This window comes from Dietzia sp. WMMA184 (assembly GCF_002441635.1).
Taxonomy (GTDB): Bacteria; Actinomycetota; Actinomycetes; order Mycobacteriales; family Mycobacteriaceae; genus Dietzia; species Dietzia kunjamensis.
The window spans coordinates 3,485,195-3,600,537 of the sequence record NZ_NXEI01000001.1; the positions used below are offsets into that span (position 1 = coordinate 3,485,195).

Sequence of the window (115,343 nt, forward strand, 5' to 3'; positions counted from 1 at the left end):
CGCTGTCCGCCACCGAACTCGACAAGATCGCTGATCTCGAGTCCCGCGAGGTCCTGCTCGCGAAGATGGCCGGTGCCCTCAAGGGTAACCAGACCAAGGCCGCCGGCCTGTTCAACGCGCCCGCTTCGCAGCTGGCACGTCTGTTCGCGGCGCTCGAGGACAAGAAGAACTGATAACCCCACATGCTTCCGGGCCGTCTGACGGCACCGGGACCAACAGAAAGGACGCCACCATGGCGAAGCTCAGCAACGACGAGCTGCTCGAGGCCTTCAAGGAGATGACTCTTCTGGAGCTCTCCGAGTTCGTGAAGCTCTTCGAGGACACCTTCGAGGTCACCGCGGCCGCTCCGGTCGCCGTCGCCGCTGCCGGCGCCCCGGCTGCCGGTGGCGAGGCCGCCGCCGAGCAGGACGAGTTCGATGTCGTCCTCGAGTCGGCCGGCGACAAGAAGATCGGCGTCATCAAGGTCGTGCGCGAGCTCGTGTCGGGCCTGGGCCTCAAGGAGGCCAAGGATCTCGTCGAGTCCGCCCCCAAGGCGATCGTCGAGAAGGTCGACAAGGAGGCCGCCGAGGCCGCCAAGACCAAGCTCGAGGAGGCCGGCGCGACGGTCACCCTCAAGTGATCTGACGCACCACCGCTTCACCAGGGACGGCCCGGCGATATCGCCGGGCCGTCCCTGTCCCATTTGCGTTCCACTCGCGCCATTTCCCCACGCCCGCCTGCCCTCCGGCTGCGATAGCGGAACACTTTTGGTCGGGATGTAACAAAGCACGCCTCCGGAGCGGTAGTTTACAGTGACCGTGGCCACAGATCAGGGCCGCAGTGAGGAGTGGTTGACGTGGGTGTCGAGGTTTCCGTCGAGGGTCTGACCAAGTCCTTCGGTTCGCAGAAGATCTGGGAGGACGTCACGTTCACCCTTCCCGAGGGCGAGGTCAGTGCGCTGCTCGGTCCGTCGGGTACCGGCAAGTCGGTGTTCCTCAAGTCCCTTATCGGGCTGCTGCGCCCGGAGCGCGGCAAGATCATCATCGACGGCACCGACATCCTGCAGTGCACCGCCAAGGAGCTCTACGAGATCCGCAAGCTGTTCGGCGTCCTGTTCCAGGACGGCGCACTGTTCGGGTCCATGGACCTCTACGACAACGTCGCGTTCCCGCTGCGCGAGCACACGAAGAAGTCGGAGAGTGAGATCCGTGACATCGTCATGGAGAAGCTCGAGCTCACCGGTCTCACCGGGGCGGAGGGCAAACTGCCCGGCGAGATATCCGGCGGTATGCGTAAGCGCGCAGGCCTGGCCCGCGCCCTGGTGCTGGACCCGGAGATCATCCTCGTCGACGAGCCCGACTCGGGTCTCGACCCGGTCCGCACCACCTACCTGGCTCAGCTGCTCATCGACATCAACGCCCAGATCGACGCGACGATCCTCATCGTCACGCACAACATCAACCTCGCCCGCACCGTGCCGGACAACCTCGGAATGCTCTACCGCAAGAAGCTCGTGATGTTCGGACCCCGCGAGGTGCTGCTCACCAGCGAGGAACCGTCCGTCCGCCAGTTCCTGCGCGGCTCCAAGCTCGGTCCCATCGGTATGTCCGAGGAGAAGGACGACGCGCAGATGCGCGAGGAGATGAAGCATGCGGAGGCCGGGCACAACGACGGATCCCCGGGCGAGGACGAGCTCAAGGGAGTGCCGCCGCAGATGCAGCCGACTCCGGGCAGCCCGGAGCGCAAGGGTGAGGTCCGGCGTGAGGAGAGGGTGGCCGAGATGCTCGACACGCTGCCGGAGGGTGCGCAGCAGGCCATCCGCGAGGAATGGGCCTCTCGCGGTCACGGCAACGGTAAGGTCGCCGCGTCGGCGCCTGCAGGGGCCACCTCGTCGCAGTCGGACGCGGGCTCCAACTCGTCCGGAGTGGACGAGCACTACGGGTCCGACGAGAACTGACGCGTCGACCGAACCGGGGGGATTTGATGGCGGAGAGTACGACCCAGCATCCAGAAGGACGGGCCGGTATGTCACCGGCCGATGTCGGAGGAGGCTTCCGGGCCGCGGTGGGCGGGGCCGGCGAGGTATTCCGACTGTTCCTCGACGTGCTACGAGGGGTCTTCAGGCGACCGTTCCAGTTCCGTGAGTTCATAGAGCAGTCCTGGTTCATCGCCTCGGTGACGATCCTCCCGTCGGCACTGGTGGCGATCCCCTTCGGGGCGGTCGTGGCGATGCAGACGGGCTCGCTGGTCCAACAGCTCGGGGCTGAGGCCTATACGGGAGCGACCGGCGTCCTCGCCGTCGTGCAGCAGGGCGCGCCGCTGGTGACCTCGCTGCTTATCGCGGGCGCCGCCGGGTCGGCGGTGGCCGCTGATCTGGGCGCCCGCTCCATCCGCGAGGAACTCGACGCGATGCGCGTCCTGGGGATCGACCCCATCCAACGACTCGTCGTCCCCCGGGTGCTCGGCATGATGCTCGTCGCGGTGCTCCTGAACGGACTCGTCTCCATCGTCGGGATCTCCGGCGGATACGTGTTCAACATCATGCTGCAGGGCGGCACACCGGGCGCCTACCTGATGTCGTTCGGTGCCCTCGCCCAGCTGCCCGACTTCATCATGTCCTCGATCAAGGCCCTCATTTTTGGGCTCATCGCCGGGGTCGTCTCCTCATACTGCGGCATGAATCCCAAGGGCGGGCCGAAGGGGGTCGGCGACGCTGTAAACCTCGGCGTCGTCCTGACTTTCCTCCTGCTGTTCTTCGCCAACCTCATCCTCACGGCGATGTACCTGCAGATCGTTCCTCCGAAGGGGTCGTGATGGCGATCCATACAGATGTCGGACCCACGAGGGCCCGTCTGAGGGCCCTCGTCCGCGGCCCGATCAGCTCGTTCGATTCCTTGGGAGACCAGCTCGCGTTCCACCTGCGAGCGATTCGGTGGATCCCGCAGACGATCGTGCACTACCGGAAAGAGGTACTGCGGTTGATCGCCGAGGTGACATTCGGCGTCGGCACCCTGGCGGTGCTCGGCGGGACCATCGGCGTGATCGTCATGATGAGCGGGTTCACCGGCGTGGTCGTGGGGCTGCAGGGTTACGCGGCACTGGACCAGATCGGCAGCTCGGTCCTCACCGGCTTCCTGTCCGCCTACGTCAACACCCGTGAGGTCGCCCCCATCGTGGCGTCACTCGCCCTGTCCGCCACCGTCGGTTGCGGCTTCACGGCCCAACTCGGCGCGATGCGGATCTCCGAGGAGATCGACGCCCTGGAGGTCATGGCGATCCCGAGCGTGCCCTATCTGGTCACCACCCGGGTGATCGCCGGATTCATCGCGGTCATCCCGCTGTACGTCGTCGGCCTGCTGTCCTCGTACCTCGCCACGAGGGGCGTCAACACCATCGTGCAGGGCCAGTCCACCGGCTCGTTCGACCACTACTTCCACCTGTTCCTGCCACCGGAAGACGTGATCTACTCGTTCGTCAAGGTGATCATCTTCGCGTTCGTGCTGGTGATGATCCACTGCTTCTACGGCTTCACCGCCACCGGCGGTCCGGCCGGCGTCGGCGTGGCTGTGGGGCGGGCCGTCCGCACCACGATCGTCGTGGTGGCGATCCTCAACTTCTTCGTCGGACTCGCCCTCTGGGGCACGACCACGACTGTGCGGGTGGCGGGATGAACGAACTCTCGGCGCTCTCGAAGCGGCTGCTGGCCGCCCTGTTCATCGTCATCGTGCTGGCCTTCGTCGGCACGACCATCGCGATCTACAACCGCGCGTTCACCGCGTCGGACACCGTCACCCTGAACACCGACCAGCTGGCCTACGCGCTGCCGAACGACGCCGACGTCAAGGCGCGCGGTGTCCTCGTGGGCCGCGTCTCCGGTGTCGAACCCGACGGGGACCGCGTGCAGATCAACATGGAGTTCGACCCGGCGCTCATGGAACAACTGCCGGCCAACGTCAGTGGCCGCCTGCTCCCCAAGACGTTGTTCGGTGAGCGGTTCGTCGACCTGGGGTTCCCCGATCAGCCCGTGGGGACGCTCGAACCGGGAGCGACCATCGAGCAGGACACCCGCGGCAACGCGATCGAGTTGGGGCGCGTCCTGGACGGGCTACTCCCCGTTCTCGAGGCGGTCCCGCCGGAGAAACTGGCGGGCACGCTCGGCGCGATCAACCAGGCGTTGTCAGGCCGTGGGGACGAGATCGGCGCCAGCCTGGTCGAGATCGGACAGGTCTTCGACGGCATCAACCAGGAGTTGCCCGCTCTGGAATCCGGGCTGGAGGATCTGGCGACATTCTCCCAGACCTATTCCGAGGCGCTGCCTGATCTCATCAACGCTCTGGACGCTCTGCGCACCACCGGCGACACGGTGGTCCAGCGCCGCCCCGACATCGCCGACGGACTGCGGCGGATCAGCGAGTCGTCCGAGGTCCTTACCGGTTTCCTCGCCGCGAACCGCGACGACCTCATCTCCCTGGCGGTGGACTCGCGCACCTCCCTGGAGTACCTGGCTGAGTATTCGCCAGCACTGCCGTGCTCGGTGGGGAATTTCATGACTCTTCTGGACCGGTCCGACGCCATCCTGGGCGTGGGCACCGAGCACCCCGCCATCCGGGTGACGCTCGAGCTCGTCAATCCCAGAGGGCGTTACGTGCCCAACCAGGACGAGCCGCGGTTCTTCGACACCCGCGGTCCCCGCTGTTACGACCCGGCGCAGGAGCCGTTCATCTTCGGCGGGGCCCCCGGCGGGGCGATCGCCGACGGGAGCTACCAGATCCCCACCCGCAATCCGGGGCCCGCGTTCATCCCGACTCTGCCCAATCCGCTTCTCCGGGACGGGCCGGTTCCGGCACTCCGTAACCGTGGCTCGGTTCCCCCGGCTCCCGGGCGGGCGGTGCCCGAGCAGCCCAATATGCCGTTTCCGTCAACCGTGACCGCGGGTCAGGACACCGACGTGGTGGCTATGGCCTACGCCGGCTCGCCGCTGGAGACCGACACCGTCCGAACCGTCCTGGGGGTCGCGTCCTCGCGCGGCGCGCAGGAGATCCCTGCCTGGATCGGCCAGATCGGCGCCCCGGCGCTTCGCGGAACGGAGGTCGGTTTCCGATGAACGCCAAACTGAAGGCCCTATTCCGTGGCGGCCTGCTGGGGTCATTCGTCAAACTGGTGGTCTTCATCGTGGTCACAGTGCTGCTCAGTTCGGTCCTCGCCGTGACCATCAGGGGCGGCACCCGGGCGGAAGGTACGGAGTACTCTGCGATCTTCTCCGACGTGACCATGCTGGAGGAGGGCGACGACGTCCGGATAGCCGGCGTCGTGGTGGGCAACATCACCGGGATGGAGATCCACGAACGCGACCTGGCTAAGGTGGACTTCACCCTGGTCGGCGACCGCACGCTGCCGGCCAACGTGCACCTGGCACTGCGGTTCCGGAACATGATCGGCCAGCGGTACCTGAACATCTCCCGGGAGCCCGGACCCGTCCAATCGGCCCTGGAGGAAGGGAGCACGATCGGAATCGAGAAGACCTCGCCCGCGGTCGATCTCACGGCGCTGTTCAACGGTTTCCGCCCGCTCTTCACGACCCTGCAGCCGGAGGACGTCAACGCGCTCGCCGACTCGCTGGTGCGGGTACTGCAAGGGGAGGGCGGCACCGTGACGAGCCTGGTCCGCCAGACTGGTGAGCTGACCAACCACCTGGCCGATCGGGATCAGGTGATCGGCGAAGTCATCGACAACCTCACCCGGGTCCTCGAGACCATCAACGAGCGGGACGTGCAGTTCCAGCAGCTCGTGGTGACCACCAGGCAACTCGTCGAGGGACTCGCCGACGAGCGCGACGCTATCGGCAGTTCGCTCGACTCGATGGCGGATCTGACCTCGTCGGCGGAGAACATCGTCACCGCCACGCGGCCCGCCGTCACGGATTCGCTCGACCACCTCAAGGTGGTCAGCGACCAGATCACGACGAACCGCGACACGCTCAGCGAGGTTCTCATCAACCTGCCGCGCAAGACCGACAACCTCATCAGGATGGGTTCGTTCGGGTCCTGGCTCCAGTTCTATCTCTGTGGACTCGACGTGGTGCACGGCCCGGGCACCAACGTGCCCAACCTTCTTCCGAGCGGCGGTCCCGCGATCAACCAGCCGGTGTACACCAACGTCGCGCCCCGGTGCCACGCAGGGGGAATCCCATGAGCAAGCGCAGTGCGAACGAGCCGAGGTTCAGCAACGCCACCATCGGAGCGATCGGGGTCCTGGTGATCCTCGCCCTGACCGCCGTGTCGTTCAGACTCGACGCGCTACCGATCGTCGGGGCGGGACCCAAATACACAGCCTACTTTTCCGAGGCCGCCGGGCTAGCGGACGGTAGCGAGGTCCGCGTGGCCGGCGTCAAGGTTGGCGTCGTGACCGACGTGGCGCTCGACGGCGACAAGGTGGCCGTGGGCTTCCGGGCCAAGGACGCCTGGCTCGGCGACGACACCCGGGCGAGCATCCAACTCAAGACCGTGCTCGGCCAGAAGTACCTCGCGCTGAGCCCGGCGGGAACCGGGGAACTCGACACGTCGGAGCCGATCCCGCTTGAGCGGACGGTGGCCCCGTACGACGTGGTCACAGCTTTCTCCTCCGCAGCGGAGACGCTCGACGAGATCGATGACGCCAAATTGGCAGCGAGCCTGGACACCCTCACCGATACGATGCAGGCGTCGCCCGAGGAGTTCCGGGGCGCGGTCGACGGCATGGCGCGTCTGTCGCAGACCGTGTCCAGCCGGGACGCCGAATTGCGGAACCTACTCGAGGCCACGCGTACGAGCTCCCAGATCGTGGCGGACCGTAATGACGACTTCCGGCGCCTGATCATCGGCACCGGACAGTTGTTGGGCGAACTCAACGACCGCGCCGAGAGTCTCAAGCTGGTGTTGGCCTCCACGCGCGGACTGTCGATCGAACTCCGCCGGTTCGTCGCGGAGAACGAGGCCGAGTTCAAGCCGACCCTGGATAGTCTCGACTCCGCCCTGGCGGTGTTGACCGACCACGAGGAAGAGCTGAGGGCATCCATCCACAACCTCGGGCCCTTCTATCGGCTGTACTCCAACATTCTGGGCTCGGGCAGATGGTTCGACACCGTGGTCACCAACCTCGTCCCGCCGGGTATTCCTGAGCCGCCCTTCTATCCCGGCGCCCGCGCGCCGGCCAGACAGAGTGGGATCAACTGATGCACAAGAAGATGCCGTACTCGTTCGTCGGGCTGCTGCTCGTCGTCGTCGTGGCCGCCGTGACTGTGATTTTCCTCGCCGTCACGGGGTTCGGACGCACCAGCATCACCGCCACCTTCCCGACAGCCGTCGGAATATCGGAGGGCTCCGATGTCCGGATCCTGGGGGTCACGGTGGGTTCCGTCGACAAGGTGACCCCGATGGGGGAGACCGTCGAGGTCGAGTTCCACGTCCGCCGGGGCGTGGACGTCCCGGCGGACGCCAAGGCGGTCCAGGTGACGCCCTCGGTCGTCCCTGACCGTAACGTCCAACTACTGCCCGCCTACTCAGGCGGCCCCAAGATGGAATCGGGCGCGCACATCCCCCTCGAGCGGACCGCGACACCGGTCGAGGTGGACAAGCTCTACGCCTCGGTGGAGGAACTGACCGATGCTCTCGGCCCGGAGGGTGCCAACAAGGACGGCGCTCTCGACCGGTTCGTCACCGCGTCCGCGGACACGCTCGGAGGCAACGGTGCCGCACTCGGGCGGTCGATCGACGAGTTGTCGCAGGCCGCGACGACGCTGGCGGATTCGAGTCAGGACATCAGCGAGACCGTGGTCAATCTGCAGTCGTTCGTCACGATGCTCGCGCAGAACGATGCCCAGGTGAGGCAGTTCAACTCCCAGATGTCGACCTTCAACCAGACTGTCGCTGGTCAGCGCGAGGACCTCCAGGGCGCCCTCGCCGAACTGAGCTACGCCCTCGCGGACGTCGCGCGTGTCGTGCGGGACAACCAGGACGTGATCCGCAGCAATGCGGACCGTTTGGTGAGACTCAGTCAGATCACCGCGGACCAGAGGGGCGACATCGAGGAGATCCTCAAGACTGCTCCGTTGGCTCTGTCCAACCTCATCGGCGCCTACGACCCCGAGGCCGGGCTGTTGTCCTTACGTCTCGGCATCCCGGAGTTGCAGGACCCGGCCGGCGTCCTGTGCCAGCTCATGACACTTGGCCGCCTGAACCCCGGGGACCAGATGCTGGCCGAACTCGACAACCTCCGGCGCGCCGATATCGAGGCCTGCGAGGCTCTCGCGCCGCAGCGCAACGCCGATCTACAAGCGTCGAACCCGGATCTGCCGTTGGGCATCCTCGCTGGCGAGATGAATCAGTCTGTCCCGGTTCCCGGGACGGTCCAGGGCAATCGCGGGTGGCCGATGACGCCCGCCTCGGAAGGGGGACGGGGATGATCCGGCCGACCACGCCCATCCTCGGTCGCGCCGTCCGCGCGGTCGGTGCCAGCGCGCTCGTGGCCGCCGTCGCGGCGGGGTGCTCGTTGAATCTGGAGGACTACACTCTGCCGGGTGGCGCGGACCTGGGTGAGGACCCCATGCACGTGGCCGTCCGCTTCGACGATGTGTTGGACCTGGTCCTGCAGTCGTCGGTCAAGGTCAATGGTCTTGACGCCGGTCGCGTGTCCGGTATCTCGCTGGCGGAGGACGGGTGGACCGCAGAGGTGGACATCGTCCTCCGCGGCGACATGGAGCTCCCCGCCAACGTCGAGGCCTCGATCCAGCAGACCAATCTCCTTGGCGAGAAGTTCGTGCAGCTCAGCCCGCCGGAGGACGAGCCGCCCACCGGAGAGCTGTCCGGCGGTGACGTCATCGCCAGTTCGGACACCCGCACGGCTACCGACATCGAGCAGGTTCTCGGCGCGCTGTCGCTGTTGCTCAACGGCGGCGGCGTGGACCAACTGCAACCGATCGTGGCCGAACTGCGCAAGGCCACCGACGGCCGCGAGGAGGATCTCACCCGGACCCTGCGATCGGCGGAGGAGCTCATCGGGGGCCTGAACCGGCAGCGCGACAGCATCACCGAAGCCCTCGAGGGCGTGAACCTCATGACGTCGCGTGCCAACGATCAGCGCCAGCAGATCGAGGCGGCGCTCGACGAGCTGCCCGCCGGGGTGGCGGTGCTCGAGGAGCAGCGCTCGCAGTTCGTGGAGATGCTGCGCCGGGTCGACACACTGGGCCAGGTCGGCTCGGAAGTCCTGCTCACCAGCAGGGAGGACCTCATCGCCGACCTGCGGGCGCTGCGCCCTGTGCTGCAGTCCCTCGGCGAGTCGACTCCGGAGCTCATCGAACTGATCGGTTTCGTCCCCACCTTCCCGTTCCCGGACTCGTCTATCCCGGCGACCGTCGGCGGCGCGGCCAACATCTTTCTCTCCGTGGACGCGACGATCTCTGAGACGCTCCGGAATCTGGGGGCGAATCAGGGCGAACCGGTGGTTCGCCGTCCGAACACCACGAGCGGGCCCTACGTCGTGGACCCGCAGAACCCGTGGGTCGGCGACAACGGCCCGGACCGGCGGACGACCATCGTGCTGCCGCTCCTGCCGGTCCCGCCGGTCATGGACCGGGCGGTGGTGCCCAAGCCCGCACCAGGAGTCTCGGAGTTCTCCGAGAACTACCTGCCCGAACCAGGAGAGCCAGGAAACCGATGAGCAAGACACTCCGCACCCAGCTCATCGCCTTCTGTGTGATCGCCGCGGTCGGGATCACCTATGTAGGTGCCAACTACGTTCGCTTACCTTCGCTGTTCGGGATCGGCCAGTACCAGGTCTATCTGGACCTACCCGAGACCGGCGGGGTGTTCACCAACGCGGCCGTCAACTACCGCGGCACGGCGATCGGACGGGTGGGCGAGCTCTCGCTCACCGACGACGGTGTGCGAGTCGAGCTCGACCTCGACTCGAGCGCCCCCGACGTCCCGGCGGACACCGAGGCCGTGGTCGCCAACCGCTCCGCCATCGGAGAGCAGTACGTGGACTTGCGACCCAACAGCAGCTCGGCGCCGTATCTCGAGGACGGGGACGTGGTCTCCGCCGGACGTGAGGCGTTGCCGGTACCCGTCGAGAACCTGTTGGCCTCCGTCGACGACCTTTCCCGATCGGTCCCCTTGGACGATCTCGAGGTGACCGTCGATGAACTCGGCAAGGCGTTCCAGGGCCGGGGACCCCAACTGGAGCGACTCTCGGACTCCCTCATCCGCATTTCCGAGTCCGGTATCCGCACCATGCCGCAGTTGCAGACGCTGATCCGCGACGGGGCGACCGTCCTGGAGACGCAGGCCGACCAGTCCGGCGAGATCGTCAGTTTCTCCCGCGATCTCAGGACGGTCACCGAGGCGTTGCGTGACTCGGACTCCGACCTGGAACGGCTGATCACCACGGGACCGGAGTTCGCCGACGAGACCCGCTATCTGGTGGAGAACTCCGGCGCCCCGCTCTCTGGAGCCGTGCGGAACCTGTCGGCGACGATGAAGACGATAGATCCACTGGCGCCGTCGTTCAAGGTGCTCCTGCAGCTGTTGCCGGCACTGGCCGCCGGCGGGATGTCCGTCGCCCCGGGGGACGGGACAATCCACTTCGGTCTGTCCCTCGAGACGAACAACCCACCAGCGTGTACGCAGGGGTACGAAGGTACGTGGGAGATCATCGACCAGATGAAGGCGCAGGACCCGTCCTTCGACTGGCAGGAACAGAACTTCCCGCCCAACTACGACGCGCAGTGCACCGTGCCCTTCGGCAGCCCCACCGCGGTCCGCGGTGCCGACCGGGTGGAGTACGCGCACCCGGACGTGCCGCAGCCGTGGGACACCAAGCCCAAGATCGACCCCGACAAGGCCAACCTGTCCGTGGCGGCCACGCAGCTCGCGGTCCTGCAGGGGTTGATCCCCCGGTGACCGCGCGGCCGGGCGGCGACCCGGCGGACGGCGGGTCCGGTAGCGTCACCGCCATGAGTTCGCAGGGAACGGAGGGGGGCGCGCGCCGCCCCGCGGGGACGGGGACCGTGCCGAGATGGCTGGTGGTCCTCGCGGCGATCATCCTCGTGGCGGGGCTGGCGACGTTGGGGGTGTTCGGGGTGCGTTACGCCCAGGCGCGGTCGGCACAGGAGGTGGCGTCCGAGCGCGAGGCGGCCGCCGACGTCGCCGCCCAGGTGATCATCAACGCGTTCAGCTTCGACCACCGGAACGTCGACGATTCGCTGGAGCAGCTGGCAGAGGCCTCGACCGGCGAGTTCCTCACCGAGCAGGAGCAGTGGGCCGACGATGTGCGGACGCGCGTCGTGGAGCAGAAGGCGGTCACCACGGCCACGGTCTCGCACACCGCTGTCGAGACCCTGGACCTCGAGGCCGGCGACGCCGCCGTCCTGGTGGTGTTCACCGCCCACTCCGAGCGGGAGGGCCAGGATGACATCACCGGCCGTCAGGCGATGCGCGTGGACCTGACGCGAGAGGACGGCACCTGGAAGGCCGACGCGGTCAACCAGGTGGGCGTGACGGTCCCGGTGGGCGAGTCCAGCCGGTCCGTGGAGGAGCTCAACACGCCGGAGGAACAGGACGCCCCGGCCACCGAGGAGGAGTCGACCCCCGCGCCGACCACCTCCGCCGGACGATGACGAAGGACGACAGTCGCTGATGCCACCGATCAAGAGGACACAGAAGTCGGTCACTCCGGCGCCGCGTAGGCGACTGGCCGGACACGCCGGACAGACCCGACCCGAGGGCGGGAGCGCCGCGCGCCCCACGACGTGGGACGGACGAGACGACGACGACGAGGTGGGCGGCACCGGAACCCGGGCGGATCGCGGGGAGCGGCGTGCCGGCCGACGTCCCGGTGGGCGGACGATCGCGTACTCCGCCATCGCGGTGGGGCTGGTCGCCGCGGCCGTCGGGGCGTTCCTGGCGACAGAACCCGGCGTCGACGTGGACAACAGGGCGTTCGTTGACCGGAAGGCCACCGAGGAGGTCCTCTCGGCGGCGACGACCAACGTCCAGCGGCTCGTGGCCATCGATCACGAGACCCTCGACGAGTACCACGATTCCCTGGGGGAATTCCTCACCCCGAAGCTCGTGAACGAGCTGGACGAGAACTGGCCCGCGTTGCGTGACAGCTACGAGCAGTCCGCGACGAGCGTCGACGCGGAGGTCCGCGAGGCCGGTCTGGCCTACCTGCAGGGTGACAAGGCCGAGGTGTTGCTGGTCCAGGATGTGTCGATGACCAGGGACGGCACGGCTGCGGGAAGCACCAGCGGCACCTATCTCGTCGGTCTGGACAAGATCGACGGCGTGTGGAAACTGTCGAGGATCCCGGATCTGCCCTCCTGACGAGGGCGGGTCTGGACCCGATCCGGCAACCGACCGGGTCGGATCCTTGACGAAAGTGCTTTCACCCGTCACCCTTTAGGTGCATCGGGCGAGTGCCGCAGAAGTCGAGTGCGACGCGGCCCGGGTGCGACGTCCCGACCGGGGCCGATGAGGCGAGAGCCACGAGGGCAACCAGCGCAGAGACGGACGCCGCACCACGCACGGGACCAGCCTCCGGGGGACACTCCGTTGAAGGCTGGACTTTGTCGCCGCCTTCCGCTAGATTAGGTCGTTGCGCTGGCTGCTATTTGCCCTCCCGTCCGTCCGTGACGGCTCACTCCCGGTTCCGCCGGGTGCTTTCCGAGCCCTCGATATCGCGGCGGACCTGGGTGGATACCCGTCGGCGGACCGCTCGCAGATACATCTGTGGTCACCGCCCGTGGTGATCACGTGAGGTGCTGGAAGGACCCATCTTGGCAGTCTCCCGCCAGACCACGTCAGTCTCCACCGTTCCCGGTGCGCCCCGGAGGGTTTCGTTCGCGAAACTCTCCGAGCCGTTGCCGGTCCCGGGGCTGCTCGACCTCCAGACGGAGTCGTTCGAGTGGTTCATCGGCTCGGAGGAGTGGCAAGAGAGGGCCGCCTCGCGCGGTACCACGAACCTCGAGGGAGGCCTGGAGTCCATCCTCAAGGAGATCTCCCCGATCGAGGACTTCTCCGGATCGATGTCGCTCTCGTTCTCGGAGCCCTACTTCGAAGAGGTCAAGGCGTCCCTCGAGGACTGCCGCGAAAAGGATCGCACCTACGAGGCGCCCCTGTTCGTCACGGCCGAGTTCGAGAACACCGAGACCGGTGAGATCAAGTCCCAGACGGTCTTCATGGGTGATTTCCCCATGATGACCGACAAGGGCACGTTCATCATCAACGGCACCGAGCGGGTCGTCGTCTCCCAGCTCGTCCGGTCGCCGGGCGTGTACTTCGATCGCTCGCGTGACAAGTCCACGGAGCGGGACGTCCACTCCGTCAAGGTCATCCCGTCGCGTGGCGCGTGGCTCGAGTTCGACGTCGACAAGCGCGACACCGTCGGCGTCCGCATCGACCGCAAGCGTCGCCAGTCGGTCACCGTCCTGCTCAAGGCCCTCGGGTGGACGACCACCGAGATCAAGGAGCGTTACGGCTTCTCCGAGATCATGATGTCCACGCTCGAGAAGGACACGGTCGAGGACACCGACCAGGCCCTGCTCGAGATCTACCGCAAGCTGCGCCCGGGCGAGCCGCCGACCCGCGAGTCCGCGGAGGCGCTCCTGGAGAACCTGTTCTTCAAGGAGAAGCGTTACGACCTGGCCCGCGTCGGTCGGTACAAGGTCAACCGCAAGCTCGGTCTGCCCGACCCCGAGGGTGACGCCACCACGACGCTCACCCGCGAGGACATCGCCGCCACCATCGAGTACCTCGTGCGCCTCCACGCGGGCGACGACTCGATGCAGGTGGCCGGTGGCCGCGAGGTGCCGGTCGAGGTCGACGACATCGACCACTTCGGCAACCGTCGTCTGCGTACCGTCGGTGAGCTCATCCAGAACCAGGTCCGCGTCGGCCTGTCCCGCATGGAGCGTGTCGTCCGCGAGCGCATGACCACGCAGGACTCCGAGGCGATCACCCCGCAGTCGCTGATCAACATCCGGCCCATCACGGCGGCGCTCAAGGAGTTCTTCGGAACCTCCCAGATGTCGCAGTTCATGGACCAGAACAACCCGTTGTCGGGTCTGACCCATAAGCGTCGTCTGTCCGCGCTGGGCCCCGGTGGTCTGTCGCGTGAGCGCGCCGGGCTCGAGGTCCGTGACGTGCACGCCTCGCACTACGGCCGCATGTGCCCGATCGAGACCCCCGAGGGTCCGAACATCGGTCTGATCGGTTCGCTCTCGGTGTACGCGCGGGTCAACCCGTTCGGTTTCATCGAGACCCCGTACCGCCGCGTCTACGAGGGCGTCGTCACCGATCAGGTGGACTACCTCACCGCCGACGAGGAAGACCGCTACGTCGTCGCGCAGGCCAACTCGGAGATCGACGCCGACGGCCGCTTCGTCGAGGACCGCATCCTCGTGCGCAAGAAGCACGGTGACGTCGAGATGGTCGAGCCGGGCGACGTCGACTACATGGACGTCTCGCCGCGACAGATGGTCTCCGTGGCCACCGCGATGATCCCGTTCCTCGAACACGATGACGCCAACCGTGCCCTGATGGGCGCGAACATGCAGCGGCAGTCCGTGCCGCTCGTGCGTTCCGAGGCGCCGCTCGTCGGCACCGGCATGGAGCTGCGCGCGGCCGTGGACGCCGGCGACGTGGTCGTCAACACCGCCCCGGGCATGGTGGAGGAGGTCTCGGCCGACTTCATCACCGTGATGGACGACGACGGCGGGCGTCAGACCTACCGCCTGTCGAAGTTCGCGCGCTCGAACCAGGGCACCTGCTCCAACCAGCGTCCGATCGTCGACGAGGGTGACCGCGTCGAGGTCGGCCAGGTCCTGGCCGACGGCCCCTGCACCGAGAACGGCGAGATGGCGCTGGGCAAGAACCTGCTCGTCGCGATCATGCCGTGGGAGGGCCACAACTACGAGGACGCGATCATCCTCTCGCAGCGCCTGGTGGAGGAGGACGTGCTCACGTCCATCCACATCGAGGAGCACGAGATCGACGCCCGCGACACCAAGCTGGGCGCCGAGGAGATCACGCGGGACATCCCCAACGTCTCCGACGAGGTCCTGGCGGACCTCGACGACCGCGGCATCGTGCGCATCGGCGCCGAGGTCCGTGACGGTGACGTCCTCGTCGGCAAGGTCACGCCGAAGGGTGAGACCGAGCTGACCCCGGAGGAGCGCCTGCTGCGCGCCATCTTCGGTGAGAAGGCGCGCGAGGTGCGCGACACCTCGCTCAAGGTGCCCCACGGTGAGTCCGGCAAGGTCATCGGCGTCCGCGTCTTCTCGCGGGACGACGACGACGATCTGCCCCCCGGTGTCAACGAGCTGGTGCGCGTCTACGTCGCGCAGAAGCGCAAGATCCAGGACGGCGACAAGCTCGCCGGCCGCCACGGCAACAAGGGCGTCATCGGTAAGATCCTCCCCGCCGAGGACATGCCGTTCATGCCCGACGGCACGCCGGTGGACATCATCCTCAACACACACGGCGTCCCGCGTCGTATGAACATCGGTCAGATCATGGAGACCCACCTCGGCTGGCTGGCCAAGGCCGGCTGGGAGGTCCCGCGTGAGGCGGACGGCTCCCTGCCCGACTGGGCGACCAAGCTGCCGGAGGAGATCCACAGCGTCGAGGCCGGCACCAACACGGCCACGCCCGTCTTCGACGGCGCGGCGGACACGGAGATCACCGGTCTGCTCGGCTGCACCCTGCCGAACCGTGACGGCGAGCGCATGGTGCAGGCCGACGGCAAGGCGACCCTCTTCGACGGTCGCTCCGGCGAGCCCTTCCCGTACCCGGTGTCCGTGGGCTACATGTACATCCTCAAGTTGCACCACCTCGTGGATGACAAGATCCACGCGCGTTCGACCGGTCCGTACTCGATGATCACCCAGCAGCCGCTCGGCGGTAAGGCCCAGTTCGGTGGCCAGCGATTCGGTGAGATGGAGTGCTGGGCGATGCAGGCCTACGGCGCGGCGTACACGCTGCAGGAGCTGCTGACGATCAAGTCCGACGACGTCGTGGGCCGCGTGAAGGTCTACGAGGCGATCGTCAAGGGCGAGAACATCCCGGAGCCGGGTATCCCGGAGTCCTTCAAGGTGCTTCTCAAGGAGCTGCAGTCGCTGTGCCTCAACGTGGAGGTGCTCTCCAGCGACGGCCAGGCCGTCTCCCTGGGTGAGGGCGACGACGACGATCTCGACCGCACCGCCGCGAACCTGGGGATCAACCTCTCGCGCGACGAGTCCTCGGCGGCCGACGAGCTGGCGCAGTAAGTAGGCGGGCGGGCGGCAGCCCTGTCGCCCGCCCCGCACCCGAAGAATTCAGTTCCACCACGGCGGGCCCCCGGCCCCACCCCGCGAGGGCCCGCCATCATCCCACCCGGGAAAGGACGCCTACGTGCAGGACGTCAACTACTTCGACGAGCTGGTCATCAGCCTCGCGACGGCCGAGGACATCCGTAACTGGTCCTACGGCGAGGTCAAGAAGCCGGAGACCATCAACTACCGCACCCTCAAGCCGGAGAAGGAGGGCCTGTTCTGCGAGAAGATCTTCGGCCCCACCCGGGACTGGGAGTGCTACTGCGGCAAGTACAAGCGCGTGCGCTTCAAGGGGATCATCTGTGAGCGCTGCGGCGTCGAGGTGACCCGTGCCAAGGTCCGCCGCGAGCGCATGGGCCACATCGAGCTGGCCGCGCCCGTCACCCACATCTGGTACTTCAAGGGCGTCCCGTCGCGCCTGGGTTACCTGCTGGACCTGGCGCCCAAGGACCTCGACAAGATCATCTACTTCGCCGCCTACGTCATCACCGGCGTCGACACCGAGCTGCGTCACAACGAGCTCAGCACCCTCGAGGCCCAGGTCCTCGAGGAGCGCAAGATCATCGAGGACGAGCGGGACTCCGACATCGAGGCCCGCGCGCGGAAGCTCGAAGCCGATCTCGCCGAGCTCGAGGCCGAGGGTGCCAAGGCCGACCAGCGCCGCAAGGTGAAGGACGGCGGCGAGAAGGAGATGAAGAAGATCCGCGAGTCGGCCCAGCGCGAGCTGGACCGTCTCGACGAGATCTGGACCACCTTCACCAAGCTCGACGTCAACCAGATCATCGTCGACGAGGGCATCTACCGCGAGCTCGAGGACCGCTTCGGCGAGTACTTCGAGGGCGGCATGGGCGCCGAGGCGATCCAGGCGCTGCTGCTGAACTTCGACCTGGCCGCCGAGGCCGAGTCGCTGCGGGAGATCATCCGCAACGGCAAGGGTCAGAAGAAGATCCGCGCCCTGAAGCGCCTCAAGGTCGTCTCCGCGTTCCTGCAGTCGGGCAACCACCCGGCCGCGATGGTCCTCGGGGCCGTCCCGGTGATCCCACCGGAGCTGCGTCCGATGGTCCAGCTCGACGGTGGCCGCTTCGCCACCTCGGACCTCAACGACCTCTACCGTCGTGTGATCAACCGCAACAACCGCCTCAAGCGGCTGATGGATCTCGGCGCCCCCGAGATCATCGTCAACAACGAGAAGCGGATGCTGCAGGAGTCCGTCGACGCGCTGTTCGACAACGGCCGGCGTGGCCGGCCCGTCACGGGCCCGGGCAACCGCCCGCTCAAGTCGCTCTCGGATCTGCTCAAGGGCAAGCAGGGCCGGTTCCGTCAGAACCTGCTCGGCAAGCGCGTCGACTACTCCGGTCGTTCCGTGATCGTCGTGGGCCCACAGCTGCAGCTGCACCAGTGTGGGCTGCCCAAGCTGATGGCGCTCGAGCTGTTCAAGCCCTTCGTCATGAAGCGTCTGGTGGACCTCAACCACGCGCAGAACATCAAGTCCGCCAAGCGCATGGTCGAGCGTCAGCGCGACCAGGTGTGGGACGTGCTCGAAGAGGTCATCGCCGAACACCCGGTGATGCTCAACCGTGCGCCCACGCTGCACCGCCTCGGCATCCAGGCGTTCGAGCCGCAGCTCGTCGAGGGCAAGGCCATCCAGCTGCACCCGCTCGTGTGTGAGGCCTTCAACGCCGACTTCGACGGTGACCAGATGGCCGTGCACCTCCCGCTGTCCGCGGAGGCGCAGGCCGAGGCGCGCATCCTCATGCTCGCCTCGAACAACATCCTGTCGCCGGCGTCGGGTCGTCCGCTCGCCATGCCGCGTCTGGACATGGTGACCGGCCTGTACTACCTCACCCGTCTGGACGAGGGTGCGACCGGCTCGTACGTCCCGGCCTCCGAGGACACCCCCGCCGTGGGCGTGTACTCGACGCCGTCGGAGGCCATCATGGCCGTCGACCTCGGCGTGCTGGACATCCACGCCCCGATCCAGGTCCGACTGACGCACCAGCGTCCGTCGGCCGACGTCGAGGCCGAGCAGTTCCCCGAGGGCTGGACGCAGGGCCAGGAGTGGCTGACCGTGACCACCCTCGGTCGCGTGATGTTCAACGAACTGCTCCCGGCGGACTACCCGTTCGTCAACGAGCAGATGCCCAAGAAGCGTCAGGCCGTCATCATCAACGACCTGGCCGAGCGCTACCCGATGATCGTCGTGGCGCAGACGGTGGACAAGCTCAAGGACACCGGTTTCTACTGGGCCACCCGCTCGGGTGTCACCATCGCCATGTCCGACGTACTGGTCCCGCCGGCCAAAAAGGAGATCCTCGCCTCGTACGACGCGAAGGCCGCGCGCCTGGAGTCGCAGTACGACCTCGGCAAGATCACCGACGAGGAGCGCAAGTCGGACCTGGTCAAGCTCTGGCAGGAGGCCACCGACGAGATCGGTCAGGCCATGGAGGAGAACTACCCGGACTCCAACCCGATCCCGACGATCGTGAAGTCGGGCGCGGCGGGCAACATGACCCAGATCCGCTCGCTCGCGGGCATGAAGGGTCTGGTGACGCGTCCGAACGGCGAGTTCATCCCGCAGCCGATCAAGTCCTCGTTCCGCGAGGGCCTGACCGTGCTCGAGTACTTCATGAACACGCACGGCGCCCGTAAGGGTCTGGCCGACACCGCCCTGCGTACCGCCGACTCGGGTTACCTCACCCGCCGTCTCGTCGACGTCTCGCAAGACGTCATCGTGCGCGAGACCGACTGTGGGACGTCGAAGGGTGTCGAGACGACCATCGCCCGCCCGGTGATGGACGTCCACGGCAGCCCGACCGGGTCCCTCGAGCGCGACGAGCACGTCGAGACCTCGACGTTCGCCCGGACGCTCGCGGAGGACGCGCTCGACGCCGACGGCAACGTGATCGTCGCCGCGGGCACCGACCTCGGTGACCCGAACATCGAGGCGCTGATCGTCGCCGGCATCGAGAAGGTCAAGGTCCGGTCGGTCCTCACCTGCACCACCGGTACCGGCGTCTGTGCGACCTGCTACGGCCGCTCGATGGCCACCGGTCTCCTGGTGGACATCGGCGAGGCCGTCGGCATCGTCGCCGCCCAGTCGATCGGTGAGCCGGGCACCCAGCTGACGATGCGTACCTTCCACCAGGGTGGCGTCGGTGACGACATCACCGGCGGTCTCCCGCGCGTGCAGGAGCTCTTCGAGGCTCGTGTTCCGAAGGGCAAGGCGCCGATTGCCGAGGAGGCGGGCCGGATCCGTCTCGAGGAGGAGGAGCGCTTCTACACGATCACGATCGTGCCGGACAACGGTGCGGACGAGATCGTCTACGAGAAGCTGTCGAAGCGCCAGGGCCTGGCCCATATCGAGCTGGAGGACGGCTCCTCCCGCCCGATCGCGGACGGCGATCACCTCGAGCGCGGGCAGGCCCTCCTCGAGGGCCCGGCCGATCCGCACGAGGTGCTGGCCATCCTCGGCCCCAACGGTGTCCAGAAGTTCCTCGTCGACGAGGTGCAGAAGGTCTACCGTGCGCAGGGTGTGTCGATCCACGACAAGCACCTCGAGGTCATCGTCCGTCAGATGATGCGTCGAGTCGCGATCAACGACTCGAACAGCACCGAGTTCCTGCCCGGTGCGCTCGTGGAGCGTGCCGAGCTCACGGCGGAGAACCGCCGCGTGCTCACCGAGGGCGGCTCGCCGGCCTCGGCGCGTCCGGTCCTCATGGGCATCACCAAGGCCTCGCTGGCCACGGACTCGTGGCTCTCGGCTGCCTCCTTCCAGGAGACCACCCGCGTGCTCACCGACGCCGCCATCAACAAGCGGTCGGACAAGCTCGTGGGCCTCAAGGAGAACGTCATCATCGGTAAGCTCATCCCGGCGGGTACCGGTATCAACCGCTACCGGAACTCGACGGTCGAGCCCACCGAGGAGGCCCGCGCCGCCGCGTACTCCATCCCGGACTACGGCGATGGTTTCTACGGTCCCGAGGACGGGTTCGGGGACGCCACCGGCGCCTCGGTCCGCCTGGACGACCTGGGCTACTGAGCAGGCCCCACGGCGACGAACCGACCGTGGAGTAACACCGACACCGGACCCCCGAGCGCCTCTCGCGCCGGGGGTCCGCTGCGTTCGTCCGGCCGTGTGTGGGACCGGGGCGAACGTGTTCTAGACTTTCCCGATGTGCCCGTCGCCGCCCGCGACACCCGCCGACGGCGGGCCGACGACCATGAAGGAGGCGATCGAGAAGTGCGGATCGCGCTGCTCTCGTACCGGAGCAAGCCACACGGCGGGGGCCAGGGCGTCTACGTCCGTCACCTCAGCCGCGAGTTGGCAGCACTCGGACACACGGTCGAGGTGTTCTCCGGTCAGCCCTACCCGGAACTCGACCCGGGCCCCACGCTCACCGAGGTCCCGAGTCTGGACCTGTACAACGACGCGAACCCGTTCCGCACGCCGCACCCGCGGGAGATCCGCGACCTCATCGACGTGCTCGAGGTGGTCACCATGTGGACCGCCGGGTTCCCGGAGCCGCGGACGTTCAGCATGCGGGCCGCGCGCACACTCCGGGAACGTCTGGACGACTTCGACGTGGTGCACGACAACCAGTGCCTGGGATCCGGCCTGCTGGACCTGGAGAAGGCGGGTTTCCCCGTCGTGGCCACGGTGCACCACCCCATCACGCGGGATCGCGCGCTGGCCATGAAGGAGGCCCCGCTGCGCAAGAAGATCACGACGTGGCGTTGGTTCGGGTTCCTGGGCATGCAGATGCGGGTCTCCCGCAAGCTGCAGGAGATCATCACGGTCTCCAGCAACTCCGCCGACGACATCGCCACCGACTTCGGCGTGGACCCGGACCGCATCGTCACGATCCCGCTGGGCGTGGACACCGACCGGTTTCATCACCGGCGCGTGCGTGAGCCCGGCCGCCTGGTCTGCGTGGCCAGTGCCGATCAGCCGCTCAAGGGCGTGCCGGTCCTGTTGCGCGCGCTGGCCAGGGTCCGCGAGGAGCACCCGGGCGTGCGTCTGACGCTGGTGTCCAAGCTCAAGCGCAAGGGCGAGGCTGCCAGGCTGCTCGACAAGCTGGGCCTGAGGGACGCGGTGGACCTGGTGTCCGGGGTCGACGACGACGAGCTCGCCGATCTCGTCGGGTCGGCCGAGATCGCGGTCGTGCCGAGTATGTACGAGGGATTCTCCCTGCCTGCGGTGGAGGCCATGTCCAGCGGCTGCGCACTTGTCGCGACCCGGGCCGGCGCGCTGCCGGAGGTAGTCGGCACGGACGACTCGGCGGCCCGCCTGGTCGAGCCGGGCGACGTCGACGCGCTGGCCCGTGAGATCAGCGCGCTGCTGTCCGACCCGGCCGAGCGGCAACGCCTCTCGCAGGGCGGCCGTGCACGGGTCATGGAGCGCTACAGCTGGGCCGCCGTCGCCCGCAGGACCGTCGAGGTCTACGAGGCCGCTATCGCCCGGGTCCGCGGCGACGCGCTGCCGGACCTGACGGCCGGGCCGGTCCTCGGGCCGGATCAGACAGAGATCGACGAGCACGTCACCGACGACGTGCCCGAGGTGCTCCCGGAGTCCGGTGAGTACACCATCCGTGAGCAGGAGGACGCCGCATGCTGACCGCTGATTTCGACCGTCTCGGGGTCACCCCCGGTATGCGAGCCATCGACGTGGGGGCCGGCCTCGGTCGTCACACCTTCGAGCTCTACCGGCGTGGCGCGGACGTCACGGCGTTCGACCAGAACGCCGACGAGATGCAGCAGGTCTCCGACATGCTCGCCGCCATGGAGGCCGAGGGCGAGGGGCTGCCCACCTCGAAGGGGGAGGCCGTCACCGGGGACGCGCTGAACATGCCGTACGAGGACGCGACCTTCGATCTGGTGCTCATCTCCGAGGTGCTCGAGCACGTCCCGGAGGACACCAAGGCCATCGCCGAACTCGTGCGGATCCTCAAGCCGGGCGGCGTCGCCGCCGTGACCGTGCCGCGTGAGTGGCCGGAGAAGCTCTGCTGGAAGCTGTCCGACGCCTACCACTCCAACCCGGGTGGGCACTGCCGGATCTACACCGCCGAGGAGTTGGGGTTCAAGCTCCGCGCCGCGGGGCTGGAGGTCACCGGCACCGGGTTCGCCCACGCGCTGCACGCCCCGTACTGGTGGCTCAAGTGCGCGGTGGGTACGGAGAACGACGACCACCCGTTGCCGAAGGCGTACCACAAGCTGCTCGTCTGGGACCTGATGAAGAAGCCCTGGGTCACCCGGACCGCCGAGAAGGTGCTCAACCCGGTGATGGGCAAGTCCATCGTGTTCTACCTGCGTAAGCCCGTGGAGGCCTGATCGTCCGTGCAGACGCCCAACACCAGAGTCACCAGCCATCGTCCGGTCCCCACCGTGCCCGGGGTCCTCGACGCCGACGCGGTCCGCGCCACCGGCGAGTGGCTCGCCTCCGTCCAGAAGCCCAACGGTGAGATCCCGTGGTTCACCGGCGGTCACACCGACCCCTGGGATCACGTGGAGTCGGCGATGGGCCTGTCCGTCGCCGGCCAGTGGGAGGCCGCCGAGAGGGCGTACGGGTTCCTCCGGGACACCCAGCGGGGCGACGGGTCGTGGCCGATGAAGTGGCAGGACGACCACGTCGCCGACGGCGACGTCGACTCCAACTTCTGCGCGTACGTCGCGGTGGGCGTGTGGCACCACCACCTGGTGAGCGGCAGGCCCGGTTTCCTCGAGTCGATGTGGCCGACGGTGCGCCGGGCACTCGACCTGGTGTTGACGTTCCAGGGGCCCGAGGGGCAGATGTGGTGGGGCGCCGGTCCCGAGGGCTTCTGCGAGGAGGCGCTGGTCACCGGCTCGTCCAGCATCCACCACGCGCTGCGCTGCGGCGTCGCGATCGCCGAGGAGCTCGGCGGGAGCGCGCCGGACTGGGACGCCGCCGCCGACCGGTTGGGCCATGCGCTGCGCGCCCACCCCGAGCTCTTCACGCCCAAGGACGAGTTCTCCATGGACTGGTACTACCCGGTCCTGGCCGGCGTGATGGTGGGGGAGCAGGCGCAGGCGCGGCTCGACTCCCGGTGGGACGACTTCGTGGTGGACGGACTGGGCATCCGCTGCGTCGACCACCGGCCGTGGGTCACCGGGGCCGAGACGTGCGAACTGGTGCTCGCCCTGGAGGCGGCCGGGCGACACGATGAGGCGCTCGCGCAGTTCACCAACATGCAGCACCTGCGGGACACCGACGGTTCCTACTGGACCGGACTCGTCTTCGCCGACGGCAAGCGGTGGCCGGTCGAGCTGAGCACATGGACAGCGGCCGTCATGCTGCTGGCGGCGGACGCCCTCTCGCGCACCACCCCGGGCAACGAGATCTTCCGCTATGTCTCGCACCACACCATGCAGCGTCTGCAGTCCCAGCCGGGCGATCCGGCCGATTGCGTGGCGGGCGAGGTCTGCCCACCCGCCGCCGTCGTGCGCTAGTCTGTGGCGACACCGCCGCTGGACACCTGTCTGATCAGGTGTCAGGCGGCGGGTCGACGCTGCGCACGAGGGAGAACGCATGGAATTCGGACTGACCCTGTTCACCAGTGACCGGGGCATCCGGCCGACCACGGCCGCCGTGGCCGCCGAGCGCGCCGGGTTCTCCGCGTTCTACGTTCCCGAGCACACGCACATCCCGGTGCGGCGCGAGGCCGCGCACCCGGGTACCGGCGGCGCCGAGCTCCCCGACGAGCGGTACAGCCGCACTCTGGACCCGTGGGTCGCCCTCGGCGCCGCCGCGGCGGTCACGTCGACCATCCGTCTCGGCACCGCCGTGTCCATCCCGGTGGAGAGCGACCCCCTCACGCTGGCCAAGACCATCGCCTCGGTCGACCACCTCTCCGACGGGCGCACCGTGCTCGGCGTGGGGTACGGCTGGAATCTGGACGAGATGGCCGACCACAACGTGCCGCCGCAGCGTCGGCGCACCATGCTCCGCGAGTACCTCGAGGCCATGCGGGAGCTGTGGACGCACGACGAGGCCGAGTACCACGGAGAGTTCGTCGACTTCGGTCCCAGCTGGGCCTGGCCCAAGACCGCCCGCACGCCCGGCCCGCTCACCCTCGTGGGAGCGGCCGGCACGGAGAAGAACCTCAAGTGGATCTGCCGCAGCGCCGACGGCTGGATGACCACCCCGATCTCCCAGGACATCGCCGGCAGCGTACGGACGCTGCGGGAACTGTGGGCGGAGGCCGGACGGGAGGGCGAGCCCTACATCGTCGTCCTCGACGGGAAACCGGATCACGAGAAGATCGACGCCTACCGCGAACTCGGCGTCCACGAGCTCGTCTACGGCACTCCCGACCGGGCCGAGGACGAGGTGCTGGCCTACATCGACCGCCTCGCCGGCAAACTCGGCCTCGACGCCCTGGTCTGAGGCGGGCGGGGCTCCCGGGAGCGCCCCACCGGGACTCCGCACGCCGGTACCGTCAGGGTATGGACACCAGCGCGCCCGCCGCCCCCGTCGTCGTCGTCACCGGAGCCGGGGGCGGCCTCGGGGCCGCCACCACCGCGCTCTACGCCTCCCGGGGCTGGCACGTCGTGGCCGTCGACCTCCAGGCGCCGCCCGGCGGTGACCGAATCACGCCCCTCGCCGCCGACGTCACCGACTCCGCCTCGCTCACCGCCCTGGCCGACCGGGTCCGACGCGAGCACGGCCGCCTCGACGCGCTCGTCACGTTCGCGGGCGTCCTCGGGATCGGGCCGCTGGCCGAGACCGATCCGGACCGGGTGCAGCAGGTCCTGGACGTCAACGTCATGGGCACCGTGCGCACCGTCCACGCCCTGTGGGACCTCCTCCGGGAGACCCGCGGGAGGGTGGTGCTCATCAGCTCCGAGACCGGCCCGCAGCACGGCATGCCGATGAACGGCGCCTACGCCATGAGCAAGCACGCGATCGAGGCCTACGGTGACGCGCTGCGGCGCGAGCTGATGTTCCTCGGCCTGGACGTCGTGCTCGTCCAGCCGGGTCCGTTCCGCACCGGCATGACCGCCTCGATCCGGCGGCGCTTCCAGGAATCGACCGCCCCCGGCTCGCCGTTCGCCGCGATGGCCGCGGTGATGGGGGAGATGGCCGCCGGTGAGGACGACAAGGCCACCGACCCGTCCGTGCTCGCGGAGGCCGTGTGGACCGCCGGTACCACAGCGCGCCCCCGCCGCCGCTACGCCGTGCGATGGGACCTCGGCCGACGTCTCCTCGACCATCTGCCGGTGGCGGTCGTGGACAAGGCGCTCGTCCTGGCGCTGAGCGGGAAGATCAACGCCAAGAAGCTGGAGCTGCGCCGCGAGGCCGTCGACGCCCGGGCCGAGATGAGCGAGGTCGTCGAATGAGCAACCTCGACCCCGACCCGCCCGAGATCGAGTGCGAGGCCGGCGGTGCGCCGGGCGGGCCCCGTTCGGCAGAGGCGCAGCCCGGCGGGGCCGTCGTGGAGATCATCACCTCCCGCGAGGTGCCCCTGGGCGGGCCGCGGGCGATGACGGTCCGCCGGACGCTGCCGCAGCGCCAGCGTTCGCTCATCGGCGCCTTCTGCTTTGTCGACCACTACGGACCGGATGACGTCTCGGCCACCGGCGGCATGGACGTGCCCTCGCACCCGCACACCGGCCTGCAGACCGTGAGCTGGCTCTTCGAGGGCAGCGTCACCCATCACGACTCCGGGGACAACCATGCGGTGGTGCGCCCGGGGGAGGTCAACCTCATGACCTCCGGCGCCGGCATCTGCCACACCGAGGTCTCGACCCAGGACACCACCGTCCTGCACGGCGTGCAGCTGTGGACCGTGCTACCCGAGGAACACCGCGAGAGCAGCGGCCGCAGGTTCGACCACCACGTGCCCGACCCCGTCGGATTCGCCGGCGGAGCGGCGCGGGTCTTCATGGGGTCGCTGCTGGGCTCGTCGTCGTCGGTCACCACCTACACCCCCCTCGTCGCCGCGGAGCTCCGGCTCGACCCCGGCGCCGAACTGCGACTGGACGTCGACCCGGCCTTCGAGCACGGGCTTCTCGTCGACTCCGGTGATCTGACCCTCGAGGGCGTCGACGTGGAGGTCAGCCACCTCGCGTACACCGGCGTCGGCGAGACCACCCTGACGATCCGCAACACCGGCACCACCGCCGGGCGGGCGGTCCTCATCGGTGGCACCCCGTTCGAGGAGGACATCATCATGTGGTGGAACTTCATCGGCCGGACCCACGACGAGATCGCGGGCTACCGCGAGCAGTGGGAGGCCGGATCGGAGCGCTTCGGACGCGTGGACGGGTACATCGGCCACGACCCGCGGGGGCTGACCCGGCTCCCCGCGCCCACCCTGCCCACCACCACCCTCAAACCGCGGGTCAACCCGGACCCGCGCGCACAGTCGACCCCGATGTGAGAGGACACCGCAGATGACCGAGTACACCGACAAGACCGGCGCCACCGTGACCGTGGACCGAGCCGACTCCACCGAGGCGTTCGAGGTCCGGGACGCCTCCGGCGAGGTCGCCGGCCACGCCGATTTCCGCGACCACGCCGGCGAGCGCGTCTTCCACCACACCGTGGTCGACGAGGAGTTCGGTGGCCGGGGCATCGGCACCGCACTCGTGCGCGGCGCGGTGGAGGCCACGCGCGAGGAGGGGATCACCATCGTGCCGGTGTGCTCGATGGTGGAGGGTTTCCTCGGCAAGAACGCGGACGAGTTCGCCGGCGCGTACCGGGAGGCCACGGACGCCGACCGGGCGCGATTCGGCGGGGAGGACGGCTGACATGGGGGTCCCGCAGTTGGATCGCGCCCAACGCGAGGTCTACAAGCAGCTCGTCCGCACCGCCGTGGCCTCGCGGGAGGCCTCCGGCGAGGCCGGGCTGGAGGAGTCGCTGCTCGAACTGGTCAACGTGCGCGTCTCGCAGCTCAACGGCTGCGCGGCCTGCCTGGCCACCCACGTGCCGGCGGCCCGCAAGGCCGGGGTCTCCCAGGACCGGCTCGACCTGCTGCCCGCGTGGCGGGAGATCGATGCGTTCGGTGACCCGGAAAGGGCGGCACTACGACTGGCCGAGACGCTGACCCGGCTGGACGACGCCGAGGAACGCGCCGCCGCGACCGCAGCCGCCGCCGACCACTTCTCCGACGAGCAGCTCTCGGCGCTCGAGTGGACGATCGTGCTGATCAACGCCTTCAACCGGGTGTCGATCGCCAGCCACCACCAGCCGGGGATCGAGGACTGACCGGGCCCGGCCGCGGTGCGGGGGTGCGGGGTCAGCGGGTGGCGCCCGGGCGGTCAGCGGGTGGCGACCGGCACCATCGCCGCCCGGTCGGAGCGGACGATCTCCTTGCCGAACGGGAAGCACGTGACCGGGATGAGCTTGAGATTGGCCCACGCCAGGGGCAGGCCGATGATCGTCATCGCCTGCGCGACGGCGGTGGCGACGTGGCCGATCGCCAGCCACAGTCCGGCCACCAGGAACCAGATGACGTTGGCGATCGTGCTCACCCCGCCGGGACGGCCCCGGTCGACGACCTCCCGGCCGAACGGCCACAGCACGTAGGCGGCGATCCGGAAACTCGCGACCCCGAACGGGATCGTGATGATGAGGATGCAGGCGAGGATCCCGGCCAGCACATAGCCGAGGAACAGCCAGATGCCCGCGGTCAGCAGCCAGATGATGTTGAGGACGAGGGTCAACACTGCACGCATGATGCCACCCTATGCCGGAAGCGGAAGTGGCATCGCAGGGCTACGGTGGGCGGTGTGAGCGATAAGCCGAACGTGCAGACCCTCGGCGAGCTGCGCGCCGCCGGATACACCAGCCGCACCCTCCGCGAGGAGCTGCGCGAGAACCTGCTCGCGGCCCTGGCCGCCGGACGCGATCCGTGGCCCGGCATGCACGGCTTCGACACGACGGTGATCCCACAGGTCGAGCGGGCGATCATCGCCGGCCACGACATCGTCCTGCTCGGAGAACGCGGCCAGGGCAAGACCCGTCTGCTGCGCACGCTCGTCGGGTTGCTGGACGAGTGGTCGCCCGTCGTGGCCGGGTCCGAGCTGGGCGAGGACCCGCTCGCGCCGATCACCGAACCCACGCGCGAGCGGATCGCCCGCGAGGGGGATGCGCTGCCCGTACAGTGGCGCCACCGTGACGAGCGCTATGTGGAGAAGCTGTCCACCCCGGACACCTCCGTCGCCGACATGATCGGCGACGTCGATCCCATGAGGGTGGCCGAGGGCCGCCGACTGGGTGACCCGGAGACCATCCACTACGGGTTGGTGCCGCGCGCGAACCGCGGGATCGTGGCGCTCAACGAACTGCCCGACCTGGCCGAGAGGATCCAGGTGGCGTTGCTCAACGTCATGGAGGAGCGGGACGTCCAGATCCGCGGCTACGTCCTGCGCCTGCCCCTGGACGTGCTGGTGGTGGCCTCGGCGAACCCGGAGGACTACACCAACCGCGGACGGATCATCACCCCGCTGAAGGACCGGTTCGGCGCCGAGATCCGCACCCACTACCCGCTAGACCTGGCCGACGAGATCGAGGTCGTGCGGCAGGAAGCCGAGCTGACCGCCGAGGTGCCGGATCCGCTGATGGAACTGCTCGCCCGGTTCACGCGCGAGTTGCGCACCTCCGACTCGATCAACCAGGCCTCCGGCGTCTCCGCCCGCTTCGCCATCGCCGGCGCGGAGACCGTCGCGGCGGCGGCCCGACGGCGGGCGGCCGTGCGGGGTGCCGACGACCCGGGTGAGTCCGTGGCACGGCTCGTCGACGTGGACGCCGCCGTCGAGGTCCTGCGCGGCAAGATCGAGTTCGAGCCCGGCGAGGAGGGGCGCGAGACCGAGATCCTGCGGTACCTGCTGCGCATCGCCACGGTGGACGTCGTCCGCGGACTGTTCCGGGGGATCGACATGACCCCGCTGGTCGACGCGTTCGACGGGTCGGTGACCCTCACGACCGGCGCGAGCGTCACCGCCGCCGAATTCCTCGCCGCCCTGCCCGAGCTGTCCGAACCCGGGCTCTACGACGAGATCGCCGACAGGGTCGGGGCGTCCAACGTCGGCCAGCGGGCCGGCGGGATCGAACTGGCGCTGGAGGGGCTCTACCTCTCACGGCGTCTGTCCAAGGAGACCGGGGACGGCGCCGCCGTCTACGGCTGACACCATCGGCGGCTGCCGAGCGCCGCCGGAGCAGGAGGTGCGCGATGTCGCGACCAGAGCCCCGCGCCCGCTACGGGCGCTACATCGGCGGGCCGGACCCGCTCGCGCCCCCGCTCGACCTGTCCGAGGCGCTCGACGCGGTCTCCGAGGGCGTCATGGCCGGGTACTCCCCGGAGCAGTCCATGCGGGAGTTCCTCCGCACCGGCGGCCGCGACCAGACAGGCCTCGACGAGCTGGCCGGACGCATCCAGCGTCGACGCCGCGAACTGCTGCAGCGGAACCACCTGGGCGGCACCCTCGAGGAGGTCTCCCGGCTGCTCGACGAGGCGCTGCTCGCCGAGCGGGGACAGCTCGCCCGCGACACCGCCATGGATCCCATGGACCGCACCCTGCGGGAGATGACCATCGAGAACCTGCCCGACTCGCCGGCCGCCGCGGTCGGGGAACTCAAGGACTACGACTGGGCCTCGTCCGACGCCCGCGAGGCGTACCGCCGCATCCAGGACCTCATGGGCGCCGAGGCGCTCGACGCCCGATTCGCCGGGATGAAACAGGCGCTGGAGAACGCGACCGACGCCGACCGGGCGGCGGTGTCGGAGATGCTGTCGGACCTGACCGAACTGCTCGACAAGCACGCCCGCGGAGAGGACACCCCCGAGGACTTCCGTGAGTTCATGGACAAGCACTCCGACGCGTTCCCGGAGCAGCCGAAGGACGTCGAGGAGCTGATCGACACCCTCGCCGAGCGTGCGGCCGCGGCCCAGCGGATGATGCGCTCGATGACCCCGGAGCAGCGGGAGGAGCTCATGGCCCTGTCGCAGCAGGCGTTCGGTTCGCCCGAGTTGATGGAGCAGCTGGGCCGGTTGGACGGGCTGCTGCAGTCCCTGCGTCCGGGCGAGGACTGGGACGGCTCGGAGGACTTCGAGGGCTCCGAGGGGCTGGGGATGTCCGAGGGGACCGCGGCCATGGCCGAACTCGGGGACCTCGACCGGCTGGCCGAACAGCTCTCCCGGAGCGACAGGTCCCCGCTGTCCGAACTCGACCTGGAGGCGGTGGCCCGCCATCTCGGTCGCGAGGCGGCGGTGTCCGTGCAGACGCTGTCGCGGCTCGAACAACAGATGCGCGAGTCCGGCTACCTCAGTCGCCGACCGGACGGGGACCTCCGACTCTCCCCGGCCGCGCTGCGCAAACTCGGGAGGTCACTGCTCCGCGACGCCGCACAGCGGTTGTCCGGCCGGACCGGTGCGCGCGAGACCAGGCTGTCGGGGGCCGCGGGGGAGCAGACGGGGTCGAGCCGGGCCTGGGAGTTCGGTGACGTCGAGTCCTGGGACGTGCCCAGGACCGTGGGCAATGCGATCTCCCGGATCGCCGCGGAGGGGGGCGAGACGGGTGCGGGGATCCGGCTCCTGCCCGAGGACATCGAGGTCAGGGAGACCGAGGCGCGGACCCAGGCCGCAGTGGCGCTGCTGGTGGACACGTCGTTCTCCATGGCCATGGAGGGGCGGTGGGTCCCGATGAAGCGTACGGCCCTGGCCCTCCACCACCTGGTGAGCACCCGTTTCCGGCAGGACCGGCTGCAGCTCATCTCGTTCGGCCGCTTCGCCCAGACCCGGACCGTGGAGGACCTGCTCTCCCTGGACGCGCAGTACGAGGCCGGCACGAACCTGCATCATGCGCTCCTGCTCGCCGGGCGGTACTTCCGTGAGCACCCGACGATGCAGCCGGTGTTGCTCATCGTCACCGACGGCGAACCCACCGCCCACCTGCTCAGCGGCGGGGAGCCGTGGTTCGCCTACCCGCCGGACCCTGAGACCATCCGGATCACCGTCGACGAGTTGGACCGGGTCGCCCGCACCGGGGCGCAGACGACCTTCTTCCGGCTGGGCGACGACCCGGGTCTGTCCCGATTCCTGGACGCGCTCGCCCGGAGGGTCGACGGCACGGTGGTGGCGCCGGACGTCGACGACCTGGGCGCAGCCGTGGTGGGGCGGTTCCTGCACTCACGGCGCGGTCGGCCCTCGCCCGGCGACCCGTGGAGCGCCGGCGGCCGCTGGGCGGTGTGACCCACCCCGCCGCTGCCCCGACCGCCAGACTCGGGCACCCCGCAACCGCGAGATCCGCTACTCCGAATCCGGATCCGCTACTCGTATCGGGGGAGCGGATCCGGATTCCGGGTAGCGGATGCGGGGCGGTTGGGGGCTCAGGGCATCGGCGCGCCGACCTCGCCGGAGTCGCGGCGCAGCACGCGCAGCGAGTCCACGGCCCGGACCTCGGTGAACTGGCCCGACTCGAGCGCGCGGCAGTAGATCTCGTACGGGGGACGGCCACCGTCCTCCGGGTTCGGGAACACGTCGTGGATGAGCAGCGCCCCGCCGATCTCCACCCACGGGGCCCAGCCCTCGTAGTCGGCCTGCGCCGCCTCGGAGGAGTGGCCTCCGTCGATGAAGACGAACGACGCGGGCCTGCCCCAGACGCGTGCAACCTGGGTCGACGTGCCCACCGCGGCGGTCACCACGTCGTCGAGCCGGGCGTCCCACATGGTGTGGCGGAACGCGCCGAGTGTCTCCAGGCGGCCGGTGTGCGCGTCCACCAGCGAGGTGTCGTGGTACTCCCAGCCGGGCTGGTGCTCCTCGGAACCGCGGTGGTGGTCCACGGTGACGATGCTGCCGCCGGTCACGCGGGCGGCCGCGCCGAGGAACACGGTGGAGCGGCCGCAGTAGGTGCCGATCTCCACGCCCACACCGTCGCCCAGGAACTCGCAGGCGATGTCGTACAAGGTGATGCCCTCCTCCAGCGGCATGAAGCCGGGGGCGGCGAGCGCTACGGCGAGCAGCGCGGGTTCGATCTCGGGTGCGGTCATGGGTTTCAACCTAGCGCCCGCCCCTCAGCCCTCGGCGCGGCGGGCGGCCTTGCGGGCACGCGCCACGTGCGGGCCCACCACGTTGCCGAGTTTGGTCCCGTTGGGCCAACCCGCGTAGTAGCAGAGGAACACCACGATCTCCTCCAGTTCCTCGGGCGTCAGCTCGTCGTTGCCGAGCGCCGCCCCCACCTGGATGTCCGCGATGTCGGTGTTGCCCTGGGCCGTCAGCGCCCCCAGGAGCAGCAACCGGCGATCGCGGTGACTCAGGCCCGGGCGGGACCAGATCCTGCCGAACAGGTGGTCCGCGGTCTCGGCGAAGTAATCACCCGGCCCGTCGGACATCTCGAAGCCGTACACCTCGGTCATCATGGCCAGACCGTGCTCGCGCTCCGGGCTCATCCCGGCGTCCGCGGCGTCGCTCATCGGTTCTCCTCGTCGTCGTCGTCGTGGTCGTCGTCGTGGTCTCGTCCGGTCCCGCCCGCATCGCCGGACACACCGCCCGCCGCACGGACGTCCGCGCAGCGGGCGAGCTCACCCGGCCCGACACCGAACCCGGTGCCCAGGTCGCGCAGCGCGATGGTGCCCAGGGGCAGGTCCACACCCAGCCGGTCGGCCAGTCCCAGGGCGAGGGACAGGTCCTTCTCGCCCAGGCCACGGACGTGGGTGAACACGCCGTGCCAGAAGTCGTCGGCCGCGATCGGCGCGGTGGTGTCCCGCAGCATCACGGCCCCGGCGCCGCCGGTGATGGCGTCGGTGTGGCGGACCACCCGGCCCAGCTTGGTGATGTCGATGCCCGCGGCCTCGGCCAGCCGGGAGGCCTCGGCGGTGGCGGTGAACGAGATGAAGTGCAGGAGGTTGCGGGCCAGTTTCATCCGCGTGCCCGCACCCACTTCCCCGGCGTGCACGGGCATGCCCGCCCACAGCGCGAACACCGGCTTGCACGCCTCGTAGACCTCGCGCGGCGCACCGACCATCACGGCGAGCTGACCCGATTCCGCCCCCTGCGCGCCACCCGACACCGGCGCGTCCACCAGGTGGACCCCGGCGGCCGCACACACCTCGGCCAGCTCAACAGCCGTCGAGTCGGCGATGGTGGAGTGGACCGCGATCACGGTCCCCGGTGCGGCGGTGCGCAGGATCCCCTCGGGTCCGTCGACGACGTCACGCACCTGGGCGTCGTCCAGCACCGTCACCGACACCAGGCGCGCCGTGCGGGCGACCTCGGCGCCGGTGGCGGCGGCGGTGGCGCCCTCGACGACGAACGGCTCGGTCGTCTCCGGGCGCACGTCGCACACCACGAGCCCGCCCGGCCAGGCCAGGAGGCGCTTCGCGATCGGCGCACCCATGTTGCCCAGGCCGATGAACCCGACCGGGGCGGGGGAGTCGCCGGGACCGCCGGGGCCGATCCCGGGTGCGGGGTCCTGTTCGGGGGCCGGGGCCGGGTCGCTCGTGATCGGATGTCCGCTCATGACCGGATGATCTGTCCGCCGTCGACGTTGAAGATCTGCCCGGTGATCCACGACGCCTCGTCCGACAGCAGGAACAGCAGCATCCCCACCAGGTCCTCCGGCTGACCCATGCGCTTGATGGGCAGCTTGTCGACCATCTCCTTGACGATCGACTGCGGGGTCGAGGAGCGGTTGGCCTCGGTGTCGATCGGCCCGGGAGCGATGGCGTTGATGCGGATGTTCGAGCCGCCCAGCTCGGTGGCGAGTTGCTGGGTGAGGCCGTTGACGCCGACCTTGGCCAGGCCGTAGAAGCCCGAGTACAGCCACGCCGCGGTGGAGGACTGGTTGACGATCGCGCCACCGCCGGCGGCGGCCATCTTCTCCCAGCAGGCGCGGACCATGAGCAGCTGACCGTTGAGGTTCACCGACATGAACTTCTCGTAGTAGTCCCACGGCACGGTGATGAGGAAGTCGAGCTTCATGCCGCCGAAGATCGCGGCGTTGTTGACCAGGATGTCCAGGCGGCCGAACTCCTCGACTGCGGCCTCGGCGCAGGCGTTGGCCGAGTCGGGGTCGGAGACGTCCGTGTGCCGGAAGACCGCCCGGCCGCCCGCGGCGACGATGTCCGCGGCGACGCGCTCCCCGTTCTCGGTCGACACGTCGGCGACCACCACGTTCGCGCCCTCGGCCGCGAGGGCCTTGGCGTACTCCTCGCCGATGCCGCCGGCGGCTCCGGTCACGATGGCGGTCCTACCGTCGAAACGTCCCATGTCGTGTGTCTCTTCCTGTCGGCGTGGTGATGCTGGATGGGGTGGTGCTGGTGAGTGGTGTGGGGCCAGGTGCCGGGCCAGTGGTGCCGGGTGCCCGGGCTCTCCGGTGCTGTCCGGGGCCTCAGGCCGGGGTGGCGACGGACTTGATCTCGAGGTACTCCTCGAAGCCCTCGCGGCCCATCTCGCGGCCGATGCCCGACTGCTTGTACCCGCCGAACGGCACGTCGGCGCCGTACCACTGGCCGCCGTTGACGCCGAGGGTGCCGGTGCGGATGCCGGCCACGACCTTCTCGATCCGCTCGGGGTCGGTGCCCCACACGGCTCCGGACAGTCCGTAGGGGGAGTCGTTGGCGATCCGGATCGCATCGGAATCGCCATCGTGGGGGATGACCACCAGGACGGGGCCGAAGATCTCCTCCTGTGCCACCCGCGCCGAGTTGTCGAGACCGGAGATGAGGGTCGGCTCCACCCAGAACCCGCGCTCCATGCCCTCGCCGGTGGGGCGGCCGCCACCGATCTCGATGGTGCCGCCTTCCTGGCGCGCCAGGGCGATGTAACCCTCGATGCGCTCGCGCTGGACGGCGGAGATGACCGGGCCGCAGAAGGCACCCGGGTCGTTGGGGTCCTTCGGGGCGAACGCCGCCATGGCGCCCTTGGCCGCCTCGACCGCCTCGTCGTACCTCTCGCGGGGCACGACGAGGCGGGTGGTCAGTGCGCAGCCCTGTCCGGCGTGCGTACACGCGTTGAGGGCCGTCATGAAGCACGCCGAGTTCAGGTCGGCGTCGTCCAGCACAACGGCGGCGGACTTGCCGCCGAGCTCGAGGAAGACCTTCTTCAGCGTCTCGGCGGCGGCGGCCATGATCTTCTTGCCGGTCGCGGTGGATCCGGTGAAGGAGACCAGGTCGACGCGCGGGTCGGTGGTCAGCTGTTCGCCGAGGCCGTGGTCGGACGACGAGACCACGTTGAGTACGCCGGCGGGGATGTCCGTCTCCTCGGCGGCGATCCGGGCCACGGCCGCGGCGATGAGCGGGGTGTCGGGGGCGGGCTTGAGCACCACGGTGCAGCCGGCGGCCAGCGCGGGGCCGATCTTGGCGAAGTTGATCTGGTTGGGGAAGTTCCACGGGGTGATGGCGCCGACCACGCCGACCGCCTCGCGCCGGGTCGAGCGGTTGGAGCGCACGCCCATGATCTCGGACTCCCCGAGCTCGGTGACCCACTCGTAGGCCTCCACCAGGTCGGCGAGCCAGCCCAGGTCCGCGACGGGCCCCTCCAGCTGGGGGCCGGTCGTGAACATGTGGGGCGCGCCGACCTCGGCGATGGTCAGTGCCCGCAGCTCCTCGATGTGTCCCTGAAGTGCATCGCGGAGCTGGCGCAGGCACCGCGCACGGAACGCGTGGTCCCAGGACCAGTCGGTGGTGTCGAACGCGGTGCGCGCGGCGGCGATGGCCGCGTCCATGTCCTCGCGCCCGGCGTCGGCGGCCCGGCCGATGACCTCCTCGGTGGCCGGGTTGAGGACGTCGAACGTGGCGCCCCCGGTCGCGGGTCGCAGCTCACCGCCGATCAGCAGGGGGGCGGTGTCGGTGATGCTCGTCGTCACTTCGGAGCCTTCCGTCGCGGTGGATCGATCCAGAATGGGTGGACAGCTGTCTAGACGATAGTCCGGACGGTGGTGTACTGTCCAGACACATGTCCAGTGATCTTCGGTTCGAATCGACGCGGCGCAGGCTCAACGGCCAGCAGGCCGAGACCGTCGACCGCCTGACCAGCGCGGCGGTCGAGGTGCTGCGGGAGAAGGGTCCCGGGGGCCTGGCCGTCCGTGCCGTGGCCGCCAGGGCCGGCGTCGCACCGGCGACCGCCTACACGTACTTCTCCTCCAAGGGCCACCTCATCGCGGAGGTGTTCTGGCGCCGTCTGGACGACCACGTGACCGAGGCCGCCGACGGTGGCTCCACCGCAGACCGGGTGGTCGCCGTGTTGCGCGACGTCGCGCTCCTCCTCGCCGACGAACCGGAACTGTCGTCGGCCGTCACCGCCGCCCTGTTGGGCGACGACCCCGAGGTCTCCCACCTGCGGGTCCGGATCGGTGCCGACATCCGGCGTCGCCTCGTGGCGGCGTTGGGGGACCGGAACGACGACGAGGTGGTCCAGGCGCTGGAGATGGTCTACGCCGGGGCACTCGTCCGGGCGGGCATGGGCTACGGCTCCTACTCGGACATGGCAGACGCGATCGAATCCGCAGCACGACTGATCCTGAGGTGACCCCTGAGATGACCACCGCGACGCCCGCTCCGCTCGTGTTCAGCCCGTACGACTACGCGGTGCACGAGGATCCCTACCCGTTCTACGCCCGTCTCCGCGCCGAGGCGCCCGTCTACCACAACCCGGACCTCGACTTCTGGGCGCTGAGCAGGCACGCGGACGTCCGCGAGGCGTTCCGCGCGCCGGACGTGTTCTCCAACGCCATGGGGGTCTCGCTGGACCCCGCCGCGTACGGGCCGCACGCCTACAAGACGATGTCCTTCCTCGCGATGGACGATCCCCGCCACGCCCGCCTGCGCAAACTGGTGAGCAAGGGGTTCACCTCCAGGCGCGTGGACGCCCTGTCCGACGGGATCTCGAGGATCTCGCGGCAGTACTGGGACGAGTGCCTGGCACGGTCCCGAGACGGGGAGACCATCGACTTCGTCGACGACTACGCGGGCAAGCTGCCCATGGACGTCATCTCGGATCTCATGGGCGTACCGGAGGTCGACCGGGCCGAACTGCGTCGGCTGGCCGACCTCGTCATGCACCGCGAGGAGGGCGTGCAGGACGTGCCGGAGGACTCCATGGTGGCCGCGCTCGACCTCATCACCTACTACCAGGGGATGGTCGCCGAGCGTCGTACCGCCCGGACCGAGGACCTCACCTCCGCACTGCTCGATGCCGAGATCGACGGCGAGAAGCTGGACGACGACGAGATCCTGTCCTTCCTGTTCCTCATGGTGGTGGCCGGCAACGAGACCACGACCAAGCTTCTGGCCAACGCCCTGTTCTGGGGCCACGAGTACCCCGGCCAGTCGCGGGCCGTGCTCGACGATCCCGCCCTGGCGCCGGCCTGGGTTGAGGAGACGCTGCGCTTCGACACCTCGAGTCAGATGGTCCTGCGTACCACCACCGAGCCCGCCACGGTCCAGGGTGTCACCATCCCCGCCGACCAGAAGGTCCTGTTGCTCATCGGGTCCGCGAACCGCGACGAGGAGGTCTTCGACCGCGGCGACGCCTTCGATCTCGCGCGGGACACCACGGCGAGCCTGAGTTTCGGTCAGGGACCCCACTTCTGTCTGGGGGCGCACCTCGCCCGGCTCGAGGGCCGCATCGCGCTGGACATGATCGCCCGCACGATCACCGGCTACGAACTGCTCCCCGGGGCCGAGCGCGTCCACTCCTCCAACGTCCGCGGCTTCGCCCATCTGCCCATGCGGGTCGAGGTGGCGCGCTGATGAGCCTGCGGTTCCCGTCCCACCCGGACGCCTCCGAACGTCCAGCCCTGGTCACCGGCGCCTCCTCGGGCATCGGCCGCGCGAGTGCCGAGTCCCTCGCGGCACTCGGGCACCCGGTCGTCGTGGGCGCGCGCCGCGCGGATCGGCTCGACGACCTGGTGCGCACCATCCGCGAGGCCGGGGGCGAGGCCACGGCCCGGGAGGTCGACGTCACCGACGCCGACTCCGTCGCCGGGTTCGTCGCCGCGGCTGCCGATGCGTACGGCCCCGCAGAGGTGCTGGTCTCCAGCGCGGGGAGCCTGAAGATGGCGCGGGTCTGGGAGATGGACCCGGACGACTTCGCCGCCCAAATCGACATCCACCTGCTCGCCGTCCACCGCCTGCTGCACGCGGTACTGCCCGGCATGATCGACCGCCGCCGCGGGGACGTCGTGCTCATCGGCTCCGACGTGGCCTACACGGCCCGGCCGCGCTCCGGCGCGTACGTGGCGGCCAAGGCCGGACTGGAGACCATGGCCAAGCAGGCCCGCCGGGAGCTCGAGGGCACCGGGGTGCGGCTCGGCGTGGTCCGGCCCGGTCCGGTGATGACCGAGATGGGCACGGACTTCGACCAGGACACGGCCGAGGCCGTCATCAACGAATGGGTGAGGCACGGATTCGGTCGTCATCCCCGGATGTGCAAACCCGCCGACCTCGCGCGCGGGGTCACCGCCATGGTGTCCATGCCCCGCGGCGCCCAGATCACCGAGCTGGAGATCCAGCCGGAGGCCCCCATCGAGGAGGACTACTCGTGACCAGCATCGACAGTTCCACAGACGAGCCCACCGACTTCTCGGGCCTGGACGAGCCGCAGCGCGTGTCCGGCGGAGAGGGCGAACTCGGCCACATGGACGAGCTACGCACCGACCCGATCAGCCTGTTCTGGCGGGTCCGACAGGAGTGCGGCGACCTGGGCGTGTTCCGGATCGCCGACCGCGACATCTGCCTGGCCTCGGGTGCCGCCGCGAACGAGGCGTTCTTCCGGGCGCCCGACGAGGCGCTGGACCAGGCGGCCGCCTACCCCTTCATGACCCCGGTGTTCGGTGAGGGCGTCGTCTTCGACGCCAGCCCCGAGCGCCGCTCGGAGATGCTCCACAACACCGCGCTGCGCGGTGACCACATGCGCCAGCACGCCGTCACCATCCCGCACGAGGTCCAGCGCATGGTGGCCGAGTGGGGCGACGAGGGCGAGATCGACCTGCTCGAGTGGTTCTCCGAACTCACCATCTACACCTCGTCGGCGTGCCTCATCGGCCCCAAGTTCCGCGAGCAGCTCGATTCCCGGTTCGCCCACCTGTACCACGACCTGGAACAGGGGACCGACCCCCACGCCTACATCGACGCCTACGCCGACATCCCCGCGTTCCGCAAGCGTGACGAGGCCCGCGCCGGGCTGGTCGAGCTCGTCTCCGCGATCATGGACGACCGCGTCGCCAACCCGCCCGCCGACAAGGAGGACCGGGACCTGCTCGACGTGCTGGTCTCGGTGAAGAACGACGACGGCACGCACCGGTTCACCCCGGACGAGGTCACCGGCATCTTCATCTCGATGATGTTCGCCGGGCACCACACGACCTCGGGGACGAGCGCCTGGATGCTCATCGAACTGCTCAAGCATCCCGAGTACCTCTCGCAGGTCGTGGCGGAACTCGACGAGGTGTACGCGGACGGGGCCGAGTACAGCTTCGGCGCACTGCGCCAGATGCCCAAGGTGGAGAACGCCCTCAAGGAGACGCTGCGGCTCCACCCGCCGCTCATCATCCTCATGCGCGTCGCCCAGGAGGACGTGCGGATCGGGGACTACGTCGTCCACGCCGGCCAGACCGTCGCCGCCTCGCCGGCGGTGTCCAACCGGCTGCCGGAGGACTTTCCCGACGCGGACGCGTTCGACCCGGACCGGTACGCGGAACCGCGGCAGGAGGACATCGTCAACCGCTGGACCTGGATCCCCTTCGGCGCCGGCAGGCACCGCTGCGTGGGCGCGGCGTTCGCCCAGCTGCAGATCAAGGCCATCTTCTCGGTCCTGTTGCGGGAGTTCGAGTTCGAGCTCGCCCAGCCGGCGGAGAGCTACCACAACGACCACTCGAAGATGGTCGTCCAGCTGGCCCAGCCGTGCACCGTCCGCTACCGGAGGAGGCGGCGCTGATGGGCGGGGAGTCGCCGATGCGGGTCGAGGTCGACTTCGACCTGTGCCAGGCCCACGCCGAGTGTCAGGCCGAGGCGCCCGAATGGTTCACGGTGCCCAAGGGGCCCGAGGCGAAGGTACGGGCCAAGCGGGGCCGGATACCCGACAGCCAACTCGAGGCCGTCAAGGCCGCCGTCAAGTACTGCCCGACACAGGCACTGCGCCTGGTCGACACCCCAGACCCCACGCAAGAGAGCCCCAGGAGTGAGTGACGTGACCCGATACGACCGCGCCGAGATCGCCGAGTTCGTGGAGCGCTGGATCGAGGCCAACGCGGAGTGCGAGCGGAACAAGGACTGGACGCCGCTGGCCGACTTCTACGCCGAGGACGCCACCTACGGGTGGAACTACGGCACCAAGGACGACTTCATGGCGGTCGGCCGGGACGAGATCCGCGACATCGCGCTCGGGCAGGAGATGGCCGGACTCGACGGCTGGGAGTACCCGTACATCCGCACGATCATCGACCCGGAGACCGGGGACGTGTTGTGCCTGTGGAAGCAGATCGCGCGCGACACGGTCGACCCCAAGACGGGCGAGCCGTACGAGGTCCACGGTCTGGGCGGATCGTGGTTCCTCTACAACGGGAACCAGCAGTGGGCGTGGCACCGCGACTTCTTCGACTTCGGCAACGTCGTCGACCTGTTCATGCGCATGTACGAGGCCGACGCACTCACCGATTCCATGAAGCAGCGGTTCGAGGCGGCCGGCGACAAGCCGGCGGGGTGGTACCGCATCGAGGACAGCCCGGCCCCGCTGTGGCCGGTCTCCTCCCCGGAGGAGGTCTGAGTCCCGTGAGCATCTCCCCGCCGCCCGATCCCCTGGACGCCCTCGACCACGCCACGCTCGCCCGGCTCCTGCCCGACCTGCTGCTCATCGGCCAGCTCATCGACCGGGCCGGCATGCCGGCCCTGCTCGGCGAGTTCGGCGTCGACGGCATGAGGGACGTGGCGATCGAGGAGTGGCAGGCCGCCAGTCCCCACTACGCCCGCCGCATGAAGGACGCACTGTCGATCACCGGCGACGGGGTCGCCGAGATCTTCAAGGGCTTCCAACTGGACGTCGGCGCCCCGCCGGAGTTCATGGACTTCCGGTACTCGGTGACCGACCACGACAACGGTGAGTTCTGGCTGGACCACTGCGGCGCCCTCATGGACGTCGAGCCGATGGGGGACCGGCTGGTCACCACCATGTGCCACGACATCGAGGACCCCACCTTTCCCGCCACCGCGCTGGCCACCAACCCGCTCGCGGTCGTCGAACCCATCCACCGCCCGCCCCGCGCCCCGGAGGGCCGCACCCCGCACTGCCACTGGCGGGTGCGGATCGACCCGGACGGCGAGCCGTTCCCGGTGCCCGGACCCGCGCTCGAGTCCGCGTCCAGCCGGATCATCGGCTTCCGGTTCGACCCCCCGGCGCCCCGGGACACCGCCGGCGAGGGCCCGCGCGACGACTACGCGGGACCACTGCTGACCGACCTGGTCTTCACCGAGTTCACCTCCGCCGCACTCATCCGGATCACCCGCGAGGTCTATCTCCAGATGCACCTGCTCGCCGTCGGTTTCCACCAGTCGGTGCGGCGTCGGTCGGACACCGAGACCGCCGACCGGCTCCTCGCCTATCAGGCCACCGGCATCGCCGGTGTCGCGGCGGGACGGATCCGCGAGGTCCTGGGCGTGGGCCCCGACACGCTCGGCCTCGCCACCGTGCTCGATCTGCACCCGATGGCGGGGCCGACCGCCTACACCGGCTACTCATCGGAGGTGTCCGCGGACGGTACCGAGCTGAAAGTCCGCTGGGACACCGCCGCCGACGGGTTCGCCGACGACACCTGGCTCCCGCTGCTCGCCCGCGACGGACTCCGGCCCCTCGCCGCCGCCGCGCAGGCCGTCGACCCGCACTGGACCGTGGAGCGAGTCCCGACGGACGGCTCGCACGTGGAGGCGGTCCTGCGGTTGGGCGACGAGCCGGCCACGGAGGGCGAGGAGGTCGCCGTCACCCGCATCAGCACCGGCGCGGCGTTCACCTTCGGACCCACCCGCACCCCGCTCCCCATCACCCCCGTCTGAACCGACCCCACCCGACGAGTCCGCTCCACCCGAGTAGCCCGCCCCGGAGGACCCCGCAATGGCACACACCCTGGCAGATCTCTTCGAGCACGCGGTCGACGCGTACGGACGCGACCGGCTCGCGGTGGTGGAGGACGACCGCCGGCTCACGTACGCGGACCTGGAGGCCGAGGCCAATCGGTGGGCGGACGGGCTGGCCTCCCGGGGGGTGGGTCCCGGCGATCACGTGGCGATCCACCTGCGCAACGGGGTGGACTGCATCGCGCTGTTCCTCGGCGTCCTCAAGCTCCGCGCCGTGGCCGTCAGCATCAACTACCGCTACGCGGGATCCGAGCTGGGGTACCTGTACGACTACTCCGACTCCTGCGCCCTGGTCTTCCATCGCGAGTTCACCCCGGCGGTGGCGGGTGCGGTCGGGGACGCGGAGCGGCTGCGTCACCTCATCGTGGTCGAGGACGGATCCGGGGCGGGGGAGCTGCCGTCCGGCACGCTCGACGCCCGGGAGCTCCTCGCCGCGGCCTCGCCGGACCGGGCACCGGCTGAACGCAGTGCGGACGACCTGTTCCTCGTCTTCACGGGCGGTACCACCGGCAAGCCGAAGGGCGTGATGTGGCGGCAGGAGGACCTGTGGCGCAGCCTCGGCGGCGGCAGTGATTACTACACCGGGGAGCCGGTGCCCGACGAGTACCACCAGTCCCGTGCCGGACTGGGCGGGGACCCCGCACGCTATCTCGTGCTGCTCCCGCTCATCCACACCTCCGGGCTCATGCCCTCGTTCACCGCGCTGTTCTCCGGGGGCACGTGCCACTACCTGCCGCACTTCCGGGCGGACGACGTGCTCGAGGAGATCGAGAGCGAGAAGATCCAGATCGTCGTCCTCGCCGGCGACGCCATGGTGCGGCCGATGCTCGAACGGATGCGCAACACCGGTGCCGACACCTCGAGCGTGTTCATGGTCAGCTCCGGTGCGGCCTTGTTCTCGCCGTCGGTCAAGGCCGAACTCTTCGAGCTACGCCCCGATCTCATGATCATGGACGCGTTCGGGTCGTCCGAGAGCGGCTTCGGCGGCCTGGGAGTCGTGACGAGGGCGAACGTCGACGACGGGTCCCTGTTCGCAGACCACGGCCCCCGCATCCCCCGGGGCAGCGGCCTGCAACTGGTGGACGACTTCGACGAGCCGCTGCCCGACGACTCCACCGAGATCGGCTGGATCGTCAAGGCCGGCTACCAGCCCAGTGGCTACTACAAGGACGCCGCCAAGTCGGCGGAGACGTTCCGCGAGATCGCCGGGACCCGGCGGGTCTTCACCGGCGATCGCGGCAGGTACGACGGCCCGGACACGATCATCATGCTCGGCCGGGGCAGCCAGGTGATCAACTCCGGTGGCGAGAAGATCTTCGCCGAGGAGGTCGAGTCGGCGCTCAAGGCCGCCGAGGGCGTGCAGGACGCCGTGGCGCTGGGCGTGCCCGACGAGCGGTTCGGCCACCGGGTCGGGGCGGTGCTCCAGTGGGATGACGGCCACACCGGGGATTTCGCAGCCCTGGAGGAGGCGCTGCGCGCGACCCTGGCAGGGTTCAAGATCCCGGTCGCGTTCTGGGTCGTCGACAAGGTGGAGCGGCACCCCAGCAGCAAGACGGACTACGGGTGGGCCAAGCGGACCCTCGCCGCCCGTGGACCAGACCACGACCGCCGGCAGTGACCGCGCTCCACCTGGGCGGGCGGGCGTACGCCGTCACCGGATCCTCTCGCGGGATCGGGGCCGCGGTGGCCGAGGACCTGGCGGCCCGCGGCGCCGACGTCGTGCTCAACGGCCGGGATCCACGGGCGCTGGCCGAGCAGGTCGACGACCTCGCGGCACGGTCGACCGGCCGGATCCGCGGCGTCGCCGGGTCGGCGCACGAGCCCGCCGTCGCCGAGGAGCTGCTCGCCCGGGCGAGGGAGGGGGACTCGGTCGTGGGCGGGCTCATCACGTGCGCCGGGGTGCCCGAACCGGCGGGGTCGTCGATGCTCACGGTGTCCCACGCCGACTTCGCCGACCTCATCGACGCCCACCTGGGCACCGTGTTCGCCCCGTGTCGCGTCTTCGCGCCACACCTGGTGAAGGCGGGAACGGGTGCGATCGTCACCACGTCGTCGTTCGCCTGGAAGGGCGACTACGGCGGGACCGGCTACCCGGCCGGCAAGGGCGCCGTCACCTCACTCACCATGGCGATCGCGGCGGAACTGGCCGAGCACGGGGTCCGGGCGAACGTCGTGTGCCCCGGCGCGCGCACCCGTCTGTCCAGTGGTGAGGCCTACGAGGAGCAGATCCGGGACCTGGGGCGCCGGGGAATGCTCGACGAGCTGAGTGTGGCCGGGGCACTGGACCCAGCGGGCCCGGAGTACGTCGCACCCCTCTACACCTATCTCGTCTCCGACCTCTCCGCGGGGATCACCGGGGGAGTCTTCGCCGGATCAGGCGGCTTCGTCGGACGATTCCCCACGCCGGAGGCGCAGATCCTGGCGTACCGCGATTCCCACTCGCATGCGCCGTGGACGCCCGAGGAGATCGACGGCTTCCTCCGGACGTGAGCCGCCTCGGGACCCGCGTCGCGTGGCGGCCGCGCGCGGACCGCGCACCGGACGGGGACGACCACCTCGTCGTCGTCGCCCGTCCTCGCACGCCCCGGACGGCGTCCACCGTCAGCGCAGTGCGTCCTCGCGGAACTCACCGGGGAAGTCCACCGACGGACCGTTGTCGACCTCGCCGCGGCGCAGCTCCACCCGCCTGATCTTGCCGGAGATTGTCTTGGGCAGGTCGGTGAACTGCAGGCGCCGGACCCGCTTGTAGCCGGCCAGGTGGGTGCGCGAGTACTCGAAGATCTCGCGCGCCGTGGCCTCGGTGGGCTCCCAGCCGCCGGCCAGGACGACGAAGGCCTTGGGCACGCTCAGCCGCACCGGGTCAGGGGAGGGGACGACGGCGGCCTCGGCGACGGCCGGGTGCTCGAGCAGCACCGATTCCAGCTCGAACGGCGAGATCCGGTAGTCGGAGGACTTGAACACGTCGTCGGTGCGCCCGACGTAGGTGATGTAGCCCTCCGCGTCGCGGGACCCCACGTCGCCGGTGTGGTAGAAGCCGTCCGCGTAGGCGGCGTCGGTGCGCTCGGCATCACCGTGGTAACCGACCATCAGTCCCAGCGGGCGGGGATCGAGGCGCAGGCAGATCTCGCCCTCCGCGCCGTCGCCGGCGAGCTCCCGACCGGTGGCCGGGTCGACCAGCACCACGTCGAAGCCGGGGCACGGGCGGCCCATCGAGCCGTCCTTGATGGGCTGGCCCGGGGTGTTGGCGATCTGCACGGTGGTCTCGGTCTGGCCGAACCCGTCGCGGATCGTCACCCCCCACGCGTCCCGGACCCGGCCGATGACCTCGGGGTTGAGCGGCTCGCCCGCGCCCACCGCCAGGCGGGGCGGGACCTGCAGCTGGGTCAGGTCGGCCTGGATGAGCATCCGCCACACGGTCGGGGGGCAGCACAGGCTCGTCACGCCGCAGCGGTCCATCTCGCGCATCATCGCCGCGGCGTCGAAGCGCGAGTAGTTGTAGATGAACACGCACGACCCCGCGATCCACGGGGTGAAGACGTTCGACCAGGCGTGCTTGGCCCAGCCGGGGGAGGAGACGTTGAGGTGGACGTCGCCGGGCTGGAGGCCGATCCAGTACATGGTCGACAGGTGACCCGCCGGGTAGGAGGCGTGCGTGTGCTCGACGAGCTTGGGCTTGCTGGTGGTGCCGGAGGTGAAGTACGGGAGCAGGGTGTCGTCGGCGTGGGTGGTGTGGGTCGGTTCGAAGTCGGGGGAGGCGTCCATCGCTCCGGCCAGGTCGGTCCAGCCCGCCGGCGTGCCGCCCCGCTCGTCCCCGCCGACCGAGATGCGCTGGTAGTCGCCGGAGATGTCGGCGAACCGTTCGGCCAGCTCGCCGCGCGCGATGACGTGCTTGATGCCGCCGCGCGCGATGCGGTCCCGCAGGTCGCCCTCGGCGAGCAGCGTGGTGGCGGGGATGACCACGGCACCGAGCTTGATCACCGCCAGCATGACGTCCCACAGCTCCACCTGGTTGGCCAGCATGAGCAGGATGCGGTCGCCGGGCTCGACGCCCCGCTCACGCAGCCAGTTGGCCGTCCGGTCGGACCGGACCCGCATCTCCTCGAACGAGTACTTGGCCTCGGTGGGGGCGCCGCCGCCGTCGTTCTCCTCGACGATCCACAGGGCGGGGTCGTCGTTCCCCTCGGCCTGGACGTCGAACCAGTTCAGTGCCCAGTTCCACTCGTCGAGCTCGGGCCAGGCGAATCCGTCCCGCGCGGCGTCGTAGTCCAGCGCGTGTGCCTGGAGGAAGTCGCGGGCGGCGCGGAACCGGACGGTGGCCTCGGTGGGCAGCGGGGGCATGGATGCTCCTGTCGACGGAACGTATGAGTGAGTCAGCTCACAGTAGGGCTGCCGCGAGGGCTGGCGGTACACCCGAAAGGGGAGGGTCCGGGGTCGACCGGGGCCCGGCTATGGATTACTAGGAGTTGCAAGTATATGGTGATGGGCATCACGGGACAGGGGTGAGCGGGCTCAGACGCGCGCCGCCCCACTGAGGAAGGGACGTCCATGTCGGATCTCAGGCAGGTCGAGCACTACATCAACGGCGCGCGGGTCGCGGCCACCGGGGGGCGGAGCCAGGAAGTGCTCAACCCCAGCACGGGCAAGGCGCAGGCGGTCGTACCGCTGGCCACCACGGCCGAGGTCGATGACGTCATCGCCAAGGCCGCCGCCGCGCAGAAGGCGTGGGCCGCGCAGAACCCGCAGAAGCGCGCCCGCGTGCTCATGCGGTTCGTGGACCTGGTCAACCAGAACATGGACGAGCTGGCAGAACTGCTCGCGATCGAGCACGGCAAGACCACGCCGGACGCCAAGGGTGACATCCAGCGCGGCCTCGAGGTCGTCGAGTTCGCGATCGGCATCCCCCACCTGCTCAAGGGCGAGTTCACCGAGAACGCGGGCACCGGAGTGGACGTCTACTCCATGCGCCAGCCGCTGGGCGTCGTCGCCGGCATCACCCCGTTCAACTTCCCGGCCATGATCCCGCTGTGGAAGGCCGGCCCGGCCATCGCCTGTGGCAACGCGTTCGTCCTCAAGCCCTCCGAGCGGGATCCCTCCGTGCCGGTGCGCCTGGCCGAGCTGTTCACCGAGGCGGGCCTGCCGGACGGCATCTTCCAGGTCGTGCACGGCGACAAGGAGGCCGTGGACGCGATCCTCAACAACGACACGATCCAGGCGGTCGGCTTCGTCGGCTCCACCCCGATCGCGCAGTACATCTACTCCAGCGCCGCCCGCACCGGCAAGCGCGCCCAGTGCTTCGGCGGCGCCAAGAACCACGCGATCATCATGCCGGACGCCGACATGGACCAGGTCGCGGACGCCCTGGTCGGAGCCGGTTTCGGTTCGGCCGGCGAGCGCTGCATGGCCATCTCCGTGGCCGTCCCCGTCGGCGAGGGCACGGCCGAGGCGCTCCTCGAGAAGCTGCTGCCCAAGGTCAAGGACCTCAAGGTCGGTCACAGCCACGATCCGCAGTCGGACTACGGCCCGCTGGTGACCCCCGAGTCCAAGGCCCGGGTCCTCGACTACATCGATCAGGGCGAGAAGGCCGGCGCCGAGCTCCTCGTCGACGGTCGCGGTGTGGGTGCCTACACCGGCGAGTTCAACGGTGAGGACATCTCCGAGGGCTACTACGTGGGCCCGACGCTCATGGACAAGGTGACACCGGACATGAGCGTCTACACCGACGAGATCTTCGGCCCCGTCCTCGTGGTGGTCCACGCCAAGGACTTCGAGGAGGCCCTCGCCCTGCCCAACGACCACGAGTACGGCAACGGCGTGGCGATCTTCACCCGCGACGGCGACGCCGCCCGCGAGTTCGTCTCCCGCGTCGAGGTCGGCATGGTCGGCGTCAACGTGCCGATCCCGGTCCCGATCGCGTACCACACCTTCGGTGGCTGGAAGAAGTCCGGATTCGGCGACCTCAACCAGCACGGCCCCGAGTCGATCAAGTTCTACTCCAAGGTCAAGACCGTCACGCAGCGCTGGCCGTCGGGCATCAAGGACGGGGCCGACTTCAACATCCCCACGATGGACTGACCGGCTCGCCCCAGGAGAGGAACACCCATGTTCACCCTTGATGACGACGACAAGGTCATCGTCGACACCGCACGCGACTTCTCGGACAAGCGGATCGGTCCCAGGGCGCAGGAGTGGGACGAGACCCACCACTTCCCCAAGGACGTCCTCCGCGAGGCTGCCGGGATGGGCATGGGCGCGATCTATGTCTCCGAGGAGGTCGGGGGCAGCGGGATGCGTCGACTGGACGGCGTGCGGATCTTCGAGCAGCTCGCCCGCGGGTGCCCGTCGGTGGCGGCGTACCTGTCCATCCACAACATGTGCGTGTGGATGGTCGACGAGTTCGGCACCGACGAGCAGCGCCGGCAGTGGATCCCCGAGCTGGCCTCGCTCGAGAAGTTCGCCAGCTACTGCCTCACCGAGCCGGGCGCCGGATCGGACGCGGCGGCGCTGCGCACCAAGGCGGTCCGCGACGGCGACCACTACGTGCTCACCGGCACGAAGCAGTTCATCTCCGGCGGCGGCCAGTCGGACGTCTACCTGGTGATGGCGCGGACCGGGGACGCCGGGGCCAAGGGCATCTCGGCGTTCCTGGTCCCGGCCGACTCGGACGGGCTGAGCTTCGGCCCCGACGAGCGGAAGATGGGCTGGAACGCCCAGCCGACGGCGCAGGTGATCATGGAAGGCGTCCGGGTTCCGGCCGCGAACCTCATCGGCGGCGCGGACTCCGGCGGGGAGGGGCTCGGCTTCACCATCGCGATGCGCGGACTCAACGGCGGGCGCATCAACATCGCCGCCTGCTCGCTGGGCGGGGCCCAGGAGGCGTACTCGCGGGCCGTGGCCCACGTGCGGGACCGCGAGGCGTTCGGCGGTGCGCTCATCGACGAGCCGACCATCCGGTTCACCCTGGCCGAGATGGCCACCGAGCTGGAGGCCAGTCGGCTCCTGCTGTGGCGCGCCGCCGCCGCGTTGGATGCCAAGGAGCCGGACCACGTCGAGCTGTGTGCCATGGCGAAGCTGTTCGTCACCGACCGGTGCTTCGACATCGCCGATCGATCGCTGCAGCTGTTCGGCGGCTACGGGTATCTATCCGAATACGGAATCGAGAAGATCGTGCGGGATCTGCGGGTGCACCGCATCCTTGAGGGCACGAACGAGATCATGCGCGTCGTCGTCGGCAGGGCCGTCGCCGCGCGCGGACTGGGAGCGTAGGAATGACCAACGAACTGCCGACCGTCGCTTTCCTCGGCCTGGGCAACATGGGCGGTCCCATGGCGGCCAACCTCGTCGGTGCCGGCCACGGGGTCCGCGGTTTCGACCCGGTCTCCGCCGCGCAGGAAGCCGCGCGTTCGGCCGGCGTCACCGTGTGCGAGACGCCGGCCGAGGCGGTCCGTGGTGCCGCGGTCGTCATCACGATGCTCCCCAACGGCGCGCTGGTCACCTCGACCTACGACGACGTCCTGGGTGAGGCGGAGGCCGGAACGCTGTTCATCGACTCGTCCACCATCTCGGTCGACGACGCCCGGGCGGTGCACGCCAAGGCCGTCGAGGCGGGGATGCTCCAGGTGGACGCCCCCGTCTCCGGCGGTGTCAAGGGCGCGACCGCGGGGACGCTGGCGTTCATGGTGGGCGGGGAGGACGAGGCGTTCGCCGCGGCGCAGCCGGTCCTCGAGCCCATGGCGGGCAAGGTCATCCACTGCGGCGCCGCGGGGGCCGGCCAGGCCGCCAAGGTCTGCAACAACATGGTCCTGGCCGTCCACCAGATCGCGATCGGCGAGGCGTTCGTGCTCGCGGAGCGGCTGGGGCTCGAGCACCAGGCCCTGTACGACGTCGTCACCGGGGCGACCGGCAACAGCTGGGCCCTGCACACCAACTGCCCCGTGCCCGGCCCGGTGCCCACCTCCCCGGCGAACAACGACTTCACGCCCGGCTTCGCCACGGCCCTGATGAACAAGGATCTGGGACTGGCCCTGGCCGCGCTGGAGAGCACCGGTACGGTCGCGCCGCTCGGTGCGGCGGCCGCAGCCCTGTACGACGAGTTCGCGCAGGACAACGGTGGCAAGGACTTCAGCGCCATCATCACCAGCATCCGCGATTCCGCGGGGAGCTGACCGTCTCCACTCTCGGGAGCTGACCATGACCACCCTTCGACCCAGTGATTCGGACGCGGTCCTCGGCGCCCTGCGACGCGCCCGGCAGGAGTCCGGTCTGCCGATCGTGTTCGCAGGGCAGGCCGACGGCGAGACGGCGAAGCTCAGCCGCTTCATCGGCGTCCGCACGAACTCCATGCAGGGTCTGGCCGTGGCCAAGGGCCGGGGGCTCGGTGGGCACGTCATGGCGTCGGGGCGTCCCGCGACGGTCCGCGACTACGAGGACTGCTCCAGCATCACCCGCGACTACGCCGATGCGGTGGAGCAGGAGGGCCTGAGGGCCATCATCTCGGTGCCGGTGATGGTCTCCGGCGTCGCGCGGACGATCCTCTACGGGTCGGCGCGCGTGGCCACCCAGCTCGGCGACCACGTCGCCAGGACGTTCAACTCGGTCGCCTCGGACCTCGCCGCGGAGTTCCAGGTCAGGGACGAGGTCGACCGACGGCTGCGGATGGCGGACCTCGCCGCCGCGGAGCACTCCGTCGGCTTCGAGGCCGCGGACCGCGAGCAGCTGCGGGTCCTCCACGGAGAGCTACGGGCGATCGCCGCTGAGCTGGGCGACCCGGCACTGCGCGACCGTCTCCTGGCCGCCGGGTCCGCGCTCGCCGGCGTGGGACGGGCGCCCGACGCCGGGGACATCCCGGTCCCCGCCAAGTCGGTGCTCTCGCCGCGCGAGATCGACGTGCTGGCCCAGGTTGCCCTCGGCTGCTCGAATGCCGAGGTGGGGGCGCGGCTGTCGCTGTCACCGGAGACCATCAAGGCGTATCTTCGCAACATCGGCACCAAGCTCGGCACGCGGTCGCGGATGGAGTCCGTGGCGCGCGCCCGGCTCCTCGGCGTCCTGCCCTGAGTCGACCCGACCGGCCCGCGTCGCGAAGAGCGTTCCGCACACATCGCCCGAGAGGACAGTGTGCGGAACGGTCTTCTCGTCGCGCGCCGACGCGCTGGCTAGGGCGGTTCTACGGCGCCGCGGTCTCCCGGTCCTGCCACGCGACCCGCACGCCCGTCGCGGGACGGGTGAGCATCCTCGTCCACGGGAAGGTGAGATCGTCGGGATCCCGACTGATGCGCACCTCCGGACGGCACAGCGCGGCCACCGCGGCGGACAGGGCGGCCACCGCGAGCTTCTCGCCGGGGCAACGGTGTCCGGTGCGGACACCCGCCCCGCCCTGCGGGACGAACGCCTCGAGCTTCTCGGCGTCTGCGACCCCCATGAACCTCTCGGGGTCGAACGTCGAGGCGTCGTCCCAGTGGTTGGGATCGGTGTCGGTGCCGAGGAGATCCAACAGCACCCGTTCGCCCCTGTGCACCGGGCATCCGTGCACCTCGAAATCCGAGGTGGCCATCGCCGGCAGCATCGGCACGAACGGGTAGACCCGCCGGACCTCCCGGGCGAACGCGACGGCCTCCGGGATGTCGGAGAGTCGACACGCGGCCGACGAGGCCTCCCGGATCCGTGCGGCCCACCCGGGATTCTCCGTCAGTGCCACTGCCGCGAACGCGGCGAATCGCGCCACCGCCACCGTCGGGCGGGTGAGGTTCTGCAGTTCCACGGCGGCGGCCCGGTCGTCGACTGCAGCGCCGTCGGGTCCCGCAGATTGGCCATGGCCGCCCGGACCGACTCGGGTTCCGCGCGCAGTCCGCCGGCCCGCACCGCGGATCAGGCCGGTGGCCCAGGTGTCCAACCGGACGCGTTCGACCTCGCCGACCGGATTGGTCGCGATGCGGCCGAACGAGTCGAGCAGCCTGTTCATCTGGCGGGCCCGGCGATCGGTTTCCGACGGAGTGAGCGGTGGGTCCGCCCGGCGGAATGCCGTCCGACCGAACGCCGTGGTGGTGCCGCCGTACACCGTGCCGGCACCGCTGCGCGCCCAGTCGCCGAGCATCCCCTCGAGCTCGTCGGCGACGAGTTCGGGGAACTGTGCGGCGCGCTCGTCGTCGTAAGCCATGTCGGCCAGCGCGTTCCTGCGCACCTCGTGCGCGCACCCGTCGAGTCCGTGGACCGCGCCGGGCCGAAAAGGGGAACCGGATGAACCCGGGCATGGCGCCGTCGCGCTCCACCTTGTCGGCGTCGTAGAAGCTCCGTACGCCCTCCACGCCCCGCAACAGAACGGCGCTGCGTCCCATGAGCCGCAGTCGGACAGGGGCCTGCGAATCGGGGGAGACCCCCGCGCGCTGCCGCACCCGCGAGGCGAAGAGGTATCCGGACCGGAGGAAGTCGAGGGACTGGTCGCTGATCACTCGCGGGGTGGGTCGAGGCATCGGGCGCGCTCCGTCGGACTCGTGGTCGGCGTCTCGCCCGTCACCCCAGGGGCACCCGCAGCGTTGCGCAGTCGGTCCGGCGGTGCCGGGTTCGCCCGGCCGTGACGTGATCCAGATCACCGACCATCCACTTTCGGGTGTATCGGGTGTGGCCCCAGTCACATACTTTTTCCTCAATCGACGTTGATGCGTCGGCGATCACCCGCCTCGCCGGAGGTCCGATACCCGGCGAACCCGACAAGACTGGAGTTTGTCTTGACGCAGTCCATGAACACCTCACCGGGGAACGCGGCACCGCGGTCCTCCGCGGTGCCACCGGTCAAGCCGAAGACCTCGCTGAAGAAGGTCGCCGCGGCGTCCTCGATCGGCACCACGATCGAGTGGTACGACTTCTTCATCTACGGCACCGCCGCCGCGCTCGTCTTCCCGACCCTGTTCTTCCCGGGCCAGGACCCCGCCGCCGCGACGTTGTCCTCGTTCGCGACGTTCGCCGTCGCGTTCTTCGCGCGCCCCGTGGGCGCCGCCATCTTCGGCCACTTCGGTGACCGGATCGGCCGCAAGCGCACCCTGGTCTGGACGCTGATCATCATGGGCGTCGCGACCGTGTTCATCGGTCTGCTGCCCGGCTACGAGACCGGCGCGTTCGGTGTCTTCGAGGACGGCATCGGGATCTTGGCGCCGACGATGCTCGTCCTGTGCCGCTTCTTCCAGGGTTTCGCTGTCGGTGGCGAGTGGGCCGGAGCGACACTGCTCACTGCGGAGTACGCCCCCGAGGGCAAGCGCGGGATGATGGGTATGTGGCCGCAGCTGGGCGTGGCCTTCGCGTTCTTCCTGTCCTCGGGAACGTTCCTGCTGTTCTCCCTCATCGCCGGTTCCGGCGCAGACGTCGACAGCCCGTTCATGCAGTACGGCTGGCGCATCCCGTTCCTGCTATCCGCCGTGCTGGTCCTGATCGGTCTGTGGATCCGCATCTCGGTCGAGGAGACCCCGGTCTTCCGTCAGAACCAGGAGCGCGACGCCAGGGAGGCGGCCGCGACGCTGGCCGCGGACAAGGCCGCGAACAGGGCCTCGGCCCCCAAGACGCTGCCGTTCGCGGACGCACTCCGCTACCAGTGGAAGGAGATCCTCATAGCGGGTGGCGCGCTCACCTCGCTGTTCTCCCTCTTCTACATGGGCACCTCGTTCCTCACGAGCTACGCCACCGGGACCCTCGGACACTCGCGCCCGTTCGTCCTCGCCATGGGCATGATCGCGGCCCTCGTCTTCGGTGCCGCCATCGCGGTGTCCTCGCTGTTCTCGGACCGCATCGGTCGACGGAAGGTCATCGGGACCTCGGTCGGGCTGGCGGTGCTCTGGACCATGTTCATCTTCCCGATCCTCGACACCGGTTCGGCCTTCGCGTTCGGGCTGGTCCTGTTCGTCACGCTGATCATCTTCGGTATCGCCTACGGCCCAGCCGGTGCGCTGCTCCCCGAGCTGTTCATGTCCCGCTACCGCTACACCGGCGCCGGCCTCGGCTACAACCTGGCGGGCATCCTCGGTGGTGCGCTGCCGCCACTGGCCGCCGCCAAGATGATCGGTGACGGGAACACGCTCGGCGTCGGCATCATGCTGTGCGCTCTGTCCGTGATGTCCTTCATCTGCATCCTGCTCATGAAGGAGTCGAGCAAGAACGTCATGCACGCCGATACCGAGGACATCGCCAGGACCGACGCCTTCGCCTCCGAGGTACCGTGACCCGATCCTGACGCCCTCGCGTCACCCACCGCCACACGGCGGTACCCCACGAACAGCCGCGCCCGGCCCCACCCGAGAGGGGGCCGGGCGCGGTGTCGTGTCCGGGGCCCGGCGATCGCCCCGGGCACGCCGACCGGCAATGGCGGGGGAGGGTCGCCCGGCCGGGCCGGGTCGGTCAGAAGTCGCCGGCGGACCGGCGCAGCGAGGCGATGGCCTCGATGAGCGCCACTTGCTCGCTCTCGTCCATCCCCGGGTCGGCGAACACGCCGGAGTTCAGCGCCGCGGTCGCCTCGGCCACCACCTTTCTGCCCTCGGCCGTGATCTCCACGAGGGTCGTTCGCCCGTCCGTCGGATGCGGCCGTCGCTCCACGAGGCCCGCGTCAAGGAGGCGCTTCATGGCGCTGGTGACGCTGGTGACGTGGACCTGGAGGCGCTCGGAGGCCTTGGTGATGGGCAGCGCTCCCGAACGGGAGAAGGCGAGCAGTCGGAGGAGCTCGTAGCGGGGGAACGACAGGTTCCACGGTCGCAGGGTCTCCTCGACCCGGGCCAACAGGATCTGGTGGGCCCGCATCACCGAGGTCACGACCGTCATCCCCTGGGCAGCGTCCGCCCACCCCTCGCGCTCCCAGTTGGCGCGCGCCTGGTCGATGCGGTCGGGGATCGGTGCGGTCCTGGGGGACAAGGGTTCACTCCTGGCGGACGCGGCGGGGTTGAACGGCCGAGTCTATCCGCCCGGACCCCGTCCGACCGGAGACCTGCGGAGATCGGAGCGGCACCGAGTGGGGGTGATCACGTCTTCGTCGAAAATGGGATCACCCGACACCGGCGATAGGCTCCGCGTATGAGCACCTCCGTCCATATGCGGGGCACCGCCTGCGACCCCTCACGCATCCGCCATCCCCATTTCCGGGGACTGGTCACCGACGCAGCCTCCGCGGTGGAGCGGATCGCCGACGGCGACACGGTGGCGATCAGCGGGTTCGCCAGCGCGGGCACCCCGAAAGCGTTCGCCCCTGCGCTCGCGGACCGGATCCGCGCCGTCCGGGCGGCCGGTGGTGACTTCAGTGTCAACCTGCTCACCGGCGCGTCGGTGGCGAACGAGGCCGAGGCGATGCTCGCCGAGGTCGACGGAATCGCGCTGCGGATGCCGTACCAGAGCGAGCCCACCGCCCGCGGCAAGATCAACTCGGGCGAGATGGACTACGTGGACGTCCACCTCTCTCACGTGGCCCAGCAGGTGTGGCAGGGCCATTACGGCGACGTGGACGTCGCGGTGGTGGAGGTCGCCGCGATCACCGAGGACGGCAAGCTCGTCCCCGCGATGTCGGTGGGCAACAACAAGACCTGGCTCGACGTGGCCGACAAGGTGATCCTCGAGGTGAACTCGTGGATCCCGGCCGGTGTCGAGGGTATTCACGACGTCTACTACGGCACGGCGCTCCCGCCGCATCGCAGGCCGATCCTGCTCTCGCGGGCCGACGACCGGATCGGTCAGCCCCTGCTCGAGGTGGACCCGGCCAAGGTCATCGCGGTGGTGCCCACCGATCAGCGGGACTCCGCCAGCGCTCTGACCAAGCCCGACGAGGTGAGCAACGCGATCGCGGGCCACGTGCTGGAGTTCTTCCACCACGAGGTCGCGTCCGGTCGGATGCCCGCGGGGAGCCTCCTCCCGTTGCAGGCCGGGATCGGCAATGTGGCCAACGCCGTCCTGGCCGGACTGGCGGCGGGGTCGTTCTCGGACCTGAGCTGCTACTCCGAGGTCATCCAGGACTCGATGCTCCAGCTCATCCGGGAGGGCACGGTCGCCCACGCCTCGGCCACCGCGCTGGCGTTGTCCGCGGACGGACTGACGGAACTGGTGGACAACTTCGACCTCTACCGCGACCACATCACGTTGCGCCCGCAGGAGATCAGCAACCACCCGGAGATCGTCCGGCGGCTGGGGATCGTCGGCATGAACGGCATGCTCGAGGCGGACGTCTACGGCAACGTCAACTCCACCCACGTGGGCGGGACCCGCATCATGAACGGCATCGGCGGGTCCGGTGACTTCACGCGTAACGGATACGTGTCGATGTTCCTCAGCCCGTCAACGGCCAAGGACGGGGCGGTCTCGGCGATCGTGCCGATGGTCCCGCACGTCGACCACACCGAGCACGACGTCCAGGTGATCGTCACCGAGCACGGCCTCGCCGACCTGCGCGCATTGAGCCCACGCAAGAGGTCGCGTCTCATCGTGGACCGGTGCGCGGACCCCGTCTTCCGACCACTTCTGCACGACTACCTCGATCGGGCCGAGGCCCGTCCGGGTGCCGGCAACACGCCACATATCCTCGAGGACGCCTTCTCGTTCCACACGCGCCTCGCTGCCACGGGGAGCATGCTGGGGTAGGCGTCCGCCCCAGATCGACTAGGAGTCCGAGGATCGATGACGAGCACCCAGAGCCCCCTGCGCATAGGTAACGTCTCGGCGTCGCGGGCAGACCGTGCCACGGCGACGGCCGAGTTCCTCGCGGCCGCGGCGCTGGACGTGCTCGCGCTCGACATGCTCTCCGACGAGGCGATGCTCGATCTGGCCGAGCAGCGGTCCGCGGGCGGACCGGGTTACGAACGGGCGGCGCTGGTCCAGATCGGCGAGTGTCTCGGGCAGCTCGGCGCCGGGGGCGTGCGGATCGTCACCAACGCGGGCGCACTGGACCCCGAGGGCCTCGCCGCCGAATTGCGGTCCGTCGCCCGGGACGCGGGTCTGGACCTGGCAGTGGCCTGCGTCGATGCCGGTGACGTGACGGACCGGACGACCGAACTCGGTCTCGGTGGGGCCGATGTCGCGACGGTGCGTCACGGGGCGTTCGGCATCTCCCGGGCGTTGGCGGCCGGCGCCGTCGTCGTCGTCACCGGGCGCGTCAGTCGCGAGGCCCTCGTCGCCGGCGCCGCGGCGGCCCACCACGGCTGGACGCCGTCCGCCCTGGACTCCCTCGCCGGATCGGTCGCGGTGGGGCACGTGCTCTCCGGTGGCCCCGGCGCGACGGGGGTCGTCGACTCCACGACCGATGTCACCCGCACCACCGATCCGGTCACCGGGGGTTACCCCATCGCGGAGATCGCCGACGACGGGTGCGCGGTCGTCACGCGCCATCCCTCGGCCTTCGGGTCGGTCACCGTCGGGACCGTCACCGATCAGCTCCTCGACGGCGTCGCCGGGGCGCGGTACGCGGCGCCCGACGTGGTGCTGCGGCTCGACTCCCTCAGGCTTGCGCAGGAGGGCACCGACCGGGTCCGGATCAGCGGTGCCCGTGGTGAACCGGCCCCGCCGGTCGTGGCGGTGGTCGCCATGACACGGGGTACCGGTGGCGACCGGCGTCCCGTGCGGGTCGCCCGCCCCCTGGCGCAGGGGGAGACGGGGCACTCCGTGGTCATGCCCGACGGCGCCCGCGTCACGGTCCCGGTGCCGGTCGAGACCGCGCCCATCGGGCCGGGGGAGTTACCGACCCCGTGGACTCCGGGCGCCGTCCCGGGCGGGGAGCCCGTCACCGCCGTCCTGGGCTCGGTCGCGAGTGTGCGACGCGGGGTGGTCGGCCGCGGGGTCAACATCGCGGTGTGGACATGGGACGACTCGGCGTTCGCCTGGTTGGCCGGGGAGCTCACCGTCGAGCGGATCCGTGAACTCATCCCGGGTCTCGACGGTATGGACATCCGGCGCTACCTGCTGCCCAATCTCCGGGCGGTCAATCTCGTGGCCCGCCCGCCACGGGGCGAGGTGCTGCGGCCCGGGCTCGGAGCCGACCTCACGGCGGCCCGCCTGGAGATCCCCGGCGAGCTCCTCGAGGTCGGCCCCTGACCCCGCCCTGTCATTGCGCCGCCCGCAGCTCGGCCTTTCGGATCTTCCCGGTCGCCGTGCGGGGGATGGAGTCGACCACCACGACGTCGCGCGGCCGGTGCGAGGGGGAGAGCCGCTCCGCGCCGAACTCCATGACCGAGCCCTTGAGATCGTCCTCGGCCGGTGCGCCCTCGGCGGGCACCACGACTGCGACCACGAGCTCGCCCCACTTGGGGTCCGGGCGCCCGACGCAGGCGACCTCGGCGACGTGCGGGTGGTCCATGAGGACCCGCTCCACGTGCATCGAGGAGACGTTCTCGCCGCCGGACTTGACGATGTCCTTGACGCGGTCGGCGAACCACACGACCCCCTCCCGGTCGATACGCCCCAGATCGCCGGAGTGCAGGCGGCCGCCCACGAACGCCGCGGCGTTGGCCTCGGGGTTGTTCCAGTAGCCCTCCATCACCGTCGGTCCGCGGTAGACGATCTCGCCTTCCTGGCCGACGGGCATGAGCTCGGCACCGCCCGGTTCGCTGATCCGGTTCTCCGCGATCGGGGTGGGGTAACCCCAGGAGTCGGACTTGTCCGGATTGAGCTCGGGCCACTGCATCACGGTGGCCGGGGTGCACTCGCTCATCCCCGAGGCCAGCGCCATCCTGGCGTCCGGGAGCGCGGACTCCAGGCGTCTGCGCATCTCCTCGGACATCGGGGCCATGGCGTAGAGCAGGAACCGGATCGAGGACAGGTCGAGGCCGCGGTCCCTGCCGTCGGCGAGGGCCTCCAGCATGAGAGGCAGGCCGACCAGGTGGGTGGCGTGGACCCGGGCGACCGTGTCGGCGTATTGGACCGGGTCGAAGCCCGGCAGGAGGTGGACGGTCGCGCCCATGGTGACGGCGGACAACAGGACCCCGTTGAGGCCGGCGGTGTGGAAGAGGGGGAGCGGGCAGACCGTGACCGAGGCCTCGGCTCCCCAGTTGAGGCCGAAGACGGCCCCGTTGCCGAGCGCGGCCATGGTCACCGCGAGGTGCGAGGTGAGGACGCCCTTGGGGCGTGAGGTGGTCCCGGAAGAGTAGAGGCACTGCACGACCTGGCGGTCGCCGATCACCGTGTCGGGATTGGTGTCGTCGTCGGCCAGGAGGTCGTCCCACCCGATCAGCGCGGGACCGTCGGCGGGGGCCTCCAGGCCGTCGGGCACGCCTCCGACGACGACGACGGTGCGGATCGCGGGAATGGCGGCGACCGCTCCCATCACCAATTCCGCGAGTGAACCGTGGACCACGAGGATGCGGGTCCCCGAGTCGGTCAGGGCGTGCTCGATGTTGTCCAACCCGGACAGGAGGTTGATGGGCAGCGAGACCATCCCCGCCTTGGCCGTCCCGAAGTAGGTGGCGACGAACTCGCGGCAGTTCATCGACAGGAGCGCGACCGGTTCCTCCGCCTCGATCCCGTGCGCGGTCAACCCGTGGGCGAACCGGTTGGACACGGCCTCGAGCTCGAGATACGTCCACGATCCCGCGTCGTCCGTGAGGGCGGTCCGGCCCGCGAACGTGGCCGCCGCCCGGGTGGGGAGGTCACCCACCGAGCAGCGGCGGGCCAGGGCGTGGTCGACGGGGTCGATCCCGGTCAGATCTAGTCGCACGGTGTCTCCGTAAGGGGTCGGGGCCTCCCGCATCAGAAGTGACGGGGATCACCACGGCAAAGACTTCCAGGGGTGGCGGACAAAAGCAAGCAAGCACGCTTGCTTTATTCGTGGGGAGGTGGGATCGTTCTCGCCATGACCAAGCCCCAGCCCTCCGAGACGGAGGATCCGCACGCGGCCCTCGCCGCACTCAACGCCCGGGTGGACGAGCTCGTCGAGACCGTCGGGGCCGATCGCTGGAACACCGATACCCCGGCCGAGGGCTGGGACGTCGCGATGCAGATCGCCCACCTGGCCTGGACCGACGAGGTCTCCGTCACCGCCATCCGCGACGCGGAAGCCTTCCAGGCCGTGGTGGACAAGGCCTCGTCAGACCCCACAGGCTTCGTCGACGCCGGCGCGGCCGAGATCGCCGCCACCGGTCGCGACGAGGTCCTCGCGCGCTGGCGCCTCGCCCGGGGCGAACTCGCCGACGCGCTCAAGGCCGCCGACCCGGGGGAGAAGATCCCGTGGTTCGGCCCGCCCATGCGGTCCAAGTCCATGACCACCGCCCGGATCATGGAGACCTGGGCGCACGGCGTGGACGTCGCGGACGCCCTGGGCGTGGGCGTCGACACCGACCCGGCTTTCCTCGGCGCCCTCCCGCACGTCGCCCGTCTGGGCTGGAAGACCCGCGCGTTCGCCTACATGATGAACGGGCTGGAGGCACCCGCCTCCGAGGTCCACGTCGCCCTCACACAGGCCGACGGCACCGTCCTCGAGTTCGGCCCCGCCGACGCCGAGCAGCGGGTCACGGGCCCGATCCTCGACTTCTGTCTGCTGGTCACCCAGCGTGTGCACCTCGACGACACCGCTCTGGAGGCGGACGGCGAGGACGCGCTGGGATGGCTCCGCATCGCCCAGGCGTTCGCCGGACTCCCCGGCAGCGGCCGTGAGAAGGGAGCACGAGCATGACCTCGTCCACGTCCACGCCGTCCACCCCCGGACCGTCCACCCCCGCGCCACTGCGCGTCGGCAACATGTCCGGGTTCTACGGCGACCGCATCTCCGCGATGCGCGAGATGCTCTCCGGCGGCGAACTCGACGTCCTCACCGGTGACTACCTGGCCGAGCTGACCATGCTCATCCTCGGCCGCGACCGGATGAAGAGCGCCGAGCTCGGTTACGCCAAGACCTTCCTGCGCCAGCTCGAGGACTGCCTCGCTCTGGCACTCGAGAAGAACGTCAAGATCGTGGCCAACGCGGGTGGGGTCAACCCGGCCGCGCTGGCCGACGCCATCCGCCAACTCGCGGATCGGCAGGGGCTGCCGGCGAAGGTCGCCCACGTCGAGGGCGACGACCTCATCGCCCGGATCGGGGAGCTCGACGTCCCAGAGGACGCCGGGTTCCCGGTCACGGCCAACGCCTACCTGGGCGCCTTCGGCATCGCACGGTGCCTCGACGCGGGGGCCGACATCGTGGTCACCGGCCGCGTCACGGACGCGTCCGTGATCGTCGGCCCGGCGATCAGTCACTTCGGTTGGGGACGCGACGACCTGGACGCACTCGCCGGCGCCACCGCCGCGGGCCACGTCATCGAGTGCGGCACGCAGGCCACCGGCGGAAACTACGCCTTCTTCAACCGCGGCGAGATCGCCGACCCGGTGAAGCCCGGCTTCCCGATCGCCGAGATCGCCGCCGACGGCACCTCCGTCATCACCAAGCATGCGGGAACCGGGGGCGCGGTCACCGTCGGCACCGTCACCTCGCAGCTGCTCTACGAGGTCACCGGCGCGCGCTACGGCGGACCCGACGTCGTCACCCGACTCGACACCGCCGTGCTCGAGCAGGAGGGTGCCGACCGCGTCCGGATCTCCGGCGTCGTGGGCGAGACGGCACCGCCCACCACCAAGGTGTCCGTCACCTGCCTCGGCGGCTTCCGCAACGAGATCACGTTCCTGCTCACGGGCTTGGACATCGAGGACAAGGCGGCCCTGGTCGAGCGCCAGCTCCTGGCCGGGCTCGAGCGCGAGCCGGCGCAGCTGGACTTCCGCCTGCACCGCACCGACCACCCCGACGCCGACACCCAGGCCGCCGCGACCGCGCTGATGACCATCGTCGCCTGGGACCCGGACTCCGACGTGGTCGGTCGAGCGTTCTCCGATGCCGCGGTCGCCATGACCTTGTCCAGCTATCCGGGCGCCACCCCCAGCGCGCCGCCCGGCCGCGGGGGACCGTACGGCGTGTACATCCCCGCCTACCTGGACCAAAACGAGGTGCCGCACATCGCGGTCCTGCCCGACGGGACCCGGGTCGACATCGACCCCCCCGCCAGGACGGAGGAGATGGGCGACGGCCACGCCTCCGACGGACTGGACGCCGACGGCAACCCGCTCGTTTCCGCAGTGCCGGTGACGGGGTCGACCCGCCGGCGCCCGCTGGGCGACGTCCTCGGGGCCCGCTCCGGCGACAAGGGCGGCACCGCCAACATCGGACTGTGGGCCGGTGACGCCGAGGCCTACGCCTGGATGCGAGACACCCTCACCGTCGACGAGCTGAGACGCCTCCTGCCCGAGGCCGCGGAGTTGCCGATCGAGCGCTATGAGCTGCCGAAGCTGGGCGCGGTCAACTTCGTCATCGACGGACTGCTCGGCAAGGGCGTGGCGCACGGTTACCGCTGGGACCCGCAGGCCAAGGGCCTGGCGGAGTGGCTCCGCTCCCGGGTCGTCGACATCCCCGACCACATCAACGCCCCCGTGACCGCCGCACCGGCCCAAGCGAAGGAGAACGAGTGACCATCCCACGCCGTACCGTCCCCGCCGTCCCACCCCATGTGCCAGGCGACCCCTGGTACTCCGAGGAGCGTCTCGCGCTGCGCGAGGCCACGACCCGCTTCGCCGAGCGGGAGATCCTGCCCCACCTCGACGAGTGGGAGGCCGCGGGCTCGATCCCGCGCGAGCTCCACCGCAAGGCAGGCGAGCTGGGACTGCTCGGGGTCTCGTTCCCCGAGGAGGTCGGCGGCGGTGGCGGCGACGCGATCGATTCGATGATCGTGTGCGAGGCGCTGCACGAGGCCGGAGTGTCCGGCGGCGTGTTCGCGTCACTCTTCACCTGCGGCATCGCGATCCCGCACCTGGCCCAGTCCGGCACCCCGGAACAGATCGAGCGCTGGGTCAAGCCCACCCTCGCCGGCGAGATGATCGGCTCCCTGGCCATCACCGAACCCGGTGGCGGATCGGACGTCGGCCACCTCACCACCACGGCCCGGCGGGACGGCGATCACTACGTCGTCAACGGTGCCAAGACGTACATCACCTCCGCGACGCGCGCCGACTTCGTCGTCGCCGCCGTCCGTACCGGCGGCGAGGAGCTCAAGGGCGCCGCCGGTGTGAGCCTGCTCGTCATCCCCACGGACACCCCGGGCTTCCACATCTCGGCGCCGCTCGACAAGCTCGGCTGGCGCGCCTCCGACACCGCCGAGCTGACGTTCACCGACTGTCGGGTGCCGGTGGAGAACCTCGTCGGCGCGGAGAACGACGGCTTCGCGCAGATCGGGATCGGCTTCGTCGGCGAGCGCGCCGCGCTGGCCGCCCAGGGATACTCCCAGGCACAGCGCTGCCTCGATCTCACGCTGGACTGGGTCCGCGAGCGGGAGACCTTCGGACGCCCGCTGCTGTCCCGGCAGGGCGTGCAGAACACGGTCACCGAGATGGCCCGTCGGATCGATCTCGCCCGCACCTACACGCACCACTGTGTGAACCTGGCGGTGTCGGGGCAGGACGCCATCGCCGAGGTCTGCTTCGCCAAGAACACCGCCGTCGAGTGCGCCGAATGGGTCGCCAACCAGGCGGTGCAGCTGTTCGGAGGACTCGGCTTCATGTCGGAGTCCGAGGTCAGCCGCCAGTACCGCGATGTCCGGCTCCTGGGCATCGGGGGCGGCACGACCGAGATCCTGACCACCCTCGCCGGACGACGTTTGGGGTTCACGGCATGACAATCCTCCGTTCCACACTGGACACCACCAGCGCCGAGTTCGGTGCCGCGAGGCAGGCCATGGAGGGCAAGCTCGACCAGCTCGCCACGGATCTCGAGCCGGCACTGTCCGGCGGTGGCGAGCGCAAGGTCGCCCGCCACCGCGAGCGCGGCAAGTTCACCGCCCGCGAGCGGATCGACATGATCCTCGACCCGGAGTCCCCGTTCCTGGAGTTGTGCGCGCTCGCCGCGTGGGGCTCCGACTTCCAGACCGGTGCCTCCGTGGTGGCCGGGATCGGTGTGGTCGAGGGCGTCGAGTGCCTGCTCATCGCCAACGATCCGACGGTCAAGGGCGGCACCTCCAACCCGTGGACGCTGCGCAAGGTCCTCCGTCTCAACGACGTGGCCATGAAGAACCGGATCCCGGTCATCAGCCTCGTGGAGTCCGGTGGCGCCGACCTGCCCACGCAGAAGGAGGTGTTCGTCCCCGGCGGCGCGCTCTTCCGCGACCTGACCCGCCTGTCCAAGGCCGGCATCCCCACCATCGCCGTGGTCTACGGAAACTCCACCGCCGGTGGCGCGTACGTGCCCGGCATGAGCGATCACGTCGTCATGATCGAGGAACGTTCCAAGGTCTTCCTCGCCGGCCCGCCGCTGGTCAAGGCCGCCACCGGTGAGATCGCCGACGAGGAGACCCTCGGTGGCGCCGACATGCACGCCCGAGTCTCCGGCCTGGCCGACCACCTGGCGGTGGACGAGGCCGACGCTGCCCGCTTGACCCGGGGTATCGTCCGCCGTCTCAACTGGACCAAGGCCGGGCGCGCCCCGCGTGCCCAGGTCGCGGAGCCGCTGTACGGCACCGACGAGCTGCTCGGGATCGTCCCGGAGGACCTCAGGATCCCGTTCGACCCGCGCGAGATCATCGCCCGGATCGTCGACGGCTCGGTCTTCGACGAGTTCAAGCCGCTGTACGGCGCGAGTCTCGTCACCGGTTGGGCCGAGCTCCACGGTTACCCGGTCGGGATCATCGCCAACGCGCGCGGCGTGCTGTTCAGCGAGGAGGCCCAGAAGGCAACCCAGTTCATCGAGCTGGCCAATCGATACGACACACCCCTGCTGTTCATGCACAACACCACCGGCTACATGGTCGGGTCGGAGTACGAGCGCGGCGGCATCATCAAGCACGGCGCGATGATGATCAACGCGGTCTCCAACTCCGAGGTCCCGCACCTGTCGCTCATCACGGCCGCCTCCTACGGTGCCGGCCACTACGGCATGTGTGGCCGCGCGTTCGACCCCCGGTTCCTCTACACCTGGCCCAGCGCCAAGTCCGCCGTCATGGGTGGGCAGCAGCTCGCCGACGTGGTCACCTCCGTCGCCGCGGCCGCCAGCGCCGCCCGCGGTCAGGAGATGGACCAGGAGACCATCGACGGACTCAAGACCGCGATCGCCGACCAGATCGAGAAGGAGTCCCTGCCCGCCTTCCTGTCGGGGATGCTCTACGACGACGGCGTCATCGACCCCCGCGACACCCGGACGGTGCTGGGCCTCAGCCTGTCCGCGATCCACTCCGGAGAAGTCGCCGGAACCGACCGCTTCGGCGTCTTCCGGATGTGAGGAACGAAATCATGGAGAATTCATCAATCCCGACTCCGATCACTTCAGTCCTGGTGGCCAACCGCGGCGAGATCGCCCGACGCGTCCACCACACCGCGCGGTTACTCGGCATGACCACTGTCGCCGTGTTCTCCGACGCCGATGCCGAGGCGCCCCACACCCGCGAGGCCGACGCCGCCGTCCGCCTGCCCGGCAACACCCCCGCCGAGACCTACCTGCGCGGTGATCTGGTCATCGCCGCGGCCGAGGCGGCCGGCGCCGACGCCATCCACCCCGGATACGGGTTCCTGTCTGAGAACGCCGGGTTCGCCCGCGACGTGATCGACGCGGGCCTGACCTGGGTCGGCCCGCCGGTTGCGGCCATCGAGGCCATGGGCTCCAAGATCGAGGCCAAGAAGATTATGGGCGAGGCCGGCGTGCCGATGCTCACCGACCTCGAGCCCGCCGACCTCACCGAGGACATGCTCCCGGTGCTCGTCAAGGCGTCCGCCGGTGGCGGAGGTCGCGGCATGCGGATCGTCCGCACCCTCGACTCGCTGCACGACGAGATCGAAGGCGCGCAGCGCGAGGCGAAGTCCGCCTTCGGCGACGACGCGGTGTTCTGCGAGCGCTACCTCGAGCGTGGACGTCACATCGAGGTCCAGATCATGGCCGACTCGCACGGCACCGTCTGGGCGGTGGGGGAGCGCGAGTGTTCCATCCAGCGCCGCCACCAGAAGGTCATCGAGGAGGCCCCCAGTCCCCTCGTCGAGCGGACTCCGGGAATGCGGGAGGCGCTCTACAAGGCAGCCCGCGACGCCGCCTCCGCGATCGGGTACACCGGCGCCGGCACGGTCGAGTTCCTGGCCACCGACGACGGCGAGTTCTTCTTCCTCGAGATGAACACCCGCCTCCAGGTGGAGCACCCGGTCACCGAGGCCACCACCGGACTCGATCTGGTCGCCCTGCAGTTCGACGTGGCGGCGGGCCTGCCGCTGCCGTCCGCGGAGCCACCGGCCACCCACGGCTGGTCACTGGAGGCCCGCCTCTACGCAGAGGATCCCGCAGGCGACTACACGCCGGGGTCGGGAACCCTCTGGGCGCTCGACGTCCGCGGGGTCTCCTCGAGCTTCGAGGGCCCCCACCGCCCGGGAATCCGGCTGGACAGCGGCGTCGAGCCGGGCGCCGACGGTGCCCTCATCGGAGTGCACTACGACCCGATGCTCGCCAAGGTCATCTCCTACGGCCGCACGCGCGCTGAGGCCTGTGCCTCCCTCGCCGGTGCCCTGGCTCGTGCGCGGGTCCACGGTCTGGTCACCAACCGCGCCCAACTCGTCCGCGTGCTCCGGCACCCGGAGTTCATCGCCGGCAACCTGTCGACGACGTTCCTCGACGACCACGGCGCCGAGTCGCTCGCCGCGCCGCTCGCCGGCCCCGAGGCCGTCGCGATCTCCGCGCTGGCCGCGGCGGTGGTCTCCGGAACCGCCGACCACCTCGCCGGACCGGTGGCGCTGGCCCAGGCCGGGTTCCGCAACGTCGGGCGCACGCTGCAGAAGCGGACGTTCCGCCACGGTGAGGACGAGTTCGAGGTGGCCTACATCCGCGAGCGTTCCGGCGCCCGCCCGGACGGAGACCTCGCCGGGATCGTCACCGTCGAGGCGGTGGCCCCCGACTCCGCCGTCTTCGAGGTCAGGGGAGTGCGTCGCGTCTTCACCGTGGCCCGCTACGAGACCCCGGGTGCGGACACCGTCGTCGAGGTCGACTCCCCGCTCGGTCCCGTCTCACTCGTCGAGCCGCCGCGCTATACCGACCCCGCCGCCGAGGTCGCCGCGGGGTCGCTGCTCGCACCTATGCCGGGCGCGGTCATCCGCGTCGCGGTCGCCGTCGGCGACACCGTCACCGCCGGACAGCCGTTGCTCTGGATGGAGGCCATGAAGATGGAACACACCATCGCCGCCGCCGTCGACGGCATCGTCGCCGAGCTCCCCGTGGAGGTCGGCACACAGGTCGAATCGGGAACGGTCCTCGCCGTCCTCTCCGATCTCGACACCGACACCGACACCGAACAGGACCGATCACGATGACCGACATCTCACAGATCCCCAATCCCGCCATCGACACGGAGGAGCAGACGCAGCTCCGCCAGGTGGCCTTCGAGCTGGGCTCGCGGTACGGCATCGAGTACATGCGGGACAAGTCCGACACCGGCGAGACCACCAACGAGTTGTGGACCGAGGCCGGCAAGCTCGGCCTGCTCGGCGTGAACCTGCCGGCGGAGTACGGTGGCGGCGGAGCCGGGATGACCGAGCTCGCCATCGTGGAGGAGGAGCTCTCCGCGGCGGGCGCCGGCCTGCTCATGATGGTCGTCTCGCCGGCCATCAACGGCACGATCATCTCGCGCTTCGGCACCGAGGAGCAGAAGAAGAGGTGGCTGCCGGGCATCGCCTCCGGTGAGACCATCACCTCCTTCGCGATCACCGAGCCCGACGCCGGATCCAACTCGCACGCGATCACCACCACGGCCCGCCGCGACGGCTCCGATTTCCTGCTCAGCGGGCAGAAGACCTACATCTCCGGTGTCGACCAGGCCGACGCCATCCTCGTCGTCGCCCGCCTCGAGGGCGCGACCAGCGGCAAGCTCCAGCCGGCCTTGTTGATGGTGCCCACGGACGCCCCGGGCCTCGCCAAGACGCACATCCCCACCGAGGTGCGGACCCCCGAGCGGCAGTTCCAGCTGTACTTCGACGATGTCCGGCTGCCGGCCGAGGCGCTCATCGGCGACGGCGACACGGCGCTGCTCATGCTCTTCGCCGGTCTCAACCCGGAGCGCATCATGGCCTCGGGCATGGCTGTGGGCATCGCCCGTTTCGCCATGGACCGGGCGACCAAGTACGCCAACGAGCGGCAGGTGTGGAAGACCCCGATCGGCGCCCACCAGGGCGTGTCACACCCGCTGGCGCAATGCAAGATCGAACTCGAGCTGGCGCGGTTGATGATGCGCAAGGCCGCGGCCCTGGTGGACGCCGGCAGGGACGACCTGGCCGGCGAGGCCGCCAACATGGCGAAGTACGCCTCCGGTGAGGTCTCGGCCCGCACCGTGGACCAGGCCATCCAGACCCTCGGTGGCAACGGTCTGTCGGTCGAGTACGGACTGGCCGGCATGCTCGCCGCGTCGCGTCTGCCCCGTATCGCCCCGGTCAGTCGGGAGATGATCCTCAACTACGTGGCCCAGCACTCGCTCGGGCTGCCGAAGAGCTACTGAGGTGAGCGCGGTGGAAGACCAGACGCTGGTGCACTACGAGGTCCATGGGGGCGCAGCCCGCCTCACCCTGGACTCGCAACACAACCGCAACGCCCTCTCGACCCCCCTGATCGAGCAACTCCACGCGGCGCTCGACCGGGCCGCCGGGGACGACACCGCCCGCGTCGTCGTCCTCGGGCACGCCGGCGGGACGTTCTGCGCCGGTGCGGATCTGTCCGAGGCGTCCGCGAACCAGGGGAGCCCCGAAGAGCAGGCCGCCGAGCGGACCCGGATCTTCCTGGGCGTGCTGTCCGCGATCCTCTCCCACCCGAAGCCGGTGATCGCCGCGGTCGACGGCCACGTACGCGCGGGCGGAATGGGTCTGGTGTCGGCCTGCGATTTCGCGATCGCCGGTCCGTCCTCGTCCTTCGCGCTCACCGAGGTCCGCCTCGGACTGGCGGCCGCGATGATCTCCGTGCCCCTGGCCGCACGCGTGAACTCGAGGGACCTCGCTCGAGCCCTGCTGACGGGGGAGAAGTTCGACTCCGGGCACGCGCTGCGGATCGGGTTGCTCTCCGATTCGGTCGAAGATGTCCAGGGTGCGGTCGGCGAGCTTGTGGCCGCCTTCCGGCCCTGCTCACCCCAGGGGCTCGAGGAGAACAAGGCCCTGCTCGCGGCGCCCGTGCTCGCCGAGCTCGAAGCGCGTGGGGAGGAGCTGGCGGGAGTCACCGCCCGTCTGTTCACGACCCCCGAGGTCGCCGAGGGAATGACCGCGTTCCTGGAACGCAGACAGCCCTCCTGGGCGACCGACACGGAGTAGCGTGGGATGTGGCGCTGGTCACGTGACCAGAGCCACATCACCAGCGCCACATCACCCCTTCACACTAGGAGTACATGCATGCGTACCAAGGCCGCCATCATCAGGGAGCCAAAGCAGGACGGCTGGGAGGTCGTCGAGGTCGATCTGGGCGATCCCAGGGTCGGTGAGGTCCAGGTCAAGTTGGCCGCATCGGGCCTCTGCCATTCGGACGAGCACCTGCTCACCGGCGACCTGCAGTTCGAGACCTACCCCATCCTCGGCGGACACGAGGGTGCCGGTGTCGTCACCAAGGTCGGTGAGGGCGTCACCGGGATCGAGGAGGGTGACCACGTCGTCCTGGCGTTCATTCCCGCCTGTGGCACCTGCCCGCCCTGCGCAGAGGGGCTCCAGAACCTCTGTGACAACGGTGCCGGCCTGCTGACCGGCCGCGCGATCAGCGATGACACCTACCGGGTCCACACCACCGCGGGCGAGCCGGTCGCCTCGATGTGTGTTCTCGGGACATTCTCGCCGTACGTGACCGTCCACCAGTCGTCCGTCGTCAAGATCGAGAAGGACATCCCGCTCGACAAGGCCGCCCTGCTGGGCTGCGGCGTCGCCACGGGCTGGGGCTCGGCCACGGAGATCGGTGGGGCGAAGGAGGGCGACATCGTGGTGGTCGTGGGAGTCGGTGGGATCGGCATCAACTCGGTGCAGGGCGCGGCTGCCGCGGGAGCTCGCGCGATCGTCGCCGTCGACCCGGTCGAGTTCAAGCGCGAGAAGGCCAAGGAGTTCGGGGCCACCCACACCTGCAGCTCCATGGACGAGGCGATGGCACTGGTCGGAGAGATCAGCTGGGGTCGGATGGCCGATCTGGTCATCCTCACGATGGGCGTGGTCGAGGGCAAAGACCTGCTCCCCGGTCTGCTCCTCACGGGCAAGGGCCGCCGGTGTGTCGTGGTGGGCCTGGGGGACATGATGGCCGTCGACGCCCAGGTGTCAATCATGGACCTGGCGATGCAGCAGAAGACCCTGCAGGGCGCCATCTTCGGTGGCACCGGCCCGCGCAAGCAGATCCCGCACCTGCTGCACCAGTACCGCGCCGGGAACCTCAAACTGGACGAGCTCGTCACCAAGACGTACCGGCTCGAGGAGATCAACCAGGGGTACCAGGACATGCGCGACGGCAAGAACATCCGCGGTGTGATCATCTACGACGAGCAGGACTGGTAACAGGAGGACACATGACGGCACCCGAGCAGCGCGCCCCCAAGCAGGACAGGAGCCGTATCACGCGGGAGCGTCTGCTCGGTGCCTCGATCGACCTCCTCGCGACGCAGGGCTGGGCGGCGACCACCGTGGGTGCGGTGGCCGCCGCCGCCGGCGTCTCACGGGGCGCCGCCCAGCACCACTTCCCGACGCGCGAGGACCTCATCACCGCCGCGCTCGGGCACATGATCGAACAGCGACTCGAGGACGTCCGGACCGTGGGCCTCGACCTTCCCGAGCCCGGACCCGAGCGAACGGTCGCGGTGGTCCGGCTCATAGTCGGGCACTACACGTCCGACCTGTTCAAGGCCGCGCTCCACGTATGGACCGCGGCGGCCTCAGACCCGGCCCTCAGGGACCGCGTGCTCCCGCTCGAGAACCACATGTCCCGTGAGGTCCTGTCCATCGCCGCGGCCGCCCTGGGTCGCGATCCGGGTGACGCGCGAATCCGGCGCGCACTCCAGACCACCCTGGACCTCGCTAGGGGGCTGGGGCTCGCGGACGTCCTGTCCGACGACTCGGCGCGACGTGACAAGATCGTGAGATTCTGGGCCCATACCCTGGACACGGTCCTCGATGCGGCCGGAGCCCCGCCCGCGGGAGATGCCGCGACCGGCCCATTTTGACCGCTGCATCCCCCGGCGGTTAGGCTTCACCATCGTGCTCGCAGTGCGCGAGCTGGACGATCGTGCCCGGTAGGCCAGCGAGAGCGGCTGACATGGTCGGCCGTGCGCGGCGACAGGCGCGCGAGAGTCCGGATACGAGCAACGTCCCAGTGACCGGTGGTCGCCCCCGTGGAGGCCGCCAGCTAGAGAAAGTCGGTTCATGCCAACCATCAACCAGCTGGTCCGCAAGGGCCGCCAGGACAAGAAGTCGGCGACGTCGACGGCTGCCCTCAAGGGTTCGCCTCAGCGTCGTGGCGTGTGCACCCGTGTGTACACCACGACCCCCAAGAAGCCGAACTCCGCGCTCCGTAAGGTCGCCCGTGTGCGCCTGACCACCGGTATCGAGGTCTCCGCCTACATCCCCGGTGAGGGCCACAACCTGCAGGAGCACTCCATGGTGCTCGTGCGCGGCGGGCGTGTGAAGGACCTCCCGGGTGTGCGCTACAAGATCATCCGCGGCTCGCTCGACACCCAGGGTGTGAAGGACCGCAAGCAGGCCCGCTCCCGCTACGGCGCCAAGAAGGAGAAGTAATGCCTCGTAAGGGTCCCGCCCCCAAGCGCCAGCTGATCAACGACCCGGTCTACGGGTCGCCGCTGGTCACCCAGCTCGTGAACAAGATCCTCCTCGACGGCAAGAAGACGACCGCCGAGCGCATCGTCTACTCCGCGCTGGAGATCTGCCGCGAGAAGACCGGAACCGATCCGGTCATCACCCTCAAGAAGGCGCTCGACAACGTCAAGCCGGCTCTCGAGGTCCGCTCCCGTCGTGTCGGCGGCGCCACCTACCAGGTGCCCGTCGAGGTCCGCCCCGGTCGTTCGACGACCCTGGCGATGCGCTGGCTGGTGACGTTCTCCCGGCAGCGTCGTGAGAACACGATGGTCGAGCGTCTGGCCAACGAGATCCTGGACGCCTCCAACGGTCTGGGTGCCGCGGTCAAGCGCCGCGAGGACACCCACAAGATGGCCGAGGCAAACCGGGCGTTCGCTCACTACCGCTGGTGACGCGTCGGGACCCGGGCCGGGGCGTGGGTATCCACGTCCCCCCGGCCAGGGTCCCGTTGTCACCCGCCGGGTGGCATCATTGATCAAGGCCCGTACCTCACGCCCCGCGTGCAGGTACCGGCAGCACTACCGACCCGGTTCGGACGGTCGACAGCGACCGCACGGGCCACCGACGACTCACATTCGGGAGAATCCGTGGCACAGGACGTGCTGACCGACCTCAACAAGGTCCGCAACATCGGCATCATGGCGCACATCGACGCCGGTAAGACCACCGTCACCGAGCGCATCCTGTTCTACACGGGTGTCAACCGCAAGGCAGGCGAGACGCACGACGGTGCGTCGACCACCGACTGGATGGAGCAGGAGAAAGAGCGCGGCATCACGATCACGTCCGCCGCCGTCACCTGTTTCTGGTCCAACAACCAGATCAACATCATCGACACCCCGGGCCACGTCGACTTCACCGTCGAGGTGGAGCGGTCCCTGCGCGTCCTGGACGGCGCCGTCGCCGTCTTCGACGGCAAGGAGGGCGTCGAGCCCCAGTCCGAGCAGGTCTGGCGTCAGGCCGAGAAGTACGATGTGCCCCGCATCTGCTTCGTCAACAAGATGGACAAGATGGGCGCGGACTTCTTCTACACGGTCCAGACCATCGTCGACCGTCTCGGCGCGAAGCCGCTGGTCCTGCAGCTCCCGATCGGCGCCGAGGACGAGTTCGACGGTGTCGTCGACCTCGTCGAGATGAAGGCGCTCGTCTGGCCAGGCAAGACCGACATCGGCACCGAGGCGCAGGTGCAGGACATCCCGGCCGACCTGCAGGAGAAGGCCGCGGAGTACCGCGAGAAGCTCCTCGAGACCGTCGCCGAGAGCGACGAGGCGCTGATGGAGAAGTATTTCGGTGGCGAGGAGCTGACGAAGGACGAGATCCAGGCGGCGATCCGCAAGATGGTCGTCAACGCCGAGATCTACCCGGTGCTGTGTGGTTCGGCGTACAAGAACAAGGGCATCCAGCCGCTGCTCGACGCCGTCATCGCCTACCTCCCCAACCCGCTGGACGTCGGCGAGGTCCACGGCCACAAGGTCGGGGACGAGGAGACGGAGATCCTCCGCAAGCCGTCCAAGGACGAGCCGTTCGCGGCGCTCGCGTTCAAGATCGCCGTGCACCCGTTCTTCGGAGAGCTGACCTTCGTCCGTGTCTACTCGGGCCGCATCGACCCGAGCACCCAGGTGCAGAACGCGACCAAGGGGAAGAAGGAGCGCGTCGGCAAGCTCTTCCAGATGCACGCCAACAAGGAGATGCCCGTGGAGGAGGCCGTCGCCGGCCACATCTACGCGTTCATCGGGCTGAAGGACACCACGACGGGTGACACACTGTGTGACCTGAACAACCAGGTCATCCTCGAGTCCATGACCTTCCCGGACCCGGTCATCGACGTCTCCATCGAGCCCAAGACCAAGGCCGACCAGGAGAAGCTCGGCACGGCCATCCAGAAGCTGGCCCGTGAGGATCCGACGTTCTCCGTGCGGCTGGACGAGGAGACCGGGCAGACCGTCATCGGCGGAATGGGCGAGCTCCACCTGGACGTGCTCGTCGACCGGATGAAGCGCGAGTTCAAGGTCGAGGCCAACGTCGGCAAGCCGCAGGTCGCGTACCGCGAGACCATCAAGGGCTCGATCGACAAGTTCGACTACACCCACAAGAAGCAGACCGGTGGTTCCGGTCAGTTCGCGAAGGTGCAGATCGCGCTCGGCCCGCTGGACCAGGAGGCCGTCGAAGCCGGCGAGACCTACGAGTTCAGCGACAAGGTCACCGGTGGCCGCGTGCCCAAGGAGTACATCCCCTCCGTGGACGCCGGCATCAAGGACGCCATGCAGTACGGCATCCTCGCCGGCTACCCGATGGTCAACGTCAAGGCGACGCTCGTCGACGGCGCGTACCACGAGGTCGACTCGTCCGAGATGGCGTTCAAGGTCGCGGGCTCCATGGCCTTCAAGGAGGCCGCCCGTAAGTGCCAGCCCGTGATCCTGGAGCCGCTGATGGCCGTGGAGGTCGTCACGCCCGAGGACTACATGGGTGACGTCATCGGCGACATCAACTCCCGCCGCGGCCAGATCCAGGCGATGGAGGAGCGCTCCGGCGCCCGCGTCGTCAAGGCCCACGTGCCGCTCTCCGAGATGTTCGGCTACGTCGGCGACCTCCGGTCGAAGACGCAGGGCCGGGCCAACTACTCGATGGTCTTCTCCCACTACGCCGAGGTTCCGGCGGGCGTGGCCAAGGAGATCATCGCCAAGGCGACCGGCGAGTAACCGGTACTGGTCCCGCCCCGCCGTCAGGCGGGGTGGGGCCGATGCCGGCGGCGCACGGTCGAACCTCCGGGTGGCCGCCGGTTCGTGCTCAACACGGCACGATGAGTAAGATCAGATCCCACACAAAGCAGTGCCCACCTCCAGGTGGGGACAGACCAGTCCAGGAGGACACCAAGTGGCGAAGGCGAAGTTCGAGCGGACCAAACCGCACGTAAACATCGGCACCATCGGTCACGTCGACCACGGCAAGACCACCACCACCGCGGCCATCACCAAGGTTCTGGCGGACACCTACCCCGACCTCAACGACGCGTTCGCGTTCGACGAGATCGACAAGGCGCCGGAGGAGAAGGCTCGTGGTATCACGATCAACATCTCCCACGTCGAGTACCAGACCGAGAAGCGCCACTACGCGCACGTCGACGCCCCCGGTCACGCCGACTACATCAAGAACATGATCACCGGTGCCGCCCAGATGGACGGCGCGATCCTCGTCGTGGCGGCCACCGACGGCCCCATGCCGCAGACCCGTGAGCACGTGCTGCTCGCCCGTCAGGTCGGTGTGCCCTACATCCTCGTCGCCCTGAACAAGTGCGACATGGTCGACGACGAGGAGATCCTCGAGCTCGTCGAGATGGAGGTCCGCGAGCTGCTGGCGTCGCAGGACTTCGACGAGGACGCTCCGGTCGTCCACATCTCGGCGCTCAAGGCGCTCGAGGGTGACCCGAAGTGGGTCCAGGCCATCGTCGACCTCATGCAGGCCTGCGACGACTCCGTCCCGGATCCCGAGCGTGAGACCGACAAGCCGTTCCTCATGCCCGTCGAGGATGTCTTCACGATCACCGGTCGTGGCACCGTCGTCACCGGTCGTATCGAGCGTGGCCAGATCAACGTGAACGAGGATGTCGAGCTCATCGGCATCAAGGAGAAGGCCACCAAGACCACCATCACGGGCATCGAGATGTTCCGTAAGCTGCTCGACTACGGCGAGGCCGGCGACAACGTCGGTCTGCTCGTCCGTGGTCTCAAGCGCGAGGACGTCGAGCGTGGCCAGGTCGTCATCAAGCCGGGCGCCTACACCCCGCACACCACGTTCGAGGGCCAGGCGTACATCCTGTCCAAGGACGAGGGCGGCCGTCACACGCCGTTCTTCAACAACTACCGCCCGCAGTTCTACTTCCGTACCACGGACGTGACCGGCGTCGTGACCCTCCCCGAGGGCACCGAGATGGTCATGCCGGGCGACAACACCGAGATGAGCGTCGAGCTCATCCAGCCGGTCGCCATGGATGAGGGCCTGCGCTTCGCGATCCGCGAGGGTGGCCGCACCGTCGGCGCCGGACAGGTCACCAAGATCATCAAGTGATCCACTGACCGCTCGGTCCGGGTGAATCCCCGGGTCGATCGAGGAAGGGCGCCCCACCGTCAGGTGGGGCGCCCTTCCCGCATTTCGCGGTGGTTCACGCGTGCCCGGGGGAGTGGACGACCGGTTTATCTGAGGCGACCGAGTTTCGTGCGACGAGCGAGCTACCTGCGGCGACCGAACTACCTGCGACGACCGAGGATGGTCATCGCGATCGACAACCCCACCGCGGCGACCCCGGCGAGCGCGGCCGCGGCGACGGCGGCGACCTGTTCGGCACTCGCGCCGTGCGCGTCGTACCCGGGACCGGATACCCCGTGCCGGCGGTCGACTTCCGCGAGTGCCCGGAAGAGTTCATCGGGATCGCCGCCCGCGTCCGGATGGTGGCGCAGGACCGCCTGCCGCCTGTCCCGTTTGTAGGCGGCGGGGTCCCGCGGCTCGCGTCTGCTGTTCACGATGTGGTCTCCTCCGAGTGTGAACTCTGGTCTTCCCGACGCTACCGAAGTACCCGGTCGTCGTGCCGGGGTCCGTGACGCACCCGAGGACGCCGGGACGTCCGGGATTTTGCCCTTCCGGCCGATGTACTGCATACTGGTCAAGTTGCCCGGACAAGGCGGCGATCCCGTATGGGCCCGATGGGCCCCGGGGAGTGTCGGGTTGGTCGGGCGAGCACGACCGGGGCGGGTGAGTGATCACCCGCCGGAAAAGCGGGAGGGCGACACGCCCGACCGCGTGGACGCGTCGTGACACGTCAACAGCGGCAGCGGATCGGTCCGCCGTCATCCTCGCCTCGCGCGAGTGATGTGGCACTCCGTCCTCTGGAGGTCTCGTAGTCGTGTCATGCCCGTGGGCGCGCGGCGGGGTCCTCCACGATGGAGCACCGATGCACGGGACCGGGTGGTAGACGGTCTGACGGTGTCACACATGACAAGCGAACACACAGTGTCCCCGCGCAGCGAGGGCGCTTACGACAGCCGCCCTCACGGGCGGGAGGAGAAGAGGACGAAGTGGCGGGACAAAAGATCCGCATCCGGCTCAAGGCCTACGACCATGAAGCTATCGACGCCTCGGCCCGCAAGATCGTCGAGACGGTGACCCGTACGGGTGCTCGTGTCGTCGGTCCCGTGCCGCTGCCCACCGAGAAGAACGTCTACTGCGTCATCCGCTCGCCGCACAAGTACAAGGATTCGCGTGAGCACTTCGAGATGCGTACCCACAAGCGGTTGATCGACATTCTCGACCCCACGCCGAAGACCGTGGACGCTCTCATGCGTATCGACCTGCCTGCCAGCGTCGACGTCAACATCCAGTGACCTCCGACCGCGTAGCGGTCAGCAAGCAACGTGCAGCGGAGACAGTGAACAGATGACTAACACCGAGATCAAGGGAATCCTGGGCGCCAAGCTCGGCATGACCCAGGTCTTCGACGAGAACAACCGGGTGGTTCCGGTTACCGTCGTCAAGGCCGGGCCGTGCGTCGTGACCGGGATCCGTACCCAAGAGACCGACGGCTACGACGCCGTCCAGATCGCGTTCGGCGCGATCGACCCCCGCAAGGTCACCAAGCCGGTGGCCGGCCAGTTCGATAAGGCCGGGGTCACCCCCCGTCGTCACCTCGCCGAGATCCGACTCGACAACGCCGAGCAGGCCGCCGGGTTCGAGATCGGCCAGGAGATCGGCGCCGACGTGTTCGAGGACGGCGCGTTCGTCGACGTCACCGGCACCTCCAAGGGCAAGGGCTTCGCCGGTACCATGAAGCGCCACGGCTTCGCCGGCCAGGGTGCCTCGCACGGTACGCAGGCCGTACACCGCAAGCCGGGTTCCATCGGCGGGGCATCGACCCCGGGCCGCGTCTTCAAGGGCAAGTCGATGGCCGGCCGCATGGGCAACGATCGCGTGACCACCATGAACCTCAAGGTCCACAAGGTGGACGCCGAGGCCGGCGTCCTCCTCATCAAGGGAGCCATCCCGGGTCGTAACGGCGGCCTCGTGATGGTCCGTTCCGCAGTGAAGGGCGGTGCGCGCGCATGACCACCACGGAGAACACCGTGAACCTCAAGCTGGACGTCCGTACCCCGGCGGGCAAGACCGACGGTTCGGTCGAGCTCCCCGCCGAGATCTTCGGCGTCGAGCCCAACCTGCCCCTGATGCACCAGGTCGTGGTGGCTCAGCTCGCCGCGGCGCGTCAGGGCACGCACTCGACCAAGACCCGTGGCGAGGTCCGCGGCGGCGGCCGCAAGCCGTTCCGCCAGAAGGGCACCGGCCGCGCCCGTCAGGGTTCGACCCGCGCCCCCGCCTACACCGGCGGCGGCACCGTCCACGGCCCGAAGCCGCGTGACTACTCGCAGCGCACCCCCAAGAAAATGAAGGCCGCCGCGCTCCGCGGTGCCCTCTCCGACCGGGTCTCGGCCGATCGCCTCCACGTGGTGACCGAGTTCGTCGAGGGACAGAAGCCGTCGACGGCCGGTGTCCGCGACTTCCTGGGCACCCTGTCCGACCGCAAGAAGATCCTGATCGTCGTCGGTCGTGAGGACGTCGCCGCATGGCGTTCCGTGGCCAACCTCGATCACGTCCATCCGATCGCTCCGGATCAGCTCAACACCTACGACGTGCTCCACGCTGACGACGTCGTGTTCTCGGTCGAGGCTCTGGACGCGTTCGTCACGCAGGCGAGCCGTGCGTTCGCCGGCAAGGCAGCGAAGGAGGCCGACAAGTGAGCACCGTCGCCGATCCCCGGGACGTGATCCTCGCCCCGGTCGTCTCCGAGAAGGCCTACGGCCTGCTCGAGCAGGGCGTGTACACGTTCCAGGTCGCCCCGGGCGCCAACAAGACGCAGATCAAGATCGCCATCCAGGAGATCTTCGGCGTCACCGTTGAGTCCGTGAACACCGCCAACCGTCAGGGCAAGCGCAAGCGCACCCGCACCGGGTACGGACAGCGCAAGAGCACCAAGCGCGCCATCGTGACCCTCGCGGCCGACAGCAAGCCCATCGAGATCCCGGGTCTGACCGCCTGACGGCGGGAAGAGTTAAGGACGAGAGAACCTCATGGCTATCCGCAAGTACAAGCCCACGACCCCCGGTCGTCGCGGCTCGAGCGTCTCGGACTTCGCCGAGATCACCCGCTCGACGCCCGAGAAGTCGCTGCTGCGCCCGCTGAGCAAGACCGGCGGCCGCAACGGTCACGGCCGTATCACCAGCCGCCACAAGGGCGGTGGCCACAAGCGCCAGTACCGCGTCATCGACTTCCGTCGTAATGACAAGGACGGCGTGCTCGCCACCGTCGCGCACATCGAGTACGACCCGAACCGCACCGCCAACATCGCCCTCCTGCACTACGCGGACGGCGAGAAGCGGTACATCCTCGCCCCGCGCAACCTGAAGCAGGGCATGAAGGTCGAGTCGGGTGCAGGCGCCGACATCAAGACCGGCAACAACCTCCCGCTCCGGAACATCCCCGCAGGCACCGTGGTGCACGCGGTGGAGCTCCGTCCGGGCGGCGGCGCCAAGATGGCCCGCGCCGCCGGCGCGGGCATCCAGCTGCTCGGTAAGGAGGGGACCTACGCCTCCCTCCGCATGCCCTCCGGTGAGATCCGTCGGGTCGACGTGCGGTGCCGCGCCACGATCGGCGAGGTCGGCAACGCCGAGCAGGCCAACATCAACTGGGGTAAGGCCGGCCGCATGCGGTGGAAGGGCGTTCGCCCGACCGTCCGTGGCGTGGTCATGAACCCCGTCGACCACCCGCATGGTGGTGGCGAGGGTAAGACGTCCGGTGGACGTCACCCCGTCAGCCCGTGGGGCCAGCCCGAGGGCCGGACCCGCAAGCCCAACAAGGCGAGTGACAGCATGATCGTCCGTCGCCGTCGCACCGGTAAGAAGCGTTAAGGAGGGAAACTAGGATGCCTCGTAGTCTCAAGAAGGGTCCGTTCGTCGACGAACACCTCCTCGCGAAGGTGGACGTGCAGAACGACAAGGGCACGCATCAGGTCATCAAGACCTGGTCGCGGCGCTCGACGATCCTGCCCGATTTCATCGGCCACACGTTCGCCGTCCATGACGGCCGCAAGCATGTGCCCGTATTCGTGTCCGACTCGATGGTGGGTCACAAGCTCGGCGAGTTCGCGCCGACGCGCACGTTCAAGGGGCACATCAAGGACGATCGGAAGAGTAAGCGTCGATGAGCACTGATACGAAGAAGACCGACGACGGCACGGCGACGGCCGAGCAGCAGCTCTCCGCGCGTGCCACCGCCAAGTTCGTCCGCGTCACGCCCATGAAGGCGCGTCGTGTGATCGACCTCATCCGCGGCAAGGACGCCGCCGACGCGCTGAACACGCTGCGGTTCGCCCCGCAGGCCGCCAGCGAGCCGGTCGCCAAGGTCCTCGCCTCCGCGATGGCCAACGCCGAGAACAACCTCGACCTGGACCCCCGGACCCTCGTGGTCACGGCGGCCTACGCCGACGAGGGGCCGACCCTCAAGCGTTTCCGCCCGCGTGCCCAGGGTCGTGCGTTCCGCGTGCGTAAGCGTACGAGCCACATCACCATCGAGGTGACCAGCGTGCCCGAGAAGACCGGCTCCGGTCGGGCACGTCGCAACCAGGGAGGTGCCCGCTAAATGGGACAGAAGATCCAGCCGCACGGCTTCCGTCTCGGCATCACCTCGGACTGGACGTCCAAGTGGTTCGCCGACAAGCAGTACGCCGACTACGTCGCCGAGGACATCAAGATCCGTCAGCTCCTGTCCAAGGGCATGGAGCGGGCCGGTATCTCCGGGGTCGACATCTCGCGGACCCGTGACCGGGTCCACGTGGACATTCACACGGCCCGCCCGGGCATCGTGATCGGCCGTCGGGGCGCCGAGGCGGACCGTCTTCGCGGGGAGCTCGAGAAGCTCACCGCCAAGCAGGTCCACCTCAACATCCTCGAGATCAAGAACACCGAGGCCGACGCCCAGCTCGTCGCCCAGGGGATCGCCGAGCAGCTCTCGAATCGTGTGGCGTTCCGTCGCGCGATGCGCAAGGGCATCCAGTCGGCCATGCGTCAGCCCCAGGTCAAGGGCATCAAGGTGGTCTGTTCGGGTCGTCTCGGCGGTGCCGAGATGTCCCGTTCGGAGCGCTACCACGAGGGGCGCGTCCCCCTGCACACCCTGCGTGCCGAGATCGACTACGGCACCTACGAGGCCAAGACGACCTTCGGTCGTATCGGTGTCAAGGTGTGGATCTACAAGGGTGACGTGGTCGGCGGCCGTCGCGAGTCCGACCAGTACGCCCAGTCCAGCAACCGTGGCGGTGCCGACCGCGGTCCCCGCCGCGAGCGTGGCGCCGGTCGTCCGCGTCGCTCCGGGGCCCAGGGCACCACTGCGACCAGCACCGAGACCGGCCGCGCCGGTTCCGGCTCGGCCGCCGAGGCTCCTGCCGAGGCACCGCAGAACCAGACCAGGGAGGCGTGACAGTGCTTATCCCCAAGCGCGTCAAGCACCGCAAGCAGCACCACCCCGGCCGTAAGGGCGGGGCAAAGGGTGGCACCAAGGTGACATTCGGTGACTACGGCATCCAGGCTCTCGAGCCGGCCTACGTCACCAACCGTCAGATCGAGTCCGCACGTATCGCCATCAACCGCCACATCAAGCGTGGTGGCAAGGTGTGGATCAACATCTATCCGGATCGTCCCCTGACCAAGAAGCCCGCCGAGGTGCGGATGGGTTCCGGTAAGGGCTCGGTCGAGTGGTGGGTGGCCAATGTCAAGCCGGGCCGCATCCTGTTCGAGATGTCGTACCCGAACGAGGAGACCGCTCGCGAGGCCCTTCGCCGCGCGCAGCACAAGCTCCCGTGCAAGACCCGCATCGTGACCCGGGAGGAGCAGTTCTGATGGCTAGTGGAACCACCGCCCCCGAGCTGCGTGAGCTCGATGCGGATGCGCTGACCGCGCGTCTGCGTGAGGCCAAGGAAGAGCTGTTCAACCTGCGCTTCCAGATGGCCACCGGTCAGCTGACCAACAACCGTCGCCTGCGTGTCGTCCGCCACGACATCGCTCGCATCTACACCGTCATTCGCGAGCGCGAGCTCGGTCTGTCGGCGGCGCCGGGTGATGCCAAGTGAGTGACAAGGAAGCAGTTGTGACTGAGTCCAACGAGAACACCGAGCGCAACAGCCGCAAGGTGCGCATCGGGTACGTCGTGTCCGACAAGATGGATAAGACCATCATCGTCGAGCTCGAGGACCGCGTGAAGCACCCGCTGTACGGCAAGATCATGCGCCGTACCGAGCGGGTCAAGGCCCACGACGAGACCAACACCGCCGGAGTCGGCGACCGCGTGCGGATCATGGAGACCCGCCCGCTGTCCGCCTCCAAGCGGTACCGCCTCGTCGAGGTGCTCGAGCGGGCCAAGTAAGCCCCCACTCGACATATGCGAGCGGCCCGGCCCCGGGACTCCGGGGCCGGGCCGTTTCGCGTTGCGGGGGCGCACGGGACGGCCGAATGTAACGGATCACCGTGGTGTAACGAATTTTGAGTAGTGTGTCAGCGTCCGACGCTGGCCGAGAGGACAGAATCGTCATATGGGGAACGAACCACATTTCGGCCGACGGGGGAGTGGGCGGGGCGATCGCCGTCGTGGTCTGAGTGCGCTCGCGATCGGCGCGGTCGTGATCACGACGACGGCCACGGGGCTTCCCGTCGCCGGCGCCCAGAGCACGGGCCCGGGGTCAGTCGATCCGGGATCCCTCGTTCCCAGCGTGGCGCCCGGGAGCCTGTTGGGCGCACCATCGCTCAGTATCGCCGCGTCGACCCAGCTCGGTGCCCCGATCCCGGTCACGTCCGTCCTCGGATCCGTCGGCGCCATCGGTTCCAGCGATTTCCCCCGTCCGGGAAGCTCCCAACCCCCGGCCGGGCCCCGCGCGACACGGGACGGGTCCATCGTGTCCTCCACCGTGCAGCGGATCGAGCCTCTCTTCCCGGCGTCGACGGAGGCGGTCGATCGTCGCGCCGAGGTGTGGGCCGTGACGTCTGAATCCATGCAACGGACGGTCCGCGTCGAGGTCTACCGCGCCCCGGCGGGCGTCGACGCGCCCAACGTGTACTTCCTCGACGGCGTCGGTTCCGAGGTCCCGTCCGGGTGGAGCACGGGTATGGGCTGGGGCGATCCCGCGCTGCGCGACCGCGCGGTGAACGTGATCGTTCCGACGGGCGGCCCGGCGTCGATGTGGTCCGACTGGCAGGCGGACGATCCCGTCCTGGGCCCCAACAACTGGGAGACGTTCCTCACCGAGGAGTTGCCGCCGCTGCTCGAGGCCGGTTTACCCGGGGCCGCGGGGCCGCTCGCCCACAACGGGAGCTGGGGGGTCATGGGCGTGTCGATGGGGGCGTCCGCGGCGCTTCATCTGGCCAACAGGAACGAGATGTTCGGAGGCGCCGCCGGTATCAGCGGCGCCTATTCGACCACCGACGAGCTCGGCTACCAGTACGCGCGACTCACCGTGGCCGCTCGCCACGGGGACGTCACCAACATGTGGGGGCCGCGCGGGTCCCGGGAGTGGGTGGAGCACGACACCGTGGCGGACCCCTCCGGGCTCGAGGGCAAGGCGGTCTACCTCAGCGCCGCGACCGGGCTGGTGGGCTCCAGCGAGCTCGGCCGCTTCGGCAGCAACGAACTCGTGCTCATCGACGGACATGTCCTCGAGAAGGGCTCCTACGAGAGCACCCGTGCACTCGAGGCCGCGCTCGCCTCGGTTCCCGGGGTCGACCTGAGGATGAACTACATGCCCTCCGGGATCCACAACTGGCCGGTCTTCGTCACCGAGATGCGGCCGGGGATGGATCACGTCCTCTCCGGACTGCCCGACGCCGCGCCCAACGGGCGGAGGACGACCGGGGGAGTGGCGGACTCCGGGGCTAGCGCTGCCAGCTCATCGGGATCGAGCGGTTCGACGGGTTCCCTGCGTGGATCCGGATCGGCCGGTTCGAGCGGTAGCTGACCGGGATTTGGGTCCCGGTGCATGCGCACCCTACACTGGACCAGTTGCCCGACCTGGCACGTCTCGACGTGTCGACGGGTGGCATGACCGCGTGTGTCGGGTCGGTATCCGGCACACATTGAACAGACCTGGTCAGGAGAACCATGATCCAGCAGGAGTCGCGGCTGAAGGTCGCCGACAACACGGGTGCCAAGGAGATTCTCTGCATCCGCGTTCTCGGCGGTTCCAAGCGCCGCTACGCAGGCGTGGGCGACATCATCGTCGCCACCGTCAAGGACGCCATCCCCGGTGGCAACGTCAAGAAGGGTGAGGTCGTCAAGGCCGTCATCGTGCGCACCGCCAAGGAGCGCCGTCGCCCGGACGGCTCGTACATCAAGTTCGACGAGAACGCCGCCGTCATCATCAAGAACGACAACGATCCGCGCGGAACGCGCATCTTCGGGCCCGTCGGCCGCGAACTGCGCGACAAGAAGTTCATGCGGATCGTCTCGCTGGCTCCGGAGGTGCTCTGACATGAAGGTTCACAAGGGCGACACGGTGCTGGTCATCTCCGGTAAGGACAAGGGCGCCAAGGGCAAGGTCATCCAGGCTTTCCCGGCTCAGGAGAAGGTCCTCGTCGAGGGCGTCAACCGCATCAAGAAGCACACCTCCAACTCGGCTGCCGAGCGCGGCGCCTCCTCGGGCGGCATCGTCACCCAGGAGGCCCCGATCCACGTGTCCAACGTGATGGTCGTGGACGCCGACGGCACCCCGACCCGGGTCGGAATCCGCACCGACGAGAACGGCAAGCGCGTCCGTGTCTCGCGCAAGACCGGGAAGGACCTGTGACCATGACTGAGACCGCTCTTCCCTCCGGGTACACCCCTCGCCTCAAGGACAAGTACCGCAGCGAGATCCGGCCGGCACTCAACGAGACGTTCGAGTACGCCAACGTCATGCAGATCCCGGGCGTCGCGAAGGTCGTCGTCAACATGGGTGTCGGTGACGCCGCCCGCGACGCCAAGCTCATCAACGGCGCCATCAACGACCTCACGCTGATCACCGGCCAGAAGCCGGAGGTCCGTCGGGCCCGCAAGTCCATCGCACAGTTCAAGCTGCGTGAGGGCATGCCGATCGGTGCGCGCGTCACCCTGCGCGGCGACCGCATGTGGGAGTTCCTCGATCGCCTGACGACCGTCGCGCTCCCGCGTATCCGTGACTTCCGCGGACTCTCGGGCAAGCAGTTCGACGGCCACGGCAACTACACGTTCGGCCTCAACGAGCAGACGATGTTCTACGAGATCGATGTCGACAAGGTCGACCGCCCCCGGGGCATGGACATCACGGTCGTCACGACCGCAACGAACGACGAAGAGGGCCGGGCACTGCTCAAGCAGCTCGGATTCCCCTTCAAGGAGGACTGACCTCCTCCACCGGCCGGACCGGCCGTCCCCGCCGGGGCACCGCATCGCGGTTCCCCGGCGGCGGGCAGACGGCCCAGTCGTCTGGTCGCGCCCCGGTGAGAAGAGCACCGGCCGCGGCGGGAACACCGGGATGCCCCGAGGGGCGCCGGATCCCATACAAGAGAACATTCGCACTCTTCGTGATAGGCCCACGACGTCACGTGGGCGGCCCACAGGTCGCCGTACGGGACGTGTTGCATGGGAACCGTTACGAGAAAGGAACATGGTCCATCCATGTCGATGACCGATCCCATCGCGGACATGCTGACGCGTGTGCGTAACGCCAATTCGGCGTACCACGACACCGTGTCGATGCCGCATTCGAAGCTCAAGGGCAACATCGCTGCCATCCTCCAGCAGGAGGGTTACATCGCGGGCTACAACGTCGAGGACGCAGAGGTGGGCAAGAAGCTCACCATCGACCTCAAGTACGGCCCCTCGCGCCAGCGCAGCATCCAGGGCATCAAGCGCATCTCGAAGCCGGGTCTGCGCGTGTACGCCAAGTCCACCGAACTGCCCAAGGTCCTCGGTGGCCTGGGCGTCGCGATCATCTCGACGTCCCAGGGTCTGCTCACGGACCGCCAGGCGAACAACAAGAAGGTGGGCGGGGAAGTCCTCGCCCACGTCTGGTAAGGGGGGCGAGAAATGTCACGTATCGGCAAGGCTCCGATCACCGTCCCGTCCGGTGTCGACATCAGGGTCGACGGCCAGACCGTCACCGTCAAGGGTCCCAAGGGCGAGCTCTCGCAGGTTCTGCCCGGGGCGATCTCGGTCTCGATCGAGGACGGCACCGTCACGGTGAACCGTCCCGACGACCACCGCGACAACCGGTCACTGCACGGCCTGTCCCGCTCGCTGGTCAACAACATGATCGTCGGCGTCACCGAGGGCTACAAGCAGGACATGGAGATCTTCGGCGTCGGTTACCGCGTCGTGGCCAAGGGCCAGGATCTCGAGTTCGCCCTGGGCTACTCGCATCCGGTTCCGGTCACCGCTCCCGACGGCATCACGTTCGCCGTCGACGGTGCGACCAAGTTCTCGATCTCCGGGATCGACAAGCAGCAGGTGGGCCAGATCGCCGCCAACATCAAGCGACTGCGGAAGCACGACCCGTACAAGGGCAAGGGCATCCGCTACGCCGGCGAACAGGTCCGTCGCAAGGTCGGAAAGACGGGTAAGTGATCATGAGCAGCACCAGGAAGCGTTCACCGCTGGGCACCGATGTCTCCACCGCACGTCGCGAGGGTCGCGCCCGGCGCCATTACCGACTCCGCAAGAAGGTCTCCGGTACGCCGGAGCGTCCGCGGTTGGTCGTCAACCGGTCCTCGCGTCACATCCACGCCCAGATCATCGACGATCTGGCCGGCCACACGCTGGCCGCAGCCTCCACCATCGAGGCGGATGTGCGCTCCCTTGAGGGCGACAAGAAGGCCCGCAGCGCGAAGGTCGGCCAGCTCCTGGCCGAGCGCGCCAAGGCCGCCGGCATCGACGCCGTCGTGTTCGACCGTGGTGGTAACAAGTACCACGGCCGGATCGCGTCCCTCGCCGACGCCGCCCGCGAGGGTGGGCTGGAGTTCTGATGACCAACACCACTGCACTGTTCGCTAACGGAAGGACCGTCTGATGCCGGGACGTCAGCGTCGTGACGGCGGAAGCAACGGCCCCGCCGCAGACAACAAGACCACCACCGACAACGCCCAGGGCCGCGGCGGAGACCGCGGTCGTGGCCGGGGTCGCGACGATCGTCGCGGCCGCGACGAGGAGAAGTCGCAGTACATCGAGCGCGTCGTCACCATCAACCGTGTCTCCAAGGTCGTCAAGGGTGGTCGGCGCTTCAGCTTCACCGCCCTGGTGATCCTGGGTGACGGCAACGGCATGGTCGGCGTCGGGTACGGCAAGGCCAAGGAGGTGCCGGCGGCGATCCAGAAGGGATCGGAGGAGGCACGGAAGAACTTCTTCCGCGTTCCGCTCATCGCCTCCACCATCCCCCACCCGATCCAGGGTGAGGCTGCTGCCGGCGTCGTCATGCTCCGCCCCGCCTCGCCGGGTACCGGTGTCATCGCCGGTGGCGCCGCTCGCGCGGTGCTCGAGTGTGCCGGAGTCAACGACATCCTGTGCAAGTCTCTGGGGTCGGACAACGCCATCAACGTGGTCCACGCGACCGTGGCGGCGCTCAAGGGTCTGCATCGTCCCGAGGAAGTCGCGGCTCGTCGCGGCCTGCCGATCGAGGACGTCGCGCCCGCGGGCATGCTCCGTGCGCGTGCCGGACAGGGGGCCTGATCATGGCTAGCCTCAAGATCACCCAGGTCCGCGGGACCGTGGGGACCAAGAAGAACCAGCGGGACTCCCTGCGTACGCTCGGCCTCAAGGGCATCCGGAAGACGGTCGTGCGTGAGGACAACGCGCAGACCCGGGGTCTCATCAACGTCGTGAACCACCTCGTCGTGGTCGAAGAGACGGAGTGAGAATGACCATCAAGTTGCATCACCTGCGCCCGGCTCCCGGGTCGCACGCCGAGAAGATCCGTGTGGGTCGCGGCGAGGGCGGCAAGCGCGGCAAGACCGCCGGCCGCGGTACCAAGGGCACCAAGGCGCGTAAGAACGTCCCCGCGGCGTTCGAGGGCGGCCAGATGCCGATCCACATGCGGCTCCCGAAGCTCAAGGGCTTCAAGAACCGCAACAAGGTCGTCTTCCAGGTCGTCAACGTGTCCGACATCCAGCGGCTGTTCCCGCAGGGCGGCGAGGTCGGCGTGTCCGAGCTCGTGGCCGCGGGCGCGGTCCGGAAGAACCAGCCGGTCAAGGTGCTGGGCGACGGGGACATCTCCGTGGCCGTCACCGTGACCGCCGACAAGGTCTCCGCCTCGGCCAAGAGCAAGATCGAGGCCGCCGGCGGAAGCGTGTCGGAGGCCGGGGCCTGATACCCCGCCCGGCCCGTTCACGGGTCGATGACGGGTGCAGGGGTCGGGTCCGAGAGTCTCGGATCCGGCCCCTGCGCTCGTCTTGATAGAGTTTTCCCGTTGTGCGTTTCGGGGTCGGCGCCCGCCGGAAGGTCGGCCCGACTTCCCCCGGCGCATCTGCTTTCGACGACCGGCGGCCCGACGGCCGACCACGACCAGGAGGACATGTGCTCTCCGCACTCGCGTCCGCGATCAAGGACCGGGATCTGAGGAAGAAGATCTTCTTCACCCTGGGGATCATCATCCTCTACCGGATCGGCGCGCAGATCCCGTCGCCCGGCGTCGACTACCCCAAGCTCCGGGGTCTGCTCGACACGGCGATGACCGGGGACAACGCACAGTTGTTCTCCCTGGTGAACCTCTTCTCCGGTGGCGCCCTGCTGCAGTTGTCGGTCTTCGCGATCGGCATCATGCCCTTCATCACCGCGAGCATCATCGTCCAACTGCTCACGGTGGTGATCCCGTACTTCGAGCAGTTGAAGAAGGAGGGGCAGTCCGGCCAGGCGAAGATGACGCAGTACACGCGTTATCTCACCATCGCGCTCGCCGTCCTGCAGTCCGCCGGCATCGTCGCGCTGGCCGACCGGGGGCAGCTCCTCGGCAACGGCCAGTCCGTCCTGATGGACGATAACATCCTCACGCTGCTCACCATCGTCATCGTCATGACCGCGGGCGCCGCACTCGTCATGTGGTTCGGTGAACTGATCACCGACCGTGGCGTCGGTAACGGCATGTCGCTGCTCATCTTCGCCGGTATCGCGTCCCGCATCCCGGCCGAGGGCGTTAACATCTACCAGAACTCGTCGACCATGAAGTTCGCGGCCGTCATGTTCGCGGTCGTCCTCATCGTCGTCGCCGTCGTCTTCGTCGAGCAGGGTCAGCGCCGCATCCCCGTCCAGTACGCCAAGCGCATGGTCGGCCGCCGCCAGTACGGCGGCACCTCCACCTACCTGCCGCTCAAGGTCAACCAGGCCGGCGTCATCCCGGTGATCTTCGCGTCGTCGCTGATGTACGTGCCGATCCTCATCACCCAGCTGATCCAGGGGCCCGAGCCGTCGAGCGACGGGTTCTGGCAGCGGTACGTCATGCAGTACCTGCAGAACCCCTCCAGCTGGGGCTACATCCTCCTGTACTTCGCCCTCATCATCTTCTTCGCGTACTTCTACGTGGCCATCCAGTTCGACCCGATGGAGCAGGCCGAGAACATGAAGAAGTACGGCGGGTTCATCCCGGGCATCCGCCCGGGCCGCCCGACGGCCGAATACCTGGGCTATGTCCTCAACCGGATCCTGCTGTTCGGTTCGCTGTACCTCGGTCTGATCGCGGTACTCCCCAACGTCTTCCTCGACATGGGCAGCGGGGGTGGAGATCTGCAGAACATGCCGTTCGGCGGCACCGCTGTGCTCATCATGGTCTCCGTGGGCCTCGATACCGTGAAGCAGGTCGAGGCGCAGCTGATGCAGCGCAACTACGAGGGCTTCCTCAAGTAGGCGCGGCCTCGTCCGAGCACACCAACTGTAGAAAGGCTGGTCCCCACCATGCGTCTCGTCCTCCTCGGCCCTCCCGGAGCCGGCAAGGGCACCCAGGCTGCTCTGCTCTCGGAGAAGCTCGGCGTCCCACACATCTCGACCGGTGATCTGTTCCGCGCCAACATCTCCCAGGGCACCGACCTCGGGAAGGAGGCCAAGAGCTACATCGACGCCGGCAACCTCGTCCCCGCCGAGGTGACGAACCGCATGGTCGCCGCGCGCATCGCCGAGCCCGACGCCACCGAGGGCTTCCTCTTGGACGGATACCCCCGCAGTGCAGCGCAGGCGGACGCGCTCAAGGAGATGCTCGGCGAGGCCGGCCACACCCTCGACGCGGTCCTGGAGTTCAAGGTCGACGACGACACCGTGGTCAAGCGCATGCTCGCCCGGGGGCGCGAGGACGACACCGAGGACGTCATCCGGAACCGCATGTCGGTCTACCGGTCGGAGACGGCCCCGCTGCTCGAGTACTACGCCGGTGAGGTCAAGAGCATCGACGCCGTCGGTGAGGTCGACGAGATCAACGCACGCGCGCTCGCCGCGCTGGGTCGCTGACGCCCGCCGTGTTCGGACGGTCCCGCAAGGGCGTGGTCACCGCGCGTACCCCGGGTGAGTTGGACGCCATGGAGGCGGCCGGTCGTATCGTCGGACGGGCGTTGATCGCCGCCCGTGAGGCCGCTGTCCCGGGTGCCACCACCGGTGACCTGGACGAGGTCGTCGAGCAACTGATCCGGGACGCCGGGGCCGTGCCGTCCTTCAAGGGGTACGAGGGGTTCCCGGGATCGATCTGCTCCTCGGTCAACGACGTCGTGGTGCACGGGATCCCCGGGCCCGACACCGTCCTGGGGGACGGGGACCTCGTCTCCGTCGACTGCGGCGCCATCCTCGACGGGTGGCACGGGGACTCCGCGTGGTCATTCGGGGTGGGGACTCTCGCCCCGGAGGTCGCGACCCTCAACGACGCCACGCGGGAGGTCCTCGACGAGGGCATCCTGGCGATGCTGCCCGGGAACAAGCTCACCGACGTCTCGCACGCCCTCGAGGTGGCGACGCGGAGGGCGGAGGAGCGTCACGGCGTCAGCCTGGGCATCGTCGACGGCTTCGGCGGGCACGGGATCGGCCGCGAGATGCACGAATGGCCGTTCCTCGCCAACGAGGGCAAGCCCGGCCGCGGGCCCCGGCTGCAGGAGGGGTCGGTCCTGGCGGTCGAGCCGATGCTCGTGCTGGGCGGCGAGACCGATACCCGGACCCTGTCCGATGACTGGACGGTCGTCACCGTCGACGGGTCGCCGGCGGCGCACTGGGAACACACGGTCGCCGTGACGGTGGACGGCCCCCGGATCCTCACGCCCCGCCCGCGCAGCTGAGGACGCACCGCGACCGGGGTCGCCACTCCGGGGAATCGGAGCGGGTCGACCGCTGACGGTCGCCCACACCGGGTTACAGTGTGTGCCGGTAGTGAACATCTGCTTCGAAAGGTCCCGGCATGCTCGCTGAGCAGGAGTCCGTCGCGCGTCGATCAGTCTTGCGGGGAGCCGTCGCGCTGGTCGTGACGCTCGCTGTCGCCCTCGTCCACATCTCGGGCCCGGGCGTCACCCCCTCCACCGCCCAGTCGGTGATGGAGGGGGGCGCGGGGTCGATCGAGGCGGATCCCCAGCCGGGGCCGTTCTATCACGCGGATCCGCAACACCTCGCGGACGCCCCTCTCGGTGAGGTGATCAACTCCCGGGACGTGACCATGCCGGCGTTCCTCGGATACCGGGTCACCTAGATCGCCTACCGGTCGACCGACTCCCGCGATCGGCCGCTACTGGCCACCGCGACGGTCGTCCGGCCGCACCACGCCCGCCCCGACGGTCCGGTGTTGAGCTACCAGCACTACCTCAATGCGCTCGGACAGCGATGCGCGCCCACCGAGACCCTCGTCCACCCGACGCTGGAGACCGTGCAGGACAACGCGATGGTGTTCCTGCGGACGCGTCTGGACCAGGGATGGACGGTCATCATCCCGGACCACCTCGGTCCGAAGGTCGCCTATCCCGGCGGTCAGTTGTCGGGCCGGATCGTGTTGGACGGGATGCGTGCGGTGCGGGACGACCCCCGCTTCGATTCCAGGCACAGCCGGTTCGGCGCCCTCGGCTACTCCGGGGGCGGCATCGCGAGCGCGTGGGTGTCGCTCCTGCACGACGACTACGCCCCGGACGTGAATCTGGTCGGGGTGGCGCAGGGCGGTGTCCCGACCGACATGACCACGATGGCGCGGATGGTCGGCAACTGGCCGCACCCGGCGTTCGGCCTGGCGTTCGCCGCGGCTGTCGGCATGGCGCGGGAGTACCCGGAGGCGATCCGGCTCGAGGAGAAGCTCACGCCGGACGGGTGGGCGCTCTACAGCCAGCTGAAGGGGCGCTGCACCGCGACCCTGTTGACGGTCGGGGCGTTCCGGTCCGTCCCGATGGTCCTCCGGGGAGGCGACCTCCTGGCAGAGGAGGGGCTGATGCGGGCGTTCGCGGAGAACAGCATCCGTCAGAGCCCGGACGTGCCCCGGGTCCCGGTGTTCATGTGGCATTCCGGGACCGACCCGCTCGTGCCGTTCTGGGACGCGGAGGAGACCGCCAAGCGGTACTGCCGAGAGGGCGCGCCGCTGACGTGGGAGCCGGGACTCGCGCCGGAGCACCTCATGGGCGCGGTGGAGAAACTGCCCGCGGCGATGAACTGGCTCCAGCAGCGCTTCGACGGGGTGCCCGCGGGGCGGGCCTGCTACGTCTGACCGTCGGTCACCGGGACCGCCGAGGGGACGTCGAGCGGGCGGCGAGGGCCCTGTCGGTGCCCGATTGGCGCAGATCCATCACCTGACGTAGGCTTATACGTCGGTGTGCCCACCAGTGCACCGACAATCCGGTAGACGTCACCCGGGGAATCGTGGAGGACCGTAACCAGCATGGCAAAGAAAGACGGAGCCATCGAGGTCGAGGGCCGTGTCGTTGAGCCGTTGCCGAACGCAATGTTCCGCATCGAACTCGAGAACGGGCACAAGGTCCTCGCACACATCAGTGGGAAGATGCGGCAGCACTACATCCGCATCCTCCCCGAGGACCGCGTGGTCGTGGAGCTCTCGCCCTACGACCTGACCCGCGGCCGGATCGTCTACCGGTACAAGTAAGACGCTCAACTCCCCGCACCAGCCGCCGAGCCCCACAGGGGCCGGCGGGATCACACCCTCGGAAGCGGAGGCCGGGGCCCCGGACGGTTGCTCATCGTGAGATGACCATCCGACAACGGGGACGGTCGGGGAGCAGACCTACCGCACGACGAAAGAGAAACGCCACATGGCACGTCTAGCCGGCGTGGATCTCCCGCGCGACAAGCGCATGGAGATCGCGCTCACCTACATTTTCGGCATCGGTCGCACCCGGTCGCTGGAGATCCTGGGGCGTACGGGCATCAGCCCGGATCTGCGCACCAAGGACCTCACCGACGAGCAGTTGACCGTCCTTCGTGACGACATCGAGGGCAACTACAAGGTGGAGGGTGACCTCCGCCGCGAGGTCCAGGGCGACATCCGCCGGAAGATCGAGATCGGTAGCTACCAGGGCCTGCGCCACCGCCGTGGCCTGCCGGTCCGTGGACAGCGCACCAAGACCAACGCCCGTACCCGTAAGGGTCCGAAGAAGACCGTCGCCGGAAAGAAGAAGTAATGCCCCCCAAGTCACGCGCTGCGGGCCCCAAGAAGACGGGCCGTCGCAAGGAGAAGAAGAACGTTCCCCTGGGCCAGGCCCACATCAAGAGCACGTTCAACAACACGATCGTCTCGATCACCGACCCGTCCGGTGGCGTCCTCGCATGGGCGTCCTCCGGCCACGTCGGCTTCAAGGGCTCGCGCAAGTCGACGCCCTTCGCCGCCCAGCTCGCCGCCGAGAACGCGGCCCGCAAGGCGCAGGAGCACGGCGTCAAGAAGGTCGACGTGTTCGTCAAGGGCCCCGGCTCGGGACGTGAGACCGCGATCCGCTCGCTCCAGGCCGCCGGCCTCGAGGTGGGCACGATCTCCGATGTCACCCCCCAGCCCCACAACGGCTGTCGTCCGCCCAAGCGGCGTCGAGTCTGAGCCGGAAGGAACGCACTAAATCATGGCACGTTACACCGGCCCCGTCACCCGCAAGTCCCGCCGTCTGGGCGTGGACCTCGTGGGTGGAGACACCGCATTCGAGCGTCGGCCCTTCCCGCCCGGTCACCACGGCCGCGCGCGGATCAAGGAGTCCGAGTACCGCACCCAGCTGCAGGAGAAGCAGAAGGCCCGCTTCACCTACGGCGTGATGGAGAAGCAGTTCCGTCGTTACTACGAGGAGGCGAACCGCCGCGCCGGCAAGACCGGTGAGAACCTCCTGCAGATCCTCGAGTCGCGACTGGACAACGTCGTGTACCGCGCGGGTCTCGCGCGGACGCGTCGCCAGGCCCGTCAGCTCGTGGCCCACGGTCACTTCCTGGTCAACGACCAGAAGGTCACCATCCCGAGCTACCGGGTCTCGCAGTACGACATCGTCGACGTCCGTCCCAAGTCCACCAAGATGGACTGGTTCGAGATCGCCCAGGAGACCCTCGGCGAGCGTCCCGTCCCGGCGTGGCTGCAGGTCGTCCCGACGACCCTGCGGGTCCTCGTCCACCAGCTCCCCGAGCGCGCGCAGATCGATGTGCCGCTGCAGGAGCAGTTGATCGTCGAGCTCTACTCGAAGTGATCTGTCCCCCCTCGTCGCCGGGCGGGCCGCACACCGCGGCCCGCCCGGCGACGGTGGGTTCCCACGGCGTCAAATAGCGGGCGTCGAGAATCGAAAGAGGTAGCACATGCTCATCTCCCAGCGGCCCACCCTCACCGAGGAGGTCGTCTCCGAGAACCGCTCGCGGTTCGTGCTCGAGCCCCTCGAGCCCGGTTTCGGCTACACCATCGGCAACTCGCTGCGGCGCACGCTGCTGTCGTCCATCCCGGGCGCGGCCGTGACCAGCATCCGCATCGAGGGCGTCCTGCACGAGTTCACTACCGTGCCGGGCGTGAAGGAGGATGTCACCGACATCATCCTCAACCTCAAGGGCCTGGTCGTCTCGTCCGTCGAGGACGAGCCGGTCACCATGTACCTCAAGAAGCAGGGTCCGGGAGCCGTCACCGCCGGTGACATCGTCCCGCCCTCCGGCGTCGAGGTGCACAACCCGGACCTGCACATCGCCACCCTCAACGAGAAGGGTCGGCTGGAGATCGAGCTGGTCGTCGAGCGTGGCCGCGGCTACGTTCCCGCCGGGCTCAACAAGGACGCGGGCCACGAGATCGGCCGGATCCCGGTCGACTCGATCTACTCGCCCGTGCTCAAGGTGACCTACAAGGTCGAGGCTACCCGTGTGCACCAGCGCACCGACTTCGACCGTCTGGTCCTGGACGTCGAGACCAAGAACTCGATGACCGCCCGGGACGCCCTGGCGTCCGCCGGCAAGACCCTCGTCGAGCTCTTCGGCCTCGCCCGTGAGCTCAACGACGAGGCGGAGGGCATCGAGATCGGGCCGAGCCCGGCCGAGGCCGACCACATCGCCGCCTACGGTATGCCGATCGACGACCTGGACCTGTCGGTCCGGTCCTACAACTGCCTCAAGCGCGAGGGCGTCCACACCGTGGGCGAGCTCGTGGCCCGCAGTGAGTCGGACCTGCTCGACATCCGGAACTTCGGACAGAAGTCGATCGACGAGGTCAAGGTCAAGCTCGTGGAGCTGGGCCTGTCCCTCAAGGACGCGCCCCCCGGATTCGATCCCGCCTCGGTCGCCGGCTACGACGCCGAGACCGGCACGTGGACCGACGAGGGCGGCGAGGATTACGCCGAGACCGAGCAGCTCTGACGAGCGCCCGGAACACCATTCCTAGGAGAATCTGATGCCCAAGCCCAAGAAGGGCGCCCGCCTCGGCGGATCCGCCGCCCACCAGCGGCTCATCCTCTCGAACCTGGCCACCCAGCTGTTCGAGCACGACGCGATCCGCACCACGGAGACCAAGGCGAAGCTGCTGCGCCCCTACGCGGAGAAGCTCATCACCAAGGCGCGTCGTGGCACGCTGGCCGACCGTCGTGAGGCCGCCAAGGTCATCCGCGACAAGGACGTCCTGCACAAGCTGTTCGCCGAGATCGGCCCCCGGGTCGCGAACCGCGACGGTGGCTACACCCGGATCGTCAAGCTCGAGAACCGCAAGGGCGACAACGCGCCCATGGCGATGATCGCGCTCGTCACCGAGGAGCTCGCCTCCGCCGAGGCCTCGCGCGCCACCCGCGCCGCGGCGTCCAAGGCGGCCACCGCGCCGGCCGCGGCCCCCGCGGAGTCCACCGACGACGTCACGGCCGAGGCCGAGGCCAACAGCCCGATCGCCGATCAGGTCGAGGCCGCCGACGACGCACAGGTCGACGCCGCGGAAGAGACCGCCGAGGCCGTGTCCGAGGACACCACGCACGCCGAGGGCGAGGACGCCGACAAGGCCTGATCGCCAGCATCGGATCACGCCGTCAGGGCCCCGCCACCGCATCACGCGGTGGCGGGGCCCTCGTCGTCGATCCGGGGTGGCCGCGTGGGATCGGCGCGTGGGATCGGGATTCCAGGCGCGGGCGCACAGGCGCGGTGGGGTCAGAGTCTGTCTGCCACCGCCGCGGCCATCGCGCGCTGGCCGGCCGCGGTCGGGTGCATCGGATGCGAGCCGGTCTCCGCACCGGTGAAGCTGGTGTACCGCTCGTCCGCCGGGGCGCAGGCGTGGCGTTCCCCGGCGTCGTCGGGGACGACGATCTCGGCGCCGGCCCGGACGGCCGCGTCGGTCACCGCGCTGTTGACCCGGTCGGTGACGGCCCGCGTCCAGGTGACGTCGCCGGGGCTGACGCGTTCGGTGAAGTCGCAGCCGCCGTCCGGCGGTACGAGTGGCATGTACGCGGTCACCACGATGCGGGCCGCGGGGGACCGCTCCCGGATCCCGGCGTGGACCGCGTCGAGACGGGCCCCGAGCCCCTCGAGTGACGACGAGACCCCCGCGTCCAACCGCTCGCGACACGGCGCCCCGTCGGTGGCCCTGGGCGTCTGCACCACGCACCCGGCGATCGCGCCGAACCCGATGTCGTTGCCGCCGATGGAGAGCGTCACCAGGTCGGTGTCCGCGGTGAGGGCATCGAACTGCGGTGGTGTCTGCGCGATCTGGGGCACCGTCATGTCCACGGTCCTCGCGCCGCCACACGTGACGTCCACGAACTCGGCGACGTCCAGCTGCTCGGCGAGCACCGACGGGTAGTTGAGCGACGAACGCAGGCACCCCGCCGGCCCGCTCGTGGGGGCGCCGGTCGGGCCCAGGGCGGCGAACGAGTCGCCCAGCGCCACGTATCTCCCGATCGCCGGCCCGGCCTCGCTGGCGGTGTCGGTACTGGTGGTGTCGGTGGTGGTGGTGCCGGTGGCGGCGGCACCGGCCGCGGCGGGCGGGGCCTCGTCGTCGTCGCCGGGGGCACAGGAGGACAGGGCGAGGGCGACGGCCGCGCCGACGGCGAGGAGCGCGGCGCGGTAAGGGGACGGGGACGGGGACGTGGACATGGTCCCCATCGTGCCGGAACGGCCCGCGGCGGGCGGTGTGGCGGGCACGCGCGGCGGTGGTCTAGCGTCTGTAGGCCGTGAGCATTCGCCGGATCCGCCTGGACGTCGCCTACGACGGCACCGATTTCTCCGGCTGGGCGCGCCAGCCCGGGCTGAGGACCGTGTGCGGGGTGCTCGAGGCCGAACTCGCGAAGATCCTGCGCAATCCCGTCGTCCTCACGGTCGCCGGTCGCACCGACGCCGGGGTGCACGCGCGAGCGCAGGTGTGCCATCTCGACGTGGACCCGCAGTGGCTGGACCAGCGCTCGCTGGAGGGACGCCCCGAGGCGCTCGTGCGTCGGCTCGCGCGGCTACTGCCGGCGGACATCGCGGTGATGGACGCCCGGTGGGTCCCGGACGCGTTCGACGCCCGGTTCTCCGCGCTGCGCCGGCACTACGAGTACCGCCTCACCACGGCGCCGTGGGGGCCCGAGCCGACCCGCGCCCGCGACACCGCCGCCTGGCAGCGCGGCGCCGACCTCGACGCGGTCCGCGACGCGTCCGAACGGCTGCTGGGGCTACACGACTTCGCTGCGTTCTGCCGTCGCCGGGAGGGCGCCACCACCATCCGTGAGCTGCAACGCTTCGACTGGCGTGCCGAGCCGGACCCGCGCGGCGAGGACGCGCCGGGGGCCGCCGAGGTGTGGACGGCGTCGGTGAGTGCGGACGCGTTCTGCTGGTCGATGGTGCGCAGCCTCGTGGGCGCAGTGATGGCCGTGGGGGAGGGCCGGCGCAGCCCCGACTGGATCAGCGGGCTGCTCACCGAGACCGAGCGGTCATCCGCGGTTCCGGTCGCGCCGGCGTGCGGACTCGCCCTGGTGGGGGTGGACTACCCGGCCGACTCCGACCTGGCGGCGCGCAACCTCGTCACCCGCGAGGTGCGGCCGGGGCCGGGCGGGGCGGCGGGCACCGATGACGGAGGCGGGCCGGGCGCGGCGTCCGGGACGGGGTCCGGCGCGGGCTGCTGTGGGGACTAGACCGGCGCCGCGTCGAGGATCGGGCCCAGGGCGAACAGCATGACCATCGACCACGCCACGTGGGTGATCGCCGGGCCCAGCACTCCGCCGGTGGCCCGCCGCTGGACGGCGGTGACCAGTCCCAGGATTACGGCCGCGAGGACGAGGAGTGGGATCCCCGCGGTGGCCGTGACGGTCGCGTAGATCACCGTCGTCGTGAGGATCGGCCGCAGGTTGGCGACGGCCGAGTACACGGCGCCGCGGTGGAAGCACTCCTCGGCGATGCCGTTGACCGCGGTGAGGAGCGCCACCAGGACGAGGTTGCCCACGGTGGCGTGGTCGAGCAGGGCGTCGACGGGGTCGCGCAGCGGCTCGATCCTCGCCACCACGAGCCCGCCGAGGCAGAACACCACGGCGAGCGCGGCGGCGGTGAGCACCGACGACAGGACGGGCCGACGGGGCCGGTACGGTTCGCAGCCCACCCGGATCGGCCCGGAGGCGAACGCCCCGCCGAGCCACACCGCGGCCAGCAGTGCGGTGGCGGGGTAGAACATGGCGTCGCCGGCGGGTATCCGTAGCGCCCACGCGTTCACCGCCGCGCCGACGACGAGGGTGACGACGACGACGAGGACACGCCTCCGGCCCGGCCGCGAGGGCGCGGTGTCCATCTCGCCCGATCGCAGCGCCCGCAGGTACCGGTGGGTGGGCGAGGCGGGCGCCTCTCGCTGGTCGCTCATCGCCCGCCGCGCACACGCCCGATGGTGGGCGGGCGGACCCCGGCCCAGTCGGCGTCCGAGGGCAGCAGGCGCGCGGGATCGTCCAGCGGGTCGGCCCCGTCCCACAGCGGCGGGCGGGCCGGGCCGTGGGGGACACGCAGGGCCTCGCGAAGCGCGTCCCGGTAGCTGGTCCGCCCGCCGGGTGGGGGTCCGAGCACCTCGTCGGCGTCGTCGACCAGCACCACGGCCTCGCAGCGCAGCGACTCCACCAGGGGCTTGGCCAGGCCGGGCTCGAGCGGGGTGACCAGTCCCATCCACAGGGAGGACAGCTTGGGCGTGAGGACGGGGACCGGGACCATGAGGCGGCGGCGCAGGCCGGCCTCCTCGGCGTAGATCTGCATCATCTGGCCGTACGTCAGCACGTCCGGGCCGCCCACGTCGATGGCCCGTCCGCGGGCGAGGTCGCCCTCCAGGGGCACCGTGGTGGCCGCGGCGAGGTAGTGCACCACGTCGCGCACGGCGATGGGTTGGATCCGGTTGCTGACCCACTTGGGCGTGACCATCCCCGGCAAGCGGGTGGTGAGGTGGCGGATCATCTCGAACGAGGCGGAGCCCGACCCGATCACGACACCGGCCTGGATCACGAGCGCGGGAACGGTGGACTCCAGCATGATCCGGGCGACGTCGGCTCGGGAGCGCAGGTGCGGGGAGAGGTCCGTCTCGTCCTCCGGGTGGAGGCCGGACAGGTGGACGATGCGCTCGATGCCCGCCTCCTCGGCGGCCCGGACGAACGCCTCGGTGGTCTCGTGCTCCTCCCGCTCGAAGTCCTTGGAGTCACCCATCGAGTGCACGAGGTGACAGGCGACGTCGACGTCGCGCAGGGCGGAGCGCAGCGCGTCGGCGTCCCCGAGGCCGCCGGAGTGGATGGTCACCTCGTCGCGCCACGGCACGTCGTCGAGGCGCTTCGGCGTCCGGGCCAGCACGGATACCTCGGCGCCGTCGGCCAGTAGCCGGGGAACGAGACGCGACCCGATGTACCCGGTCGCGCCGATCACGAGCACCCGCGGGCCGCTCCGGCCGTCGTGGCCGGGACGGAGCTGCGGGCCGGGCCGCCGCGTCGGCTCCGTGCCCTCGGGCGTACCGGAGGAGAGCCGGGCCAGATCATGTGGGGTGGTCATACCCACGACACTGCCAGCGTGGGCGCGCAGGCGCACCCGCTTCAGGCCCCGGGAGTGCCCGCTCGGCACCCGGCGGGTGTGTCGGCGCGGGCACGATCGTCGGGTTATCCGGATACTGGGGTGGAGACATGTTCACGAGGACCGCGGTGACGGGAGGAGAACAGATGGCGATTCGAGCGGCGCGACCCCGGCAGCTCTCGCGGTCGCTGGACTTCTCCGGCGTCCGTGTCGAGACGGCCCGGCTGCGGTCGGACCGGGCCGTGACCACCTTCTGGCGATGGTGGGCCGAGGGCGGCAGGCGCCGCGCGACGGCAGCGCTCGACTCGGGTGACGCCCGCCGGGTGGTTCCGGAGATCACCTCGCTCATCGAGGCCATCGACCCGCGACTGTCGTGGGAGTTCGTCCCGGCTCGTGAGGGCGGACCGCACCGCCTCACCGTTACCGCGGCCGGGGTCCCCGAGCTGCGTGGTGCCGCGCGCCGGTGGCTGGCGGCGGCGCCGGACGCCGATGAGTCGTGGTCCTTCGCCGACCTGCGCGAGCCCGTGCGGGGCTGCGCGATGTACTTCCGGGACCACCGGCTGGATTTCGACCAGGCGGAGGTGGTGGTGGACCTGGGCCTGTCCCGCGCCGACGTCACCGTGCACCACCCGGCGTTCACCGGGCTGTCCGGCGCGGACCTGGGGATCGCCGCATACCTGCTGCTGGACGCGCTGTGCGGAGAGGAGCAGGTGGAGACCTGGGTCGGACTGATCCGGGCCAACGCCACCGCGCCCGGCATCGAGGCGGTCCCGCTCTGGGAACTGCCGGAGATCCTCTGCGAGCTCGCGGCGGACAACACCGATGAGCTGGGCGACCCGGCGTGGCAGATCCTCCACGGGGAGACGGGCCGCGGACCGCTCGTGGCCGTGGTCCGGGTCCCGCTGGTCGCGCTGTCGGCGCCGGAGTTCGACCGCCACGTCGCGGTCCACGTCCCGTATACGGATGTAGAGGACGGCGGGTTGCCCGGGTCCCTGTCCCTGCCGGGCCTACGGGACCTGGAGGACCACCTGGTCGAGCGCCTCGAGGGCAACGGGGAATGCGTCGGAGCGGAGAGCTGCGACGGCCGTCGCCTCCTGCACTTCTACGTGGACTCCACCACCCCGGCGCACGAGCAGCTGCGGGTGGCCGCGTCCGGGTGGGACCAGGGCGAGGTGTCCGTCACCGTCACCGATGATCCGGGGTGGCGGAAGGTGCAGCACCTGAGGGTGTGAGACCGTCTGTCGCGCTACCGTCCGGTGACGCGAGCGGCCCGACGAACGGGTCCTCGCCCGGCCCCGCCACGACCGAGACGCGGCGGGGTTCGCCGTCCCGCGGCTCCACGGAGATCCACCCGTCGATCCGACCGTCCAGGACGAGATCGGGTGTCGCGGCGGCCGAGGACAGGCGGCTGGTGCCGCGCAGCTCCCAGTCGGCGTCCACCCGGATGACGGTGGGCGGGGTGACATCCGGGCCGCCCGGCCCGGCGAGCGCGTCGATCCTGCCCTCCGTCAGCGGGCCGTCGACGTCCCACATCACGGCGTCGACAGGGGCACCCACGTCGGAGGAATCGGGGTCGACGATCCGGTAGCGGGTCTCGTCACCGATCGCGGTCAGCGGGCTCCACCGGTCGGGGACATCGGTCACCACGGCCACCCGGTACCCGGCCGCGACCGCACGGAACGCGACCTGCCGGCAGACGGCGGGCCGGGCGGCGAGCAGCACCGACCGCAGGTGGGGGCCGGCGAGCTGGATGGCGGCTGCGGCGCCGGTGCGGGTCGCGCCGAGGATCTGGCCGCAGCCGTGGGCGGGCGGAGCGAGGTCGGAGAGATCGTCGACCGCCCGCCGGGCGAGGGATCCGGCGATCGCATCGGGCAGGGTCTCGCCGGGTACGGGCGACACCCGCCCCGACGGGAGCGGGTGGCAGGCGGCGGTGGCGGTCGGCGGGATCCCACCCGCCACCCCCCGCTCCGACACCCCGGCCAGGCCCACCGTGGTGACCATGTCCACCACGTCGTCGCGCCCCTCCACCCGTCGCAACCGGACGACCTCGGTGAGGCGGGCCGCCCGGACGGCGGTGAGCCCGTCGATCACGGCCCGTGGATCCGCCGACGGCCGGACCACCAGCCCCGTCCCGGGCCCCGGGTCGGCCTCGGCGTCCAGGTAGACCTCGGCGAGCTCGGCGGCGTCGAGGACGCGGCACGGCACCCCGTGGTGGACCAGTGCGCGCCGCAGCCGCTCCGTGGCCACCGCGACCACCTGCTCCAGCAAGGCGCCCGCTCCCGCGGTCCACGAGGCAGAACCCGTCCCCGTCGCCAGCCGGGCCAGATCGAACCGCACCAGGAGGTGCACGCGCCGGTGCGAGATCAGAGCCAGCGGCCCGACCAGGGAGTCGTAGACCTCGCCGTCGTCGCCGTCCGCCGCACGGCGACCGTCGACCACCACGTCGATCCCCTCCAGGACCACCCCACCCTGGTCGAGTTGTCGCGCCACGACGGCCAGGGGCAGGCGGACGCCGCGGTGGTCGGCCGGGTCGTCGTGCCCCACCTCGGTGGCCACGAGCGCGCCAGCCGAGATCTCGACGGCCGTGGTGACGACCCGGTCACCCTCGACGCACCCAACGGTCGATCGGTCGGGGGCGACGAGGTCCACCACGTCCACGGACCGCCGCCGCGGGGCCCGCTCGCGCGCCACCAGTGGCCGCCCAGCGCGCCGCGCGGTGATCACGGCGGCCACCAGCGCGGCCACGAGGAACTGCACCCATGGTTGCCAGGACGGCGGACACACCACGGTGAGCACGAGTGTCGTGAGGAGGACGGCCGACAGTCCCGCGAAGGTCGGAACCGCCGTCATATCCCCGCCCCTCCGCGACGCCCGCGACACCCCGGCCGCGCCCGGTCGGCGGCCTCGGAAGACCGGCCACGGGGGCCGGATCGTGGCGTACCCTACCCCCGGTGCCCCCGGTCGCGGTGGTGTCACATCGGGGGAGGGAGCCGGGGCCGTGCCGCTCAAACCGACGACCAGGGCGCAGGTGGACGGACACCGTTTCCTCACCCGCCGGGCCCGGCATGCCGTGGTCGCCCGCGATGTCCGGATGCTGCACGACCCCCTCAAACGCCAGACCACCGGACTGACGGTGGGTGTGGTCGGCGCCGTCATCGGGGTCGCCGGGGCCGCGGTGCTGGCGCTGCTCGACCCCGCCCCGGACGTCGGCGCCACGACGATCATGGTGGGACGGGACTCCGGTCAGATGTACGTCCGCGCCGGCGAGACCGTCCACCCCGTCCACAATCTCGCGTCGGCGCGGCTCGTTCTGGGTGAGCCCGCGGAGCCCCGCACCGTGCGCGACTCCGACGTCGCGGGCACGCCGCGGGGCGGACTGCTCGGCATCCCCGGGGCACCGTCCGCGTTGCCCGCCCACCGCGACGCCGGTGCCGCGGCCGCCGTGTCGTGGACGGTGTGTGACGAGGTGGCCGACGCCGAGCGCGGACGCCCGCGCGTCACGGCCACGAGCATCGTCGCCCGCGAGGAGGCCGGGCCGGGCCGGGACACGGGCGCCGACGAGGTCGTGTTGGCCGATCAGGACGGGACCGGCTGGCTGTTGCGCGACGGCACCCGCGCGCGGATCGATCTGGAGGACGGGGACCTGCTGTCGATCCTCGGCCTGGCCGGGGTCGACCCGCGCCCGGTCACGGCGGCGCTGGTGGATCCGCTGCCCGAGGTCGACCCGGTGCGTCGCCCGGTGATCGACATGGCCGGTGAGCCGGTGGACTACGGCCTGGACGGGCTCCGGATCGGGCAGGTGTTCACCGTCGACACGGCCACCGGCACGCGCACCCACGTGGCTCTGGCGGACGGGGTACAGGAGGTGGGGCCCGTGCTGGCGGACGTCATCCGGTCGACGTCGACGGTCGGGTCGGTCGTCAGGGTGCCGCCGGACCGAATGGGTGTGCCGAGGTCGGTCGCGCTGGACACCGAGGCGTTCCCGGGCCGGCGCCCGACGGTGTTGGACACCGCCGGCTCACCGGTGCTGTGCGTCCGCGACGGGGGCGGCAGGGACTCCGCCACGCGTCGCGTCACGCTCGTGGCGGGGGCGACCGCCCCGGGCCCGGGCGACGTGCGGGAGGTGGCCGGGGCCGACGGGGGCGGGCCCGCGGTGGACGCGGTGGGAATCCCGGGTGGCGGGCTACTGGTGGCGGCGACGGGCCGCGGCACGACCACACGCAGTGCCGTGACGACCATCGTCTCCGACACCGGCGTGAGGTTCGACGTCCCCGACGCCCCGACCGCCGCCATGCTGGGACTGGGCGGGACGCCGGTGCCGGTGGACGGGGGTGTCCTCGACCGGCTCCCGGCCGGGCCGCGCCTGGATCGCGGGGCGGCGCTGGTCGCTCGCGACGGTGTCGACGCGGAGGTCGTGGGACAGGCCACCGCGGCCGGGTGACCCGCGGGGTCAGGCCCGGGTGTCCCGGTCGTCGCGGGGCCGGAGTAGGACGACGACGAGGGCGATCGTTCCCAGAGCGAGAGAACCCGCCGCCACGGCCGCGCCGACGCCGGCACCCGGAGGGCCCGGCTCGGCCGGGGGTGCGGCGATCGCGGTGGTCGCGGGCGCGGGGCGTCCGATCCTGCGAACCCCCGTCACCGCCGCCACGGGGTCGACCACTCCGTGCCCCACCGCGAAGTCGTGCCCGCCGGCGGCGGGGATCGCGGTGTTCTCGATCCGCGCGATCACCTGGCGTGCCGTGAGCCCGGGGTGGGCCTGCCGGACCAACGCGGCGGTGCCGGCGACGAACGGCGCGGCGAAGCTGGTCCCGGTGACGGGCGTGCGCGACCCGTCCCCGGCCACCACGACGTCGGACACCCCGGCCCCGTCCGCACCGACGGACCGCAGGCCCACTGCCGGCGCGGCGACGTCCACCCACGGGCCGCGCAGGGAGAAGTCGGCGGGGGCGCCGTCGGCGTCGACGCCGGCGACGGTGAGGACGTGCTCGTCGTACCAGGCGGGGGAGGCGACGGTGACCACGTCGCCCCAGCCGTCGTCGCCCGGAACCGAGGGGTCGGCGGCACCGGGGTTCTGGTCCCCGCACGCGTCGCCGACGTTGCCGGCGGCGGCGACCAGCACCACGTCGTGGTCCACGGCGGCATAGCGGATCGCGCCGCCGAGGGTCGCGTCGGCGAGCACCGTGCCGGCCGGCACGCACGCCACCTCGGAGATGTTGATGACGTCCGCGCCCGCATCGACGGCGGCCCGGATCGCGCGGGCCAGGGAGGACAGCGTGCCGACCCCGGCACCGACGGTCGGGCCGTCCGGTCCGCGGCTCCGGTCACGGGCCTCGGGGCGCAGAACGCTGCTGGACTGGCGGATGGAGACGATCTCGACCCCGGGCGCGACCCCCGAGTGTCCGGTCTCGTCCTCGGTGGCGGCGAGCACTCCCGCCACCAGGGTGCCGTGTGCGTCGCAGTCCTCGGTGCCGTCGCGACCGGGGACCACGTCGCCGGCGCCCCGTACCCGGGGAAGGCGTGGACCGGGGTTGACGCCGGTGTCGATCACGGCCACGACCTGCCCCTCGCCGCGGCCGTGGATCCAGGCCCCGCCCAGCTCGGCCGCCGTGGCGGACGGGGGCGACACCCCGGGATCGAGGAAGGCCGCGGTGGTCCGGCAGGGGCCGTCCAGGCGCAGGGGGCCGGCGTCGAGCCCGGTGGCCGCCGGGACCGGTCCATCGATCGCCGGGGGCTCCAGTGCGGCCGCGACGGGCGCCCCGGAGAGCTGCCCGGCGAGGACGGCGACCAGCAGTACGGCGGCGGCCCCGGGCGCGGCTGCACTGTGCGCGGCGCGGGACCCGGGCCCGCCCCCGCTCGTGTCGGAGGTGCGTCGGATCCTCATCGCTGCCGGACGAGCGAGTAGACCTCCATCGCGCCCACGGCGAGGGGGACGACCACGCAGATCCCGATCGCCTCGATCACGCCCACGGCCCGCAGGGCGGCGGGCGAGAGGTCGACGTGGGGTACCACCGAGGCGGCCACCACGACCGCCGCCGCCACCGCGACGGCCGCCGGCACCACCACGCCCACCGGGGACGCGACGGTGATCCCCGCGCCCACCAGTACCCCGGCGGTGAGGACGAGCGCGGACGCGAGCAGCACGGCGGTGTGTACGCGGTCCGCGTAGCCGAGGCCGCGCAGCACCAGGACGACGATGAGGACCAATGCGAGCGGTGCCGCCCAGCGGGTCGCACCGGCGTTCCCGGTCAGGGACGTGAGCGACCCGATGGTGCAGACCGCCCCCGCCGCCGCCAGCAGGCCGGTGAGCCATGAGCGCGAGGTGTGGAACCGGTGCCGCAGCACGTCCGGGGTCGGCAGGGGCCCGCCGGCCCGGTCCCGCACGTCGTGGTCGATCTCCTCGAGGTCCCCGGCCTCGACGTCCTCGCCGGGGGCGGGCACGGGCGGGATGGGGATCCGGGCGGCCCAGACCGCGATCCGCGGCGCGGCGGTGAGCAACACGAGCGCGACGAGGACGGCCCCGGCTCCCGCCGCCGCGGCCGGGACGCGGGTCGTGGCGACCACCGTCGAGCCGACCGCCCCGGCCGCCAGTGAGACGGCCGCGGCCAGGTAACCGGCGCCCGTGGCGTACGTGTGCGGACCCGGGCGGAACACGGTCCACCGGAGGACGCCCGCGAGGACCGCTCCGGCGGTCAGCCCGCCCACGAGGTGGCCGGCCCCGCCGGGCGGGCCCCCGACGGTGGCGCCGGCCAGCACGGTGAACCCGACCGCGCACGCCCCCGCGACCGCGTGGGCCGCGCCGGGCGCCGGGGTGCGGCGCAGAGCCACCACGGCCGCCAGGCCGAGCAGGGCGGCCAGGAGCGCGACCAGGGGGACCGCGGGCCCGCCTCCGGTCGTCCACTGGCGCACCAACGCCACCGTGGCCGCCGCCGCCGCCACCGCCGCCGTCGCGGTCGCGGTGGTGACCGCGTCGCGCCGGTCCCAGGTGGGGGAGCGAGCCACGTCCGGTTCGGTGAGACCCTGCAGGACGTCGTCGAAGAGCGGCGCCGGCGTGGGGACGGGGCGGTGGTCGAGGACGAGGATCTCCCCGTCGTGCACCCGCTGCTGCGCGAGCGTCTCCGAGACCGCCAGGGGCCCGCCGGCGAGTCGGGAGAGCTGCCAGGACCCGCCGGTGTCACCGCCCATCCGGGCGTCGACATCGACGCCGGAGGCCGGACCGGCGACCGCGCGGATGTGCTCCCGGATCAGGTCCACGACCTCCGGGATCACCGCGACCAATGCGAGGTGGGCGGGCAGACTCAGGTCCACCCGGGTGGAACGGCACACGATCGACACCCGACGCTGGTCCAGGGGATCGACGCCCGCCGCGACCTCCCGGATCCCACTACGTTGCGACACTCCAGATCCTCCCGATCCCGCCCGGATGGTGTCCCCGCCAGGACGTGTACTGCCCTAACATCGCCTTCCGATACGCCGATATTGTCGGGTCGGACGGGCGCTCGTGGGGACGCCATCTCCCGGCGGCGGGGTCACACCCGGCGGGAGCGAAGGGATCGATCACTGGTGACGTGCACGGGTGACGTTCATGGGTGATGTGGTGTTCACCCGCGCGGAGAAGCTCGACGCGCCGCCGATGCCCGGTGGGGAGCTGGCGCTGCAGGCACCGCCCGCCCTGCCCCGGCCCACGCCCCGGCCCCTCGTCCAGATCATCCTGCCGATCGTGCTGGTGGTGGCCGTGGGCGGGATGGTCGTGGTGATGATGCGGACCGGCATGATGCGCAATCCCATGTTCATGCTCTTCCCGGTGATGATGGCGGTCTCCGCCGTCGGCATGCTCGCGGGGACTCTGAGCGGCGGTAACAAGACCGCCGAGACCGACGAACTGCGGAAGGACTACCTGCGCTATCTCGGCCAGACCCGCGACACCGTGCGCGCGACCGCATCCGCCCAGCGCGCCGCCGCCCTGTGGCGTCACCCGGATCCGGTGGAGCTGCCCGCGTTGGTGGGCACGCCCCGGATGTGGGAACGCGACGAGTCGGATCCCGAGGACCTCACCATCCGGGTGGGCCCGGGCCGTCAGGCACTGGCGACCCGGGTGGACGCGCCCGACACCGGCCCGGTCGACGACCTGGAGCCGGTCTCGGTGGTGAGCATGCGCCGCTTCGTCCGCGTGCACTCGGTGGTCGACGACCTGCCCGTGGCGCTGGAGCTGCGCGCGTTCGCCGCGCTGTCGCTCGACGGTGAGGTGGAGGTGGTGCGTTCCGCGGTACGCGCGATGATCGCCGGGCTCGTCGTGGCCCACGGGCCCGACAGGGTCCGGGTCGCGGTGGCCGCGAGCGAGGGCGACGCCCGTCAGGCCTGGGAGTGGCTCAAATGGCTCCCGCACCACGAACACCCCGACTACACCGACGGCGGTGGTCGGGTCCGGCTCACCGAGTTCTCTCTCGCCGGGGCGGAGTCGATGCTGGGAACGGGCATCTCCGACCGTTCGGCGTTCTCACCGAGTGCCCCGGTCGTGCCGGGACGGGCGCACCTCGTCGTCGTCGTCGACGGTGTGGGCGTCACCGGCGCGGAACGTCTCCTGGCGGAGGACGGACTGGACGGGGTCACGGTGCTCGAGGTCTCCGGCAGCCGCGCGGGGCAACTGCGCGACCTCGCGCTGCGCCGCGGCCTGTGCATCCGGGTCGACGACGACCGCGTGGCCCGCGTGCGCAGCGAGGCCGGGGACGAGGACATCGCCCGGGTCGACGCGATGAGCCCGCCGGAGGCCGAGCGGTTGGCCATGGCCCTGTCCCGGTACCGACCCGCCGACACGGTGACCCACGCCGACGGCTCCACCACGACCCGCCGCGCGCCCGGGCTTCCGGACCTGCTGGGCATCGGCGTGGCCACTCAGGTCGATCCCGCGGTGGCGTGGCGGCGGCGCGGCGAACGCGACCGGCTGCGCGTGCCGGTGGGGGTCAGCCCGGACGGTGCCCCCGTCGAGTTGGACCTCAAGGAGGCCGCGCACGGAGGCATGGGACCGCACGGTCTGTGCATCGGCGCGACGGGTTCGGGGAAGTCCGAGTTCCTGCGCACCCTCGTGCTGGGCCTGGTCGCCACCCACGACCCGGACTCGCTCAACCTCGTCCTGGTGGACTTCAAGGGCGGTGCCACGTTCCTCGGGCTGGAGTCGCTGGCGCACGTCGCCGCCGTCATCACCAACCTCCAGGCCGAGATCACCATGGTCGACCGGATGCGCGACGCGCTCGAGGGCGAGCTCACCCGCCGCCAGGAGGTGCTGCGTGCCGCGGGCAACTACGGAGGCGTCGGCCAGTACGAGGCCGCCCGTGCCAAAGGAGCCCCGCTCGAACCGCTCCCGGCGCTGGTGATCGTGGTCGACGAGTTCTCGGAACTCCTGTCGTCCAAACCCGAGTTCGCGGAACTGTTCCTCACCATCGGTCGCCTGGGCCGCAGCCTGCACATCCACCTGCTTCTCGCGTCGCAGCGGCTCGAGGAGGGGCGGCTGCGCGGGTTGGACAGCCACCTGTCCTACCGGATCGCGCTCAAGACGTTCTCCGCCACCGAGTCGCGCACGGTTCTCGGGGTCACCGATGCCTACCACCTCCCCGCCACCCCGGGCGCCGGGTACCTCAAAGTGGACGCCGGCGACCCGGTGCGCTTCGACGCCGCCTACGTCTCCGGGCCGTACCGGAAGGACCGTCGACTCGACGGGTCGTCGGTGGCCGCACCGGTCGCCCGCGCGGCGGTCCGCCCGTTCACGTCCTGGTACATGCCCGTGCCGGCCCCTACTCCGGCGGCGTCCGGGGTCGACGACGACGAGGCCCGCCCGTCCTCCGGCGCCGCGGACGAGGGGCCCGCCGACGGGTCCGCGAGCCTCCTCGAGGTCCTGGTGGGGCGACTCGCCGGGCACGGCAGGCCCGCGCACGAGGTGTGGCTGGCGCCGCTCGGGGAGGGGGCGCCGCTCGACGCCGCGGTAGGTACCGAACCGACGGACGAGCGCGCCGGGGCCGGACCCGAGGGCTCCGGAGCGACCCCGACGGCCGGTCGGCCGGCCCGCCTGAGGTTCCCGCTGGCCGAGGTGGACCTGCCGTTCGAACAGCGCCGCGCCATCTGGCACGCGGACCTCTCCGGGGCGGACGGCAACGTCGCCGTGGTGGGCGGGACGCGATCCGGCAAGTCGACCACGCTGTGCACGCTCGTGCTGTCCGCGGCGGCCACGAACGACCCCGGCCGCCTGTCGGTGTACGTCGTGGACCTGGGTGGCGGGGCGCTGCAGTCGGTCGCGGACCTGCCCCACGTCGGCGGGGTCGCCCGTCGTGGTGAGGACGAGAAGATCCGCCGCACGATCGCCGAGGTGGACGCCGAGCGCCGTCGCCGCGAGACCGCGTTCCGCGAGGACGGCGTGGCCTCCGTCGACCAGGCGCGGCGCCGGGTGGTCGACCGGGACGGCCGCCCTGTGGCGGAGTACCCCGACGTGCTCCTGGTGATCGACGGCTGGCAGGCCCTGCGCACCGAGTTCGAGGATCTCGAGCAGACCGTGCTGGGGCTGGCCGCGGACGGGCTGTCCTACGGGATCCACGTGGTGCTGTCCGCGTCCCGGTGGGCGGACCTCCGACCGGCGTTGCGTGACGCCCTCGGCACCCGGGTCGAACTGCGACTGGGGGATCCCACCGACTCGATGATCGATCGGCGGGCCGCGATGACCGTGCCCGCCGCCCCGGGCCGCGGGCTCACGCCGGACCGTCACCACATGCTCGTCCACCAGCCCCGCCTCGACGGGCGGGTCGACGCGGACGGCATGGCCGACGCGACCGCCGAGGCGTCCCGCCATCTCGCGCGCAGGTGGCGGGCGCGGGTGGGCGACGTCGCCGCGGCGCCGGTCCGGATGCTGCCGGAGGTGCTCCCGTACTCGCAGCTGGCGAGTCTGTCGCGCCCCGGCCCGGACGGACGCCGCACCCGGGTCCCGCTCGGGGTGGACGAGGCCGACCTCACGGCGGTCTACGCCGACCTCGAGGGCGACCCGCTGATGCTGGTACTCGGTGACTCCGAATGCGGCAAGACCTCGCTGCTGCGCTCGCTGGCTCGCGGACTGGTAGCCGGAAACGGCCCCGAGCACGCCAGACTCATCGTGGTCGACTACCGACGCACCATGCTCGGCGAGATCAAGGGAGACCACCTCGCGGGGTACGCGCCCACCGAGACCGCCCTGGCCCCGATGGTCGAGCACCTCGTCCGCGTCCTCGACGAGCGCATGCCGGGCGCCGACGTCACCCCGGAGGAACTGCGGGCGCGGTCGTGGTGGAGCGGCCCGCGGATCCACCTGCTCGTCGACGACCTCGATCTGGTCATCACCGGCGGGGGCAACCCGCTGCAACCGCTCACCCGGTTCCTGCCCCACGCCCGCGACATCGGTCTGACGGTGGTCCTGGCACGGCGCAGCGCCGGGGCGTCGCGGGCGATGTTCGACCCGTTCGTCGCCCGCATCCGGGATCTCGGCGGGGCCGGGTTCCTCATGTCCGGCAGTCGGGAGGAGGGCCCACTGCTCGGCGGTATCCGGCCGGGGCCGCTGCCGGCGGGCCGGGGCCGACTCATCACCCGCGACGGCGGCGTCCGGCTGGTGCAGACCGCCCTGTCCGAGCCGGGACAGGGCGGCGAGGTGTGACCGACACGCGGGCGGCGACCCTGGCCGTCGACCTGTCCTGCTCGGGGCTGACGGTGGCGGCGGCGTCCGCCTCCGCGGTGCTGTCCCCGGTGGTCGCTCCGGCATCGGTGCTCGCCGGGTTGGACGGCTCGGCGCTCCCGCCGGGGGGCGATCGCCTCGAGTGCTCCGCCCGCGTGGAGGTCGCCGCCGGCCGCTTCCCGGACCGCTGCCTGGCCGATCCGGTCGCGCACGCCCACCGTGACCGCGTCGAGGTCGCGGGCCTGTCGGTCCCGGTCTCAGAACTCCTCGGTGCCCCCGTGACCCGGGCACTGCGGTGGGGAGGGGCCCGCGAGGGCGACGCCGTGGTGCTGGTCGTACCCACCGACTGGGGGACCAGCCGCACCACGCGGCTCGTCGGCGCCGCCCACGGCGCGGGGGTCACCGCCCACGTGGTCAGGTCCGCGCTGGTCACCGCCGAGGCCCTGCCGTCGTCCTCCGCACGGTGGGCGCTCTGTGTGGAGTCCTGCCACACGCGGACCACCGTGGGACTCGTCGAGCGGACCCGTGGCGGACTCGTACTCGTCGACCGGGCCGTGGTGCACCGGCGGGACCCCTGTCGCGACACCGCGGTCGACGATGAGGTGCCGCGGGTCCTCGACGCCGTCGCCGAGGTGCGCCGTCGCCGGCGTGAGGCGGGCACCGGGTCGACCGAGGTGCTGGTGCGCGGTCGCCTCGCCGAGCGCGTCGTGGACGCCTGCGACCGGGCCCGACTGCTGTCCTTCGTGGTCCCCGCGATCTCACCGGTCGAGGCGGCGTGGCGCCTGTACGCGACCGCGTGACCGGGTCGCGTGACCGGACCGCGCGGGCGGCCCGGACACGAGCGGGACGGACGAGTTTTTACCGATCCTGCGGAACCGAACCGCCCCACGGGCGCGTCGAACACTGTGACGGACCCAGAAGGGGATTCCGCACCGACCACAGTGGAGGACGAGATGACCGGGTTCAACACCCACATCGGGACCATGGACACCGCGGCCAGGAGGGTCGACGACGTGAACCTGGAGATCGACCGCCTGCTCGGCACCGTGCGGGACTCGGTGTCCCAACTCGGCGGCTCGGTGTGGAGGGGCGCCGCGCAGGCCCGCTTCACCCAGATCATGACCGAATGGCAGCAGCAGAGCACCAAGCTCAACACCGCGCTGGCGGGGATCTCGGAGACGATGCGCACCAACAGCACATCGTTCGACGCAGCGGACCAGGATTCGGCCGCGCTCATCAACCGCGCCGGCGCCGCCGGGCCTCTCAACCTCTGACCACCAGCACCGCCAGCACCGCCAGCACCGGAAGGGTACCCCCATGACCTCAGGACAGATCACCTACAACCACGGCCCGATCGAGGCACTCGTCGGCCAGGTCACGCAGGCCTCGGTCAACCTGCGCACCACTCTCGACGATCTCAAGGCCTACCTCGCACCGCTGGTCGCCGAGTGGGAGGGCGACGCCGCCGTCGCCTACCAGGCGCACCAGAACGACTGGGATCAGGCCGCGGCCGCGCTCCAGTCGATGCTCGCCGAGATCTCCCGCGCAGCCGGCCAGGGCAATCAGGGTATGGCCGACGCCGATCGTCGCGCCGCCCAGGGCTGGGGCTGAACCGGCTCGACGGGCGCCCCGACCCCGCCGACGTCCCGCGACGACGGCGGGGTCGTGGCGTGTCGACCGGATGCGTCCGGCCCGCGGGCGTCCTACCGTCGCGGCACGACCCGGGAACGATCCCGGTGAACGCCACGTGGAGAACGCCACACGAAGGGGGACCGCATGTACGTCACGCACGATCCGTCGACCGGCCGGACCGACCGCGAGTACGAGCAGACCGAGGACGTCGACGCCATCCTGAGCACCGTCACCGAGGGGTTCACCGCCTGGCGCGCGACGGAGGTGTCCGAGCGGGCACGGATCCTCCTGGCGATCGCCGACGCCTTCGAGGAGCACCAAGAGGAGCTCGGCAAGGCGATCACCACCGAGATGGGCAAGCTCCCCGCGCAGGCCCGCGGCGAGGTGGCCCTCGCGGCGTCGATCTACCGCTGGTACGGCGAGCACGGTCCCGCGCTGCTCGAGTCCGACACCCTCGATGTGCCGGACGCCCGCCTCAACCGGGTGACCTACGAGCCGGTCGGCCCGCTGGTCGGCATCATGCCGTGGAACTACCCCTACTACCAGGTGGCCCGGTTCGCGGCGCCCAACCTGCTGCTGGGCAACACCATCGTGCTCAAGCACGCGAGCATCTGCGCCCGCTCGTCGGCGGCGATCGAGAAGGTCCAGCGCGGAGCCGGCCTCCCCGAGGACGCCTACGTCAACGTGTACGCCTCCAGTGACACGGTGGCCGAGATGATCGCCGACCCCAGGATCAAGGGCGTCTCCCTCACCGGCAGCGAGGGCGCCGGCGCCGCGGTGGCCACCGTCGCCGCGAAGAACCTCAAGCCCAGCGTCCTGGAGCTCGGCGGCTCGGACCCGCTCGTCGTCCTGGACGCCGACGACCTCGACGAACTGGTCGAGACCGTGGGCCGGGCGCGGCTGTCGAACTGCGGGCAGGCCTGCAACTCGCCCAAGCGGATCTTCGTGCCCGCGCAGATGAAGGACGACTTCGTCGGGCGGCTGAAGAACCTCTACGAGGAACTGGCCGTCGGGCCCGCCGCCGACGAGGGCACCGAGCTGGGCCCGCTGTCCTCCGAGGACGCGCGCGACGGCGTGGTCGAACAGGTCCAGCGCGCCGCGGAGCAGGGGGCGACGCTCGTCACGGGCGGCGCGGCGATCGATCGCCCCGGCGCATTCATGCAGCCCGCCGTCCTCACCGACATCACCCCGGAGATGGACGCCTACCGCGAGGAGATCTTCGGCCCCGTCGCCATGGTGTACGGCTACGACTCCGTCGACGAGGCCGTGCGGATCGCCAACGACACCCCGTTCGGTCTGTCCGGCTCGGTGTGGGGAACCGACGTCGACCGCGCCTCCGAGGTGGCCGAGCGGCTCGAGGTGGGGATGGCCTACGTCAACGAACACGG

At 69.9% G+C, this 115,343-nt stretch carries 110 protein-coding genes and 2 pseudogenes (2 of these 112 running past the window's edge); 94 read left to right on the forward strand and 18 right to left on the reverse strand.

From position 1 onward, the window contains the following. From rplJ to CK206_RS16240, 23 genes are all read left to right on the forward strand, one after another. Window positions 1-173, forward strand: partial view of a 50S ribosomal protein L10 gene (gene rplJ / locus CK206_RS16130; RefSeq protein WP_007631803.1) — the end only. It extends 340 nt beyond the left edge of the window; the window shows 173 of its 513 coding nt (coding positions 341-513); its start codon lies beyond the left edge, outside the window; the stop codon is at window positions 171-173. Window positions 174-232: 59 nt separating this feature from the next. Then, window positions 233-619, forward strand: coding sequence for a 50S ribosomal protein L7/L12 (gene rplL, locus CK206_RS16135; RefSeq protein WP_007631805.1), 387 nt, complete (start codon window positions 233-235; stop codon window positions 617-619). Window positions 620-835: 216 nt separating this feature from the next. Then, window positions 836-1,936, forward strand: coding sequence for an ABC transporter ATP-binding protein (locus CK206_RS16140; protein WP_096907023.1), 1,101 nt, complete (start codon window positions 836-838; stop codon window positions 1,934-1,936). A gap of 68 nt (window positions 1,937-2,004) precedes the next feature. Then, a complete protein-coding gene (locus tag CK206_RS16145) occupies window positions 2,005-2,793 on the forward strand; it encodes an ABC transporter permease (RefSeq protein WP_173674808.1) in 789 nt (262 codons plus the stop codon). Further along, a complete protein-coding gene (locus CK206_RS16150) occupies window positions 2,793-3,650 on the forward strand; it encodes an ABC transporter permease (protein WP_096907025.1) in 858 nt (285 codons plus the stop codon). The genes CK206_RS16145 and CK206_RS16150 overlap by 1 nt, the downstream gene beginning before the upstream one ends. Beyond that, window positions 3,647-5,083 (forward strand): MCE family protein, encoded by a 1,437-nt coding sequence (locus tag CK206_RS16155; RefSeq protein ID WP_096907026.1) that lies wholly within the window; start codon window positions 3,647-3,649, stop codon window positions 5,081-5,083. Before CK206_RS16150 ends, CK206_RS16155 begins: the two co-directional genes overlap by 4 nt. Continuing rightward, window positions 5,080-6,171: an MCE family protein gene (locus tag CK206_RS16160; RefSeq protein ID WP_096907027.1), complete on the forward strand. Its 1,092-nt coding sequence runs from the start codon at window positions 5,080-5,082 to the stop codon at window positions 6,169-6,171. Before CK206_RS16155 ends, CK206_RS16160 begins: the two co-directional genes overlap by 4 nt. Then, complete coding sequence (locus CK206_RS16165; protein WP_096907028.1) at window positions 6,168-7,190, forward strand: MCE family protein; 1,023 nt, start codon at window positions 6,168-6,170, stop codon at window positions 7,188-7,190. Before CK206_RS16160 ends, CK206_RS16165 begins: the two co-directional genes overlap by 4 nt. Continuing rightward, the gene (locus CK206_RS16170; protein ID WP_096907029.1) at window positions 7,190-8,419 is read left to right on the forward strand and encodes an MCE family protein; all 1,230 of its coding nucleotides are present in this window, start codon (window positions 7,190-7,192) and stop codon (window positions 8,417-8,419) included. The genes CK206_RS16165 and CK206_RS16170 overlap by 1 nt, the downstream gene beginning before the upstream one ends. Continuing rightward, window positions 8,416-9,672 (forward strand): MCE family protein, encoded by a 1,257-nt coding sequence (locus CK206_RS16175; protein WP_063971834.1) that lies wholly within the window; start codon window positions 8,416-8,418, stop codon window positions 9,670-9,672. Before CK206_RS16170 ends, CK206_RS16175 begins: the two co-directional genes overlap by 4 nt. Continuing rightward, window positions 9,669-10,913 carry an MCE family protein gene (locus CK206_RS16180; RefSeq protein ID WP_096907030.1) on the forward strand — a complete coding sequence of 415 codons (1,245 nt, stop codon included), beginning with the start codon at window positions 9,669-9,671 and terminating at the stop codon, window positions 10,911-10,913. Before CK206_RS16175 ends, CK206_RS16180 begins: the two co-directional genes overlap by 4 nt. 53 nt (window positions 10,914-10,966) lie before the next feature. Then, the gene (locus CK206_RS16185; protein WP_241261659.1) at window positions 10,967-11,629 is read left to right on the forward strand and encodes a hypothetical protein; all 663 of its coding nucleotides are present in this window, start codon (window positions 10,967-10,969) and stop codon (window positions 11,627-11,629) included. A 19-nt stretch (window positions 11,630-11,648) separates the two neighbouring features. Then, window positions 11,649-12,338 (forward strand): hypothetical protein, encoded by a 690-nt coding sequence (locus CK206_RS16190; RefSeq protein ID WP_096907032.1) that lies wholly within the window; start codon window positions 11,649-11,651, stop codon window positions 12,336-12,338. Between the two features lie 434 nt (window positions 12,339-12,772). Further along, window positions 12,773-16,279 carry a DNA-directed RNA polymerase subunit beta gene (locus tag CK206_RS16195; RefSeq protein ID WP_069389561.1) on the forward strand — a complete coding sequence of 1,169 codons (3,507 nt, stop codon included), beginning with the start codon at window positions 12,773-12,775 and terminating at the stop codon, window positions 16,277-16,279. A 124-nt stretch (window positions 16,280-16,403) separates the two neighbouring features. After that, the gene (locus CK206_RS16200) at window positions 16,404-20,363 is read left to right on the forward strand and encodes a DNA-directed RNA polymerase subunit beta' (protein WP_096907033.1); all 3,960 of its coding nucleotides are present in this window, start codon (window positions 16,404-16,406) and stop codon (window positions 20,361-20,363) included. Window positions 20,364-20,564: 201 nt separating this feature from the next. Continuing rightward, window positions 20,565-21,938, forward strand: coding sequence for a glycosyltransferase family 4 protein (locus tag CK206_RS16205; protein ID WP_067716793.1), 1,374 nt, complete (start codon window positions 20,565-20,567; stop codon window positions 21,936-21,938). After that, a complete protein-coding gene (locus tag CK206_RS16210) occupies window positions 21,932-22,651 on the forward strand; it encodes a class I SAM-dependent methyltransferase (protein WP_096907034.1) in 720 nt (239 codons plus the stop codon). Before CK206_RS16205 ends, CK206_RS16210 begins: the two co-directional genes overlap by 7 nt. A gap of 6 nt (window positions 22,652-22,657) precedes the next feature. Then, the gene (locus tag CK206_RS16215) at window positions 22,658-23,788 is read left to right on the forward strand and encodes a prenyltransferase (RefSeq protein ID WP_096907035.1); all 1,131 of its coding nucleotides are present in this window, start codon (window positions 22,658-22,660) and stop codon (window positions 23,786-23,788) included. Window positions 23,789-23,867: 79 nt separating this feature from the next. Then, window positions 23,868-24,725 (forward strand): LLM class F420-dependent oxidoreductase, encoded by an 858-nt coding sequence (locus CK206_RS16220; protein ID WP_096907036.1) that lies wholly within the window; start codon window positions 23,868-23,870, stop codon window positions 24,723-24,725. A 59-nt stretch (window positions 24,726-24,784) separates the two neighbouring features. Continuing rightward, a complete protein-coding gene (locus CK206_RS16225; RefSeq protein ID WP_096907037.1) occupies window positions 24,785-25,678 on the forward strand; it encodes an SDR family NAD(P)-dependent oxidoreductase in 894 nt (297 codons plus the stop codon). Continuing rightward, a complete protein-coding gene (locus CK206_RS16230) occupies window positions 25,675-26,721 on the forward strand; it encodes a pirin family protein (RefSeq protein ID WP_096907038.1) in 1,047 nt (348 codons plus the stop codon). The genes CK206_RS16225 and CK206_RS16230 overlap by 4 nt, the downstream gene beginning before the upstream one ends. A gap of 13 nt (window positions 26,722-26,734) precedes the next feature. Next, window positions 26,735-27,091 (forward strand): GNAT family N-acetyltransferase, encoded by a 357-nt coding sequence (locus tag CK206_RS16235; protein ID WP_096907039.1) that lies wholly within the window; start codon window positions 26,735-26,737, stop codon window positions 27,089-27,091. A 1-nt stretch (window position 27,092) separates the two neighbouring features. After that, window positions 27,093-27,548, forward strand: coding sequence for a carboxymuconolactone decarboxylase family protein (locus CK206_RS16240; protein ID WP_096907040.1), 456 nt, complete (start codon window positions 27,093-27,095; stop codon window positions 27,546-27,548). A gap of 53 nt (window positions 27,549-27,601) precedes the next feature. On the opposite strand, the gene CK206_RS16245 is transcribed toward CK206_RS16240, so the two are convergent. Then, complete coding sequence (locus tag CK206_RS16245) at window positions 27,602-28,018, reverse strand: YccF domain-containing protein (RefSeq protein WP_096907041.1); 417 nt, start codon at window positions 28,016-28,018, stop codon at window positions 27,602-27,604. Between the two features lie 45 nt (window positions 28,019-28,063). Between CK206_RS16245 and CK206_RS16250 the strand changes: the two genes are divergently transcribed. Both CK206_RS16250 and CK206_RS16255 read left to right on the forward strand, forming a co-directional pair. Further along, complete coding sequence (locus CK206_RS16250; RefSeq protein ID WP_216824146.1) at window positions 28,064-29,470, forward strand: sigma 54-interacting transcriptional regulator; 1,407 nt, start codon at window positions 28,064-28,066, stop codon at window positions 29,468-29,470. Window positions 29,471-29,514: 44 nt separating this feature from the next. Beyond that, window positions 29,515-31,533 carry a VWA domain-containing protein gene (locus CK206_RS16255; RefSeq protein ID WP_096907043.1) on the forward strand — a complete coding sequence of 673 codons (2,019 nt, stop codon included), beginning with the start codon at window positions 29,515-29,517 and terminating at the stop codon, window positions 31,531-31,533. Between the two features lie 137 nt (window positions 31,534-31,670). On the opposite strand, the gene CK206_RS16260 is transcribed toward CK206_RS16255, so the two are convergent. From CK206_RS16260 to CK206_RS16280, 5 genes are all read right to left on the reverse strand, one after another. Further along, window positions 31,671-32,330, reverse strand: coding sequence for a class I SAM-dependent methyltransferase (locus tag CK206_RS16260; protein WP_096907044.1), 660 nt, complete (start codon window positions 32,328-32,330; stop codon window positions 31,671-31,673). Between the two features lie 24 nt (window positions 32,331-32,354). After that, window positions 32,355-32,753 (reverse strand): carboxymuconolactone decarboxylase family protein, encoded by a 399-nt coding sequence (locus CK206_RS16265; protein WP_253702067.1) that lies wholly within the window; start codon window positions 32,751-32,753, stop codon window positions 32,355-32,357. Continuing rightward, entirely contained in the window at window positions 32,750-33,799 is a 1,050-nt protein-coding gene (locus CK206_RS16270) for an NAD(P)-dependent oxidoreductase (RefSeq protein WP_096907045.1), read from the reverse strand. The genes CK206_RS16265 and CK206_RS16270 overlap by 4 nt, the downstream gene beginning before the upstream one ends. Next, on the reverse strand, window positions 33,796-34,548 hold the full coding sequence (locus CK206_RS16275) for an SDR family oxidoreductase (RefSeq protein ID WP_096907046.1): 753 nt from the start codon (window positions 34,546-34,548) through the stop codon (window positions 33,796-33,798). Before CK206_RS16275 ends, CK206_RS16270 begins: the two co-directional genes overlap by 4 nt. Window positions 34,549-34,669: 121 nt before the next feature. Then, a complete protein-coding gene (locus CK206_RS16280; RefSeq protein ID WP_096907047.1) occupies window positions 34,670-36,145 on the reverse strand; it encodes an aldehyde dehydrogenase in 1,476 nt (491 codons plus the stop codon). 89 nt (window positions 36,146-36,234) lie between these two features. Here CK206_RS16280 and CK206_RS16285 point away from each other — a divergent pair, with 89 nt between their 5' ends. The 6 genes from CK206_RS16285 to CK206_RS16310 all read left to right on the forward strand — a co-directional run bounded on the left by CK206_RS16285 (window position 36,235) and on the right by CK206_RS16310 (window position 41,043). Beyond that, window positions 36,235-36,807, forward strand: coding sequence for a TetR/AcrR family transcriptional regulator (locus CK206_RS16285; protein ID WP_096907048.1), 573 nt, complete (start codon window positions 36,235-36,237; stop codon window positions 36,805-36,807). Between the two features lie 8 nt (window positions 36,808-36,815). Further along, complete coding sequence (locus tag CK206_RS16290) at window positions 36,816-38,030, forward strand: cytochrome P450 (protein ID WP_096907049.1); 1,215 nt, start codon at window positions 36,816-36,818, stop codon at window positions 38,028-38,030. After that, window positions 38,030-38,824: an SDR family oxidoreductase gene (locus tag CK206_RS16295; RefSeq protein ID WP_096907050.1), complete on the forward strand. Its 795-nt coding sequence runs from the start codon at window positions 38,030-38,032 to the stop codon at window positions 38,822-38,824. Before CK206_RS16290 ends, CK206_RS16295 begins: the two co-directional genes overlap by 1 nt. 92 nt (window positions 38,825-38,916) lie before the next feature. Further along, the gene (locus tag CK206_RS16300) at window positions 38,917-40,215 is read left to right on the forward strand and encodes a cytochrome P450 (protein WP_096907521.1); all 1,299 of its coding nucleotides are present in this window, start codon (window positions 38,917-38,919) and stop codon (window positions 40,213-40,215) included. After that, a complete protein-coding gene (locus CK206_RS16305; protein WP_371606999.1) occupies window positions 40,215-40,466 on the forward strand; it encodes a ferredoxin in 252 nt (83 codons plus the stop codon). Before CK206_RS16300 ends, CK206_RS16305 begins: the two co-directional genes overlap by 1 nt. 1 nt (window position 40,467) lies before the next feature. Then, window positions 40,468-41,043, forward strand: coding sequence for a hypothetical protein (locus tag CK206_RS16310; RefSeq protein ID WP_096907051.1), 576 nt, complete (start codon window positions 40,468-40,470; stop codon window positions 41,041-41,043). Window positions 41,044-41,169: 126 nt separating this feature from the next. Here the strand turns inward: CK206_RS16310 and CK206_RS20500 are convergent. Next, window positions 41,170-41,262: pseudogene (locus CK206_RS20500) on the reverse strand (IS5/IS1182 family transposase); the annotation flags it as partial. On the opposite strand from CK206_RS20500, the gene CK206_RS16315 reads away from it, so the two are divergent. Genes CK206_RS16315 through CK206_RS16325 form a run of 3 tightly spaced genes read left to right on the forward strand, consistent with a single transcriptional unit; the run spans window position 41,250 to window position 44,894 of the window. Continuing rightward, window positions 41,250-42,323 carry a hypothetical protein gene (locus tag CK206_RS16315; protein ID WP_254050635.1) on the forward strand — a complete coding sequence of 358 codons (1,074 nt, stop codon included), beginning with the start codon at window positions 41,250-41,252 and terminating at the stop codon, window positions 42,321-42,323. The pseudogene CK206_RS20500 and the gene CK206_RS16315 overlap by 13 nt on opposite strands. 58 nt (window positions 42,324-42,381) lie before the next feature. Next, window positions 42,382-44,022 (forward strand): AMP-binding protein, encoded by a 1,641-nt coding sequence (locus CK206_RS16320; RefSeq protein WP_096907053.1) that lies wholly within the window; start codon window positions 42,382-42,384, stop codon window positions 44,020-44,022. Beyond that, window positions 44,019-44,894: an SDR family NAD(P)-dependent oxidoreductase gene (locus tag CK206_RS16325; protein ID WP_096907054.1), complete on the forward strand. Its 876-nt coding sequence runs from the start codon at window positions 44,019-44,021 to the stop codon at window positions 44,892-44,894. The genes CK206_RS16320 and CK206_RS16325 overlap by 4 nt, the downstream gene beginning before the upstream one ends. Window positions 44,895-45,005: 111 nt before the next feature. Here the strand turns inward: CK206_RS16325 and CK206_RS16330 are convergent, their stop codons facing one another. Next, on the reverse strand, window positions 45,006-46,742 hold the full coding sequence (locus tag CK206_RS16330; RefSeq protein ID WP_096907055.1) for an AMP-binding protein: 1,737 nt from the start codon (window positions 46,740-46,742) through the stop codon (window positions 45,006-45,008). Between the two features lie 207 nt (window positions 46,743-46,949). On the opposite strand from CK206_RS16330, the gene CK206_RS16335 reads away from it, so the two are divergent. Genes CK206_RS16335 through CK206_RS16350 form a run of 4 tightly spaced genes read left to right on the forward strand, consistent with a single transcriptional unit; the run spans window position 46,950 to window position 51,455 of the window. After that, window positions 46,950-48,476, forward strand: coding sequence for a CoA-acylating methylmalonate-semialdehyde dehydrogenase (locus CK206_RS16335; protein WP_096907056.1), 1,527 nt, complete (start codon window positions 46,950-46,952; stop codon window positions 48,474-48,476). 27 nt (window positions 48,477-48,503) lie between these two features. Next, complete coding sequence (locus CK206_RS16340) at window positions 48,504-49,667, forward strand: acyl-CoA dehydrogenase family protein (RefSeq protein WP_096907057.1); 1,164 nt, start codon at window positions 48,504-48,506, stop codon at window positions 49,665-49,667. Window positions 49,668-49,681: 14 nt separating this feature from the next. After that, window positions 49,682-50,566, forward strand: a complete 885-nt coding sequence (mmsB, locus tag CK206_RS16345) for a 3-hydroxyisobutyrate dehydrogenase (protein ID WP_096907523.1) — start codon at window positions 49,682-49,684, stop codon at window positions 50,564-50,566. A gap of 25 nt (window positions 50,567-50,591) precedes the next feature. Next, window positions 50,592-51,455: a LuxR C-terminal-related transcriptional regulator gene (locus CK206_RS16350; protein WP_067716732.1), complete on the forward strand. Its 864-nt coding sequence runs from the start codon at window positions 50,592-50,594 to the stop codon at window positions 51,453-51,455. 295 nt (window positions 51,456-51,750) lie between these two features. Here the strand turns inward: CK206_RS16350 and CK206_RS16355 are convergent. Then, window positions 51,751-52,554 (reverse strand): annotated as a pseudogene (locus tag CK206_RS16355) (cytochrome P450); the annotation flags it as partial. A 580-nt stretch (window positions 52,555-53,134) separates the two neighbouring features. Here CK206_RS16355 and CK206_RS16360 point away from each other — a divergent pair. Beyond that, window positions 53,135-54,604: an MFS transporter gene (locus CK206_RS16360; RefSeq protein WP_096907058.1), complete on the forward strand. Its 1,470-nt coding sequence runs from the start codon at window positions 53,135-53,137 to the stop codon at window positions 54,602-54,604. 175 nt (window positions 54,605-54,779) lie between these two features. Here CK206_RS16360 and CK206_RS16365 read toward each other — a convergent pair whose 3' ends face one another. Beyond that, a complete protein-coding gene (locus tag CK206_RS16365; protein WP_096907059.1) occupies window positions 54,780-55,286 on the reverse strand; it encodes a MarR family winged helix-turn-helix transcriptional regulator in 507 nt (168 codons plus the stop codon). A gap of 159 nt (window positions 55,287-55,445) precedes the next feature. Between CK206_RS16365 and CK206_RS16370 the strand changes: the two genes are divergently transcribed. Both CK206_RS16370 and CK206_RS16375 read left to right on the forward strand, forming a co-directional pair. Further along, on the forward strand, window positions 55,446-56,996 hold the full coding sequence (locus tag CK206_RS16370; protein WP_096907060.1) for a succinate CoA transferase: 1,551 nt from the start codon (window positions 55,446-55,448) through the stop codon (window positions 56,994-56,996). A 36-nt stretch (window positions 56,997-57,032) separates the two neighbouring features. Then, window positions 57,033-58,442 (forward strand): acyclic terpene utilization AtuA family protein, encoded by a 1,410-nt coding sequence (locus CK206_RS16375; protein WP_067716721.1) that lies wholly within the window; start codon window positions 57,033-57,035, stop codon window positions 58,440-58,442. A gap of 10 nt (window positions 58,443-58,452) precedes the next feature. Here CK206_RS16375 and CK206_RS16380 read toward each other — a convergent pair whose 3' ends face one another. Then, a complete protein-coding gene (locus CK206_RS16380; RefSeq protein WP_083249509.1) occupies window positions 58,453-60,060 on the reverse strand; it encodes a class I adenylate-forming enzyme family protein in 1,608 nt (535 codons plus the stop codon). 135 nt (window positions 60,061-60,195) lie between these two features. On the opposite strand from CK206_RS16380, the gene CK206_RS16385 reads away from it, so the two are divergent. The 13 genes from CK206_RS16385 (at window position 60,196) to tuf (ending at window position 76,256) form a co-directional block, all read left to right on the forward strand. Beyond that, window positions 60,196-61,014, forward strand: coding sequence for a TIGR03084 family metal-binding protein (locus tag CK206_RS16385; RefSeq protein WP_067716716.1), 819 nt, complete (start codon window positions 60,196-60,198; stop codon window positions 61,012-61,014). After that, window positions 61,011-62,834 (forward strand): acyclic terpene utilization AtuA family protein, encoded by a 1,824-nt coding sequence (locus CK206_RS16390; protein ID WP_067716712.1) that lies wholly within the window; start codon window positions 61,011-61,013, stop codon window positions 62,832-62,834. Before CK206_RS16385 ends, CK206_RS16390 begins: the two co-directional genes overlap by 4 nt. Continuing rightward, the gene (locus tag CK206_RS16395) at window positions 62,831-64,033 is read left to right on the forward strand and encodes an acyl-CoA dehydrogenase family protein (RefSeq protein WP_082923930.1); all 1,203 of its coding nucleotides are present in this window, start codon (window positions 62,831-62,833) and stop codon (window positions 64,031-64,033) included. The genes CK206_RS16390 and CK206_RS16395 overlap by 4 nt, the downstream gene beginning before the upstream one ends. Then, complete coding sequence (locus CK206_RS16400; protein WP_067716709.1) at window positions 64,030-65,628, forward strand: acyl-CoA carboxylase subunit beta; 1,599 nt, start codon at window positions 64,030-64,032, stop codon at window positions 65,626-65,628. The genes CK206_RS16395 and CK206_RS16400 overlap by 4 nt, the downstream gene beginning before the upstream one ends. An 11-nt stretch (window positions 65,629-65,639) precedes the next feature. Next, a complete protein-coding gene (locus CK206_RS16405) occupies window positions 65,640-67,691 on the forward strand; it encodes a biotin carboxylase N-terminal domain-containing protein (RefSeq protein WP_069388744.1) in 2,052 nt (683 codons plus the stop codon). After that, window positions 67,688-68,869, forward strand: coding sequence for an acyl-CoA dehydrogenase family protein (locus tag CK206_RS16410; RefSeq protein WP_069388743.1), 1,182 nt, complete (start codon window positions 67,688-67,690; stop codon window positions 68,867-68,869). The genes CK206_RS16405 and CK206_RS16410 overlap by 4 nt, the downstream gene beginning before the upstream one ends. 1 nt (window position 68,870) lies before the next feature. Then, window positions 68,871-69,668: an enoyl-CoA hydratase family protein gene (locus CK206_RS16415; protein WP_069388742.1), complete on the forward strand. Its 798-nt coding sequence runs from the start codon at window positions 68,871-68,873 to the stop codon at window positions 69,666-69,668. Window positions 69,669-69,746: 78 nt separating this feature from the next. Next, a complete protein-coding gene (locus CK206_RS16420; protein WP_069388741.1) occupies window positions 69,747-70,880 on the forward strand; it encodes an NDMA-dependent alcohol dehydrogenase in 1,134 nt (377 codons plus the stop codon). Window positions 70,881-70,891: 11 nt separating this feature from the next. Next, window positions 70,892-71,542 (forward strand): TetR/AcrR family transcriptional regulator, encoded by a 651-nt coding sequence (locus tag CK206_RS16425; RefSeq protein ID WP_067716699.1) that lies wholly within the window; start codon window positions 70,892-70,894, stop codon window positions 71,540-71,542. A gap of 199 nt (window positions 71,543-71,741) precedes the next feature. After that, window positions 71,742-72,113: a 30S ribosomal protein S12 gene (gene rpsL / locus CK206_RS16430; RefSeq protein ID WP_010541164.1), complete on the forward strand. Its 372-nt coding sequence runs from the start codon at window positions 71,742-71,744 to the stop codon at window positions 72,111-72,113. Continuing rightward, window positions 72,113-72,583: a 30S ribosomal protein S7 gene (gene rpsG, locus CK206_RS16435; RefSeq protein ID WP_067716696.1), complete on the forward strand. Its 471-nt coding sequence runs from the start codon at window positions 72,113-72,115 to the stop codon at window positions 72,581-72,583. Before rpsL ends, rpsG begins: the two co-directional genes overlap by 1 nt. A 195-nt stretch (window positions 72,584-72,778) precedes the next feature. Further along, a complete protein-coding gene (gene fusA, locus CK206_RS16440; RefSeq protein ID WP_096907061.1) occupies window positions 72,779-74,890 on the forward strand; it encodes an elongation factor G in 2,112 nt (703 codons plus the stop codon). 175 nt (window positions 74,891-75,065) lie between these two features. Next, entirely contained in the window at window positions 75,066-76,256 is a 1,191-nt protein-coding gene (tuf, locus tag CK206_RS16445) for an elongation factor Tu (protein ID WP_067716691.1), read from the forward strand. Window positions 76,257-76,435: 179 nt separating this feature from the next. On the opposite strand, the gene CK206_RS16450 is transcribed toward tuf, so the two are convergent. Further along, a complete protein-coding gene (locus CK206_RS16450) occupies window positions 76,436-76,708 on the reverse strand; it encodes a hypothetical protein (RefSeq protein WP_069388740.1) in 273 nt (90 codons plus the stop codon). A gap of 552 nt (window positions 76,709-77,260) precedes the next feature. On the opposite strand from CK206_RS16450, the gene rpsJ reads away from it, so the two are divergent. The 32 genes from rpsJ (at window position 77,261) to rplQ (ending at window position 96,654) form a co-directional block, all read left to right on the forward strand. Further along, complete coding sequence (gene rpsJ, locus CK206_RS16455; RefSeq protein ID WP_003938093.1) at window positions 77,261-77,566, forward strand: 30S ribosomal protein S10; 306 nt, start codon at window positions 77,261-77,263, stop codon at window positions 77,564-77,566. Window positions 77,567-77,618: 52 nt separating this feature from the next. Beyond that, complete coding sequence (gene rplC / locus CK206_RS16460) at window positions 77,619-78,284, forward strand: 50S ribosomal protein L3 (protein ID WP_096907062.1); 666 nt, start codon at window positions 77,619-77,621, stop codon at window positions 78,282-78,284. Further along, complete coding sequence (rplD, locus tag CK206_RS16465; protein ID WP_067716681.1) at window positions 78,281-78,970, forward strand: 50S ribosomal protein L4; 690 nt, start codon at window positions 78,281-78,283, stop codon at window positions 78,968-78,970. The genes rplC and rplD overlap by 4 nt, the downstream gene beginning before the upstream one ends. Next, window positions 78,967-79,269: a 50S ribosomal protein L23 gene (rplW, locus tag CK206_RS16470; RefSeq protein WP_067716678.1), complete on the forward strand. Its 303-nt coding sequence runs from the start codon at window positions 78,967-78,969 to the stop codon at window positions 79,267-79,269. Before rplD ends, rplW begins: the two co-directional genes overlap by 4 nt. Before the next feature lie 31 nt (window positions 79,270-79,300). Then, window positions 79,301-80,137 carry a 50S ribosomal protein L2 gene (gene rplB, locus CK206_RS16475; protein ID WP_067716676.1) on the forward strand — a complete coding sequence of 279 codons (837 nt, stop codon included), beginning with the start codon at window positions 79,301-79,303 and terminating at the stop codon, window positions 80,135-80,137. A 14-nt stretch (window positions 80,138-80,151) separates the two neighbouring features. Then, complete coding sequence (rpsS, locus tag CK206_RS16480; protein ID WP_007628126.1) at window positions 80,152-80,433, forward strand: 30S ribosomal protein S19; 282 nt, start codon at window positions 80,152-80,154, stop codon at window positions 80,431-80,433. Beyond that, window positions 80,430-80,867 carry a 50S ribosomal protein L22 gene (gene rplV / locus CK206_RS16485; RefSeq protein WP_067716673.1) on the forward strand — a complete coding sequence of 146 codons (438 nt, stop codon included), beginning with the start codon at window positions 80,430-80,432 and terminating at the stop codon, window positions 80,865-80,867. Before rpsS ends, rplV begins: the two co-directional genes overlap by 4 nt. After that, window positions 80,868-81,701: a 30S ribosomal protein S3 gene (gene rpsC / locus CK206_RS16490; RefSeq protein WP_067716670.1), complete on the forward strand. Its 834-nt coding sequence runs from the start codon at window positions 80,868-80,870 to the stop codon at window positions 81,699-81,701. It abuts the gene before it with no gap. Window positions 81,702-81,703: 2 nt separating this feature from the next. Next, entirely contained in the window at window positions 81,704-82,120 is a 417-nt protein-coding gene (gene rplP, locus CK206_RS16495) for a 50S ribosomal protein L16 (protein ID WP_010541175.1), read from the forward strand. Further along, entirely contained in the window at window positions 82,120-82,350 is a 231-nt protein-coding gene (rpmC, locus tag CK206_RS16500) for a 50S ribosomal protein L29 (RefSeq protein WP_017838199.1), read from the forward strand. Before rplP ends, rpmC begins: the two co-directional genes overlap by 1 nt. Continuing rightward, window positions 82,347-82,643, forward strand: coding sequence for a 30S ribosomal protein S17 (rpsQ, locus tag CK206_RS16505; RefSeq protein WP_173674809.1), 297 nt, complete (start codon window positions 82,347-82,349; stop codon window positions 82,641-82,643). Before rpmC ends, rpsQ begins: the two co-directional genes overlap by 4 nt. A 526-nt stretch (window positions 82,644-83,169) precedes the next feature. Continuing rightward, window positions 83,170-84,225 (forward strand): alpha/beta hydrolase family protein, encoded by a 1,056-nt coding sequence (locus CK206_RS16510; protein ID WP_254050637.1) that lies wholly within the window; start codon window positions 83,170-83,172, stop codon window positions 84,223-84,225. Between the two features lie 143 nt (window positions 84,226-84,368). Then, window positions 84,369-84,737, forward strand: coding sequence for a 50S ribosomal protein L14 (gene rplN, locus CK206_RS16515; protein ID WP_007628112.1), 369 nt, complete (start codon window positions 84,369-84,371; stop codon window positions 84,735-84,737). Between the two features lies 1 nt (window position 84,738). Continuing rightward, the gene (gene rplX / locus CK206_RS16520; RefSeq protein WP_007628110.1) at window positions 84,739-85,053 is read left to right on the forward strand and encodes a 50S ribosomal protein L24; all 315 of its coding nucleotides are present in this window, start codon (window positions 84,739-84,741) and stop codon (window positions 85,051-85,053) included. 2 nt (window positions 85,054-85,055) lie between these two features. Next, entirely contained in the window at window positions 85,056-85,628 is a 573-nt protein-coding gene (gene rplE / locus CK206_RS16525; RefSeq protein WP_067716660.1) for a 50S ribosomal protein L5, read from the forward strand. 273 nt (window positions 85,629-85,901) lie between these two features. After that, window positions 85,902-86,300 carry a 30S ribosomal protein S8 gene (gene rpsH, locus CK206_RS16530; protein WP_067716657.1) on the forward strand — a complete coding sequence of 133 codons (399 nt, stop codon included), beginning with the start codon at window positions 85,902-85,904 and terminating at the stop codon, window positions 86,298-86,300. Window positions 86,301-86,312: 12 nt separating this feature from the next. Then, window positions 86,313-86,849, forward strand: a complete 537-nt coding sequence (gene rplF / locus CK206_RS16535) for a 50S ribosomal protein L6 (protein WP_067716654.1) — start codon at window positions 86,313-86,315, stop codon at window positions 86,847-86,849. Between the two features lie 2 nt (window positions 86,850-86,851). Beyond that, a complete protein-coding gene (rplR, locus tag CK206_RS16540) occupies window positions 86,852-87,247 on the forward strand; it encodes a 50S ribosomal protein L18 (RefSeq protein WP_096907524.1) in 396 nt (131 codons plus the stop codon). 43 nt (window positions 87,248-87,290) lie between these two features. Next, window positions 87,291-87,947 (forward strand): 30S ribosomal protein S5, encoded by a 657-nt coding sequence (gene rpsE, locus CK206_RS16545; RefSeq protein WP_067716652.1) that lies wholly within the window; start codon window positions 87,291-87,293, stop codon window positions 87,945-87,947. A 2-nt stretch (window positions 87,948-87,949) separates the two neighbouring features. Then, complete coding sequence (gene rpmD / locus CK206_RS16550; protein WP_067716649.1) at window positions 87,950-88,132, forward strand: 50S ribosomal protein L30; 183 nt, start codon at window positions 87,950-87,952, stop codon at window positions 88,130-88,132. 2 nt (window positions 88,133-88,134) lie between these two features. Next, window positions 88,135-88,584, forward strand: a complete 450-nt coding sequence (gene rplO / locus CK206_RS16555) for a 50S ribosomal protein L15 (RefSeq protein WP_067716646.1) — start codon at window positions 88,135-88,137, stop codon at window positions 88,582-88,584. Window positions 88,585-88,790: 206 nt separating this feature from the next. After that, entirely contained in the window at window positions 88,791-90,113 is a 1,323-nt protein-coding gene (gene secY, locus CK206_RS16560) for a preprotein translocase subunit SecY (protein ID WP_067716644.1), read from the forward strand. Between the two features lie 48 nt (window positions 90,114-90,161). Continuing rightward, window positions 90,162-90,707: an adenylate kinase gene (locus CK206_RS16565; protein WP_069388736.1), complete on the forward strand. Its 546-nt coding sequence runs from the start codon at window positions 90,162-90,164 to the stop codon at window positions 90,705-90,707. Window positions 90,708-90,715: 8 nt separating this feature from the next. After that, a complete protein-coding gene (gene map, locus CK206_RS16570; RefSeq protein ID WP_069388735.1) occupies window positions 90,716-91,519 on the forward strand; it encodes a type I methionyl aminopeptidase in 804 nt (267 codons plus the stop codon). A gap of 119 nt (window positions 91,520-91,638) precedes the next feature. Continuing rightward, complete coding sequence (locus CK206_RS20505) at window positions 91,639-91,923, forward strand: hypothetical protein (RefSeq protein WP_254050638.1); 285 nt, start codon at window positions 91,639-91,641, stop codon at window positions 91,921-91,923. A 93-nt stretch (window positions 91,924-92,016) separates the two neighbouring features. Then, entirely contained in the window at window positions 92,017-92,919 is a 903-nt protein-coding gene (locus tag CK206_RS16575) for a lipase family protein (RefSeq protein WP_254050639.1), read from the forward strand. A 171-nt stretch (window positions 92,920-93,090) separates the two neighbouring features. Then, window positions 93,091-93,312, forward strand: coding sequence for a translation initiation factor IF-1 (gene infA, locus CK206_RS16580; RefSeq protein ID WP_005140011.1), 222 nt, complete (start codon window positions 93,091-93,093; stop codon window positions 93,310-93,312). Window positions 93,313-93,478: 166 nt separating this feature from the next. Beyond that, window positions 93,479-93,847 carry a 30S ribosomal protein S13 gene (rpsM, locus tag CK206_RS16585; RefSeq protein WP_067716635.1) on the forward strand — a complete coding sequence of 123 codons (369 nt, stop codon included), beginning with the start codon at window positions 93,479-93,481 and terminating at the stop codon, window positions 93,845-93,847. Beyond that, on the forward strand, window positions 93,847-94,254 hold the full coding sequence (gene rpsK / locus CK206_RS16590) for a 30S ribosomal protein S11 (protein WP_067716633.1): 408 nt from the start codon (window positions 93,847-93,849) through the stop codon (window positions 94,252-94,254). Before rpsM ends, rpsK begins: the two co-directional genes overlap by 1 nt. Window positions 94,255-94,276: 22 nt before the next feature. Next, the gene (rpsD, locus tag CK206_RS16595; protein ID WP_067716630.1) at window positions 94,277-94,882 is read left to right on the forward strand and encodes a 30S ribosomal protein S4; all 606 of its coding nucleotides are present in this window, start codon (window positions 94,277-94,279) and stop codon (window positions 94,880-94,882) included. 106 nt (window positions 94,883-94,988) lie between these two features. Then, complete coding sequence (locus tag CK206_RS16600) at window positions 94,989-96,023, forward strand: DNA-directed RNA polymerase subunit alpha (RefSeq protein WP_067716627.1); 1,035 nt, start codon at window positions 94,989-94,991, stop codon at window positions 96,021-96,023. A 34-nt stretch (window positions 96,024-96,057) separates the two neighbouring features. Beyond that, window positions 96,058-96,654, forward strand: a complete 597-nt coding sequence (gene rplQ, locus CK206_RS16605) for a 50S ribosomal protein L17 (RefSeq protein WP_067716624.1) — start codon at window positions 96,058-96,060, stop codon at window positions 96,652-96,654. A 140-nt stretch (window positions 96,655-96,794) separates the two neighbouring features. Here the strand turns inward: rplQ and CK206_RS16610 are convergent, their stop codons facing one another. Then, window positions 96,795-97,736 (reverse strand): SGNH/GDSL hydrolase family protein, encoded by a 942-nt coding sequence (locus CK206_RS16610; RefSeq protein ID WP_096907065.1) that lies wholly within the window; start codon window positions 97,734-97,736, stop codon window positions 96,795-96,797. Window positions 97,737-97,813: 77 nt separating this feature from the next. On the opposite strand from CK206_RS16610, the gene truA reads away from it, so the two are divergent. Then, complete coding sequence (gene truA, locus CK206_RS16615) at window positions 97,814-98,752, forward strand: tRNA pseudouridine(38-40) synthase TruA (protein WP_096907066.1); 939 nt, start codon at window positions 97,814-97,816, stop codon at window positions 98,750-98,752. Here truA and CK206_RS16620 read toward each other — a convergent pair. Together CK206_RS16620 and CK206_RS16625 are read right to left on the reverse strand one after the other, a co-directional pair. Next, window positions 98,749-99,468, reverse strand: coding sequence for a CPBP family intramembrane glutamic endopeptidase (locus CK206_RS16620; protein ID WP_244200757.1), 720 nt, complete (start codon window positions 99,466-99,468; stop codon window positions 98,749-98,751). The two genes, truA and CK206_RS16620, sit on opposite strands and share 4 nt — an antisense overlap. After that, a complete protein-coding gene (locus CK206_RS16625; RefSeq protein WP_096907067.1) occupies window positions 99,465-100,625 on the reverse strand; it encodes an NAD(P)H-binding protein in 1,161 nt (386 codons plus the stop codon). The genes CK206_RS16620 and CK206_RS16625 overlap by 4 nt, the downstream gene beginning before the upstream one ends. Window positions 100,626-100,789: 164 nt before the next feature. Here CK206_RS16625 and CK206_RS16630 point away from each other — a divergent pair, with 164 nt between their 5' ends. Further along, window positions 100,790-101,875: a DUF695 domain-containing protein gene (locus CK206_RS16630; protein WP_096907068.1), complete on the forward strand. Its 1,086-nt coding sequence runs from the start codon at window positions 100,790-100,792 to the stop codon at window positions 101,873-101,875. Here CK206_RS16630 and CK206_RS16635 read toward each other — a convergent pair. Further along, the gene (locus tag CK206_RS16635) at window positions 101,829-103,493 is read right to left on the reverse strand and encodes a type VII secretion protein EccE (RefSeq protein ID WP_096907069.1); all 1,665 of its coding nucleotides are present in this window, start codon (window positions 103,491-103,493) and stop codon (window positions 101,829-101,831) included. The two genes, CK206_RS16630 and CK206_RS16635, sit on opposite strands and share 47 nt — an antisense overlap. A gap of 148 nt (window positions 103,494-103,641) precedes the next feature. On the opposite strand from CK206_RS16635, the gene eccB reads away from it, so the two are divergent. Beyond that, the gene (eccB, locus tag CK206_RS16640; protein WP_096907070.1) at window positions 103,642-105,084 is read left to right on the forward strand and encodes a type VII secretion protein EccB; all 1,443 of its coding nucleotides are present in this window, start codon (window positions 103,642-103,644) and stop codon (window positions 105,082-105,084) included. A gap of 9 nt (window positions 105,085-105,093) precedes the next feature. On the opposite strand, the gene mycP is transcribed toward eccB, so the two are convergent. Both mycP and eccD read right to left on the reverse strand, forming a co-directional pair. Continuing rightward, a complete protein-coding gene (gene mycP / locus CK206_RS16645) occupies window positions 105,094-106,524 on the reverse strand; it encodes a type VII secretion-associated serine protease mycosin (RefSeq protein ID WP_082923927.1) in 1,431 nt (476 codons plus the stop codon). Continuing rightward, complete coding sequence (eccD, locus tag CK206_RS16650) at window positions 106,521-108,038, reverse strand: type VII secretion integral membrane protein EccD (protein WP_096907071.1); 1,518 nt, start codon at window positions 108,036-108,038, stop codon at window positions 106,521-106,523. Before eccD ends, mycP begins: the two co-directional genes overlap by 4 nt. Window positions 108,039-108,225: 187 nt before the next feature. Here eccD and eccCa point away from each other — a divergent pair, with 187 nt between their 5' ends. From eccCa to CK206_RS16675, 5 genes are all read left to right on the forward strand, one after another. Further along, entirely contained in the window at window positions 108,226-112,305 is a 4,080-nt protein-coding gene (eccCa, locus tag CK206_RS16655) for a type VII secretion protein EccCa (protein ID WP_096907526.1), read from the forward strand. Next, window positions 112,302-113,123: a hypothetical protein gene (locus CK206_RS16660; RefSeq protein WP_067716604.1), complete on the forward strand. Its 822-nt coding sequence runs from the start codon at window positions 112,302-112,304 to the stop codon at window positions 113,121-113,123. Before eccCa ends, CK206_RS16660 begins: the two co-directional genes overlap by 4 nt. 153 nt (window positions 113,124-113,276) lie before the next feature. Beyond that, entirely contained in the window at window positions 113,277-113,597 is a 321-nt protein-coding gene (locus CK206_RS16665; RefSeq protein WP_067716986.1) for a WXG100 family type VII secretion target, read from the forward strand. A 43-nt stretch (window positions 113,598-113,640) separates the two neighbouring features. Then, complete coding sequence (locus tag CK206_RS16670) at window positions 113,641-113,934, forward strand: WXG100 family type VII secretion target (RefSeq protein ID WP_067716601.1); 294 nt, start codon at window positions 113,641-113,643, stop codon at window positions 113,932-113,934. 165 nt (window positions 113,935-114,099) lie between these two features. Next, window positions 114,100-115,343, forward strand: partial view of an NAD-dependent succinate-semialdehyde dehydrogenase gene (locus CK206_RS16675; protein WP_067716599.1) — the 5' portion only. Its footprint extends 115 nt past the window's final position; only the first 1,244 of its 1,359 coding nucleotides appear in the window; its start codon is at window positions 114,100-114,102; its stop codon lies off the right edge, out of view.

Bases quoted from the DNA above. Each gene is read 5' to 3' on its own strand.
- rplF (WP_067716654.1), top strand. From the start codon at position 86,313: ATGTCACGTATCGGCAAGGCTCCGATCACCGTCCCGTCCGGTGTCGAC.
- CK206_RS16285 (WP_096907048.1), top strand. From the start codon at position 36,235: ATGTCCAGTGATCTTCGGTTCGAATCGACGCGGCGCAGGCTCAACGGC.
- CK206_RS16330 (WP_096907055.1), bottom strand. From the start codon at position 46,742: ATGCCCCCGCTGCCCACCGAGGCCACCGTCCGGTTCCGCGCCGCCCGC.
- CK206_RS16300 (WP_096907521.1), top strand. From the start codon at position 38,917: ATGGACGAGCTACGCACCGACCCGATCAGCCTGTTCTGGCGGGTCCGA.
- CK206_RS16160 (WP_096907027.1), top strand. From the start codon at position 5,080: ATGAACGCCAAACTGAAGGCCCTATTCCGTGGCGGCCTGCTGGGGTCA.
- CK206_RS16350 (WP_067716732.1), top strand. From the start codon at position 50,592: ATGACCACCCTTCGACCCAGTGATTCGGACGCGGTCCTCGGCGCCCTG.
- CK206_RS16175 (WP_063971834.1), top strand. From the start codon at position 8,416: ATGATCCGGCCGACCACGCCCATCCTCGGTCGCGCCGTCCGCGCGGTC.
- eccCa (WP_096907526.1), top strand. From the start codon at position 108,226: ATGGGTGATGTGGTGTTCACCCGCGCGGAGAAGCTCGACGCGCCGCCG.
- CK206_RS16235 (WP_096907039.1), top strand. From the start codon at position 26,735: ATGACCGAGTACACCGACAAGACCGGCGCCACCGTGACCGTGGACCGA.
- CK206_RS16180 (WP_096907030.1), top strand. From the start codon at position 9,669: ATGAGCAAGACACTCCGCACCCAGCTCATCGCCTTCTGTGTGATCGCC.
- rpmC (WP_017838199.1), top strand. From the start codon at position 82,120: ATGGCTAGTGGAACCACCGCCCCCGAGCTGCGTGAGCTCGATGCGGAT.
- rplC (WP_096907062.1), top strand. From the start codon at position 77,619: ATGACTAACACCGAGATCAAGGGAATCCTGGGCGCCAAGCTCGGCATG.
- CK206_RS16385 (WP_067716716.1), top strand. From the start codon at position 60,196: ATGACCAAGCCCCAGCCCTCCGAGACGGAGGATCCGCACGCGGCCCTC.
- CK206_RS16260 (WP_096907044.1), bottom strand. From the start codon at position 32,330: ATGACCGCACCCGAGATCGAACCCGCGCTGCTCGCCGTAGCGCTCGCC.
- rpsS (WP_007628126.1), top strand. From the start codon at position 80,152: ATGCCTCGTAGTCTCAAGAAGGGTCCGTTCGTCGACGAACACCTCCTC.
- CK206_RS16210 (WP_096907034.1), top strand. From the start codon at position 21,932: ATGCTGACCGCTGATTTCGACCGTCTCGGGGTCACCCCCGGTATGCGA.
- CK206_RS20505 (WP_254050638.1), top strand. From the start codon at position 91,639: ATGCTCGCTGAGCAGGAGTCCGTCGCGCGTCGATCAGTCTTGCGGGGA.
- CK206_RS16390 (WP_067716712.1), top strand. From the start codon at position 61,011: ATGACCTCGTCCACGTCCACGCCGTCCACCCCCGGACCGTCCACCCCC.
- infA (WP_005140011.1), top strand. From the start codon at position 93,091: ATGGCAAAGAAAGACGGAGCCATCGAGGTCGAGGGCCGTGTCGTTGAG.
- rpsH (WP_067716657.1), top strand. From the start codon at position 85,902: ATGTCGATGACCGATCCCATCGCGGACATGCTGACGCGTGTGCGTAAC.
- CK206_RS16145 (WP_173674808.1), top strand. From the start codon at position 2,005: ATGTCACCGGCCGATGTCGGAGGAGGCTTCCGGGCCGCGGTGGGCGGG.
- CK206_RS16335 (WP_096907056.1), top strand. From the start codon at position 46,950: ATGTCGGATCTCAGGCAGGTCGAGCACTACATCAACGGCGCGCGGGTC.
- CK206_RS16255 (WP_096907043.1), top strand. From the start codon at position 29,515: ATGTCGCGACCAGAGCCCCGCGCCCGCTACGGGCGCTACATCGGCGGG.
- rpsM (WP_067716635.1), top strand. From the start codon at position 93,479: ATGGCACGTCTAGCCGGCGTGGATCTCCCGCGCGACAAGCGCATGGAG.
- rplO (WP_067716646.1), top strand. From the start codon at position 88,135: ATGACCATCAAGTTGCATCACCTGCGCCCGGCTCCCGGGTCGCACGCC.
- CK206_RS16170 (WP_096907029.1), top strand. From the start codon at position 7,190: ATGCACAAGAAGATGCCGTACTCGTTCGTCGGGCTGCTGCTCGTCGTC.
- rpsG (WP_067716696.1), top strand. From the start codon at position 72,113: ATGCCTCGTAAGGGTCCCGCCCCCAAGCGCCAGCTGATCAACGACCCG.
- rplD (WP_067716681.1), top strand. From the start codon at position 78,281: ATGACCACCACGGAGAACACCGTGAACCTCAAGCTGGACGTCCGTACC.
- CK206_RS16565 (WP_069388736.1), top strand. From the start codon at position 90,162: ATGCGTCTCGTCCTCCTCGGCCCTCCCGGAGCCGGCAAGGGCACCCAG.
- CK206_RS16230 (WP_096907038.1), top strand. From the start codon at position 25,675: ATGAGCAACCTCGACCCCGACCCGCCCGAGATCGAGTGCGAGGCCGGC.
- CK206_RS16265 (WP_253702067.1), bottom strand. From the start codon at position 32,753: ATGAGCGACGCCGCGGACGCCGGGATGAGCCCGGAGCGCGAGCACGGT.
- CK206_RS16410 (WP_069388743.1), top strand. From the start codon at position 67,688: ATGACCGACATCTCACAGATCCCCAATCCCGCCATCGACACGGAGGAG.
- CK206_RS16610 (WP_096907065.1), bottom strand. From the start codon at position 97,736: ATGTCCACGTCCCCGTCCCCGTCCCCTTACCGCGCCGCGCTCCTCGCC.
- rpmD (WP_067716649.1), top strand. From the start codon at position 87,950: ATGGCTAGCCTCAAGATCACCCAGGTCCGCGGGACCGTGGGGACCAAG.
- CK206_RS16225 (WP_096907037.1), top strand. From the start codon at position 24,785: ATGGACACCAGCGCGCCCGCCGCCCCCGTCGTCGTCGTCACCGGAGCC.
- CK206_RS16270 (WP_096907045.1), bottom strand. From the start codon at position 33,799: ATGAGCGGACATCCGATCACGAGCGACCCGGCCCCGGCCCCCGAACAG.
- rpsD (WP_067716630.1), top strand. From the start codon at position 94,277: ATGGCACGTTACACCGGCCCCGTCACCCGCAAGTCCCGCCGTCTGGGC.
- CK206_RS16625 (WP_096907067.1), bottom strand. From the start codon at position 100,625: ATGACCACCCCACATGATCTGGCCCGGCTCTCCTCCGGTACGCCCGAG.
- CK206_RS16185 (WP_241261659.1), top strand. From the start codon at position 10,967: ATGAGTTCGCAGGGAACGGAGGGGGGCGCGCGCCGCCCCGCGGGGACG.
- rplE (WP_067716660.1), top strand. From the start codon at position 85,056: ATGACTGAGACCGCTCTTCCCTCCGGGTACACCCCTCGCCTCAAGGAC.
- CK206_RS16600 (WP_067716627.1), top strand. From the start codon at position 94,989: ATGCTCATCTCCCAGCGGCCCACCCTCACCGAGGAGGTCGTCTCCGAG.
- CK206_RS16340 (WP_096907057.1), top strand. From the start codon at position 48,504: ATGTTCACCCTTGATGACGACGACAAGGTCATCGTCGACACCGCACGC.
- CK206_RS16665 (WP_067716986.1), top strand. From the start codon at position 113,277: ATGACCGGGTTCAACACCCACATCGGGACCATGGACACCGCGGCCAGG.
- CK206_RS16315 (WP_254050635.1), top strand. From the start codon at position 41,250: ATGAAGGACGCACTGTCGATCACCGGCGACGGGGTCGCCGAGATCTTC.
- rplV (WP_067716673.1), top strand. From the start codon at position 80,430: ATGAGCACTGATACGAAGAAGACCGACGACGGCACGGCGACGGCCGAG.
- CK206_RS16295 (WP_096907050.1), top strand. From the start codon at position 38,030: ATGAGCCTGCGGTTCCCGTCCCACCCGGACGCCTCCGAACGTCCAGCC.
- CK206_RS16370 (WP_096907060.1), top strand. From the start codon at position 55,446: ATGAGCACCTCCGTCCATATGCGGGGCACCGCCTGCGACCCCTCACGC.
- CK206_RS16275 (WP_096907046.1), bottom strand. From the start codon at position 34,548: ATGGGACGTTTCGACGGTAGGACCGCCATCGTGACCGGAGCCGCCGGC.
- CK206_RS16190 (WP_096907032.1), top strand. From the start codon at position 11,649: ATGCCACCGATCAAGAGGACACAGAAGTCGGTCACTCCGGCGCCGCGT.
- CK206_RS16305 (WP_371606999.1), top strand. From the start codon at position 40,215: ATGGGCGGGGAGTCGCCGATGCGGGTCGAGGTCGACTTCGACCTGTGC.
- CK206_RS16420 (WP_069388741.1), top strand. From the start codon at position 69,747: ATGCGTACCAAGGCCGCCATCATCAGGGAGCCAAAGCAGGACGGCTGG.
- rplB (WP_067716676.1), top strand. From the start codon at position 79,301: ATGGCTATCCGCAAGTACAAGCCCACGACCCCCGGTCGTCGCGGCTCG.
- rplN (WP_007628112.1), top strand. From the start codon at position 84,369: ATGATCCAGCAGGAGTCGCGGCTGAAGGTCGCCGACAACACGGGTGCC.
- rplL (WP_007631805.1), top strand. From the start codon at position 233: ATGGCGAAGCTCAGCAACGACGAGCTGCTCGAGGCCTTCAAGGAGATG.
- CK206_RS16240 (WP_096907040.1), top strand. From the start codon at position 27,093: ATGGGGGTCCCGCAGTTGGATCGCGCCCAACGCGAGGTCTACAAGCAG.
- CK206_RS16155 (WP_096907026.1), top strand. From the start codon at position 3,647: ATGAACGAACTCTCGGCGCTCTCGAAGCGGCTGCTGGCCGCCCTGTTC.
- rpsE (WP_067716652.1), top strand. From the start codon at position 87,291: ATGCCGGGACGTCAGCGTCGTGACGGCGGAAGCAACGGCCCCGCCGCA.
- rpsK (WP_067716633.1), top strand. From the start codon at position 93,847: ATGCCCCCCAAGTCACGCGCTGCGGGCCCCAAGAAGACGGGCCGTCGC.
- CK206_RS16375 (WP_067716721.1), top strand. From the start codon at position 57,033: ATGACGAGCACCCAGAGCCCCCTGCGCATAGGTAACGTCTCGGCGTCG.
- rplX (WP_007628110.1), top strand. From the start codon at position 84,739: ATGAAGGTTCACAAGGGCGACACGGTGCTGGTCATCTCCGGTAAGGAC.
- CK206_RS16320 (WP_096907053.1), top strand. From the start codon at position 42,382: ATGGCACACACCCTGGCAGATCTCTTCGAGCACGCGGTCGACGCGTAC.
- CK206_RS16245 (WP_096907041.1), bottom strand. From the start codon at position 28,018: ATGCGTGCAGTGTTGACCCTCGTCCTCAACATCATCTGGCTGCTGACC.
- CK206_RS16425 (WP_067716699.1), top strand. From the start codon at position 70,892: ATGACGGCACCCGAGCAGCGCGCCCCCAAGCAGGACAGGAGCCGTATC.
- CK206_RS16165 (WP_096907028.1), top strand. From the start codon at position 6,168: ATGAGCAAGCGCAGTGCGAACGAGCCGAGGTTCAGCAACGCCACCATC.
- mycP (WP_082923927.1), bottom strand. From the start codon at position 106,524: ATGAGGATCCGACGCACCTCCGACACGAGCGGGGGCGGGCCCGGGTCC.
- CK206_RS16150 (WP_096907025.1), top strand. From the start codon at position 2,793: ATGGCGATCCATACAGATGTCGGACCCACGAGGGCCCGTCTGAGGGCC.
- rpsC (WP_067716670.1), top strand. From the start codon at position 80,868: ATGGGACAGAAGATCCAGCCGCACGGCTTCCGTCTCGGCATCACCTCG.
- CK206_RS16360 (WP_096907058.1), top strand. From the start codon at position 53,135: ATGAACACCTCACCGGGGAACGCGGCACCGCGGTCCTCCGCGGTGCCA.
- rplR (WP_096907524.1), top strand. From the start codon at position 86,852: ATGAGCAGCACCAGGAAGCGTTCACCGCTGGGCACCGATGTCTCCACC.
- CK206_RS16670 (WP_067716601.1), top strand. From the start codon at position 113,641: ATGACCTCAGGACAGATCACCTACAACCACGGCCCGATCGAGGCACTC.
- rplQ (WP_067716624.1), top strand. From the start codon at position 96,058: ATGCCCAAGCCCAAGAAGGGCGCCCGCCTCGGCGGATCCGCCGCCCAC.
- CK206_RS16400 (WP_067716709.1), top strand. From the start codon at position 64,030: ATGACAATCCTCCGTTCCACACTGGACACCACCAGCGCCGAGTTCGGT.
- rpsL (WP_010541164.1), top strand. From the start codon at position 71,742: ATGCCAACCATCAACCAGCTGGTCCGCAAGGGCCGCCAGGACAAGAAG.
- CK206_RS16405 (WP_069388744.1), top strand. From the start codon at position 65,640: ATGGAGAATTCATCAATCCCGACTCCGATCACTTCAGTCCTGGTGGCC.
- CK206_RS16290 (WP_096907049.1), top strand. From the start codon at position 36,816: ATGACCACCGCGACGCCCGCTCCGCTCGTGTTCAGCCCGTACGACTAC.
- CK206_RS16635 (WP_096907069.1), bottom strand. From the start codon at position 103,493: ATGACGGCGGTTCCGACCTTCGCGGGACTGTCGGCCGTCCTCCTCACG.
- CK206_RS16630 (WP_096907068.1), top strand. From the start codon at position 100,790: ATGGCGATTCGAGCGGCGCGACCCCGGCAGCTCTCGCGGTCGCTGGAC.
- CK206_RS16220 (WP_096907036.1), top strand. From the start codon at position 23,868: ATGGAATTCGGACTGACCCTGTTCACCAGTGACCGGGGCATCCGGCCG.
- CK206_RS16620 (WP_244200757.1), bottom strand. From the start codon at position 99,468: ATGAGCGACCAGCGAGAGGCGCCCGCCTCGCCCACCCACCGGTACCTG.